Below are 99,437 nucleotides of genomic sequence, written 5' to 3' on the forward strand. Positions count from 1 at the left end.
AGCCCCCGACGCGGACGGCGAAGCCCGCGCCCCTGCCCCGGGCAGCAGCGCGGCGCTGTGGCAGCGCTGGCTGCAGGATCCCAACAGCCCGCCCTACCGCGCCGTGCTCCTGCGCGACCGCGCCTTGCTCGCCGCGCTGTTGCCCAGTTTCTCCACCACCGACCCCACCGACTGGGGCGACAGCGAGAAGCTCTATGGGGCGCTGAGCAAGGTCATCGCCAGTGACGATGCCGGCTTGAACCTGCGTGACACCCTGCGCCAGGCCATCGCCGAGATGCAAGGCGCGATCAATGGCGCCAGCCTGCGCCTGAAGCCCCTGCTGCCGCCCGGCGTGCAGCGCGCCGTGATGCGCCTGAACAGCGCCAGCCAGTGGCTGTACAACGGCGTACAACTGATCGAGCTGCAGGTGCAGATGAAGCTCAGCGAGTACTACGCCCTGCAGAGCGCCCACTTGCGCGAGCTGCAGCACAAGGCCAGCGCGCAGACCGCCAAAGCCCGTGAACGCATGCTCCTGGGCCTGCGCGAATTCGACGAAGGGGTGAGCGCGTCCAGACGCTGGGTGCGGCCGGTCATCCAGCACGGGCTGCTGAGCCTGGCGGTGCTCGACCCGAAGCTGGCGCACAGCGTCATCACCGTCAGCGTCTGGGTCGAGGGCACCGCCGACGTGCTGCAGGAGCGCCTGGCCCAGGAAGCCGGTCTGCGCGTCAACCAGCTCAGCGACGCCGCGCAGATCAGCCTGGTCAACCTCTCGGTCGCCGCAGGAACCCTCGACGCCAACGCCCGCCAACTGCTCCACGGCATGCGCATCACCGCGAAACAGGCGGCGCAGCTGGTGCGCACCAGCTTCACCGGCATGCGCGGCGTGGCGGGCAGCTGGGAGCTCCTGCTGGCCCTGGGCGGCTTGTACCTGACCCACGACAGCCTGGCGAAGAATCTAGAAAAGGCGGAAATCGAGATCGGCGAGAAATCCAGGGAAGCGGTGATGGCGTTGCATGGGTCCAAGCTGGCGATTCTTGGCGGCGGGATCGAGACGCTGGGTTTGATCATCAAGGCCGGCGCCACGCAGATCAATAGCAGGATACCCCTGACGCGTGCGGGGACGGCACGGGCGGTCACGACCATCAAGATGGGGCGGACAACCGTCAGGATAGGTGCCGTCATGGGGGCCGTAGCCGGTATTTACGATACGGCGCAAGCGGTCTTTGCCTTAAAGCGAACATGGGCGAACGGGGACGAAAGCGCCATGTACGCTTATAAATTTACAGTAGCACTATCGATTGCCGGAGCATTTTATTCCGTCTATGCAGTATTTAGTCCAGTACTGATAGGCCCTTTAGGCATAGCAATCATCCTTGCTACGGCTGCGTACGGTGCTAGCAATTGGGCAGCAAACAGAGAATCGAGCCCAATAGAACGTTGGGCAAGGCGGTGTTATTTCGGCAAAGCCAATGAAAGCCCTGCCATTCATTGGGAATACCCCGAACATGCGGATATCGCTTTTGCAGCATTAAACGCCGCCACATTAGGTGTTGAAGCGGGTCTGAATTTCGAAACCCAAAGAGCCGACCCCACGCTCACGGCTAAAATCGGATGGATTGCCCAAGCGGCCACCGAGCAAAAGCTGACATTCAAGATCCTCCTCCCCAACATTGATGCCTCCAGCTACAGCTATCACTGGTCCCTGACCGCTCACCGACATGGCGATGGGGTTCCGTCCAACTACACGAGCGGCGAGATCATCGCGACAGGGTCCCATGAGGTTTTACATCCATTGCCAACCTCGCAGAAAAAGCCCTCGTCGCGCCCCTCTCGCAAAGTGAAAGACTACAGAACAGATACCCTCAGCCAAAAAACCAGCAAAAAATCTGCCGTGTTGCACTCCGGTGGATCCACTACCACCGAGTTCATAACCGGCCACATAGAACTCACTCCAAGCCTTGGCAGGCACAGCATACAGGCTGCAACTTTAAACGTGACTTACTGGCCAGACCGAAACTCTCCTGAGGCCTATGCACACTTAGAAATCCAGGCGATCAACGAATGACTAAAACCAATGAATACCTACCTCGCCATCCTCTGGGCTGGAAATGCGACCTGCCTCTCCCCAATGAAAAGCCCATACAAAAGACTAACGCAGCCTTACTACCACCCACACCAAACAAAATAAATGACACCTACATAGAAATCCCTAGATCCACTCACAAAATAAGAGGAGTATTTATAATTGGAGGCACACTATGCTTCCTAATTACGCTATTACCAATCGCAGCTCTTGTAGCAACGATAATAGCCGGAAGCGTAAAAGCCGCAGCAGACATAATCACAATAACAATTATCACACTAGCAGGCATATATTGGGCAACTATATTCTTTGTCCGCATGGATATCGAACTTCCACGCGACGAACCAATCCGCTTCAACCGACTCAGGCAAAAAGTCTATTTTTATGAATTTCGATTTGATCGCATCCACATATTCAGCAGAAAGAAATGGGGGGTGCGACCCGTAGCCTACGACTGGCAAGACCTCATCGCCGAAGCCTGTAGTGTCTACGCGCCCATGGGCAATGGTGGAGTCGTCGAGAAAGTCCTTATCGCAGTCCGCAAGCCAGGTACCGATGAAATCATCGACCGTCTTTTCTTCACCCATAACATCGAGGATGGAAAGCGATACTGGGAGATCATCAGACTGTTCATGCAACAGGGCCCCGACGCCCTTCCCACCTTTGTCCGCCCGCCCCGCGATTGGGACAATGACTTCGAACTCACCCCCATTCGCCGATTGGCCCCCAGGGTGCAATGGCCGGAAGCGATAGACCGTGAGTCCCGTACCGATCCCACAGGAGACCCCACGTGAGATCGATTGCGTGTACAGCCCATCAGGAATCCATGGAACTCTGTCAATGACCATTAATAACAATACGCTACCTCGCCGGGGCCTAGGGTGGAAATACAATCTACCTCTACCCAATGAAAAGCCCACACAAAATCTCAACGCAGTCGTGCTCCCCCCAACGCCAAACAAAATAAATGAAACCTACATGGAGGTACCCAGATCCACACTAAGAGTTAGAGGTATCGGCCTCATCGGTGGAAGCATAGTCCTGTTGACAGGGCTACTACCAATACTATCTTTAATATACATAACGGCATTCGAAAGGGTGAGAATTGAACTGAATTTCACCATAATAAGCCTAACCGCGCTGACAGCTATATATTGGTTGACCATTCCTATCGTACGCTTAGACGCTGAACTACCGCGCGACGAGCCGATCCGCTTCAACCGACTACGACAAAAAGTTTACTTTTACGAATACAAGCAAGACAAGGTTCGAATATTCAGTAAAAAGCACTGGGGGGTACGCCCTGTCGTTTATAACTGGAGCGACCTCATCGCCGAGGTCTATAGCCTTTATGCCCCTATGGGCAACGGCGGACTCGTTGAGAATATCGTCATCGCCGTACGCAAGACAGGTACCAACGAAATAATCGACCGCCTGTTCTTCAGTCATGACCTTGAGGATGGCAAGCAATACTGGGAGATCATCAGACTGTTCATGCAACAGGGCCCAGACGCCCTTCCCACCTTTGTTCGCCCACCCCGCGATTGGGACAATGACTTCGAGCTCACCCCCATTCGCCGACTGGCCCCCAGGGTGCAATGGCCGGAAGCGATAGACCGTGAGTCCCGTACCGGTCCAAATCCAGAAGAAACAACATGAAGCCGGTCGCAGACCGCACAGTGCAGGATCGACAAGGAACTGAACGCACGCGATACCCGCCTGCTGGGGGCATGGATGGCGCGACAACCCCTGTAAGCAAACTATTTTGGGCTGCGAGGCTCTGAGCGGCTTACCAGCAAATTCACTGCGATGCGTCCGCAGGTAAGCTCGCTCATTACGCCCCATCAATTCGGTCAGCAAGCCCAGGTTTGCAGATGCAAAAGGGCATCCCGTCGCCGACAGATGGCAAAAGGCCGCGCATTTTCCAACCCCCGCTACACTCCTCATTGACCTGCTCGCGATTTATCCCCACGACCCGTTCAGCCATCGCAAGGAGGCTCGATGAACGATGAATTGCAGCATCTGAAAAACCTTGGCAAGACCTCCGCGCAATGGCTGCACGCCGTCGGTATCCACAGTGCTTCGGACCTGCGCCGGCTCGGCGCGGTGGGTGCCTATCAAGCCGTGAGAACGCGAGGATTCCGGGCTTCGAAGGTGTTGTTGTACGCCATCGAGGGGGCCCTGCTGGACATGCACTGGAACGACCTGCCGGCCGAACGCAAGCAAGCGCTGAACCAACAGCTCGACGCGAAGTGCCCGGCGCAGAAAAACGAAAAATAATTCGCAAAAGGCATTGACGTCGAAATGAGAATCGTTATGATTATCACGACTGGTCGCGAGACCGGTTGGGTAACCTGAATGCTCCCTGGTTCGGACGCTCAGATTATCTCCTCATCAGGCTAATCACGGTTATTGACCCGGCACTTTGCCGGGTCTTTTTTTGCCCGCGATTCAGGGTGCCTTGCGCAGCTGGGCGCAGTAGTCCTGCTCCGGTGTCGCCGGGGTGTACCAGACGAAGTCGGCCATGCCCGGCTCGACCGTCTCTCCCACTTCCGTCAGCAACAGCACCTTGCCCTCGGCCTTGGCGTCGAGGTCGGCCAGATGCAGGGGCACGCCCAGGTCCTTGCGCGCATGGTAGCTGCCAGTGAGCAGCAGTGCCGGTTGCGGCGCGGCCAGCAGCCGCTCGGCAATGCGTCGGTCGCGCTGCTGCTGCACCGCCAACATAGCCGGCAGCTGGCTTTCCGGCAGCAGGTTGCAGTGGCCAGCGCGCACCTGAGCCAGCAGCGCCTGCACCACGGCCGGCGCATTGGAGCGCTCGCCCGGCGGTGTCGCTGGCTGACGATAGGCCTGGCGGACTTCCTCCTGCGACAGGTTCGCGGCCAGCAGCGGGTATGGCTGGCCCAGGGCCTCGCGGACGATCGCCCCGTACAGCGCCCAGTCCCAGCCGGGTTGCCAATCGAGGGCCTTGGGCAGGTCGGCTGCCGGCGACGCCTTTCCCTTCTGCGCATCGACCAGGGCCTGCTGCCGTGGCTCGAGCATTTCCAGCAGCAGGCTGCCCTGTGGCCGGCGGCTCTCCAGGGCACGCAGCAACCAGAGCTGCAGGCGGTGGTGGTCGGGGTTGTCGTGCTTTTCACCCACCAGCACCCGTGGCGCATCGGCCAGGCGCTGGACCAACTGCCCAGGGCTCAAGGCTTGGCCGCTGGACAATTCGATGATCTGCCCCAACTGGACGCTGTCACGGCCCTCGGTACCCTGCCAGGCCGGCACGGGTGGCAGGCTCGCCTGGCAACCACCCAAAGCCAGCATCAAGCAGATGGACAGCAGGGGATGGCGCATGGAGTAAGCCTCTTAGCGAGTGATGATCAGCGGATGGCCGCGCTCCGGGTGCGGCTGGACCAGGACATCGATACCGAACACTGCCCGCAGCGCCGTTGGCGTCAGCACCTGTTGCGGCGTGTCCAGGGCATGGCAGCGGCCCTGCTCCAGCAGCAGGATATGGTCACAGTAGCGCGCCGCCAGGTTCAGGTCATGCAGGATGACCAGCACCGCCGCGCCACGGTCGGCGAAGCTGCGCACCGCTTGCAGCGTGGTGTGCTGGTGCAGCGGGTCGAGCGCGGAGGTGGGCTCGTCAAGCAGCAGCGTGGTACCCGGCTCACCCGGCCACAGCTGGGCCAGCACCCGCGCCAGGTGCACGCGCTGGCGTTCGCCGCCGGACAGCGCCAGGTAACTGCGCTCGACCAGGTGCCCCGCATCCGCCGCCGCCAGCGCCACCTCGACGATCTCCCGGTCACGCTGACGGCCGCTGGCATGGGGCAGTCGACCTAAACCGACCACCTCCTCGACACTGAACGCAAAGCCCAGGCTGGATACCTGCGGCAACACCGCCAGTCGCCGCGCCCGTTCCTGGCCCGGCCAGCCCTCCAGGCTGCGGCCATCGAGGCGGACCTGCCCGGTGCTGGGCGCCAGTTCGCCACACAGGGCACCGAGCAGGCTGCTCTTGCCGGCGCCGTTCGGCCCGAGCACGCCGAGAACCTGCCCGGGCCGCAGCGTCAGGTTGATGTCGTGCAGCACAAGGCTGCCACCGCGCTTAAGAGAGAGCCCTTGGACGTCGAGCATCAGCTGCGCACCTTCACCAGCAGGAACAGGAAGAATGGCGCACCGATGAACGCGGTGACGATGCCAATCGGCAACTCCGCCGGGGCCAGGGCCAGACGCGCGATCAGGTCAGCGAACAGCAGCAGGGTGCCGCCCGCCAGCAGTGACGCTGGCAACAGCACCCGGTGATCCGGCCCGGCCACCAGCCGCACCAGATGCGGCACCACCAGGCCGATGAAGCCGATCAGGCCGGCGGCGGCAACCGCCGCCCCCACGCCCAGCGCCGTGCAGAACACCAGTTCGCGCTTGAGCGCTTCGACCTCGATGCCCAGGTGGCGGGCTTCCGACTCGCCCAACAGTAACGCGTTGAGCGCCTGCGCCCGGCGCGGCAGCCACAGGGCCACGGCGGCAGCCACCAGCAGCAAGGGCCAGAGCCGCTCATAGCTGGCACCGTTGAGGCTGCCCAGGTTCCAGAACGTCAGGGTGCGCAGGGTGGCATCGTCGGCCAGGTAGGTAAACAGGCCCACCGCCGAGCCGCCCAGCGCGGTCATGGCGATACCGGCCAGGAGCATGGTGGCCACGTTGGTCTGGCCGTCACGCCGCCCCAGGCGGTAGACCATCGCCGTCACGCCCAGGCCGCCGACGAAGGCGCAGAGCGACAGCAGGTAAGGCGCGAACCAGTCGGGAATGCCCCCCAGCCAACTGCCACCGACGATCGCCACCGCCGCGCCCAGGGCGGCGCCGCTGGCGACGCCGACCAGCCCCGGGTCGGCCAGCGGGTTGCGAAACAGCCCCTGCATCGCCACGCCGGACAACGCCAGCACGGCACCGACCGCCAGCCCCAGCAGGGTGCGCGGCAGGCGGATCTGGCCGAGGATCATCTCGGCCTGCTCCAGGCTCTCGCCGGCCACCGGCAAGCCGACCAGGCGCAGGCCGGCGCGCAGGGTATCGAGCAACGGCAGGCTGACCGGGCCCAGCGCCAGCGACAGCCAGACCGCGAGCAGGCACAGCAACGCCAGGGTAATGAACAACGTACGTGGTCGAACCCGCTGCCTCATGGGTTTAGGCTGGCCTTGGCGGCGGGATAGAAGCTGGCGGCCAGTTCATGCAGGGTGGCCGGCAGGCGCGGGCCCAGGCCGCCGACCAGCAGCGTCGGGTCCAGGGACAGCAGGCGCTTGTCGCGCACCGCGCGCGAAGTCGCCAGGGCCGGGTTTTCCTTGATCAGTGCCTGCAGGGCCTGCTCGCCGCTGAGGGCCCGGTCGGAGAACACCACCACCTCCGGATTCAGCGCGGCAAGGGCCTCCACCGAGAAGTTCTTGTAGCCCTGGTGATCGGCGAGGTTGCGGCCTCCTGCCTGGCGCAGCACCCAGTCCCCGGCGGTGCCCTGTCCCGCGATCATTGGCTTGGCGCCGGCATGGCCGACCAGTAGCAGGACGCCGGGCGCCTTGTGCCCGGCCTGGGCCTGCTCGACCTGCTTGTGCAGCGCCTCCAGTTGCCGGCGATAGTCAGCGGCCAGCGCCTCGGCCTTCTGCTCGTTACCCAGCAACGCCCCCAAATGCTTGAGGTTCTCGTCCACCGCGCCGACCTCGGCCTTGCTGGAGAACAGCTCGACCCGCACCCCGGCCTTGCGGATCTGCGCCAGCACCGGCGGCGGCCCCATCTCCTCGGTGCCCACCAGCACATCAGGGCGCAGGCTGAGGATGCCTTCGGCCGACAACTGGCGCTGGTAGCCGATGCTGGGCAGCGCCTTGAGCGACTCGGGATGCTGGCTGGTGGTATCGACACCGACCAGCCGCTGCTCGCCGCCCAGGGCGCTGATCCACTCGCTCAGGGCGCCACCGGCGCTGACCCAGCGCTGCGGCAGCTCGGCGGCCATGGTTTGGGCGGACAGGGCAAGACCGGCGCACAGGGCAATCAAGGCAGCGGGACGGCGCATCATCGGATTCCTTTGCAGAGGGCGGGCAGCACACCTTGTGGCGGGCAGCACAAGTGCGCACCATAGACAGCCTGGCGCGGCGAATGCGGGCAATTTGATAATTATTCGCATTGAAGCGTCAAGCCATCCCTTTGTCACACGGCTTAACCGGAAGCTCCGCCGCAATGCATTTTCTCTGCGCCTCCAACGACCTCGCCGAGGGCCACAGCCGCGCCTTCAGCGTAGCCGGCGTGCCGCTGTTCGGCGTGCGCCGCCAAGGCAAGGTCCACCTCTACCGCAACCGCTGCCCGCACCGGGGCATCCCGCTGAACTGGGCAGCGGACAGCTTTCTCGACGACAGCGCGAGCCTGATCCAGTGCGCCCATCACGGGGCCCAGTTCCTGATAGAAAGCGGCGAATGCATCACCGGCCCCTGCGCGGGCGAATGGCTGGAGGCCCTGGACTGCCGGGAAGACAACCAGGGCATCTGGTTCACGGATTGAGCAGCACCGGCAGCGGGCGATCGATGACCAGTTGCTGCGCATCCAGGCGGGTGCCGTAGGCCAGTACCTCGACCCCTTGCGCCACGGCGGCGCGCAGGGCCTGGGCATAGGCGGCGTCGATCTCCTCGGCAGGACGCACGGCCTCGATGCCGGTCAGGTTCACGCAATACAGCTGCACCGCACGGATGCCCTGGCGCGCCAGGGCGGCCAGCTCGCGCAGGTGCTTGGCGCCGCGCTGGGTGACGGCGTCGGGGAAGGCCGCCATCGGCGTGTCGGGGTAACCCAGGGTTACGCTCTTGACCTCGACATAGGCCTTGGAGCCGTCGGCATACTCCAGGTAGAAGTCGATCCGGCTGCGCTCCTCGCCATAGGCCACCTCACGCTTGAGCGTGGTGAAGCCGGCCAGCTCGCTGACCACACCGGCGCGCAAGGCCTCCTCCACCACGGCGTTGGCGCGCCCGGTGTTGACGCAGGCCAGACGGCCCTGGGGCGTTTCGCTGATCTCCCAGGTACCGGGCAACTTGCGCTTGGGGTCGTTGGAGCGGCTGAACCACACCTGCCCGCCCTCGCGCATGCAATTGAGCATGGAGCCGGTGTTGGGGCAGTGAATGGTGATCTGCTCGCCACTGGCCAACTCGATGTCGGCCAGGAAGCGTTTGTAGCGGCGCAGCAGGCGCGCCTGTTCCAGGGGCGGAAACTGCATCGGTCAGCCCTGCCAGCTCTGCAGGCCACGGGCGATGCGCTGTACCGCCTCTTCCAGGCGCGGCAGGCTCTGGGTGTAGGCGAAACGCACATGATGACCGGCCTGATGTCGGCCAAAGTCCAGGCCCGGGGTGAACGCCAGGTGCTCGGTTTCCAGGAAATGCCGGCAGAACGCGAAGGCATCGCCGCCGAACGCGCTGATATCGGCATACAGATAGAAGGCCCCCTGCGGTTCCACGGCGATGCCGAAGCCCAGCCCGCGCAATGCCGGCAGCAGGTAGTCGCGGCGACGGGCGAACTCGGCGCGGCGTTCCTCGAGGATAGCCAGGGTTTGCGGCTCGAAGCAGGCCAGCGCGGCATGTTGGGCCATGCTCGGGGCACTGATGTAGAGGTTCTGCGCCAGCTTTTCCAGGTCACCCACCGCCGACGGCGGGGCCACCAGCCAGCCCAGGCGCCAGCCGGTCATGCCGAAATATTTGGAAAAACTGTTCAGGACGAATGCCTCATCGTCCACTTCCAGCACGCTGGGCGCATCCATGCCGTAGGTGAGACCGTGGTAGATCTCGTCCACCACCAGATGCCCATGGCGCTCGCGGGTGGCCCTGGAAAGGCTGGCCAGCTCGTCGCGGTCGAGTACCGTGCCCGTCGGGTTGGCCGGCGAGGCGACCAGGGCGCCGACAGTGTCCTTGTCCCAATGACGCTCGACCAGATCAGCGGTCAGCTGGTAATTGACGTCCGGCCCCACCGGCACCAGCTGCGCGCCGCCTTCGACCAGGCGCAGGAAGTGCCGGTTGCACGGATACCCCGGGTCGGCCAGCAGCCAGTGCTTGCCCGGATCGACCAGCAGGCTGCTGGCCAGCAGCAGGGCGCCAGAGCCGCCTGGGGTGATGAGCACGCGCTCCGGGTCAAGGTCCACACCGTAGCGCTGGCCATAGAACCCGGCGATCGCCTCGCGCAGCTGCGGCAGGCCACGGGCCGCCGTGTAGCGGGTGTGCCCGGCGGCCAGGGCGGCCTGACCGGCGGCGACGATCGGCGCGGCGGTGGTGAAGTCCGGCTCGCCGATCTCGAGGTGGATCACGTCGTGGCCCGCGGCCTGCAGCTCGTTGGCACGGGCCAGCAGGGCCATGACGTGGAAGGGTTCGATGGCGCGACTGCGCGCACTGTGTGGCTGAGCCATGGGCCTTCTCTCAATTGGGTCTAAACTGGTGATTCTACCTGTGCACGCCAACGAACGCGCCGGTCAAGCCGCTGTCAAAAGCAGGCATAGGGCGGGGTAGCGCACCCTGGATCTATCTGGTAAGTTCGGCGGCTCGCAGTCGCAGGGCCGGCGGGCGCCGGAGATGGAAGCAGCCTGCGCATTGGATCAGATGAGTGAGAGGCGGTCTATTCATGTCCACCGTAGAAAAGCAAAAAGTCCAGACCATGTACGGTGTCGAACCCTACGTAGAGACCAAGGGTGAGGAGTACATGGGCGAGCCCATGAAGAAGCACTTCACCAAGCTCCTCAACGCCTGGAAAGGCGAGCTGATGGTCAGTGTGGATCGCACCGTGGACCACATGAAGGACGAAGCAGCCAACTTCCCCGACCCGGCGGACCGTGCCAGCCAGGAAGAAGAATTCGCCCTGGAGCTGCGCAACCGCGATCGCGAGCGCAAGCTGATCAAGAAGATCGACAAGACCCTCGACAAGATCAAGGCCGACGAGTACGGCTGGTGCGACTCCTGCGGCATCGAGATCGGCCTGCGCCGCCTCGAGGCCCGTCCGACCGCCGACCTGTGCTTCGACTGCAAGGAAATTGCAGAGAAGAAGGAAAAGACTGTCGGTAAAGGCTGATCCCTGACCCTCGCAGACGGGGCGTATCGGTTGTGGAAGCGGGCTTGCCCGCGTTCTACGACGGGTACGCCCCGTCTTCATTTATATAGCTGTGCGATCCATGAACGACTCCCGCTACATCGGCCGCTTCGCCCCCACCCCCAGCGGCTTCCTGCACTTCGGCTCGCTGGTCGCCGCCCTCGCCTCCTGGCTCGACGCCCGCGCCGTGAACGGTCGCTGGCTGCTGCGCATGGAGGACACCGATCCGCCCCGGGAGATGCCCGGCGCCCGTGACGCGATCCTGCAGACGCTGGAGCGTTACGGGCTGGAGTGGGACGGCGAGGTGGTGTTCCAGAGCCAGCGCCATGATGCCTATGCCGCGGTGGTCGACCGCCTGTTCAACATGGGCCTGGCCTATGCCTGCACCTGCTCGCGCAAGCAGCTGGAGGGGCACAACGGCATCTACCCGGGCTTTTGCCGCAACGCCGGGCACGCCCGCGAAGGCGCGGCGATCCGTCTGCGGGTGCCGGAGCTGATCTACCGATTCAGCGACCGGGTCCAGGGCACGTTCGAGCAACACCTGGGCCGCGAGGTGGGCGACTTCGTCATCCAGCGTCGCGACGGGCTGTATGCCTATCAACTGGCGGTGGTGCTGGATGACGCCTGGCAGGGAGTTACCGATATCGTGCGTGGCGCCGACCTGCTGGACAACACGCCGCGCCAGCTGTACCTGCAGGAGTTGCTGGGGTTCTCGCAGCCACGTTACCTGCACATTCCATTGATCGTGCAGCCGGACGGGCACAAGCTGGGCAAGTCGTACCGCTCGCCACCGCTGGAGGCGGACCAGGCGACGCCATTGCTGCTGCGAGCCCTGCGGGCATTGGGGCAGCCGGCCGATCCGGCACTGGCGGAGGCCAGCCCGGCCGAGGTGCTGGCGGTGGCCCGGCAGCAATGGCGACCGGAGCATATTGCGCGGCAGATGACGGTACCCGAGGCTGAATTGCATTAATGTCCTGATCCGACCGGCCAACGCGGTCCCTGTAGGAGCGGCCTTGTGCCGCGATGGGCTGCAAAGCAGCCCCGGCAATATCTGAGGCAACACTGAAAACCTGGGGTCGCTACGCGCCCCATCGCGACACAAGGCCGCTCCTACAGGGACCGCGCAAGACAGCAAGCCCTGCGTTTCAGCAAAATCAAAAGCCCAACAAATTCAACCCCTTGGCGAACCCCACCGATTCCCGCTAGCATCGCCCCAGCCATTTGCGCCAATAATAAGTCCAAGCCCGCAGCGCCCAACCCATCGAGGCCAGCATGTACATCTATCGTTTGGTCCTGCTTCTGGTCGTGGGGATCTACCTGTTCTCCCCGGCCATCATGGACTGGTGGATCGAACCGACCGGTGCCTGGTACCGCCCCTACCTGCTCTGGCTGATCCTGATCGTCGTCACCTTCATCCTGCAGAGCCAACGAGATGCCGATGAGCTTTAGTCTGACCCAGATGATCCTGATCAGCGCCGCCTATCTGCTGGTGCTGTTCGGCGTGGCCTGGATCAGCGAACGCGGGCTGATCCCGCGCGCGGTCATCCGCCACCCCCTGACCTACACCCTGTCGCTGGGCGTCTACGCCAGCGCCTGGGCCTTCTATGGCTCGGTCGGCCTGGCCTACCAGTACGGCTACGGCTTCCTCGCCTGTTACCTGGGTGTGTCGGGTGCCTTCCTGCTGGCGCCGGTGCTGCTCTACCCGATCCTCAAGATCACCCGCACCTACCAGCTGTCGTCGCTGGCCGACCTGCTGGCGTTTCGTTTTCGCAGCACCTGGGCCGGCGCGCTGACCACCATCTTCATGCTGATCGGCGTGCTGCCGCTGCTGGCCCTGCAGATCCAGGCGGTGGCCGACTCGATCAGCATCCTCACCGGTGAGCCGGTCAAGGCGCGGGTGGCGTTCGCCTTCTGCGTGCTGATCGTGCTGTTCACCATCTTCTTCGGCTCGCGCCATATCGCCACCCGCGAGAAGCACGAAGGCCTGGTGTTCGCCATCGCCTTCGAATCGGTGATCAAGCTGCTGGCCTTGGGCGGCGTCGGCCTCTATGCGCTGTACGGCGTGTTCGGCGGGCCACACGGCCTGGAAGTCTGGCTGCTGCAGAACCAGACCGCCCTCGCCGCCCTGCACACGCCGCTGCAGGAAGGGCCGTGGCGTACCCTGCTGCTGGTGTTCTTCGCCTCGGCGATCGTCATGCCGCACATGTACCACATGGCCTTCACCGAGAACTTGAGCCCGCGCTCGCTGGTCAGCGCCAGCTGGGGCCTGCCGCTGTTCCTGCTGCTGATGAGCCTGGCCGTGCCGCTGGTGCTGTGGGCCGGCCTGCGCCTGGGCGCCAGCACCAACCCCGAGTACTTCACCCTGGGCCTGGGCATCGCCGCCAACAACGAAGCGCTGGCGCTGCTGGCCTATGTCGGCGGGCTGTCGGCCGCCAGCGGGCTGATCATCGTCACCACCCTGGCACTGTCGGGCATGGCCCTGAACCACCTGGTGCTGCCGCTGTACCAGCCGCCGGCCGAAGGCAACATCTACCGCTGGCTGAAATGGACCCGCCGGGCGCTGATCGTCGCCATCATCACCGCCGGCTTCGTCTTCTACCTGACCCAGAACACCCACCAGAGCCTGGCCAACCTGGGCATCGTCGCCTTCGTCGCCACCCTGCAGTTCCTGCCCGGCGTGCTCTCGGTGCTGTACTGGCCGACCGCCAACCGCCGCGGCTTCATCGCCGGGCTGCTGGCCGGCATGCTGGTGTGGATGGTGACCATGCTGCTGCCGCTGCTGGGCAACCTGCAGGGCTTCTATATCCCGCTGCTGGACATGATCTACGTGCTGGACGACACCAGCTGGCACATGGCGGCCATCGCCTCGTTGGCGGCCAACGTCCTGCTGTTCACCCTGATCTCGCTGTTCACCAACGCCAGCAGCGAAGAGGTCAGCGCCGCAGAGGCCTGCGCGGTGGACAACGTGCGTCGCCCGCAACGTCGCGAGCTGCATGCCGCCTCACCCCAGGAGTTCGCCACCCAGCTGGCCAAGCCGCTGGGCGCCAAGGCCGCGCAGAAGGAGGTCGAGCAGGCCCTGCGCGACCTCTACCTGCCCTTCGACGAGCGCCGCCCCTACGCCTTGCGTCGCCTGCGCGACCGCATCGAGGCCAACCTCTCCGGCCTGATGGGCCCGAGCGTGGCCCAGGACATGGTCGAGACCTTCCTGCCCTACAAGTCCGGCAACGAGAACTACGTCACCGAGGACATCCACTTCATCGAGAGCCGCCTCGAGGACTACCACTCGCGCCTGACCGGCCTTGCCGCCGAGCTCGACGCCCTGCGCCGCTACCACCGCCAGACCCTACAGGAACTGCCCATGGGCGTGTGCTCGCTGGCCAAGGACCAGGAGATCCTGATGTGGAACAAGGCCATGGAGGAACTCACCGGGATCGCCGCCAAGCACGTGGTCGGTTCGCGCCTGGTGACCATCGGCGAGCCCTGGCGCGGCCTGCTGCAAGGTTTCATCAACGTGCCCGACGAGCACCTGCACAAGCAGCGCCTGGCCCTCGATGGCCAGCCGCGCTGGCTCAACCTGCACAAGGCGGCCATCGACGAGCCGCTGGCCCCAGGCAACAGCGGCCTGGTGCTGCTGGTCGAGGACCTCACCGAGACCCAGGCGCTGGAAGACAAGCTGGTGCACTCCGAACGCCTGGCCAGCATCGGTCGCCTGGCGGCGGGCGTGGCCCATGAGATCGGCAACCCCATCACCGGCATCGCTTGCCTGGCGCAAAACCTGCGCGAGGAGCGCGAGGGCGACGGCGAGATCATCGAGCTGTCCAGCCAGATCCTCGAACAGACCAAGCGCGTGTCGCGCATCGTCCAGTCGCTGATGAGCTTCGCCCATGCCGGCGGTAGCCAGCAGAACAGCGAGGAGCCGGTGTGCCTGGCCGAAGTCGCGCAGGACGCCATTGGTCTGCTGGCATTGAACCGGCGCAATTTCGAAGTACAGTTCTTCAACCTCTGCGACCCGGAGCACTGGGTCGAGGGCGATCCGCAGCGCCTGGCCCAGGTACTGATCAACCTGCTTTCCAACGCCCGCGACGCCTCCCCTCCCGGCAGCGCCGTGCGCGTGCGCAGCGAAGTGAACGAACACACCGTCGACCTGATCGTCGAGGACGAAGGCAGCGGCATCCCGAAAAGCATCATGGACCGCCTCTTCGAACCCTTCTTCACCACCAAGGACCCGGGCGAAGGCACCGGACTGGGGCTCGCTCTGGTCTATTCCATCGTGGAAGAGCATTATGGGCAAATCACCATCGACAGCCCGGCCGACATCGAGCGCCAACGTGGTACCCGGATCCGCGTGACCCTGCCCCGGCATGTCGTAGCGACGTCCCCTGAAATTCGAGACCGTCGAGAGAATTGAATCAATGCCGCACATTCTGATCGTCGAAGACGAAACCATCATCCGTTCGGCCCTGCGTCGCCTGCTCGAACGGAACCAGTACCAGGTCAGCGAAGCCGGCTCGGTGCAGGAAGCCCAGGAACGCTTCAGCATTGCCACCTTCGACCTGATCGTCAGCGACCTGCGCCTGCCAGGCGCCCCGGGCACCGAGCTGATCAAGCTCGGCCAGGGCACCCCGGTGCTGATCATGACCAGCTACGCCAGCCTGCGCTCGGCGGTGGACTCGATGAAGATGGGCGCGGTGGACTACATCGCCAAGCCCTTCGACCACGACGAGATGCTCCAGGCCGTGGCCCGCATCCTGCGCGACCGGCAGAACGCTCCAGCGGCCGCGCCTGTCGCCGAACCTCGCGCCGGCAACGGCAAGGCTGCCAGCGACAAGGCAGGTAGCACGGCCGCCAACGGCGAGATCGGCATCATCGGCTCGTGCCCGCCCATGCAGGACATGTACGTCAAGATTCGCAAGGTCGCCCCGACCGACTCCAATGTACTGATCCAGGGCGAGTCGGGCACCGGCAAAGAGCTGGTCGCCCGCGCCCTGCACAACCTCTCGCGCCGGGCCAAGGCGCCGATGATCTCGGTGAACTGCGCGGCGATTCCGGAAACGCTCATCGAATCGGAGCTGTTCGGCCACGAGAAGGGCGCATTCACCGGCGCCAGCGCCGGGCGCGCGGGCCTGGTCGAGGCCGCCGACGGCGGCACCCTGTTCCTCGACGAGATCGGCGAACTGCCCCTGGAAGCCCAGGCCCGCCTGCTGCGCGTGCTGCAGGAGGGCGAGATCCGCCGGGTCGGGTCGGTGCAGTCGCAGAAGGTCGATGTGCGCCTGATCGCCGCGACCCACCGCGACCTGAAGAACCTGGCCAAGGCCGGGCAGTTCCGCGAAGACCTGTACTACCGCCTGCACGTGATCGCCCTGAAGCTGCCGGCCCTGCGCGAGCGCGGCAGCGACGTCAACGAGATCGCCAATGCCTTCCTCGCCCGCCAGAGCGCGCGCATCGGCCGCGACGACCTGCACTTCTCCCACGAGGCCGAGCAGGCCATCCGTCACTACAGCTGGCCGGGCAACGTGCGCGAACTGGAGAACGCCGTGGAGCGCGCGGTGATCCTCAGTGAGAGCGCGGAGATTTCCGCCGACCTGCTGGGCATCGACATCGAGCTGAGCGACCTGGAAGACGACGACGTGCTGGACAACCTGCCGAGCCTGGCCAGCGCCAACAACGCCAGTCACGAGCCGACCGAGGACCTGTCGCTGGAGGACTACTTCCAGCATTTCGTTCTCGAGCACCAGGACCACATGACCGAGACCGAGCTGGCGCGCAAGCTGGGCGTCAGCCGCAAATGCCTGTGGGAACGCCGCCAACGCCTGGGTATCCCGCGGCGCAAGAGCAACGCCACCAGCGACAACTGATTCTGTGTAATCCGATCGCGGGGCAAGCCCGCTCCCACGCCAGCCTTGCCTGGTCTGTGGGAGCGAGCTTGCTCCGCGATGCGTTTGCGCGGTAACACATCAGTTCCCGCAAAAATCTGTTACCCACCCTGTCAGCCGTAACATCCCCCGAGGCGTAAGGTAACGAAATTTCTACATTTGCCCCGCCCCAAAACCTGCCTGAACCGCTGAAACCCCCAATTTCATTGGGCTTTCAAAAGTTGGCACGGCATCTGCTTTATGTCTGGTACAAGAACAATAACAAGCACTGCAACTCAGAATAAGAACAAGACGAAACGGCTCACGCACAATAAGAACAAGACGGCGGAGGCGCAGCTAACTGATTCTTTTGGAGAGGCGTTGTGTTTGGGGCTTGCCCCACGATCAGGCAGAGAACAACAAAAACTGCACTCAAAAGCAGCACCTGAACTGATTGGATCGACAGATCAGCATCAACTCGGCGACCAAAGCAATCCGTTTGCTCTTCACCCCCCGGTTTGGGGGGCGTCCACAAGCTTCGAGATTTGTGGACAGGGCATTCAACAAAAACAAGAAGCCCAGCAAAAAAACAATAAGAGCACGCAACGACTTTGATGGGGAGCTTCGGCTCCCCATGTCGTTTCTCCCTTTCGCATCGCCCTTGGCACACCGCCTACACCATTCCCCCAGTAAATGCTAGAATCCCCGCCCATCATGCGGCCATTCTCCTATCCTTGGCCGATCATTCCTTCAAACAGTGCATCCCATGCTGAAGAAGCTGTTCCAGTCGTTCCGCCCGCCCGTTCGTGGCCAGCACCACAGGCGCACCACGCCTGAAGTGATCAACAAGAGCCAGCACTCGCTGCAGCGCAGCCAGTTCAGCCGCCATGCCGTGAGCATCGTCGAGCGTCTGCAGGCGGCCGGTTACCAGGCCTACCTGGTCGGTGGCTGTGTCCGCGACCTGCTGCTGGGCATCACGCCCAAGGACTTCGACGTCGCCACCAGCGCCACGCCCGAGCAGGTCCGCGCGGAGTTCCGCAACGCCCGCATCATTGGCCGGCGCTTCAAGCTGGTCCACGTGCATTTCGGCCGTGACATCATCGAGGTCGCCACCTTCCGTGCCCCGCACTCGGATGAAGACCAGTCCGATAGCCACCGCTCGTCGCACAATGCCAGCGGCCGCATCCTGCGCGACAACGTGTACGGCACCCTGGAAGAAGACGCGCAACGCCGCGACTTCACCATCAACGCCCTGTACTACGACCCGGTCAGCGAGCGCATCCTCGACTACGCCAACGGTGTCCACGACATCCGTAACCGCCTGCTGCGCCTGATCGGCGACCCGACGCACCGCTACCAGGAAGACCCGGTACGCATGCTGCGCGCCGTGCGCTTCGCCGCCAAGCTGGACTTCGGCATCGAGAAGCACACCGTGCAGCCGATCCGCGAGCTGGCGCCCATGCTGCGTGACATTCCGCCGGCACGCCTGTTCGAGGAAAGCCTCAAGCTGCTCCTCAACGGCCAGGGCGCGATCACCTTCGAGATGCTGGTTGACCTGCAACTGTTCGAGCCGCTGTTCCCGGCCAGCAGCCAGGCCCTGGAAGAGCGCCCGACCTACACCCACACCCTGATCAGCCAGGCCCTGAGCAACACCGACCTGCGCGTCAAGCAGGGCAAGCCGGTGACCCCGGCGTTCCTCTTCGCCGCCCTGCTCTGGCCAGCCCTGCCGGGCCGCGCGCTGTACCTGCAGAGCCAAGGCGTGCCGCCGATTCCGGCCATGAACGGCGCGGCCCACGACCTGATCGCCGAACAGTGCGCCCGCATTGCCATCCCCAAGCGCTTCACCCTGCCGATCCGCGAGATCTGGGACATGCAGGAGCGCCTGCCACGGCGCAGCGGCAAGCGTGCCGACATGCTGCTGGACAACCCACGGTTCCGCGCTGGCTACGACTTCCTGCTGCTGCGTGAAAGCGCTGGCGAGGAAACCGACGGCCTGGGCGAATGGTGGACCGACTACCAGGACGCCAACGACAGCCAGCGCCGCGACATGATCCGCGAGCTTGGCAGCCGCGACGACGGTGCCGGCGGCACTGCCGGCCCGCGCAAACGCAAGCGCAGCGGCGGCAAACGCAAGCGCGACGACGAGCAGGCCTGGGACTGAGCATGAGCACCCGTGCGTTCATCGGCCTGGGCAGCAACCTGGATGAGCCCGCCGAGCAGCTGCGCAGCGCCCTGCAGGCGCTGGACCTGATCGCCGACACCCGCCTGGCGGCGGCCTCGGCGCTCTACACCAGCGACTCGCTGCTGCCCGGCCAGCCGCGCTACACCAACGCCGTGGCGGCCATCGACACGGCCTTGGCGCCGCTGGACCTGCTCGACGCCCTGCAAGCCATCGAGAACGACCAGGGCCGCGTGCGCCAGGAGCGCTGGGGCCCGCGCACCCTCGACCTCGACGTGCTGCTGTTCGGTGACCAGGTCATCGATGTGCCGCGCCTGCAGGTGCCGCACTACCACATGCACGCCCGCCCCTTCGTGCTCTACCCGCTCGCCGAGCTGGTCCCCGCCGAATTCCGCCTCGCCGACGGCCGCGCCCTGGCGCAGCTGCTCGAAGATTGTCCGTTCGTCGGCCTGGAACGCCTGTAATTCGGGCGTTTCCGACGGCGGTAACGCCAGTAACACCGGTGCCGTAACAATGCGGTAACACGGCTGGTTGACTTCCCCCACCTCGCTCACGACTATAGGCGTCCCGCGGCGCCACTCTGCCGCAATCACCCATTTAGGCTCGGACGGACCTGTGCCCGAACATCACAGACGATGATGTGCCGCTCCGGAAGATGAATACACGCGTTGTACGCAGTTGTTGTTCACAGCGCCTGAACGAGGATTCCCCTACATGCCTGAAGTAACCCTGACCACCCTGCACGGCCTGAAGGCCAAGGGTGAGAAAATCACCATGCTGACCTGCTACGACGCGACCTTCGCCAAGGTCGCCAGCCAGGCCGGCGTGGAAGTCCTGCTGGTGGGCGACTCCCTGGGGATGGTCCTGCAGGGCCATGACAGCACCCTGCCCGTCACCAACCGCGACATGGCCTACCACACCGCGTGCGTCAAACGCGGCAACGATGGCGCGCTGATCCTCGCCGACCTGCCGTTCATGGCCCATGCCACCCCCGAGCAGGCCTTCGCCAACGCCGCCGAACTGATGCGCGCCGGCGCCCACATGCTCAAGATCGAAGGCGCCGCCTGGCTCGGCGAGACCATCCGCCTGCTGGCCGAACGCGGCGTGCCGGTGTGCGCGCACATGGGCCTGACCCCGCAGACAGTCAACGTGCTGGGCGGCTACAAGGTCCAGGGTCGCCAGGAAGCCCAGGCCCGCCAGATGCGCGCCGACGCCATCGCCCTGGAGCAGGCCGGCGCGGCCATGCTGCTGCTCGAGTGCGTGCCCAGCGAGCTGGCGGCGGAGATTACCCAGGCGGTGAGCATTCCGGTGATCGGCATCGGCGCCGGCAGCGCCACCGATGGCCAGGTGCTGGTCCTGCATGACATGCTCGGGCTGTCGCTCAGCGGCCGCGTGCCGAAGTTCGTGAAGAACTTCATGGCCGGCCAGCCGGACATCCAGAGTGCCCTGGCCGCCTATGTCCGGGCGGTCAAGGACGTCAGCTTCCCAGGCAGCGAACATGGGTTCAGCGCATGAATACCGTCAAGACCGTCCGTGAACTGCGTGCCGCGGTGGCCCGCGCCCGAGGCGAAGGCAAGCGCATCGCCTTCGTGCCGACCATGGGCAACCTGCACAGCGGCCATGCTGCGCTGGTGACCAAGGCCGCCCAGCGCGCCGACTTCGTGGTCGCCAGCATCTTCGTCAACCCGCTGCAGTTCGGCGCCGGCGAGGACCTGGACAAATACCCCCGCACCCTTGCCGCCGACCAGGAAACACTGCTCCAGGCCGGCTGCCACCTGCTGTTCGCCCCCACCGTCGAGGAGATGTACCCCGATGGCATGGCGGTGCAGACCCGGGTGAGCGTGCCGCAGCTGTCCGAAGGCCTGTGCGGCGCCAGCCGCCCCGGGCACTTCGAAGGCGTGGCGACGGTGGTCAGCAAGCTGTTCAACATGGTCCAGCCAGACCTGGCCGTGTTCGGCGAAAAGGACTTCCAGCAACTGGCGGTGATCCGCGCCATGGTGCGCGACCTGAACATGCCGATCCAGATCATCGGCGAGCCGACCGTGCGCGCCGAGGACGGCCTGGCGCTGTCGTCGCGCAATGGCTACCTGACGCCGGAGCAACGTGCCACCGCCCCGGTGCTGTACCGCACCCTGAGCTGCATCGCCGACGCCCTGCACCGTGGGCAGCGCGACTTCGCGGCGCTGGCCGCCGAAGGCCAGGCGCAACTGGAAGCGGCAGGCCTGCGCAAGGACTACCTGGAAGTGCGCCATGCCCTGACCCTGCGCCCGGCGATGATCGACGACCGTGACCTGGTGGTAATCGCGGCGGCGTACCTGGGCAACACCCGGCTGATCGACAACATCTACCTGCACCTGGAAGAGCAGACCGCCTGAGATCCCTGCGTGGGCGCGGCGAACCGCCGCCCCACGCACGCCAGGTATCCGGCCGGTGACAATTTTAATCCACCCCGTTCGCCTCCCCCCATTCCCGCCTTGGCGCCAATGCCTATAATGTCCAGCTTGCAACCGGCAACGAATGCCGCTGTCCAAGCCTGACCATGCACCAAGGAAACCACCCGCAATGGCGTATTACCGTACCCCCCACGATGTGACGGCGCTGCCCGCCTGGCAGGCGCTTCAGCAACACCGCGACGCCATGCAGGGCTTCAGCATGCGCGAAGCCTTCGCCGCCGACGGCAAGCGCTTCGAGCAGTTCTCCTTGAGCAGCTGCGGCCTGTTCCTCGACTACTCGAAGAACCTGATCACCGAGCAGACCCGTGACCTGCTGGTGAACCTGGCCAAGGACGTCGTCCTGGAAGCGGCCATCAAGTCGATGTTCAGCGGCGAGATCATCAACGCCTCCGAAGGCCGCCCGGTGCTGCACACCGCCCTGCGCCGCCCGGTCGGCGACAAGCTCAGCGTGAACGGCGTCAACGTGATGCCGGAAGTGCACAAGGTGCTGAACCAGATCACCGAACTGGTCGGCCGCATCCACGACGGCCTGTGGCGCGGCTACAGCGAAAAACCGATCACCGACGTGGTCAATATCGGCATCGGCGGCTCGTTCCTCGGCCCCGAGCTGGTCTCCGAGGCGCTGCTGCCCTACGCCCAGCGCGGCGTGCGCTGCCACTACCTGGCGAACATCGACGGCAGCGAGTTCCACGAGCTGTCGGCCAACCTGCGCGCCGAGACCACCCTGTTCATCGTCTCGTCAAAGTCGTTCAACACCCTGGAAACCCTGAAGAACGCCCAGGCCGCGCGCACCTGGTACCTGGCCCAGGGCGGTTCGGAAGCCGAGCTGTACCGCCACTTCATCGCCGTGTCGAGCAACAAGGCCGCGGCCGTGGCCTTCGGCATCCGCGAGGAGAACATCTTCCCGATGTGGGACTGGGTCGGCGGGCGCTACTCGCTGTGGTCGGCCATCGGTCTGCCGATCGCCCTGGCCATCGGCACCGCCAACTTCAAGGAACTGCTGTCCGGCGCCTACACCATGGACCAGCATTTCCAGACCGCGCCGTTCGAGAAGAACATGCCGGTGCTGCTGGCCCTGCTGGGCGTGTGGTACGGCAACTTCTGGGGCGCCCAGGCCCATGCGATCCTGCCGTACGACCACTACCTGCGCAACATCACCAAGCACCTGCAGCAGCTGGACATGGAATCCAACGGCAAGAGCGTGCTGCAGGACGGCACCCCGGTGAAGACCGACACCGGCCCGGTGATCTGGGGCGGCGTCGGCTGCAACGGCCAGCACGCCTACCACCAGTTGCTGCACCAGGGCACCCAGCTGATCCCTGCCGACTTCATCGTCCCGGTGGTGAGCTTCAACCCGGTGGCGGACCACCATCAGTGGCTGTACGCCAACTGCCTGTCGCAGAGCCAGGCGCTGATGCTCGGCAAGACCCGCGAGGAAGCCGAGACCGAACTGCGCGCCAAGGGCCTGAACGAGGCCGATATCGCCAAGCTGGCGCCGCACAAGGTGATCCCGGGCAACCGTCCAAGCAACACCCTGGTGGTCGAGCGCATCAGCCCGCGCCGCCTCGGTGCGCTGGTGGCGATGTATGAGCACAAGGTGTTCGTGCAGAGCGTGGTCTGGGGCATCAACGCCTTCGACCAGTGGGGTGTCGAGCTGGGCAAGGAACTGGGCAAGGGTGTCTACCAGCGCCTGGTCGGCGCCCAGGAGGACAACGCCGAGGACGGCTCGACCCAGGGCCTGATCAACTACTTCCGCGGTCGTCATCGCGGCTGATGCTACACAGCCGCTCTGTGTGTGTGTAGGAGCGGCCTTGCGCCGCGAATGGGCCGCACAGCGGCCCCGGCAATCAAGGCTATATCGCTGAAATCCTGGGGCCGCTTTGCGGCCCTTTCGCGACACAAGGCCGCTCCTACACGGACGGCGTCTCCCCCAGGGAACACCCCCACCTTCTACACTGTCCATCGAATAGCCGTTGCAGTCCCTCGCCCCTAACAAGAGCAGGACCACCCGCCATGTTCGATATCCGCGACTATCCCCAGGCCCTGGCCGTGAGCCAGTCCGCCACCCTCAGCGACGACGACTACCGCCGCCTCTACCGCCAGTCGGTGGATGACCCCGACACGTTCTGGGCCGATCAGGCCAAGCGCCTGGACTGGATCAAGCCCTGGTCAAGCGTGCAGCAATGCGACCTGAACACCGGCAGCGCCCGCTGGTTCGACGGAGCCCAGCTGAATGTCAGCCTTAACTGCATCGATCGCCACCTGGCCCAGCGCGGCGAGCAGACCGCCCTGCTCTGGGAAGGCGACGATCCCGCGCACAGCAAGGCCATCAGCTACCGCGAACTGCACCGCCAGGTCTGCCGCCTGGCCAACGCCTTGAAAGCCCGAGGCGTGAACAAAGGCGACCGGGTATGCATCTACATGCCGATGATCCCCGAGGCCGCCTATGCCATGCTCGCCTGCACGCGCATCGGCGCCATCCACTCGGTGGTGTTCGGCGGTTTCTCTCCCGACGCCCTGCGCGACCGTATCCTCGACGCCGACTGCCGCACGGTGATCACCGCCGACGAAGGCGTGCGTGGCGGCAAGCGCATTGCGCTCAAGCAGAACGTCGACAAGGCCCTCGCCAGTTGCCCGGCGGTGAGTAGCGTGTTGGTGATCAAGCGCACCGGCGCTGAGGTGGCCTGGAGCGAAGGCCGCGACCTCTGGTACCACGAGGTGACGGAAAAGGCCGGTGACGACTGCCCGGCCGAACCGATGAACGCCGAGGACCCGCTGTTCATCCTCTACACCTCGGGCAGCACCGGTAAACCCAAGGGCGTGCTGCACACCACCGCCGGCTACCTGCTGCAGGCGACCATGACCTTCAAGACCGTGTTCGACTACCGGGACGGCGAGGTGTTCTGGTGCACCGCCGACGTCGGCTGGGTCACCGGCCACAGCTATATCGTCTACGGCCCACTGGCCAACGGCGCTATCTCGCTGATGTTCGAAGGCGTGCCCAACTACCCCGACACCTCGCGCTTCTGGCAGGTGGTCGACAAGCACCGGGTGAACATCTTCTACACCGCGCCCACCGCCCTGCGCGCGCTGATGCGCGAAGGCCCCGGGCCCTTGCAAGGCACTTCGCGCCAGAGCCTGCGCCTGCTCGGCAGCGTCGGCGAACCGATCAACCCGGAAGCCTGGGAATGGTACTTCGAGGCCGTCGGGCAGAAGCGTTGCCCCATCGTCGACACCTGGTGGCAGACCGAGACCGGCGGCATCATGCTCACCCCCCTCCCCGGGACGCCACGGCTCAAGCCGGGCTGCGCCACCCAGCCGATGTTCGGCGTGCAACCGGTTTTGCTGGACGACAAAGGCAAGCTGATCAAAGGCCCCGGCGCCGGACTGCTGGCGATCAAGGCCAGCTGGCCCGGACAGATCCGCAGTGTCTACGGCGACCACCAGCGCATGGTCGACACCTACTTCAAGCCGATGCCCGGCTACTACTTCACCGGCGACGGCGCCCGTCGCGACGCCGATGGCGACTACTGGATCACCGGGCGCATCGACGATGTGATCAATGTCTCCGGCCACCGTATCGGCACCGCCGAGGTGGAGAGCGCCCTGGTGCTGCACGACGGCGTCGCCGAGGCCGCCGTGGTCGGCTACCCCCACGACCTCAAGGGCCAGGGGGTGTATGCCTTCGTCACCCCCATGAACGGCGTCGTGCCGGACGACGCGCTCAAGGCCGAACTGCTGGCCCTGGTCAGCAAGGAGATCGGCAGCTTCGCCAAGCCCGAACTGATCCAGTGGGCACCCGCCCTGCCCAAGACCCGCTCGGGCAAGATCATGCGGCGTATACTGCGCAAGATCGCCTGCAACGAACTGGACAACCTGGGCGACACCTCGACCCTCGCCGACCCCAGCGTGGTCCAGGGTTTGATCGACAAGCGTCTCAATCAATAACCCGCGGCCCGGGCGGCCGCCCTGAATCAAGGTCGCCATGGAAGTCCTACGTCGTCGCATCGAAACCCAGGTCATGAGCCTCACCGGGCTGGCCCTCGGCCAGCTCGACCTGGAATCGCCCAAGGGCGACCCCGGGCTGTTTGGCCCGCAGAGCATCAGCTGGCAGGTGCATGGCGATTTCCCCAGCATGCTGGTGGGCGGGATCAGCGCGCTGATGTTGCAACTGCTGCACCCGCTGGCACTGGCCGGGGTGTGGGACCACTCGAACTTCCGCCAGGACCTGCTCGGGCGCCTGCGCCGTACCAGCCAGTTCATCTCCGGCACCACCTTCGGCTCGACCCGTGACGCCGAGTGGCTGATCGACAAGGTCCGCACCATCCACCTCAAGGTCACCGGCACCGCGCCTGACGGCCGTCCCTACGCGGCCAGCGACCCCGACCTGCTGACCTGGGTGCATGTGGCCGAAGTCAGCAGTTTCCTCGCCGCCCACCTGCGTTATCGCAACCCCCGTCTGCCACGCGCCGAGCAAGACGCCTACTACGACGAGATCGCGCTGATCGCCGAGCGCCTCGGCGCACGCGACGTGCCACGTTCCTGCGCCGAGGTCGACGACTACCTGCGCCGCATGCGCCCGCAACTGCAGTGCGATGCGCGCAGCCTGGAGGTGGTGGACATCCTGCTCAAGGCCCCGGCGCCCAGCCGGATGGCCGAGCCGGTGGGCAAGCTGATGCTCAAGGCCGGCATCGACCTGCTGCCCGAATGGGCCAGCGAAATGCTCGGCCTGCACCAGGGCGCGGTCGAGCGGCGCATGATCCGCCTGGGCCTGAACAACACCGCACCAGTGCTGCGCTGGGCCATGCGCGACGGTTCGGCGCACCGCGCACGGCGGCGCATGGGCATCGAATGAGGTATTTTGCCCCGTTCATCGGAACCGATTTAACGTGCCATACTCCAAGCACTCCAGCCTGATACAGACGAAGCGACACATGCCCAAAGGATTGACCCGCGCTCTCGGCGCACTGCTGGCCCTCGTGGCCCTGTACGGCCTGCTCGGCTTTTTCATTCTCCCCGGTGTCGCCCTGCGCATCGCCAACCAGCAGCTGGCGCAATACGCCACGGTGCCGGCGCACCTGCAGCGCATCGAGCTCAACCCGTTCAGCCTTGAGCTGACGCTCTGGGGCCTGCAGATCGGCGAACCCGGCAAGGAACAGGTCGGCTTCGAACGCCTGTACGCCAACCTCGCCCTCGACAGCCTGTGGACCAAGGCCCTGCGCCTGGACGCCGTGGAGCTGGACAAGCCACGCACCGAGCTGCTGTTCGCCAAGGACGGCAGCCTCAACCTGGCCCAGCTGTTCAAGATTCCGCCCAGCGAGCCCAAGCCGGAGGAGCCGCCCAGCGATCCGTTCCCGCTGCGCATCGCCAGCATCAAGCTCAGCGAGGGCTACCTGCACTTCCAGGACCTGCGCCCGAGCGAGCCGATCGAGTTCCTCTACGACTCGATGAACCTGGAGCTGAAGAACCTCAGCACCCTGCCCGACGACAACGCCGACATGACCCTGGTGGCCAACGGCCCGGCGGGCGGGCGCATCGACTGGAGCGGCACCCTGAGCCTGGCGCCGATCGCCTCGGAAGGTACCCTTAAGGTCACCGACGGCAAGATGAAGCTGTTCTGGCCTTATGTGCGCGACGCCGTGCCGCTGGTGCTGGAAGACGGCATGGTCAGCCTCGACACCCACTACAAGCTCAACCTCGCCAAGGAAACCGAGCTGCTGCTCGACAACACCTCGGTGCGGGTCGCGCCCTTTGCCATCAAGGCCCCGGACGGGCGTCCGCTGGCACGCCTGGCCAGCCTGGAGGTCAGCGAAACCTCCATCGACCTGGCCAAGCAGTTGGTCACCGTCGGCAAGATCCGCAGCGAGAAGCTGGAGACCTGGGCGGCCCTGGAGAAGGACGGCCAGCTCGACTGGCAGAAGCTGTTTGCCAGCCAGCCGGCCAAGGCCACGCCGAAGGAACAGGCCGAGCCCGCCGCCGCCGAACCGACTCCGGAACAACAGGCCGCCAAGGAGCCGAGCAAGCCCTGGCAGGTCCTGCTCAAGGACGTGCAGGCACGCAACTACCTGGTTCACCTGGCCGACCGTAGCCAGAAGGAGCCCGTGGCCCTGGATGTCGGCCCGCTCAACCTCGACCTGCAGAACTTCGACAGCCTCAACCAGTCGCCCTTCACCCTCAAACTCGACACCGGCGTGGGCAAGCAGGGCAAGCTGCAGGCCGCGGGCCAGGTCAACCTGGCGCCGGTCACGGCGAAACTCGACGTCGCCACCCGCGACATCGACCTGCGCGTCGCCCAGGCCTACATCAGCCCGTTCATCCGCCTGGAACTGCGCAGCGGCATGCTCTCCAGCGACCTCAAGGTCGACCTCAAGAGCACCGAGCCACTGGCCTTCAGCATCACCGGCAAGGCCCAGGCCAACCAGTTGCACACCCTGGACACCATCAAGAACCGCGACTTCGTCAAATGGCAGCAGGTCAACGTCGATGGCCTGTCCTATGTGCACGGCGATGCCCTGTCGATCGACAAGGTCACCCTGCTGCAACCCTATGCGCGCTTCATCATCAACGAAGACCGCACCACCAACGTCGACGACCTGCTGATCCCGCAACCCGCGGACAAGCCGGCCGCGGCGCCGAGCAAGCCGGCGGCGTCCGGCAGTGGCAAGGAACTGGGCATCCGTATCGGCCAGATCAGCATCAACGACGGCTCGGCCAACTTCGCCGACCTGACCCTGACGCCCAACTTCGCCACTGCAGTGCAGCAGCTCAATGGCCAGATCGGCACTATCGACAACCGCAAGCCGCTGCCGGCCAAAGTGGATATCAAGGGCAAGGTGGACCGCTACGCGCCGGTGACCATCAAGGGCGCGCTCAACCCGTTCAACCCGCTGGCCAGCCTGGACATCGCCACCAGCTTCAAGCGTGTCGAGCTGACAACCCTCACCCCCTACTCCGGCAAGTTCGCCGGCTTGCGCATCCGCAAGGGCCGGCTGAACCTCGACCTGCACTACCTGATCACCAATGGCCAGCTCAAGGCCGAGAACAAGGTGGTGATCGAGCAACTGCAACTGGGCGAGAAGGTCGACAGCCCGGACGCCGTGGACCTGCCGATCCGCCTGGCGGTCGCCCTGCTCAAGGACACCGAAGGCAGGATCTCCATCGAGCTGCCGGTATCGGGCGATCTCAACAACCCGCAATTCAGCGTGATGCCGATCGTCTGGCAGACCCTGCGCAACCTGGTGCTGCGCGCGGCCCAGGCGCCGTTCAAGCTGCTCGGCGGGCTGGTCTCGGGCGGCGGCGCGGAAGATCTGGGCAATGTCTCGTTCGCGGCAGGCTCCAGCGACCTGACCCCTGAAGTGCAGACGTCCCTGGACAAGCTCGCCTCGGCTCTCAAGGAGCGTCCCGAGCTGCGCCTGGAGATCGAGGGTACCGCCGCCCAGAGCAGCGATGGCCCGCTGATCGCCCAGCAGCGCCTGGAGCGCGAGTACCAGGCTACCTGGTACAAGATCCTCCAGCGCCGCGGCGACAAGGTACCGGCCAACGCCTCGCTGCTGGTGGTGGACGACAGCGACAAGCCGGCGATGCTCGAAGGCATCTACCGCACCCGCCTCAAGCAGCAGCCGCCGGCCGAATGGGAGAAGCTGGGCCGTGACGAACGCAGCGCCAAGCTGCGCGAGGCGGTGATCAAGTCGTGGGCGGAAAGCACCGCGCTGCTGCGCACCCTCGGCCAGGAACGCGCCAGCAGCATCAAGGACTACCTGGTCGACAAGGGCCAGCTGGAAGATGACCGGGTGTACTTCATCGACACCAATCTCGGCCAGGCTGAAAGCGATGGGCGGGTGGTGACGCCGATGCACCTGGATGCCGAGTAGCCCTTCACCACCGAGTCTCCTTCATCGCCGGCAAGCTGGCGATGAAGGCAGGACCGGCAATCGATACCATCAGACCAGCCGCTGCCCCGACACCGCCGGGTGATATAGCGGCTGCACCTTGTTCCCCGCAGGGTCCAGCAGATGGAAGCTGCGCGCGCCATCGCCATGATTGAAGGGGCGATCCAGCAGCGTCACGCCGTGGGCCTTGAAGTACTGGTACCAGGCCTCGAGCTCCTCCACGCTGTCGACGATGAAACCGTAGTGATCCAGGGTCTGCAAACCATTGGCCGCCCCTGCGCCTCGCCCCAGCGACAGGTTGTCGTTGCCGCAGGTGAGGTAGACCAGGTCTTCATTGGCTCGGTTCAGCACCTCCATGCCCAGCACATCCACGTAGAAGCGCTCGCATTCCTCCAGGTTGGGGACCAGCAAGGCAATATGACGCAGGCCGTTCAGGCGGCCTGGACGGACAGGTAGTTCGGACATGAGCGCGGCTCCATTTTTGTATACAATTCAGAACAGAATTTAAAACAAAAGGAGCTTCATGTGTACTGTCTGTTTATCAAGACCCGCGTGCAACCCGGTACCGCCGACGCCTTCCTGGCAGCGATCAAGGCCAATGCCGCCGCCTCGGTCGCCACCGAGCCGGGCTGCCTGGTATTCGATGTGTCACAGGACCGGGAGGATGCGGATGTGATCTACCTGTACGAGATCTACCGGGACGATGAGGCGTACGAAGCGCACACCCGGACCGCGCATTTCCGCGACAGTCGGCCCCTGGTGGAGCCGCTGGTCGTGGAACAGGTGTGCTTCGAGAGTGATGTGATCGCGCGCAACCCGGTGAGCTGACGCTGGCGGGACAGACGCGCCGGCATTGCCTCACCCCAGCGAGCGAGCGCCCACCGCGCTGCGCGCATGCCCGCGCGAGGTGACGATCCCCAGGAACGAAATCACGATCGCCAGGCTCAAGGTGGCGGTCACCTCGGCGCGGTGCTCCTCAGTGAACATCATCACGGCCAGGGCGCCGCTGATGAACAGGATCACCGCCCAGGTCAGCCAGGGGAACAGCCACATGCGGAACTTGAGGTTGGCGTTCTCGCGCTCCAGTCGCCCACGCATGCGCAGTTGCGAAATGGCGATCACCAGGTACACCAGCAGCGCAATGGCGCCAGAGCTGGCGAGCAGGAATTCGAACACGCCCTTGGGCGCGAAGTAGTTGAGGATGGCGATGGCCGCGCCGATCAGAGTGCTGCCGAATACCGCGGCGCGCGGTACTCCCACCTTGGACGTGTTCTTCAGCAAGGCCGGCGCATCGCCACGCCTGGCCAGCGAGTACATCATCCGCGAGGCGATGTAGATCGACGAGTTCATGCAGCTGGTCACCGCGATCAGCACCACGAAGTCGACCATCAGCGCCGCGTTGGGGATATTCATGATTTCCAGGGCACGCTGGTAGGAACCCACCACGGCCAGCTGTGGGTCGTTCCACGGCACCACCGAGATGATCACGAAGATCGACAGGATGTAGAAGGTGCTGATGCGCCAGATCACCGAACGGGTGGCCTTGGCGATATTGCGCGCCGGGTCGCTGGACTCGGAGGCGGCGATGGTCACCGCCTCGGTGCCGATGAAACTGAACATCACGGTGATGAAGGCGCCGACCACTGCGGACCAGCCCTTGGGCGCGAAGCCGCCGTGCTCGTCCATCAGCGTGCTCAGCCCACTGACTTCGCGCTGCGGCAACCAGCCCAGCAGCGCGGCGAAGCCCAGGCCGATGAAGCCGAGAATGGCGGTGACCTTGAGAATGGCGAACCAGAACTCGAATTCACCGTACTTGGCCACGCTGAACAGGTTGGTGCAGGCCAGCAGCAACACCGAGGCCAGGGCGAAGATCCAGCTGTCCACCTGGGGGAACCAGGCGTTGAGTACATGCCCAGCGGCCAGCGCCTCGATAGGGATCACCAGCACCCAGAACCACCAGTACAGCCAGCCGATGGTGTAGCCGGCCCAGCGGCCGATGGCCTGGTCGGCGTAGGTGGAAAACGAGCCGGTGTCGGGGTGGGCCACGGCCATTTCGCCGAGCATGCGCATGACCAGCACCACCAGGGTGCCGGCCACGAAATAAGAGAGGATGGTGGCCGGGCCGGCCGCCGCGATGGCGTGCCCGGAGCCGACGAAGAGCCCCGCGCCGATGATGCCGGCGATGGACAGCATCGTTACGTGACGTGGCTTGAAACCTTGAGCAAGGTTGCCATCAGTTCCCACGGTGTTCATTGGTCTTGTTCTCTTTTTGCTGACACAAGGAAGGGACGGGCAAGGGCAGGCGAAACGGTCTCCTCGACTAAGGGCGGAGTACGTTGCGCACGCTCTGTTACGGCCTTCTCACGCGCCCGAGGCAACGCACCGTGGGGATGCGGGCTTCACTTTAAGCCGGGCGCGGCGCGAGCAAAATGCTCGAAAACGTCAGACAACTGTTCGATCACGACACCACGTGCCCATGCACGTCAGTCAAGCCCCCGGACATGCCTGTTTGCGTCAGTCGCGGTCGCGCAGGTAGTCCCAATAGAAGTTCACCACCGCGAACACCACGATCACCGTGACGATCATCAGGCCGATCTGCAGATTGCTCATGGCGTTCTCCAATTAGCGATACCAGGAAATGAGGGGGTGGGTCGCACAGCGGGGCGCTCAGTCTGAGCTGGTGGCGCGACGGGACGACGCCCCCGGGCCAGACGTTTGAGCGCCAGCACCATGAGCACGCCCAGCAGCATCATCACCAGTACCAGCAAGGCATACGCCAGCCACCACGGCACGCCCGCAGTCATCATGCTGAACTCGGACATGCCGCCAATGCTGGCGATCAGGTTCAGCGGCAGGAACACCACGTTGATCAGGGTGAGCTTGCGCAAGGTCTCGTTCATCGCGTTGTTGGCCAGGTTGCCACGGGCGTCCATCAAGCCGGCGAACACCGTCGAGTAGATCTCGGCCTGCTTGTGGCACTGGTTGTTCTCGATGACCAGGTCGTCGATCAGCGCCAGCACCTCGGGGTTGAAATGGCGCTTCTCGCCATGGGCGCGCAGGCGCGAGAGCACCGCGCCATTGCTGTGGATGGCGTTGATGTAGTGGATCAGGCTCTCGCTGAGGTTGAACATCTGCATCAGGTGGTGGTTCTCCAGCGACTGCTCGAAACGTTGCTGCAGTTCGCGGGCGACCATCTTGATCACCTTCAGATGCCCCAGGTAGTGGTGCAGGTTGTCCAGCAGGATGGCCAGCAGCACATCCATCGGATCGTGCAGCGCATGGCGTTGCCCGAGGCCATCGAGCAGAGAGGCGTCCGGGGCGATCAGCACCAGGTGGCCGTCGACCATCAGCATGCCGAACGAAGACACCTGGAAGGCGAAGCTGTCTCCCCCGGTGTAGCTCTCCGGGCGCTTCCAGATCAGGAACAGGCCATCGCGGTGCAGTTCGATGCGCGACACCTCGTCCGGGTCCAGCGCCGAAGCCAGGGCATGGGCATCCAGGTGGAACCAGGCCTGCAACAGTTCACGCTCGGCGCTGTCCGGTTCGACGAACAGCAGCACCTCGCAATCGAGTCCCTCGCGCTTGCGCAACTGGCCATGGGCCAGGCTGTAGCTTTCGATCATGCCAGCACCTCGTTACCAGGCTTGCCCCCGGCGCTTCTGCTCCAGGCGGCGGATGAACTCCTCCAGCACCAGGGTGTAGAGGTCGTCGTGCAGGTAGGCGTCCTCGATGCCAGCATCAAGGTTGGGGTTGTCGTTGACCTCGATCACCACCACCCGGTCACCGACCTGCTTGAGATCGACGCCGTACAGGCCATCGCCGATCAGGTTGGCAGCCTTCACCGCCAGCTCCACCACCGCCCGAGGCGCCTCGTGCACGGCCAGGGTGCGACACTCACCGTTGACTTCGTCGCGCTGGGCCTGGTGGTTGAAGATCTGCCAGTGGCCCTTGGACATGAAGTACTGGCAGGCGAAGATCGGCTTGCGGTTGAGCACGCCGATGCGCCAGTCGTATTCGGTGTAGAGGTACTCCTGGGCCAGCAACAGCACCGAGTGCTCGAACAGTTCGGCGGTGGCGGCCTGGAGTTCGGCGGGGTCCTTGACCTTGATCACGCCCCGGGAGAAACAGCCGTCGGGAATCTTCAGCACCAACGGAAAGCCCAGCCGCTCGCCGATGCCTTCCAGCGCCTGCGGGTTGTCGCGGTAGAGGATCTCGCTGGCCGGCATGGCCAGGCGATGGCTGCGCAGCAGGTCGGTCAGGTACACCTTGTTGGTACAACGCAGGATCGACGCCGGGTCGTCCATCACCACCAGCCCTTCGCTCTCGGCCTTCTTGGCGAAGCGGTAGGTGTGGTTGTCGACGCTGGTGGTCTCGCGGATCAACAGCGCGTCGTATTCGGCCAGGCGGGCGTAGTCCTTCTTGCCGATCAGCTCGACGTCGACCCCCAACTGGCGTCCGGCACGAATGAAGTGCTCCAGCGCCTTGGGGTTGGATGGCGGCAACGCCTCATCGGGGTCGTGGAGGATCGCCAGGTCGTAACGCGCCACCCGCCGCGAGCGGGGCTGGCGCCAGATCCGGCGGCTGAAGCCATCGAGGGCGTTGGCGAAGGGGTCCTGCTGGTCTTCACGCAACTTGTGCAGCGCGCCGGCCTTGACCCCGGCGATATGCCAGGTGCTGGTCTTGCGGAACTCCACCAGCAGGATCGGACACGGGAAACTTTCGAACAGCTGGCGGGCGATGTCCTGCAGCGGTTCCAGATCGGTACGGCCGAAATACAGGGACAGGGTGAACCCTTCGGTTTCGCCGTAGGGGTGATTGGCCAGGGCACTCTCGAGGCTGCGCGCCATGTCGTCGAGGGCCAATCCGTATAACGACTTGCGGGTCAACTCGCTGATACTTCTGACCGAAGGAATGACTTTATGGCCGCGCGCCTCGGCCAACAAGGAACAATAATAACCGTGACCTAGATACTTGTAATTACGACATAGGTTTATTACCTGGACACGCTTGCCGTTATCAGCCTCGCGTGGCTCCTCCAGGTACTCCTGGGCCGTCACGACGTCCTCGCTGGGCAGGTACGAAGCCCAGTCCTCACGCCGTTCCACGATGATCACCAGCTGACTTGACTTGTTATCCAGGGTCAGTGGATAAATAACACCAGTTGTACTTGAGTGTGAACTTTCCCCGGGCCAGCCAGGTAAGGGTTCCTGAAACGATGACATGTTTGAAGCCCTGTGTTGGGTAGACACGGTTTCTATTAAGCACGAAGTTTTTCGAATGTCCCGTTTCATTACGCAACTTTTACGGCGGCCCTATGCACATCGAATTTCGCCTGGCAACTGTTGACGACCTGCCGGACCTGCTGGCACTGGAGAACCAGTGCTTCGCCCTCGACCGGCTGACCCCGCGCAGCTTTCGCTGGATGCTGTCCCACGCCAATGCCAGCCTGCTGGTGGCGCAACGCGACGGCCAGCTGATGGGCTATGCGTTGCTGCTGTTCCACCGCGGCACCTCGCTGGCCAGACTGTATTCCATCGCCATTGCCGAACAGGCACGTGGCCATGGCCTTGGCGCCCGACTGCTGGAACAGGCCGAACGCTGCGCCCTGGAGCACGAGCGCGCCTACCTGCGTCTTGAGGTGCGCACCGACAATCCCAAGGCCATTGCCCTGTACGAACGCCATGGCTACCGGCGCTTCGCCCAGGTCGACGACTACTACGAGGACCACACCAGCGCCCTGCGTTACGAGAAGCGCATCCTCCAGCACCCGACGGGCGAGGCGCGACCGGTCCCCTACTACGCCCAGACCACCGACTTCACCTGCGGCCCGGCCTGCTTGCTGATGGCCATGGCCGCCCTGCGACCGCAGCGCCCGCCGAGCCGTCGCGAGGAACTGCGCCTGTGGCGCGAGGCGACCACTGTGTTCATGACCTCCGGCCACGGCGGCTGCAGCCCCCATGGCCTGGCCCTGGCCGCCTGGCGCCGGGGCTTTCGCGTCAGGCTGCTGCTCAATACCGAAGGGCCGCTGTTTCTCGATGGCGTGCGCCAGCCCGGCAAGAAGGAGGTCATGCGCCTGGTCCATGAGGACTTCTGCGCCGAGCTGCAGGACAGCGACGTGGTCATCGCGCGGCAGGCGCCCAACCTGCCCCGGGTGCTGGCCGAAGGCGGCCTGGCGCTGGTGCTGATCAGCAACTACCGGCTGACCGGCAGCAAGGCGCCGCACTGGGTGCTGGTCACCGCCTGCGACGACGACTTCGTCTACCTGCACGACCCCGACACCGACCACGCCCGCCACCGACAGGCGCTGGACTGTCAGCACCTGCCGGTCAGCCACCAGGAGTTCCAACGCATGAGCCTGTTCGGCGGGCAAAAGTTGCGAGCGGCGGTGGTGCTGTTCGATCGGGAGGTAAGTGGGGCGTAACGCAATCTGAGCTTCAACGCCCTCCACTTCGACCAGACGTGGGGAGGTAGCCCGGGCAACTGTCATTTTTACCAGTTTCACGGGCTTTTACGCACTGATAGTTTGACTGCCATCAGCTTGAGCACCACAGGTCGCTTTCATCCAGGCTTTCCCACTACCAGGGTACTCGCCATGACAAACACCTTGCTGGCCACAGACCGCCTGCAAAGCCCGCTCTTGATGCGGCAAGCGGAAAAGCCCACCGGCATAAACTATGGTCCCTACGGTGATCGCACCCCGCGAGCCAATACGCCTGTATCGGGCTTCACTGGGCAGCCCTGTGAACAGCATCTGAGTTGGTACCTACTGGGCAATGGGCACAGGACCTACAACCCCATGATCATGCGGTTTCACTCGCCTGACGGGCTGAGCCCGTTTGGCCGAGGAGGGTTGAATACTTATGCGTATTGTCATGGAGATCCAATCAATTTCCATGATCGAAGCGGGCGCACAAAGGGCAACTTGTACCAGGGCAGAGTTGGGCCTATCGTGTCATCAATGGTAGACCAGGTGCCGGGCTGGGTTCCGTCAGCAATCACCAACGGTGCAAATATAGCGGGGGCTTCTCAACCTGCGTTAACAATCGGAGTTCATGCTGTCGCTGACAAGATTAAAGGCACTAACAACGTTGACCTGAAAGATCCCAAGACAATCGCAACTGCTATCAGCTCAACTGGTGCGGGTATTAGCGCCGTCGGTGAAGCTTTAGGATATCCAACGAGTCTTGCTACCGCCATATTTAACGGCATAGTGATAGCCATAGGGGTCCATGATACAGCTGACACCCTCAGTGTCCCCAACCAAGCAGCATTACAAAATACTCCCGAAGCAATGCCTATGACCCAGCTAGACCACACTGTTGTTGGTGGCCTTGAAACTGATGAAGCGGGTCATCCGTATCAGCCTCTCTCGATCAACCTTGGCCATCAAAGACTAAGAACACCGCATGCCATTATTCAACAGCAAAATGCAGAAATAAACGTACTCAGGCGACGAATCCGTCAACTAGAATCAAAAAACTAAGCGTTTCCGCTAGTAACAATGTCGTAAATTTAAAGACAGCCCTGGACTCTTTGACTATGGAGACATGACATCCGCCAGCACAAACAATTACAACATTCGCTCAGTACGATAGCTAATATCGAATACCTCACCCCTAATTGCAGAAAAGGCCATGGCAATCTCCCTGAGCGAGCCCACCTATAAGCTGGTTGAACACTACCGAGACGACCCGCTTCTACGCGCCGAGCTAAACGCCCTCACCCGCCAGACCTATGGCTTCGACTTCGAAGCCTGGTACCAGGCCGGTTTCTGGCAAGCCGACAACCAGCCGTGCTCACTGGTTAGCAACGGGAAGATGCTGGCCAACGCCTCGGCCAACCTGCTCGACTTCACCCTCGATGGCCAGCACCTGCGTTGCGTCCAGATCGGTACGGTAATGACCGCGCCGCAGGCACGGGGCCGTGGCTACAGCCGCTACCTGATGGAAGTGCTGATGGAACGCTGGGCAGGCCAGTGCGACCTGCTGTACCTGTTCGCCAACAGCACCGTACTCGATCTCTATCCCAAGTTCGGATTTCGCCGAGTGGTCGAACACGAGTACTACCAGCCCTGGTCGGCGCAACCACGGGCCACGACCTTCCACCCGGTGAACATGGATGATGGCGAACAACGTCAACGCTTCATCGATGCGGTGGAAAAGAGTTGTCCACAGGCGCGTTTGAGCCTGGTGCCGAATGTGCCGCTGACGATGTTCTATTGCGATGGGCCATACCGGGAGGCCGTGTTCCATTCCTCAGCGCACGAGGCCTATGTGGTGATGGAACAGGATGGCGAGCGGATGGTGCTGGTGGACGTGTTCTGCGAACGCGAACTGGCGCTGGCCGATGTGCTGGCCGAACTGGTCACGTCAACTACCCGGGAGGTGGTGCTAGGGTTTGCGCCGCTGAACAGCGAGGGCTTCGCGGCGCGGGTTGTGGATAACGATGATGCGCTGTTCGTCTGGGGGGCGGCACCTACCCGTGTCGATGGGCAGGTGCTGATGCTTCCATTGCTCTCCCATACCTGAGTCGCGAAGCAGGCCTGCTCCCACGTCACCAGGTCAGGCAGATCTTGCCGAAATGCCTGTTGCTCTCCTGGTACTTGAAGGCCTCGACCATCTGTTCCAGCTCGAAATGCTTGTCCACCACCGGCCGCAGGCCATTGGCGTCGATGGCGCGGACCATCGCCTGCTGCTGCGCGCGACTGCCCACCAGCACGCCCTGCAGGCGGATCTGCCGCACCAGCGCCTGCACCAGCGGCAACTGCCCGGCCACGCCGGTGAGGATGCCGATCAGCGACACATGCCCGCCGATACGCGCGGCGATCATCGACTGCTCCAGCGTGGCCGGGCCACCGACTTCGATCACATGGTCCACGCCGCGTCCGCCGGTCAGTGCACGGACCTTTTCGCCCCAGGCGGGCGTGGTCTTGTAGTTGATCAGGTGATCCGCGCCGAGCGCCTTGAGACGCTCCAGCTTGGCGTCGCTGGATGAGGTGGCGATAACCGTGGCGCCAGCCAGCTTGGCGAATTGCAGGGCGAAGATCGACACGCCACCGGTGCCCTGCACCAGCACGCTGTCGCCGGGTTTGAGGTGGTCATCGCTCATCAGGGCGCGCCAGGCAGTGAGGCCGGCGGTGGTCAGGGTCGCCGACTCGGCATGGCTGTAGCCCTTGGGTGCGAGGGTGAAGGACGTGGCCCGGGCGGTCACCTGTTCACGGGCATAGCCGTCGATGCCGTCGCCCGGCACGCTGGCAAAGCCCTCGACCTGGGCCTGCCCATCGAGCCAGTCGGGGAAGAAGGTGCTGACCACCGTATCACCGACCTGGAACTCGCTGACCCCGGCGCCCACCGCAATCACCTCGCCAGCGCCGTCGGCCATGGGGATGCGCCGCTCGCTCGGCCCCCACATGCCGCTGACCACGGCGAAATCGTGATAGTTGAGGGAACTGGCGTGCAGGCGCACGGTGATCTCGCCGGCCTTGGGCGCGGAGGTTTCGCAGGTGCCGACCTGGACCTTGTCGTAGCCGCCGCCGGGCAGGACGTAAAGGGCCTTGGTGCTCATGGGTGGGGTCTCCATCGGGGGAAAAGGTGCAGTGCAGCTTAGACAGGTCTGGGTGATCGCGGGGCAAGCCCGCTCCCACGATGGTAAGCACACGTGGGAGCGGGCTTGCCCCGCGACAGGGCCGTCAGCCCAGCAACGCCCTCAGCGCCCGGCAATCGGCCGCATGCCAGTCGGCCAGCTGCGGCCATGGGTTGTCCGGCAGGTTGACCAATACGGTGCGGGTGCCTGCGGCCCGGCCACAGTCGAGGTCGAAGCGGTAGTCACCGACAATCACCATTTCAGCTGGGCTCACGCCCCAGGCCCGGGCGATCTGCAGCAGCCCGTCAGGGCTGGGCTTGGGCGCCGCCTCGTCGCGCCCGAGGATGTGCTCGACCGGGAAGCAGTCGGCCAGGCCGATGGCCTCGAGGGTGACATGGGCCAGTTCGCGGGCATTGCGGGTGAGGATGGCCAGCCGGCAGTCGCGCCCGGCCAGCTCACGCACCAGCTCCACCGCGCCGTCAGCAGCCTTGGAGGCGATCGCCAGGTCGCGCTCGTGCTCCAGCAGCCAGGCATGCTTGGCCGCCGCTTCCGTCGCCGGCAAGGCGGCCAGGTGGGTGAGGATGTCGTGGTCCGACGGAATGTCGAGCGCCTCGCGGATGGCCGCGAAGTCATGCACGGCAACCGTCAGGGTGCCATCCATGTCGAACACCCAGTGGCGAATGTCACCCAGGCTCATGCCCAGTCCTTGCGATGGCGGATCAGGCCTTCCTGGGTGGACGAGGCCACCAACTGCCCGGCGCGGTTGAAGATGCTGCCACGGCAGAAACCGCGGGCGTTGCCGGCCCAGGGGCTATCGGTGGCGTACAGCAGCCACTCGTCGGCGCGCAGGTCACGGTGGAACCACAGCGAATGGTCGAGGCTGGCGATCTGCATGTCCTTGCGCCACACCGACTTGCCATGGGGCAGCAAGGATGTGGTCAGCAGGCCGAAGTCCGAGGCATAGGCCAGCAGGTACTTGTGCAGCGCCGGGATGTCCGGGAGGTTGCCGTCGGCACGGAACCAGGCGTACTTGATCGGCTCGCCCGGCTTGGGATCGAACGGATCACGCTCGGTGATCGGGCGGATCTCGATGGGCTTGGCGCACAGTACTTTTTCGCGAATGCGCTCGGGCAGTTTGTCGGCCATGGCGCTGGCCAGCTCGACTTCGCTGGGCAGGTTCTCCGGGCCGACCACGTCAGGCATCTGCGCCTGGTGCTCGAAACCGTCTTCGTCGTACTGGAACGAGGCGCTGCAGGTGAAGATCGGCTGGCCCTTCTGGATCGCCGTGACCCGCCGGGTGCTGAAGCTGCCGCCATCGCGCACGCGGTCCACCGAATAGACCACCGGCATGCTGGCATCGCCCGGACGCAGGAAGTAACCGTGCAGCGAATGCACGTGGCGCGCGTCCTCGACCGTCTGGCTGGCCGCCGACAGCGACTGGCCGAGCACCTGGCCACCGTACAGCTGGCGGAAGCCCAGGTCCTGGCTGCGTCCGCGGAACAGGTTCTCCTCGATGGACTCGAGGCTCAGCAAGTCGACCAGATCGTCGAGTACGTGACTCATGGGGTTCTCCTGGCAAGGCAATACGGCGCGGTTATACCGGCGAATGATACAGGGTTTTGCCGTTCGTCCCGTCGTACGAATGGCGACCTATTCAGCCGCGCAGGTTCTGTTGCCAGCGCTCGCGGTCGATGCGGTACAGCACATGGGGGCGCAGCGGATCACCGGCGGGCAGGCGCGGGTGCTCGAAGCTGCCCGCCAGGTCCTGGACCATGCCGATGGCCTGCATCACCTTCTGCGACGGCAGGTTGCCCTCGGTGGTGAACGACACCACCTCGTCCAGGTGCAACTGGGCGAAGGCACAGCGCAGGCAGGCCCAGGCCGCCTCGCTGGCGAAGCCCAGCCCCCAGTGGCGCCGGGCCAGGCGCCAGCCGATCTCCACCGCCGGGCCGAACGGGGCGTCGAAGTTGACGTTGAGCAGGCCGGTCATGCCGATGAAGGCACCGCTGTCCTTGCGCTCCAGGGCCCACAGGCCGAAGCCGTACTCGTTGAAATGGCCACGGATCCGGCCGATCAGCGCCGCCGCCTCGACCCGGGTCATCGGCGCGGGGAAATAGCGCATCACCTGTGGGTCGGCGCACAGGGCGGCGAACTCGCGCAGGTCATCGTCCTGCCATTGGCGCAACACCAGGCGCGGGCTTTCCAGTTCGAGAATGGGGGTCATCGGCACGGCTCCGAAATCACGGTCTGGCAGTGTACAGCGTAGGTCGCGCGCATCGGCCAGCCGATGCTTTTTTCACATCGGCTTCACCGCCCCCCGACAGGCCGCTCCGCACAATGCCGGCTCTACCGCGGCCTTCGTCGACGCCGCACTGCCATCGGAGTGACGCATGCACCCCAGCAACACCCTGCACAACCCGGCCCTGCTGGCCCACCGCAAACGCCGCCGCTCGCGCACCACGGTCGGCGCCGCCATCGGCCTGCTCCTGGCACTGGTCGGGGCCAGCAGCTGGCTAGCGACGAGGACGCACATCGTGAACCTTGGCAACGAGCAACAGTTGAGCGACAGCGGCCTGCTGCAGGACTGGAAGGAAGGCGCGGTGATCGTGATGATTCGCCACGCCGAACGCTGCGACAGTGCCCCGGGACCGTGCCTGGACGATCCGACCGGCATCACCCTGTCCGGCAGCCAGGCGGCGCAACGGGTCGGTCAGGGCCTGCGGCAACTGGGGCTGGCCGGCGCCGACCTGCTCAGCAGCCCGAAGTTGCGCACCCGCCAGACCGCGCACTTCATCCTCGGTCAGGCCGTGACCAGCGAAGACTGGCTGGAGCGCTGCGACCACCCGTTCCCGGCCGAGGCCATGGCCCGCAAGCGGCCCGGGCACAACCTGGTGCTGGTGACCCACAACGGTTGCATCGATCACTTCGCCCGCCAGCAACATGTGCCGGGCGGCGAGCGTGAGAGCGGTTATGCCAGCGCACTGTTCGTGTCGGTGGATGGCAGCGGCAAGGCACGGATCCTTGGGCGGATGAACGAGCCGGACTGGCAACGGGTGCTGGCGTCCGCAGGTCAATGACTGCATGGCAGTACCGGCCCTTTCGCGGCGACCCGACTTGCCCCGCGATTGCGTTGGCACCGACACCACCAATGCTGGCAAGATCGGTGCTCGCCCCCATCACGCCGACACCATGCCCCTGCCGCTGATCTACCACGACGACTACAGCCCCGAGTTCCCCCCGGACCATCGCTTCCCGATGGACAAGTTCCGCCTGTTGCGCAATCACCTGGTGGACAGCGGCCTGACTACCGACGCCGCCCTGCTGCGCCCGGAGATCTGCCCCAACGACATCCTCGCCCTGGCCCATGATCGCGACTACATCGAGCGCTACATGAACGGCGAACTGTCCCGCGAGGACCAGCGCCGCCTCGGCCTGCCCTGGAGCGAAGCCCTGGCCCGGCGCACTGTGCGCGCCGTGGGCGGTTCGCTGCTGACCGCCGAGCAGGCGCTGCAACACGGCATTGCCTGCCACCTGGCCGGCGGCACCCATCACGCCCACTACGATCACCCGGCCGGTTTCTGCATCTTCAACGACCTGGCGGTGATCAGCCGCTACCTGCTGGAGGCCGGTCGCGTGCACCGGGTGCTGATCTTCGACTGCGACGTACACCAGGGCGATGGCACCGCGCGCATGCTCCACGACACCCCGGAAGCGATCACCGTGTCGCTGCACTGCGAGCAGAACTTCCCAGCGCGCAAGGCCCAGAGCGACTGGGACATCCCCCTGCCCCGCGGCATGCACGACGACGCCTACCTCAAGGTGGTCGAAGACGCGCTGAATTACCTGCTGCCGTTGTACCAGCCCGACCTGGTGCTGTACGACGCCGGCGTCGATGTGCACAAGGACGATGCCCTGGGCTACCTGAACCTGACCGACGCAGGCCTGGCCGCCCGCGACGAGCACGTGTTGCGCCAGTGCCTGGGCCGCGACATCCCGGTGGTGGGCGTGATCGGTGGCGGCTACAGCAAGGACCGCGAAGCCCTGGCCAGGCGCCACGGCATCCTCCACCACAGCGCGGCGCGGGTACTCGGTTGTTCACAATGACTGTGGAACCGCTTGTGGATAACCTGCGGGAAAGCCGCTCCAGCCCTTTAACTGCCTGAGCTGCAAAGAGTTGGTCGTTTTTTGAGCAGTGTCGTGGCCGGCCCCGCTGAGGTAGAATGCGCGGTCTTTTCCACAGCCTGTCGCCCGCCATGAACGATCCCCGCCCCGCCTCCCGCCCCCTCGTCGCCGTGATCGGCGGCGGCCCCGCCGGCCTGATGGCCGCCGAGACCCTGGCTCGGCGCGGGATGGCGGTAGAAGTGTTCGACGCCATGCCTTCGGTGGGCCGCAAGTTCCTGCTGGCCGGCGTCGGCGGCATGAACATCACCCATTCCGAGCCCTACCCCGCCTTCGTCGGCCGATACGGCGCACGCCAGGGCGAGATCGACACGCTGCTGCGCGACTTCGATGGCGAGGCCCTGCGCCAGTGGATTCACGGCCTGGGCATCGAAACCTTCGTCGGTACCTCGGGCCGCGTGTTCCCTCGCGACATGAAGGCCGCGCCGCTGCTGCGCGCCTGGCTCAAGCGCCTGCGCGAGGCCGGCGTGGTTATCCACACCCGGCACCGCTGGCTGGGCTGGACAGCCGAAGGCGCCCTGCGGATGAGTTATCCACAAGGCGAGCTGCAGGTACGGGCCGACGCCGTGGTGCTGGCCCTGGGTGGCGCCAGCTGGGCGCGCCTGGGCTCGGACGGCGCCTGGGTGCCGCTGCTGGCCGAACGGGGTGTGGATATCTCTGCGCTGCGGGCGAGCAACTGCGGTTTCGAGGTCGAGGGCTGGAGCGCGCTGCTCAAGGACAAGTTCGCCGGCGCCCCGCTGAAGAACATCGCACTCGGCATGCCCGGCACCGCGTCGCGCAAAGGCGAATTCATCCTCACCGCTCAAGGGGTGGAGGGCAGCCTGGTATATGCCTGGTCGGCGGCGCTGCGTGAAGCGATCGACCGCGACGGGCGGGCGACGCTGCTGCTCGACCTGCTGCCGGACCGGCCTGTGGACAAGATTGCCCAGGCCCTGGCCAAGCCCAGGGGATCGCGCTCGATGGCCAAGCACCTGCATGGCCAGCTCGGGATCGACGGGGTGAAGGCGGCGTTGTTGCGCGAGCTGACCGACCAGGCGACCTTTGCCGACCCCGAGCGTCTGGCGGCGGCGGTCAAGGCATTGCCGATCACGCTGGTGCGTACCCGCCCGCTGGATGAGGCGATCAGCAGTGCTGGTGGCGTGCGCTTCGAAGGGTTGGATGAGGGGCTGATGGCGCGCAACCTGCCTGGGGTGTTCTGCGCGGGGGAGATGCTGGATTGGGAAGCGCCGACGGGTGGGTACCTGCTGACGGCGTGTTTTGCCAGTGGACTGCGGGCCGGGAGCGCGGCGGCGGATTGGCTGGCGCGCATTGGCTGAGATTGCCGGGGCTGCTTTGCAGCCCTTTCGCGGCACAAGGCCGCTCCTACAGAGATCCACGCATCACCCTGTAGGAGCGGCCTTGTGCCGCGAAAGGGCCACAAAGCGGCCCCAAAAATCTCAAGGCTTGCGCTTGCCCGGCTTGCCACCAAAGCTCGGCACCTTGCGCACCGCCTTGACCGCCGGTGCCGAAGCCCCCGCCTCCTCGCTCTCCATCCAGCGCCCCAGGCCACGCTTGGCGCTGTTCTCTTTCGGCTTCTTGGGTTTCTTGGGCTTCTTCAGCACCTGGCCACTGGCATCGGTCATCGGCACCCGGTGATCGGGGATGAAGTCCGGCTCCTCATGGCGCGGCAGCACCTGGCGGATCAGCGTCTCGATCGACGCCAGCAGTTGCACCTCGTCGGCGCACACCAGCGAGATCGCCTCGCCCTTGTTGCCCGCGCGACCGGTGCGACCGATACGGTGCACATAGTCCTCTGCGACGATCGGCAGGTCGAGGTTGACCACCAGCGGCAAGTCATCGATGTCCAGACCGCGGGCGGCCACATCGGTGGCCACCAGCACCTGGACTTCACGCGCCTTGAAGGTGTCCAGGGCACGCTGGCGGGTGGCCTGCGGACGGTCGCCGTGGATACCGTCGGCGTTCACGCCCTCGGCCAGCAGACGCTCGACCAGCTGGTCCACGCCATTGCGAGTCTTGGCGAACACCAGCACCTGCTTCCAGCGCTGCTTGCGCAGCAGGTGGCAAAACAGGTCGGCCTTGCGCTTCTTGTCCACCGGCACCAGCCATTGCTTGACCGTGTTGGCAGCGGCATTGCGCGGGCTGACTTCGATGCTCAGCGGGTCGTTCAGCGCCAGGCCCGCGAGCATACGGATCTGGTCGGAGAAGGTGGCAGAGAACAGCAGCGTCTGACGCTTGCGTGGTAACGCCGCGTACACCGCTTGCAGCTCCTCGGCGAAGCCCAGGTCGAGCATGCGGTCGGCTTCGTCGAGCACCAGGGTCTGCACCTGACCGAACTTGATGGCGTTCTGGCGGAACAGGTCGAGCAGACGGCCCGGGGTGGCCACCAGCAGGTCAACGCCGCGGCGCAGGCGCATCATCTGTGGGTTGATGCTGACACCGCCATATACCGCGTAGGTGGACAGCGGCAGGTTCTCGGCGTACTCGCGCACATTGGCGTGAACCTGCTCGGCCAGCTCGCGGGTCGGCACCAGCACCAGCGCGCGCACCGAGTTGCTGGCGACCTTCTCCCCTTCCAGCGCCAGGCGCTGCAGCACCGGCAGGGCGAAGCCGGCGGTCTTGCCGGTGCCGGTCTGGGCGGCGGCCATCAGGTCGCGGCCGGCGAGCACCGCAGGGATGGCCTTGGCCTGGACCGGGGTGGGCGTGGTGTAGTCCAGCGTCTGCAGAGTGCGCAGCAGCGGTTCGATCAGGCCGAGTTGGGCGAAATTCATGGCAATACCGTCAGGGGGTTCAGCGAAGGCGGCAAGTTTACCGCAACGCCCTGCCCTACTTGCACATTTCGCCTTTTAGCGGCACAGGTTGCTCCGGTGCCTTACGCCACTGCGGCAGGCCGATCAGCACCACCGCGCCGATGATCACCGCCATGGCCACGCACTCCTCGGCGCCGATCTGCTCGCCGGCGAAGACGATCCCCAGCAACACCGCCACCGCCGGGTTGACGTAGGCATAGCTGGTGGCCGCCGCCGGGCGAACGTGCTTGAGCAGGTACATGTAGGAACTGAACGCCAGGATCGAGCCGAAGAACACCAGGTAGGCCAGCGCGCCCCAACCGGCGGCGGTGGGCATCTGGGTCAGGCGCTCGCCGCTGACGGCGCTGCCGATCAGCAGCGCGGCGCCGCCCACCAGCATTTCCGCGGCACTGGCCATCGCCCCCTGGGGCAGCGGCAGGCTCTTGCTCCACACCGAACCGAAGGCCCAGGCCGCTGCGGCGAACAGGATCAGCGCCGCGCCCATGGGGCTGGCCTGCAGGTTCGAACCCATGTTGAGCATGCCGATGCCGACCAGCCCAAGGGCGATCCCCGCCCACTCAAGGCGCGAGTTGCGATGACCGAAGAACAGGCCGAACACCAGGGTGAACAGCGGTACCGTGGCCACCGCCAGCGCCGCCACACCCGAGGCGACGCCAGCGTGCTCGGCCAGGGTCACCCCGCCGTTGCCGCAACTGAGCAGCAGGAAACCGATCGCCCCTGCCGCGCGCCACTGGGGCCAGGTCGGCGCCGGCACGCCGCGCCAGCGCAGGAAGCCATACAGCAGGCTGCCGGCAATCACGAACCGCACCCCGGCCATCAGCATCGGCGGCCAGGACTCCACGCCGATGCGAATGAACAGGTAGGTCGAGCCCCAGACCAGGTACAGGGCGAGAAAGGCGCCGACAAGCAACAACGGGAAGCGACGGGAGGAGGACATGGCAAGGGCTCGAATTCCGTTTACGGGTGGCTTAGTTTAGAAAGGCCCATGCCTAAACTTAAGTTACAAAACACGTTTAAAACACCGAAACACTTTGTAATGCATGGTTGTGCAGCGCCTTTCCAATCGATTGCAAAGTCCACAGGAGTCATCATGGACAAGTACGACCGCATGCTCCTCGCCGCCCTGCTGGAAAACGGCCGGGCCACCTACGCGCAGCTGGCGCGCCAGGTCAATCTCTCGGCCCCGGCGGTGGCCGAGCGGGTGGCCAAGCTGGAAGCCAGCGGGGTGATCAGCGGCTACACGGCCAAGGTCGACCTGGAGAAAATCGGCCTGCCGATCCAGTGCGTGATGGAACTGCGCTTGGCCAGCCATGGCAATCAGCAGGCCTACGAGGCTTTGGAGAAGATCCCCGAACTCACCGAATGCCATCGGGTGACCGGCGACCCGTGCGTGATCATGCAGGCGGCCGTCACTTCGATGGGCGAGCTGGAGGCGCTGATCAACCGCGTGTCGCAGCTGGGCTTCACCAAGACGTCGATCATCCTATCGAGCGCGGTGGCGCGACGGGTGCCGCTGGGGCATCTGGAGGGCAACGGTAAAAAAGGTTGAGGCGACAGCGTGGGGCGGGCCAACATTGTAATCGCGGGGCAAGCCCGCTCCCACGTACCGCTCCAAGCCGGAACAGGTGAACAGGTCAGTGGCGCAACAGCAGCTTGCCTTCGATGGGGACATAGCGGCTTGCCGCGCGGATCAGCGCCAGGGCCGTCAGGCCGGGGACACCGTAGACCACCGTTTCGACACCATGGCGTTGCATCGCCCGCTCCAGCAGCAAGTCGAAATCACCGTCGCCCGAGGCCAGCACCACCTGGTCGACCCGCGCCGCCGCCTCGATGACATCGAGGGTGATGCCCACGTCCCAGTCGCCCTTGGCCGAGCCATCGGCGCGCTGGATGAAGGGCTTGAGGCGTACCTCGAATCCAAGGTTACGCAGGATCTGCTGGAACTGCTGCTGCTTGCTGTCGCCACGGTCGATGGCATAGGCCACCGCTTCGACGATCTGGCCTTCACGACTGACCTCGGCCCACAGCGCGGCGTAGTTGAAATGGCAGCCATGGCCTTGGCGAACCGTGTAGTAGAGGTTCTGCACATCGGCGAACAGCGCGATTTTCTTCACCTGAAGCCTCTCTCTGGCAGTGGCAAACGATCGCGGGGCAAGCCCGCTCCCACGCCGTGGTGGGAGCGGGCTTGCCCCGCTATAGGAAGCAGCAGTATGCCAGAGCCCTCAGACGTAGTCGTCGTCCGAGAAGAAGCCGCCATCGCCACCGCTGTAATCGGCATCGGCATAACCGCCCTGGTCATTGCCCCAGCCACCGTTGTCCGCCACCTGGCGCTGGCTGTCCTGGTCGTTCCAGCCGCCAGCGTCACTGGCCGGCGCCGACTCTTCCTTGATCACCTCGACGATTTCTTCAGGCTGCGAATGATGGTTGAACAGGCTGCTGATGCCCTGGGCCAGCAACACGCCACCGGCCACACCCGCAGCGGTCTGCATGGCACCGCCGAGGAAGCTGCTGGCGCCGCTGCGCGCCGGGGCGGGCGCCGCGCCGAAGCCCTGCTGCTGTGGTGGCGGGGCGTAGGCCTGGGGCGCCGGCTCGCGCCAGCCTCCCGAGGAAGTCGGCGGCGGCGCGACCGGGCGCTGCGGCTCTGGATTGCGGGCTCCCGCGCCGAAGATGCTGGAGAGGAAACCACCGCCACCGCTGGGTCGGCTCGCATCCCGTTGTGCGCGAGCCTGGCGCAGTTCGGCCTCGAGCTGCTTGTTCTGTTCGTCCAGGCGCTTGATCGCCGCCTCCTGGACCAGGATCGCCTGGGCCATGTAGTACGGCGCCGCCGGCTGCTGGCGCAGGTGTTCCTCGATGTGCGCCTGGGCCTGGGCATCGCGCGGCTGGGCCGGGTCCTCGGCTTGCTTGAGACGGCCGAACAGGCCATCGATCAGGGTTTGTTCTTCAGTGTTCATCGGGGCAACCTCGTGCGCTGAACAGGACATCGGACAGCGTCAAAGATGGAGGCCCGGGCTTGGCGATTCAATTGTCCGGGCCATGAAACTTTTTTCAGCAAGCGGGCCGACTGGGCTAAAGTTACGCCCTGCTTTTTCTGCCATGCGATGTTGACCGATGAATCCGCTGAGCGTTCTGCGCGACTCCCTGTACTTCTTCCGCCGTCACCTGACGAGCATCCTCCAGCTGTGCCTGCCCTTGGTGGTACTCGAGGCCCTCGGCACCCAGCTGCTCTACAGCCAGCTGGGCGAGCAAGCCTCGCCGGCCTACGGCATGCTCGTCAGCCTGCTGTTCTACCCGCTGTACAGCGCCGCGCTGATCCTCTACCTCGACACCCGCAGCAACGGCCAGGATATCGCCAAGCGCGCCTTGTTCGCCCGCGCCCTGCAGTTGTGGCCGATGCTGGCCCTGCTGATCGTGATCAGTTCGCTGCTGATCATGGCGGGCCTGGCGCTGTTCATCTTCCCCGGCGTGTGGATCATGGTGAACCTGGTGTTCGCCGAGTACCTGCTGGTGCTGCGCGGCCTGCCGGTGATCGAGTCGATGCGCACCAGCGCGCGCATGACCACCGGCCACTTCATGCGCATCATGGTCTGCATGCTGTCGGTGCTGGCGCCGCTGTGGCTGATCGACGGCCTGCTGCTGCAGCTGTTCCCCGAGCCGCAGGCTGGCGTGCAACTGGCCCTGGACAGCCTCAGCGGCTTCCTGCAGCTGTTCAGCACCGTGGTGCTGTACCGCCTGTTCATGCTGCTCGAGGGTGAAGCCGGCGCCTGAGGCCGGCATTCCCAGAACCAACCCAGGCGTCAGGCTTTCCTCGGCTTGGCCCTGGCCGTGGCTTCCGCCACCAGTGGATCGTCCGGCCAGTAGTGCTTGGGATAACGCCCTTTCAGGTCCTTCTTCACCTCGGCATAGGTGGTCCGCCAGAAGTTGGCCAGGTCCTGGGTCACCTGCACCGGCCGGCGCGCCGGTGACAGCAGGTGCAGCTTGACCTGCTGGCGCCCATTGGCGATGCGCGGGGTGTCGGCCAGGCCGAACAGTTCCTGCAGGCGCACGGCGAGGATCGGTGGTTGCTCGCTGTAGTCCAGGCGAATGCTGGAACCTGAAGGCACGGTCAGGTGTGATGGCGCCAGCTCGTCCAGGCGCTGGGGCAGCGGCCAGGGCAGCAGGTTGCGCAGCATCGAGGGCAGGTCGAGACTGGCGAAGTGGCTCAGGCGCGATACCTTGCCTAGATAGGGTTGCAACCAGTCTTCCAGGCTGACGAGCAAGGCGTCGTCACCTAGGTCGGGCCACTCGCTGTGGCCGTCCTTTTCCAGATCCAGCTGGCGCAGCAGCGCGACGCGGGCCTGCCACTGGCGCAGTTCCGGGGTCCAGGTCAGCAGGTTCAGGCCCTTGCGCCGCACCAACCCCAGCAATGCCCTGGCCCGCGCATCGTCATCCAGCCCCGGTAACGGTTCGCGACTGAGCACCAGTTCGCCGACCTTGCGCTGGCGCTCGGCGCGCAGCACCTGTTCACGTTCGTCCCAGTCGAGCAGGTCGAGCTGCTCCACCTGCTCGGCCAGCACACCGTCGAACAGCGCCGGATCGAACTCGGCGGCCAGGTAGATGCGTTCCTCACGCTGCCCCTGACGGCTGCCCAGGTCGGCGATCACCAGCCACGGGCTTTTCATCAGTGCATCGGCTTCGGCGAACAGCGCCGCCCGGCCATTGGCCAAACGATACTCTGCACCGCCTTCGCGGCGCTGCTGCGCCACCCGGTCGGGGTAGGCCAGCGCCAGCACCGCGCCCAGCCAGCGGGAATGATCCGGGTCGGCGACCGGACTGCACGGCTTGCCGCGCAACTGGCCGCGGTACTGCCGGGCCAGTTGCCGGGCGCGCTGTACGCCGCCTTGCCCGCCACGGGAGGCGCGGCTTTCACCGCTGAGCAGGGCCAGCCGGTTGTGCAGGTCGGCACCGCCACCGCGCAGGATGTCACGCTCGCCTAGCAACGCGGCGACATCGCAGGCCATGTCGGCCAATCCGAGGTCCTGGCCGCGCAGCAGCAGGTGGGCGATGCGCGGATGCGCAGGCAGCTCGGCCATGGCCTGGCCATGAACGCTCAGGTTGTCCCGGCAGCCGGGCTTGAAGGCACCGAGCCGGGCCAGCAGGTCCTGAGCCTGGCCGTAGGCAGCGACCGGTGGCTGGTCGAGCCAGCTGAGCTGCTCCGGCGGCACGCCCCAGCGCGCCAGTTGCAGGGCCAGCCCGGCCAAGTCGGCCTGGAGGATCTCGGCGCTGCCATGAGCCGCCAGCTGGTCGTGCTGCGCCTCGGACCACAGTCGATAGCACACGCCGGGCTCGAGGCGCCCGGCACGCCCGGCACGCTGGGTGGCACTGGCGCGGGAAATGCGCTGGGTGTCCAGGCGGGTCATGCCGCTGCCGGGATCGAAGCGCGGCACCCGTGCCAGGCCTGCGTCGATCACCACGCGCACGCCGTCGATGGTCAGGCTGGTTTCGGCGATATTGGTGGCCAGCACCACCTTGCGCTGGCCCTTGGGCGCAGGCTCGATGGCGGCGCGCTGGGCGTTCAGGTCAAGTTCGCCGTGCAGCGGGCAGAGCAGGATGTCCGGACGCTCGCCCACGGCCTCCTGCAGGGCCTGATGCACACGGCGGATCTCGGCCTGCCCGGGGAGGAACGCCAGCAGGCTGCCGGACTCGTCGGCCAGGGCCTGGAGCACGCAGTCGACCACGCGCGGCTCGACGAACTCGCCAGGCTGCCAGGGCCGGCTCCAACGGATATCCACCGGATGCATGCGCCCCTGGCTGCTGATGATCGGCGCCTCGTCGAGCAGGCGTGACAACCGCTCACCCTCCAGCGTCGCCGACATCAGCAGGATCTTCAGAGGCGGCTCGTCCCGCAGCAGCGCCCGGCCGTTGAGACTCAGGGCCAGGGCCAGGTCAGCATCCAGGCTGCGTTCGTGGAACTCGTCGAAGATCAGCAGCCCCACCCCCTCCAGCGCAGGATCCCCCTGCAGGCGACGGGTAAGGATGCCCTCGGTGACCACCTCGATGCGCGTGCTCGGGCCGACCTTGCTGTCCAGGCGGATGCGGTAGCCCACGGTTTCGCCGACCTTCTCGCCCAGTTCGCTGGCCAGGCGCTCAGCGGCGGCGCGGGCGGCCAGGCGCCGGGGCTCGAGCATGAGAATGGTCTGTCCTTGCAGCCAAGGCTCAGCAAGCAGGGCCAGCGGCACGCGGGTGGTCTTGCCGGCACCGGGAGGCGCCTCGAGCACCGCTTCGTCACGTTCGGCCAGGGCCTGGCGCAGGTCGGACAGTACGGCATCGATCGGTAATGAAATCATGGTGGTCCTCGAACAATCGACCGAGTATAACGGCGAACCGAGGCTGCCCTATCATGGTCTTAACCTCAGGCGCGGACGATTGCCGCGCCCTTGTTTGTCGTTATCTTCCGGAGATTCACATGCGCATCCCTTCCCGCGTCATCGGTGGCGCCCTCATCGCCACCCTGCTGACTCAGCTGACGGCCTGCGGCACCCTGTTCTACCCCGACCGTCGTGGCCAGATCGAAGGCAAGATCGACCCCGTGGTCGCGGCCATGGACGCCATCGGTATCCTGTTCTACGTGATTCCCGGCCTGATCGCCTTCGGCATCGACTTCGCCACCGGCGCCATCTACTACCCCGGCGGCAAGAACGTGCAGATCGACCCGGCCAAGCTCAAGCCGGCGATCAATGCCGACGGCCAGGTCGACAGGACCAAGCTGCAGGCTATCCTGGAGAGCGAACTGGGCCAGCGCCTGCCGCTGAACGACCCGCGGCTGATCCAGCACCGCGGCAGCGTCGAGCAACTGGCCAGCTACGGCCTGGTACCCGCGGCCTGACCTGATCCGGACGATCCCCTGCGCATGACCGCCACCGCCGAACACCAACGCCTGCTGCGCCTGGCCACCCGCGCCTCGCTGAGCGTCGCCTGCATCCTGGTGCTGAGCAAGGCCGTGGCCTGGTGGCTGAGCGGCTCGGTAAGCCTGCTGGCCGGGCTGACCGACTCGGCGCTGGATGCCGCCGCCTCCTTCCTCAACCTGCTGGCGGTGCATTACGCCCTGCGCCCGGCCGATGACGACCACCGTTTCGGCCATGGCAAGGCCGAAGCCCTGGCCGGCATGGCCCAGGCGTTGTTCATCGGGGTCAGCGCGGTGCTGATCGGGGTGCAGGCGGTGGAGCGGTTGAAGTCGCCGGAACCTCTGGGCGACCCCGCCGCCGGCATCGCGGTAATGCTGCTGTCATTGGCGCTGACCGTGGCGCTGCTGGCGTTCCAGCGCAAGGTCATCCGCCTGACCGGCTCCACCGCCGTGCGCGCGGACTCGCTGCACTACCGCTCCGACCTGCTGCTCAACGCCAGCATCCTGCTGGCGCTGCTGCTGGCCCGCTTCGGCTGGCCGCAGCTCGACGCCCTGTTCGGCCTGGGGATTGCCCTGTACATCCTGTGGAGCGCGCTACAGATCGCCCGCGAGAGCACGGCGATCCTGATGGACAAGGAGCTGCCTGCCGATATCGGCGAGCGCATGCTCGAAGTGGTGCTGGCGATCCCCGGGGTGAAGGGGGTGCATGACCTGCGCACGCGGGTATCCGGCAGCCAGTGGTTCGTGCAACTGCATCTGGAGCTGCCCGGCGACATGCCGCTGCATGCCGCCCATGAGCTGTGCGTGCAGGCCTCGCAGGTCATTCGCCAGCGCTATCCACGGGCCGATGTGATGGTCCACGCCGACCCGGTGTAGCCTGTTATCGCGAATGCCCCGTCAATTGACGCTGTAGCCGCGCCCGCTCAGGCACGCCCCCAACGCCCGTCGATAGTTGTCCGCCACATTGGCCGGCGGCGCATAGGTGACGGTCGCCGGATCGAACCCCGACTGGCTCACCGCCCAGCGATGGCATTGATAGCGGTCCTGCTCCTGCTGCTCCGGGCCCTGGCCGTACATCGGATAGGCGATCACATCGTAGCCGCTGCCCTGCTGTGGCATTGGCGCAGGCGCCACGGCGGGCGGGTTGACCACCACGTACTCGCGGCTGTCGGCCAGGTACTGGTAGTAGGTATCGGCCACCAGGAAGAACAGCGCACCGCTCAGCCACACCTCACGGGCATAGGGCGGCAGGTAGCCGACCCGCACACCGTAGGGCGGCGTGACCACCACGTAGCCGCCGCCATGGGGCCGGTACCAGTAGCCACCGGAGTAGAAATAGTCCTGCCCACGATACGGCACTTTCCAGTAGCGATCCGGGAAGCGGTCGACGGTATGCCCGGGATGGTACTGCGGCCCTGGCCCCCAGCCATTGCCATGACCATCAGGCCGGCCTGACCAATCGCCGCCAGGGCGCTGACCCGGGCCGCCTGCCTCCCAGTAACGGTTGTCACCGTAGCGACGGGGAATGTCCTGGTAGTAGCCCTGGCGTGGCGGTTGCGTCTGGCGCACTTCATCACGTGAATTGAGCGGCGATCCGCGCCGTTCGCCACCGCCCTGCTCCTGCTGGCCGCCATGGCCGTCATGTCCGTCCCCGGGCCCCTCGGCCAAGGCGCCCAGGCTGATGCCCAGGCCCAGCAAACCAACACCTGCCAACCGCCAGATGCGCGAACTCATGTTGTTCCTCTCGATGAAAACGCTCGCCTTTACCGTTCGCAGTCTACTCCGCGGACCGCGACCGGCAGATGAAATAGCCGACAGCCTAGCGCACCAAAAGGCCGCGTAGCAGCAACTCCAGCGCCCCCAGTGCCTGACCGAGCCGAGCATCACCGTCCTCGCCTTGGGCGATCCAGAATGCCGCCTCCGAGAGGCTGCCATGCACCAGCGCCGCCAGCGCCCAAGGGTCGGCCTCGGCCACCACGCCCTGTTGGACCAGGCCGGCCAACATCCGCTGCAACGACGCGATGCAATGCTGCTGCGCCTCAGGCGAAGCGGTGCCCAGCACGGCCCGCGCATCGCGCAGGACGATGCGCTGGATCTCCGGCTCGCGGGCCATGCGCAGGTACGCCTGGCAGCGCTGACAGAAGCCTTGCCAAGGGTCATCGCTGGCTTCGGAGATGGCCAGCAGGCGCGCGTCCATCTCGCCGTCGATCTGCGCCACCACGGCCGCCAGCAGGCCCTGCTTGTCGCCGAAATGGTGGTACAGCGCGCCGCGGGTCAGCCCGGCGCGGGCGGTCAGATCGTCCATGGACGTCTGTGCGTACCCCTGCTCGCCGAGGACCTGACGGGCCATCGCCAGCAAGGCGGCACGGGTTTCTTCCATTTCGGCACGGGTGCGGCGAACCATGGCCTCTCCTTTACGTACACTTCGTATGAATATTTACATTCAGCTCGTATGAATATTTAATCATACGCACTGTACGTATTATTCACGCCCCGCCCAGCCACCGGCAAGCGGGCCGCCTCAAGGAGGAGCAACATGTCCAACCCCTACGCCCAATTGTTCATCCCTGCGGGTACCCGCGCCTTCACCCTGGCCGGGCTGCTGGCGCGCCTGCCGTTGCCGATGACCGGGATCGGCATCATCACCCTGCTGGCGCAATGGCGCGGCAGCTATGCCCTGGCCGGGGCGGTGTCGGCCTGCTTCGTGCTGACCTACGCCCTGCTTTCACCACAGGTTTCGCGCCTGGTGGATCGCCTGGGCCAACGCCGGGTGCTGCCGCTGGCCGGGCTGCTGAGCGTGCTCGGGCTGCTGTTGATGGCGGCCTGCGCCTGGCTGCGCGGCCCCGACTGGCAGCTGTTCGTCGCCGCCCTGCTGGCCGGATGCATGCCCAGCATGTCGGCCATGGTCCGCGCCCGCTGGACCCACCTGTATCGCGGCCAACCCCAACTGCAGACCGCCTACTCGCTGGAAACCGTGCTCGACGAAGTCAGCTTCATCGCCGGGCCGCCCCTGGCGGTTGGACTCAGCGTGGCACTGTGGCCACAGGCCGGGCTGCTGGCCGCCGCCGCGCTGCTATTGCTGGGCACTGCGGCACTGGCGATGCAGACCGCCAGCGAACCGCCACCGGCAGCTGTCGACGCGCCGGTGGCAAGTGACCTGCCGGTATGGCGGCTGCCGAGCGTGCGTCAACTGACCTTGCTGATGGTGGCGATGGGCATGATCGTCGGCACGGTGGACATCGTCAGTGTCGCCTTCGCCAGCGAACACGGGCGGCCGGCTGCGGCCAGCCTGGTGCTGTCGGCCTATGCTCTGGGTTCCTGTGCCTCGGGGCTGCTGTTCGGCACCCTGCGCTGGCGACTGCCGCTGCCCCGCCAGTTGCTGCTCGGCGCACTGGCCACCCTGCTCGCTACCCTGCCGTTGCTCATGGTCGACAACCTCGCCCTGCTGGCCGCGGCAGTGTTGCTGGCCGGGGTGTTCTTCGCGCCGACCATGATCGTGACCATGGCCCTGGTAGAGCGCAACGTGCCCGAGCGCCAGCTGACCGAGGGCCTGACCTGGCTGCTGGCCGGCCTGAATGTCGGCGTGGCCATCGGCGCGGCAGGCGCCGGCCAGTGGGTGGACGCCACGACAGCGCGCAGCGGCTTCGTGATTGCCGTGGCGGGCGGGTTGCTGGTGCTGCTGGCGGCGCTGGCCGTGGTCGGTCGCCGCAAGGCCCCACGCGCTCAGCCTGCGGCGCAATAAAAAAGGGAGGCCTTGCGGCCTCCCTTCGGGAATTGTCGTCCGTGCTCGGCGCTTGTGACACCGGCTCACCTCGCGCCGTCTTCTGGACAGTGCGTAGCCCGGGGGCCTGGCGGATCCTGTTGGATGGCTGGCCGCGACCGCCCGCCTAGGGCGCGTCGCCGTGGACTGATGTCCGGGCAGTGATTCTGGTGATAAAGATAGGCCAGACGCCGGGGCAGAGGATTGCGAAGATTGCTCTGATAAATAGCGCTTGCGCAATTTTTCACTCAGGATCGATAATTCGCAGCAATCCGAACAGAAAAGGTCCTTTCCATGAGCAAGCTCGACCGCTACGACCTGAGCATCCTCGCCGAATTGCAGCGCGATGCGCGCATCTCCAACCAGGAACTGGCCGAACGCATCGGCCTGTCGCCCTCTCCGTGCTCACGTCGGGTCAAGCAACTCGAGGACGACGGCTACATCTCGCGCCAGGTGGCCCTGCTGGACCGCAAGAAGCTCGGCCTGAGCCTGACCGCCTACGTGCTGATCGGCATGGACCGGCACACGCCCGAGCGCTTCGAGACCTTCGAGGCGGCGATCCGCAGCCTGCCCCAGGTGCTCGAGTGCAGCCTGGTCACCGGGATGGACGCCGACTACCAGCTCAAGGTGGTGGTGCCGGACATGGACCACTACCAGAAGCTACTGCTGGGCAGCCTGACCCGTATCGAAGGCGTGACCAGCGTGCGCTCGAGCTTCGTGCTCAACCAGGTGCTGGCCAGCACCGAGCTGCCATTGACCCACCTGCGTTGAATCCTCGCGCGTGCGGCGTATGATCGGGGGCTCAATCTGCCTGGAGTGAACCGATGGATCCCGCAGTATTCGAAGAATGGATGATGATCGTCCTGGTCACCGTGCTGATCGGTTTCATGGGCTTCATCGTCTGGGACCTGGCGAAGAAGTCCAAGGCCGGGCGCTTTGGCACGCTGATCCTGTTCTTTGTGCTGGGCCTTGGCGTGCTGGCGTTCATCATCAAGAGCGTGGTGGTGGGGTTTCTCGAAGGGGTGTAGCGGCCTGCCAACTCTACCCTTCCTTGTAGGAGCGGCCTTGTGCCGCGAAAGGGCTGCAAAGCAGCCCCGGATTTCAGCATCAAGGCAGAAATTGCCGGGGGACGTGTGCGGCTTAAAGCTTCGCCGGCACCTCGCGCCAGCAACCCTGATCCAGCCCTTCGATCGTCCAGTCGCCAATGCGCACCCGCACCAGGCGCAAGGTCGGCAAGCCAACCGCCGCCGTCATCCGCCGCACCTGGCGATTGCGACCTTCACGGATCACCAGCTCCAGCCAGGCCGTCGGCACGCTCTTGCGAAAACGCACCGGCGGATTGCGTGGCCACAGCTCAGGCTCCGCGAGCAGGCGCGCCTGAGCCGGCAACGTCGGCCCGTCGTTGAGCTCGACGCCTTCACGCAGGCGCTGTAGCTGCTCTTCGCTCGGTTCTCCCTCAACCTGTACCCAGTAGGTCTTGGCCAGCTTGTGCTTCGGGTCGGCGATGCGCGCCTGCAGGCGCCCGTCGTTGGTCAGCAGCAGCAGACCTTCGCTGTCGCGGTCCAGGCGCCCGGCCGGGTAGATGCCGGGGATGTCGATGAAGTCCTTGAGCGTGGCCCGCCCCTCGCCGTCGCTGAACTGGGTGAGCACATCGAACGGCTTGTTGAACAGGATCAGACGCGGCTCGGCCGGCGGGGCCTTGGGCTGGCGACGCGGGCCGGTGGGCCGCGCCGCAGGGCGACGCGGTGTGCTACGAGGTGGCAGGGACATGGATCCTCAGCGGAACGGCGGCTCATCGAAGCTGCGCAGTTTACGCGAGTGCAGCGAGTTGAGCTCGGTGCGCAACAGGTCGAGGGCGGCGATGCCGATCTTCAGGTGCTGGCTGACCGCGCGGTTGTAGAACGCGTTGGCCGAGCCGGGCAGCTTGATCTCGCTGTGCAGCGGCTTGTCGGAGACACACAGCAAGGTGCCGTACGGCACGCGCAGGCGGTAGCCCTGGGCCGCGATGGTGCCACTCTCCATGTCCACTGCCACGGCGCGGGACAGGTTGATCAACGGACGCTCCTGGGCCCAGCGCAGCTCCCAGTTGCGGTCGTCGTAGGTGAGCACGGTGCCGGTGCGCAGGCGCTTCTTGAGCTGCTCGCCACGCTCGCCGGTGACCTGCGCGGCCGCCTCCTGCAACGCCAGCTGCACCTCGGCCAGGGCCGGGATCGGGATGTTCGGCGGCACCACGCGGTCAAGGATGCCATCGCGGCGCATGTAGGCGTGGGCCAGTACGTAGTCGCCGATGGTCTGCGACTGGCGCAGGCCGCCGCAGTGGCCGATCATCAGCCAGCAATGCGGGCGCAGCACCGCCAGGTGGTCGGTGATGTTCTTGGCGTTGGACGGGCCGACACCGATGTTGACCAGAGTCACGCCATCGCCGTCGGCCGCAATCAAGTGGTAGGCGGGCATCTGGTAGCGGTGCCAGACCACGCTGGCGACCAGGGCCTGGGCCTCGCCGTTGTCCATGCCCTTCTCGATGATCACGTTGCCCGGCAGGACCATGCGCACGAAGCGTGGGTCCTCGCGCAGTTGCTCAAGGCCATGGGCAATGAACTGGTCGACGTAGCGATGGTAGTTGGTCAGCAGGATCCACGGCTGCATGTGCCGCCAGTCGCTGCCGGTGTAGTGCACCAGGCGGCGCAGGGAGAAGTCCACGCGGGCGGCGTCGAACAGCGCCAGCGGCAGGGTCTCGGCGCTTTCCCAGTCGTACAGGCCATCGGCGATGTTGTCGGTAGCCGCCGACAGGTCGGTGCTGGGGAACACCCGCGCCAGCTGCGCGGCGGTGATGCCGCTGCCGGCCAGCTCGTCGCCCTGGTCGACCACGTAGGGGTACGGGATGTTCTGCTCGCTGACGCCGACTGCCACGGTCACGGTGTAGTCGTGCATCAACGGGCGCAGTTGCTCGAGCAAGTAGCCACGGAACGCCGCCGGCTGGGTGACGGTGACGCTGTAGGTGCCGTCCACCTGGACCTTGGCGTAGGCGCGGGTGGTGGCGGCTACCTCACCCTGGCTGGAATAGGTCAGGCGCAGGGCCGGGTAGCGGAACAGTGCACGCTCCTCGTCACCCGGCTCGGTACGGTCCTTGAGGTAGCGCTTGAGGGCCTGGCTCAGGGCCCCGGTGGCCTGTTCATGCAAGGCCGCCAGACGGTCGACGGCCTGTTCGGGGGTATCAACGACTACAAACGCTTGGCTCACGCTGGGCTTCCTGTCTTATGGAATGCATGACAGCCATCTTGCCTGCGTTACCGGGCAAATACACCCCCAGTGTCGGTGCTGTGCAATTCCCTGTAGGAGCGGCCTTGTGCCACGAAAGGGCTGCGCAGCAGCCCCAGCAATTTCCGCCTTGACCGCTGAGATCTGGGGCTGCCTTGCAGCCCTTTCGCGGCACGAGGCCGCTCCTACAGGGGGATGAAGCCATCCTTCAACCGGCCCAGGCAGGCGTCGCCCTGACCACCAGCGCCTCGACATCCACCCCGCGCGGCAATGCGCCATACACCCGCCCGCCGCCGCCAAGGCGACTGCCGATGAACGCATCGCTCACCGTGGCGTTGCCCGCCTCAAGCAGCAGCTTGGCCTGCAGCGCCACGGCGATGTCCTCGGTCAGCTGCCGGGCGCGGTACTGGATATCGCCGGTATCGGCGAAGGCACCCTTGAGGTTGCCGATGAACGCCGCCAGCCGCGGATCGCCATGGCCGTCTCCCAACTCACAGAACAGCGCCTCGAGCACGCCCGGCTCCTTCGACAAGGCCCGCAGCACGTCCAGGCACTGCACGTTGCCCGAGCCCTCCCAGGTCGAGTTGACCGGCGCCTCGCGGTACAGCCGCGGCAGGATGCTGTCCTCGACATACCCGGCGCCGCCCAGGCATTCGGCGGCCTCGTTGATCATCCCGGGGGCACGCTTGCAGATCCAGTACTTGCCCACGGCCGTGACCAGCCGGGCGAAGTGCGCCTGCTGCGGGTCATCGAGGCGGTCCAGGGCCTGGCCCATCCGCAGGCTCAGGGCCAGGGCCGCCTCGCTTTCCAGGGCCAGGTCGGCGAGCACGTTCTGCATCAGCGGTTGCTCGGCCAGCACGCGTCCGCCGACCTTGCGGTGGGCACAGTGGTGCGCGGCCTGGGTCAGGGCCTGGCGCATCAGGGCGCTGGAGCCGACCATGCAGTCGAAGCGGGTCATGGCCACCATCTCGATGATGGTCGGCACGCCGCGCCCCTCCTCGCCGATCATCCAGGCCAGGGCACCGCGGAACTCCACTTCGCTGGAGGCGTTGGAACAGTTGCCCAGCTTGTTCTTCAGGCGCTGGATGTAGAACTGGTTGCGGTTGTCGTCGGGCCGGTGGCGCGGCAGCAGGAAGCAGCTCAGGCCCTTGTCGGTCTGGGCCAGGGTGAGAAAGGCGTCGCACATGGGCGCTGAACAGAACCACTTGTGCCCCACCAGCTCATAGGGCTGGCCCGGGCCGGGCGTGCCCACCGGGTAGGCGCGGGTGGTGTTGGCGCGCACATCGGTACCGCCCTGTTTTTCGGTCATGGCCATGCCGATGGTGACACCGGCCTTGTGCCGGTCGCCGACGTTGCGCGGGTCGTACTCGCGGGCCAGGATCTTCGGCAGCCAGTAGCCGGCAAGCTCGGGCTGCAGGCGCAGGGCCGGCACGGCGGCGAAGGTCATGGTCAGCGGGCAGCCGGTACCGGCTTCGGCCTGGCTGTGCAGGTAGGTCATCGAGGCCCGTGCCACGTGGGCGCCGTCCCGTGGCTCGGCCCAGGGCAGCGAGGGCAGGCCGTGCTCGACGGCGGTGCGCATCAGCTGGTGATAGGCGGGATGAAACTCCACCAGGTCGATGCGGTGGCCATACCGGTCATGGCTGCTGAACTCGGGCTTGTGCGCGTTGGCCAGGAAACCCGCGGCCATCAGCGGACCACCGGCCAGGGCACCGTAGGCGTCGATCCGCGACTCGGCCCAGCCGGCGCCGAACCGGCGCGACCACTCCTGCAGGGGCTGGTCGAGGCGATACAGGTTGGCACCGTCGAGGGACGGCGGCTGGTTGGTGACTTCGTGGGTTTCAGCGAACTGGTGCAGGTTCATCGGCGGCCTCCTGGATCCGTTCATGCCTGGATAACCCAGTGAAGCACCGCAGGCCCTCGAGTCAAAGTGACAAAACGGACTACATGGGGGCGCTTCGCGCCCTCAAACCATGCGCAATCCCTGTGTAGGAGCGGCCTTGTGCCGCGAAAGGGCTGCGTAGCAGCCCCAGGATCTCAGTGTTGATGCGAAGATTGTCGGGGCCGCTCTGCGGCCCTTTCCGGCCGGTCCGACGCCTCGGCAAGGTCGCTCCTACAGGAAACGTAGATCGCGATTTGTCAGAAGCGCTCCAGTCCCGAGGCGGCACGCGCCGGTGGTACCTGCACCTGCGCCACGGCAAGGACCAGGGTCAGCTCGAAGCGGCTCCCCAGCCCCGGCGTCGATTCGTGGGACAGCTGCGCGCCGATCAACTCGCCCAGTTGCCGACAGATCGACAGGCCAATGCCCAGCCCGCCGTAGCGCCGGGTCATCGAGCCGTCCACCTGGAAGAAGCGCTGGTACAGCACGGCCTGGTCCAGGTCGTCGAAGCCGATCCCGCTGTCGCTGACCGTGAGGCTCAGGACCAGACTGTCCGGCCCGCTACGTCGGGCACGGGCCTGCACAGTGATGCCCCCCTGATGGGTGAACTTCAGCCCGTTGTCCACCAGGCAGGCGAGGCAGCGGGCAAGCTTCTGCGCATCACCGACCAGGCTGTCGGGCAGGTCGGCGGGGATGTCCAGGCTCAGGTACAGGCCCTTGGCCAACGCCTGGCTGGCATAGCCGGCGCGCAGTTCCTGAAGTAGGCGTCGCAGGCTGAACGCCATGCCCTGGTTGCGCAGGCGCCCGGCCTGCAGCTCGGTGAGGATCAGGATGTCGTCGACCATCGCCATCATGTCCTGGGCAGAACCGGTTGCGGTGCGATGGTACTGGGCCTGCTCGGCGCTCATGGGCAAGGTATGCAGCAGTTCCAACGAACCGATCACGCCGTTCATCGGCGTGCGCAGTTCATGGGTCACGGTGGCCAGGAACTCGTCCTTGAGCCGGTTGCTGCGCGCCAGCTGCAGGTTCAGTTGTTCAAGGGTGCGTCCGGTCTCGCGCAGGGTCTGTGCCTGCTGCTCGCGCAGGCTGTTGATGCGGTCGGCCAGGGCCAGCGACAGCAACGCCACCTCAAGTGCCGAGCCGAGCTGGCTGGCGTACATGGTGATGAACACGTTGGGCAGGTAGCCCAACACCATCAGCGTGTTGACCAGCCCGCCAATGAGGAAGGCGGTCCAGGCGATGATGAACCAGCGTGCCACGCGCAATCCGCGCCACCAGGCATAGACCCCGGCGCTGAAGATACTGACGGTGAACAGCAGCGCCAGCACCGTGGCCATGCGCAGCGCCACGCCGTAGCGCAGGGTCACCGCCAGCACCATGACCAGCGCGCCGCCGGCCATCAACCCCTTCAGCAGGCGGTCGAAGCCCCGGCTGAGGCCGCCAAGTTGCAGGAAGTGGCGGGCGAACTGACAGCCGAACAGCCCGGCGGCACCGATGAACAACGGGGTGGCAGCGTTGGCCCACCATGGGCTGTCCGGCCAGAAATAGGCGATGCCGGCACCGTTGACCGACACCTGGTAGAGACCGAACGAAGCGATATAAAGGATGTAGTACAGGTAGCTGACATCACGCACGCTGAGGTAGATGAACAGGTTGTACACCAGCATCACCAGCAACACGCCGTAGATCATGCCCAGTACGTAAAGGCGGGTGGGCTGGTCTTCAAGGTAGGCCTCGGCCGACCACAATGTCAGCGGCGCCTGGATCGAACCCTGGCTGTGCAGGCGCAGGTAGACGGTGGTCGCCTGGCCGGGCCGCAGCGGCAATTCGAACAGGTAGTTGTTCTGGCGGATCTCCCGGCTGGCATAGGGCAGCGCATCACCGGTGCGCCGGGCCAGGCGATAATTGCCCTGCGCGTCCGGCAGGTAGAGTTCCAGGTGATCCAGCGGCGGGTAGGCGAGTTCCAGCAACCACTGGCGTGGCGCGGCTGACGGGGCGGCGGCAAAGGCTAGATCAACCCGCAGCCAGAACACCGAGGTGGAATAGCCCGCATTGAGCACTTCGTCCTGATGCGCCTGAAAGCGCCCGGCGAAAGCCGCGGAGCTGACCTGGGCGATACTGGCGCTGCCATCGTGGTCTTCATAGACCTGCATGTACCGGCCCAGCGGCAGGCGTCCGGTGGCGTCGTCGAATTCGACCGCTCCGGCCAGCATGGGCAAGCAGCCCAGAAGCACAATCAGCAAATAGCGCATACAGCCCCAGCATGGCCTGTGCGGTCGCGTCGCGGTTGCCTCCCATCCCTTTGAGACGACGTGATCCGGCAGAACCCATTTATCGAGTTATCCGAGCACTCTAGCATAGCCTCCAGCACTGGCAATCAGCCACCTGGAATTTGCATGCGAAGGCTCTAGAACGCATGTTTCAGAACATACAGCCAGACCAACCTGACCACTTGATCAGCAATTCTCTCGCCGCGAGCGAACCGCAGAAAAAGGTTTGGTGATAAGCTCGCCGACCATGAATACCTACAGCTCCCGCCCCGTTGTCCTCTGTCTCTCCGGCCACGACCCCAGTGGTGGCGCCGGGCTGCAGGCAGATATCGAAGCCCTGATCGCTCAGGGCTGTCACGCCGCGCCCGCCGTGACCGCCCTGACCGTGCAGGATACCGTCAACGTTTCCGACTTCCGCGTGCTCGACCGCGAGTGGGTTCTGGCCCAGGCCAACGCCGTGCTGGCCGACTCCACGGTGGCCGCGGTGAAGCTAGGCATGCTCGGCTCGATCGAGATGGTCGACACCGTCGCCGAACTGCTCGCGGCCCATCCGCACCTGCCACTGGTCTGCGACCCGGTGCTGCGCGCCGGCGGCGGCGGTCGCCTGGGCAAGGACGAGGTCGGCTACGCGCTGCGCGAACGCCTGCTGCCGCTGGCCACCATCGCCACGCCGAACCTGCCGGAGGCGCGTATCCTGGCGGAACTGCCTGAAGGCACGGCAGACGAGTGCGCCGAGAAGCTGCTGCCGTTCTGTAGACACCTGCTGATCACCGGCGGTCACGGCGACGAAGTGGAAATCCACAACCGCCTGTACAGCCGCGACGGCCAGCAACATACCTGGACCTGCCAGCGCCTGCCGGGCAGCTACCACGGCTCGGGCTGCACCCTGGCCAGCGCCCTGGCCGGTCGCCTGGCCCTGGGCGAGCACCTGGAGAGCGCCGTGCGCAGCGCCCTGGACTACACCTGGCGGACCCTGCGCGACGCCGAGCAACTGGGCAAGGGCCAGTACGTGCCGCGCCGCCTGCCCCTGGATTTCTGTTCCTGACTCGAGGCCATCCGATGACGCTCCGCGGTCTGTATGCCATCACCGACAGCCAGCTGCTCGCCGGCCGTTTTCTGAGCCATGTCGAGGCAGCACTCGAAGGCGGTGTCTGCCTGCTGCAGTACCGCGACAAGAGCGACGACGCCGGACGTCGCCTGCGCGAAGCTGAAGCGCTGACGAAGCTCTGCGAACGCTACGGCACCCAGCTGATCATCAACGACGACGCCGAGCTGGCTGCACGCCTGGGCGTCGGCGTGCACCTGGGCCAGACCGACGGTCCGCTCACCCCGGCCCGCGCCCTGCTCGGCCGCCAGGCGATCATCGGCTCGACCTGCCACGCCAGCCTCGACCTCGCGCAACAGGCCGCCAGCGAAGGCGCCAGCTATGTCGCCTTCGGCCGCTTCTTCAATTCCGTGACCAAACCGGGCGCGCCCGCCGCCAGCGTCGAACTGCTGGAGCAGGCCCGCGCCCAGGTCAAGCTGCCGATCGCCGTGATCGGCGGCATCACCCTTGACAACGCCGCCCCGCTGGTCGCCCATGGCGCCGACCTGCTGGCGGTGATCCACGGCCTGTTCGGTGCCGACAGCGCGCAGGAAGTCACCCGCCGCGCCCGCGCCTTCAACGCCCTGTTCGTTTCCTGATTTCGAGAGAAGACTCCATGTCCCGTTCCGAAGCCCTGTTCGCCCAAGCCCAGAAACACATCCCCGGCGGCGTCAACTCGCCAGTGCGCGCCTTCAAGAGCGTCGGCGGCACCCCGCTGTTCTTCAAGCATGCCGAAGGCGCCTATGTCATCGACGAGGACGACAAGCGCTACGTCGACTATGTCGGTTCCTGGGGCCCGATGATTCTCGGCCACGGCCACCCCGACGTGCTGGATGCCGTGCGCAGGCAGCTCGAGCACGGCCTGTCCTACGGCGCGCCGACCGCCATGGAAACCGAGATGGCCGACCTGGTCTGCTCGATCGTGCCGTCGATGGAGATGGTGCGCATGGTCAGCTCCGGCACCGAGGCGACCATGAGCGCCATCCGCCTGGCCCGTGGCTACACCGGCCGCGACGCCATCATCAAGTTCGAGGGCTGCTACCACGGTCACTCCGACAGCCTGCTGGTCAAGGCCGGTTCCGGCCTGCTGACCCAAGGCGTGCCGAGCTCGGCCGGGGTGCCGGCGGACTTCGCCAAGCACACCCTGACCCTGCCGTTCAACGACATCGCCGCCGTCGAGAAAACCCTCGCCGACGTCGGCCAGACCGTGGCCTGCATCATCGTCGAGCCGGTGGCCGGCAACATGAACTGCGTCCCCCCGGCGCCGGGCTTCCTCGAAGGCCTGCGTGCGCTGTGCGACAAGCATGGCGTGGTGCTGATCTTCGATGAAGTGATGACCGGTTTCCGTGTGTCGCTGGGCGGCGCCCAGGGCTACTACGGCATCACCCCGGACCTGTCGACCTTCGGCAAGATCGTCGGCGGCGGCATGCCGGTCGGCTGCTTCGGCGGCAAGCGCGAGATCATGGGCTGCATCGCCCCGCTGGGCCCGGTCTACCAGGCTGGTACCCTGTCGGGCAACCCGCTGGCCATGGCCGCGGGCCTGACCACCCTGAAGCTGATCAGCCGCCCGGGCTTCCATGACGAGCTGAGCGCCTTCACCAGCCGCATGCTCGACGGCCTGCAACAGCGCGCCGATGCCGCCGGCATCCCGTTCGTCACTACCCAGGCGGGCGCCATGTTCGGCCTGTACTTCAGCGGCGCCGACGACATCGTCACCTTCGACGACGTGATGGCCAGCGACGCCGAGCGCTTCAAGCGCTTCTTCCACCTGATGCTCGACGGCGGCGTTTACCTGGCGCCAAGCGCCTTCGAGGCGGGCTTCACCTCCATCGCCCATGGCGACAAGGAGCTGCAGATCACCCTGGATGCGGCTGAAAAGGCCTTTGCTGCCCTGAAGTAAATCGCTGCACCGCGCCTTTGTGGGAGCGGCCTTGCGTCGCGAAAGGGCCGCAGAGCGGCCCCAGGATTTCAGCAAAAATGCATAGATCGCTGGGGCTGCTGTGCAGCCCTTTCGCGACGCAAGGCCGCTCCCACAGGGGCCAGTACAGTCAATAAATACCCATGCACAATCAGCTGGCTCTCCCAACCAAGCAGAAATCTGAGTAAAACTTTGTAAGGTAGGCGCTGCTTATCCCATAATGTGCCACCAGAGACATTGGCCGTAGCTTTGCAGAGGTAAGTCGATCCCCATGAACCGCACCGGCCGCGCCCTGACCCTGGGCTGCCTGTTGCTTCTTCAGCCTCTGCTGGCCCTGGCGGAGGGCGGCAACTCGTTGCTGATTCCAACGACGGGCCGCTGCACGCTCGATACCGCGCCCGAAGACCTGCAGAACGCCCTGAAGGCCTGCGAGCAGACGGCGGAGTCCGGGGATGCCGAAGCGCAGTACGAGCTGGGCGAGTACTACTACAGCGGCACGCCGCGCCACCTCGACAAGGCGCTCAAGTGGTTCGAGAAGGCCTCGCTGCAGGGCCAGGGCCAAGCCCAGTACCGCCTGGGCTCGATGTTCTTCCATGGCGAAGGGGTCAAGGCCAACAACGTGCAGGCCTATATCCTGCTCAAGATCGCCGCGGTCAACGGCGCCGAAGACGCGCTGGACATGGCTGACGAAGTCACCGAGCAGATGCCCCGCGACGAACTCGAGCACGCCACCCAGGTGCTCGGCCAGATCTTCCGCAAGTACCTGCTGGAACTGCAGAACGCCGAAGGCCGCACGCCCTTCTCGCCCCTGCCCTGAGCCGCCCCGGACCCTACGCGGTCCACCGGCATCATCGTTTCGTCAACTTGCCCTGCCATGATTGACACGCGGATCGGAAGCGTCGCACCGACCCTTGATCGTTTCAGTGCTTTCGCCACTGCCACTCAAGGGTTATTCTTGAGTTCACATTCATTGCCGTCGAGCGGCTAAAAACGACCTTGAACGCACCCATACAACCCCATCGCTTCATCCTCGAGCCCTTCGAGGCCCATCGTTTCGCCAACCTGTGCGGCCAGTTCGACGAGCACCTGCGCCTGATCGAACAACGCCTGGCCATCGAGATCCGCAACCGCGGCAACCAGTTCGAACTGATTGGCGAACCCAAGACCACCTCCGCCGCCGAACAGTTGCTGCGCCGCCTCTATCGCGAGGCCAAGGCCACCGACCTGTCGCCGGAAACGGTCCATCTCTACCTCCAGGAATCGACGGTCGAGACCCTCGAGAACCCGGCGGTCAACGAAGTCAGCGTCTCGCTGCGCACGCGCAAGGGCAACATCCGCCCGCGCGGCGTCAACCAGCAGCGCTACGTCAAGGAAATCCTGGCCAACGACATCAACTTCGGCATCGGCCCGGCAGGTACCGGCAAGACCTACCTGGCCGTGGCCTGCGCGGTCGATGCGCTGGAGCGCGAACAGGTGCGCCGCATCCTGCTGGTGCGCCCGGCGGTCGAGGCCGGCGAAAAGCTCGGTTTCCTGCCCGGCGACCTGGCCCAGAAGATCGACCCGTACCTGCGCCCGCTCTACGACGCGCTCTACGAGATGCTCGGCTTCGAACACGTGGCCAAACTCATCGAACGCCAGGTCATCGAGATCGCACCGTTGGCCTACATGCGCGGCCGCACCCTGAACAACAGCTTCATCATCCTTGACGAGAGCCAGAACACCACCCTCGAGCAGATGAAGATGTTCCTCACCCGCATCGGCTTCGGCTCGACCGCGGTGATCACCGGCGACATCACCCAGGTCGACCTGCCGCGCGGCACCAAGTCGGGGCTGGCCCATGTGATAGAGGTGCTCAGGGACGTCCCGGGCATCAGCTTCACCCATTTCCAGCCCAAGGATGTGGTGCGCCACCCGCTGGTGCAGCGCATCGTCGAAGCCTACGACCGTTTCGACGCCCGTCAGGCCAAGCCCGAGGCACCCGGCAAAGATGCTTGAACTCGACCTGCAACGGGCCACGGACGCCGCTGCCCCCGATGACGCCGCCTTCCGCCGCTGGTGCGAGCTTGCCCTGCGCCAGCGCACTGCCGACTCGGAAATGACCATCCGCCTGGTCGACGAAGCCGAAGGCCGCGAACTGAACCACACCTACCGGCACAAGGACTACGCCACCAACGTGCTGTCCTTCCCTGCCGACGTGCCCGACGACCTGCTCGACATTCCGTTGCTGGGCGACCTGGTGATCTGCGTGCCGGTGGTCGAGCGCGAAGCCGCCGAACAGGGCAAGGCCCTCGAAGCGCACTGGGCGCACCTGGTCATCCACGGCTGCCTGCACCTGCTCGGCTACGACCACATCGAAGACGATGAGGCCGAGGAGATGGAAGCGCTGGAACGAGAATTGCTGGCGGAACTGGGTCATCCGGACCCGTACGCCGACGACGAAACCGATTCAATCACACACTGACACTGCAAGGATCACGAGTAACCGCCATGAGCGAAGATCGATCGAGCAACGGGCAAAAGTCCTGGCTGGGTAAGCTGACCCAGGCTTTTGCCCATGAGCCGAAAAACCGCCAGGAGCTCCTCGAGCTGCTGCGCGAAGCCCATCAGAACAAGCTGCTCGACAGCGAAGCGCTGACCATCGTCGAAGGCGCCATCCAGGTCGCCGACCTGCAGGTGCGCGACATCATGGTGCCGCGCTCGCAGATGATCAGCATCAAGGCCAGCCAGTCGCCGCGCGAGTTCCTACCGGCGGTGATCGACGCCGCGCACTCGCGCTACCCGGTGATCGGCGAGAGCCATGACGATGTGCTCGGCATCCTGCTCGCCAAGGACCTGCTGCCGCTGATCCTCAAGGAGAACGGCGACAGCTTCAACATCAAGGACCTGCTGCGCCCGGCCACCTTCGTGCCCGAGTCCAAGCGCCTGAACGTGCTGCTGCGCGAGTTCCGCGCCAACCACAACCACATGGCCATCGTCATCGACGAGTACGGCGGCGTGGCCGGCCTGGTGACCATCGAGGACGTGCTCGAGCAGATCGTCGGCGATATCGAGGACGAGCACGATGTCGAGGAAGACAGCTACATCAAGCCGCTGCCCAGCGGCGACTTCCTGGTCAAGGCGCTGACCCCGATCGAGAACTTCAACGGCTTCTTCGACAGCGAATTCTCCGATGACGAATTCGATACTGTCGGCGGCCTGGTGATGAGCGCCTTCGGCCACCTGCCCAAGCGTAACGAAACCACCGAGATCGGCGGCTACCGCTTCCGTATTCTCAACGCCGACAGCCGGCGGATACACTTGCTGCGCCTGACCCCGATCAACCGTTAAGGACGAAAATGCGCTGGATCACCCGCCCCGGCTGGCCCGGTAACCTGCTGGCCATGGCGGCCGGCGCTTCCACCCTTCTGGCCCTGGCGCCGTTCGACGTCTGGCCGCTGGCCATCCTGTCCATCGCCCTGTTCTACGCCGGCCTGCGCGAACTGACGCCGCGCCAGGCCCTGGGCCGTGGCTGGTGCTTCGGCTTCGGCCTCTATGGCGCCGGCACCTGGTGGATCTACGTCAGCATGAACACCTACGGCGGCGCCTCGCCGCTGCTGGCGATCGCCCTGCTGCTGGCGTTCTTCGCCTGCCTGGCGTTCTTCTTCGCCTTGCCCGCCTGGCTGTGGGCGCGCTGGCTGCGCCGCGACGAGGCGCCACTGGCCGATGCGCTGTGTTTCGCCGCCCTGTGGTTGCTGCAGGAGGCCTTCCGTGGCTGGTTCCTCACCGGTTTCCCCTGGCTGTACGCCGGCTACAGCCAACTCAACGGCCCGCTCGCCGGCCTCGCCCCGCTGGGCGGCGTCTGGCTGGTGTCCTTCGTCCTGGCCTTGAGCGCCGCCTTGCTGTGCAACCTGTACCGCCTGCGTGAACGCCGTTCGTTCCTGGCCGTTGGCACGGTGTTGCTGGTGGCGCCGTGGATCCTCGGCCTGGCCCTCAAGGACCACGCCTGGACCAAGCCGGCGGGCGATCCGCTGAAGGTCGCCGCCCTGCAGGGCAATGTCGAGCAGGACCTGAAATGGGACCCGGCGCACGTCAATGCGCAACTGGCGCTGTACCGCGACATGAGCTTCAGCTCGAAACCCGTGGACCTGCTGATCTGGCCGGAAACCGCCGTGCCGGTGCTCAAGGACCAGGCCCAGGGCTACATCGACATGATGGGCACCTTCGCCGCCGAACGGCACTCGGCGCTGATCACCGGGGTGCCGGTGCGGCAGATGGTTCACCACCAACGCCGCTACTACAACGGCATCACCGTGGCCGGTGAAGGCGACGGCACCTACCTCAAGCAGAAGCTGGTGCCGTTTGGCGAGTACGTGCCGCTGCAGGACATGCTGCGCGGCCTGATCGAGTTCTTCAATTTGCCGATGTCGGACTTCGCCCGCGGCCCCGAGGACCAGCCACTGCTGCAGGCCAAGGGCTACCAGATCGCCCCGTACATCTGCTACGAAGTGGTCTATCCCGAGTTCGCCGCAGGCCTTGCCGCGCGCAGCGACCTGCTGCTGACCATCAGCAACGACACCTGGTTCGGCACCTCTATCGGCCCGCTTCAGCACCTGCAGATGGCCCAGATGCGCGCGCTGGAGGCCGGTCGCTGGATGATCCGCGCCACCAACAACGGCGTGACGGCGCTGATCGACCCGTTCGGCAGGATCACCGCGCAGATCCCGCAGTTCCAGCGGGCCGTGCTGTACGGCGAGGTGGTGCCGATGCAGCAGCTGACGCCTTATCTGCAATGGCGCTCGTGGCCGCTGGCAATTGTCTGCGTGTTGTTGCTGGGTTGGGCACTGCTGGCCGGGCGGATTGCCAAGACCGTCTGATCCACGACACCCCCTGTAGGAGCGGCCTCGTGCCGCGAAAGGGCTGCGAGGCAGCCCCACGATCTGTGCATATACGCCAATACCCCGGGGCCGCCTTGCGGCCCTTTCGCGGCACGAGGCCGCTCCTACAGAGGGCCGTGTGCGCTGGGCATCAATAGAACAACCGATACCCCAGCAACCCCACCGCCTCGTTCAGCAGCTGTCCGCTCTGCCACATGGCCCGGCTTTCCGGCAGCAACCCCGCAAACGGCCGCGCATGATCACGCCCAAGGAAGCCCACCGGCGCCGGCACCACCTCGAACCCGGCCTGCTCGAAGCTCCAGCGCGAACGCTGCATGTGCCAGGCCTGGGTCACCACCACCACACGCCGGATGCCCAGCGGCTGCAGTACCTTGGCGCTGAACTCGGCGTTTTCCCAGGTGGTACGGCTGGTTTCCTCCTTCCAGGTGACCTTCACCCCGAAATCGGTCTCCAGGCGATCGGCCATCAGCTGAGCCTCGCTGGGCGGTGTGCCGTAGTGCAGACCGCCGCTGGTCAGCACCGGCAACCCCGAGGCCTTGGCCAGTTGGGCGGCATAGCGCATGCGCTCGAGCGCCACGTAGGTCGGTTGGTCGGTGCCTGCCCACGCGGGATCACCGCGCTCGCGCCCGGCCCCCAGGACCACAATGGCATCGGCCCTGGCCGCCAGGTCCGCCCATCCATCCGCCGTCAACGCAGGTTCTGTCTCAAGGGCTCGAGCTACCTGCTCGACAGTCAGCGGCAGGCTCATCAGCCACAAGCCACCCAAGCCCAGGGCAAAACAGGCCGCCGCCAGGCGCGGGCGGCGACGGCGCCACCACCAGGCGGCCAGCAGCAGCAGGAACAGGATGCCGGGCGGCATCAGCCATTGTTTGATGAAAAAGCGCAGCGGCATCACACACCTCCATGGAAGGCGTGCAGCCTAAGAGGATCGGCACCGGGCCTCAAGGGCAACCGGCGCCGATCGATGCGTGCATTGCGAAAAACCGGCGCGTCGATCCGCGCCTGCAACCCTGAACGGCTATCGGGACGGCAACGTCCTGGAGCTGGCTGGGGCGCCGGAGCGCTTGCGGTCCTTGAGCCAGACGATCCTGGCCGAGGACGGCTCCGGTTGCGGGTAGGCACCGGCACTGGCAAAACGGCCCTCCGGAAGGGATTCCAGATAAGCCTTGATGACTTCGAACTCGGCATGGCTCAGGCCACGCAACTCCAGTTCGGCAGGCATCTCGTCGCGCAATCGCACCGAGGTTCTGGCCACTTCCAGTGCCAGGCCCAAGCGGTCGATCAGGCGTTCGTATAGCTCCGGCTTGTTTGCGGTTAGTTGCGACTCTCCCATCCGTTCACCTCATTGAAGGTAAGAATATCTCCCCCCACAGATGAGCTTAGCGTCACTCGCAAAAGCGGCCGGATGCCGCGACCAACGGCCCGCGCGACGGGCGATGCAATCAGGGTTTCCCACGACGCGCGGCGCTCATGTATGCTACGGCGTTCACTCTCATAAGATACCGGAGTGCCGGACGCAGCGAGGTCGAGCTGCCTGGAACATGTCTCTTATTCCTCTCAATACAAAGTAGCCATGCACGAACAATACACGCCCCGTGAAGTAGAAGCCGCCGCCCAGAATGCCTGGGACGAGCAACAATCGTTCGCTGTCACCGAACAGCCAGGCAAAGACACGTACTACTGCCTATCGATGTTCCCGTACCCGAGCGGCAAGCTACACATGGGCCACGTGCGCAACTACACCATCGGTGACGTGATCGCCCGCTACCAGCGCATGCTGGGCAAGAACGTCCTGCAACCGATGGGCTGGGACGCTTTCGGCATGCCGGCGGAAAACGCCGCGATGAAGAACAACGTCGCCCCGGCCAAGTGGACCTACGAGAACATCGACTACATGAAGACCCAGCTCAAGAGCCTGGGTCTGGCCATCGACTGGTCGCGTGAAGTCACCACCTGCAAGCCGGACTACTACCGCTGGGAGCAGTGGCTGTTCACCCGCCTGTTCGAGAAAGGCATCATCTATCGCAAGAACGGCACCGTGAACTGGGACCCGGCGGACCAGACCGTACTGGCCAACGAGCAGGTCATCGACGGCCGTGGCTGGCGTTCGGGCGCGCTGATCGAGAAGCGCGAAATCCCGATGTACTACTTCCGCATCACCGACTACGCCGACGAGCTGCTGGAAAGCCTCGACGAGCTGCCGGGCTGGCCCGAGCAGGTCAAGACCATGCAGCGCAACTGGATCGGCAAGTCCCGCGGCATGGAAGTGCAGTTCCCCTACGACCAGGCCAGTATCGGTCACCCGGGCACCCTCAAGGTCTTCACCACCCGTCCTGACACCCTGATGGGCGCGACCTACGTGGCCGTCGCCGCCGAGCACCCGCTGGCCACCCAGGCCGCCCAGGGCAACCCGGCGCTGCAGGCGTTCATCGACGAGTGCAAGAGCGGCAGCGTCGCCGAGGCCGACATGGCCACGCAGGAGAAGAAGGGCATGGCCACTTCCCTGTGCGTCGAGCACCCGCTGACCGGCGAGAAGCTGCCGGTATGGGTCGCCAACTACGTATTGATGCACTACGGCGATGGCGCGGTCATGGCCGTGCCGGCCCATGACGAGCGCGACTTCGAGTTCGCCCACAAGTACAACCTGCCGGTCAAGGCGGTGGTGCGCACCAGCGTCGGCGACGAAGTCGGCAGCGAGTGGCTGGCCGCCTACGGCGAGCACGGCCAGCTGATCAACTCCGGCGAATTCGACGGCCTGGACTTCCAGGGCGCCTTCGATGCCATCGAAGCCGCACTGATCCGCAAGGACCTGGGCAAATCCCGCACCCAGTTCCGCCTGCGCGACTGGGGTATCAGCCGCCAGCGCTACTGGGGCTGCCCGATCCCGATCATCCACTGCCCGTCCTGCGGCGACGTGCCGGTGCCGGAAGACCAGCTGCCGGTCAAACTGCCAGAAGACGTGGTGCCGGACGGCGCCGGTTCGCCACTGGCGCGCATGCCCGAGTTCTATGAGTGCACCTGCCCGAAATGCGGCACCGCGGCCAAGCGCGAAACCGACACCATGGACACCTTCGTCGAGTCGTCCTGGTACTTCGCCCGCTATGCCTCGCCGAACTACGACAAGGGCCTGGTCGATCCGAAAGCCGCCAACCACTGGCTGCCGGTGGACCAGTACATCGGCGGTATCGAACACGCGATCCTGCACCTGCTGTACGCGCGCTTCTTCCACAAGCTGATGCGCGACGAAGGCCTGGTGACCTCCAACGAGCCGTTCAAGAACCTGCTGACCCAGGGCATGGTCGTCGCCGAAACCTACTACCGTGTCGCCAGCAACGGCGGCAAGGACTGGTTCAACCCGGCCGACGTCGAGATCGAGCGTGACGCCAAGGCCAAGATCATCGGCGCGCGCCTGAAGACCGACGGCCTGCCGGTGGAAATCGGCGGCACCGAGAAGATGTCGAAGTCGAAGAACAACGGCGTCGACCCACAGTCGATGATCGAGCAGTACGGCGCCGACACCTGCCGCCTGTTCATGATGTTCGCCTCGCCGCCCGACATGAGCCTGGAGTGGTCCGACTCCGGCGTCGAGGGTGCCAGCCGCTTCCTGCGCCGTGTCTGGCGCCTGGCCCAGGCCCATGTGGTCCAGGGCCTGCCGGGCCAGCTGGACATCGCCGCCTTGAGCGACGAGCAGAAGGTCATCCGCCGCGCCATCCACGCCGCCATCAAGCAGGCCAGCACCGACGTGGGCCAGTACCACAAGTTCAACACCGCCATCGCCCAGGTGATGACCGTGATGAACGTGCTGGAAAAGGCCCCACAGGCCACTGCCCAGGACCGCGCACTGCTGCACGAAGGCCTCGAGGCCGTCACCCTGCTGCTGGCACCGATCACCCCGCACATCTCCCACGAACTGTGGAAGGCGCTGGGCCACGATCAGGCGGCGATCGACGCGGCCTGGCCAACGGTCGACGAAAGCGCCCTGGTACAGGACACCGTGACGCTGGTGGTGCAGGTCAACGGCAAGCTGCGTGGCCAGGTCGAAATGCCGGCCGCCGCCAGCCGCGAGGACATCGAAGCCGCCGCCCGCAACAACGAGAACGTCCTGCGCTTCATCGACGGCCTGACCATCCGCAAGGTCATCGTCGTACCGGGCAAACTGGTCAACATCGTCGCCAACTGATGGCAACGCCCGCCTGCACACCCTGCAGGCGGGCGTAATCGGTCCACGAGGGAGCAACACACATGATCAAACGCAATCTGCTGGTAATGGGCCTGGCTGTCCTGCTCAGCGCCTGCGGTTTCCAGCTGCGCGGCACCGGCACCAACGAGCTGAGCATCAAGGAGCTGGACCTCGGCGCCCGCAACCAGTACGGCCCGACTGTCATGCAGCTGCGCCGCACCCTGGAAAGCAGCGGCGTGAACGTCCACGCCGGCGCCCCCTACAAGCTGGTGCTCACCAACGAACAGGAAAACCAGCGCGCCGCGACCTACGACGGTGGCAGCCGCTCGGCCGAGTACGAACTGACCATCGTGCTGAACTACGCACTGGAAGGGCAGAACGACACTCGCCTGCTTGAAGACAAGCTGCAGGTGCAGAAGTACTACATCCACGACGGCAACAACATCAACGGCTCCGGCCAGGAAGCGAACCAGGTTCGCGAGGAAATGCGTCGTGACCTGGTGCAAGGCATGATGGCCCGCCTGCAACAGCTGACGCCTGAACACCTCGACGAGCTGCAGCGCAAGGCCAACCTGCGCGCCGAAGCCGAGGCTCGCGCCATGCAGGAAGCCCAGCGCATTCAGGACGAGACGCCTCAGCAATCGCCAATGGAAGTCCCGGCTCCCTGAGCCTGAACGGGGCACCTGAGGTGCCCCGCCTCTCCCCATGAAGCTCGCTCCCGCCCAACTCAACAAGCACCTGCAAGGCCAGCTGACGCCCGTCTACATCGTCAGCGGCGACGACCCGCTGCTGTGCCAGGAGGCCGCCGACGCCATCCGCGGCGCCGCGCGCCAGCAGGGCTACGACGAACGCCAGGTGTTCAGCGCCGACGCCAATTTCGACTGGGGCAATCTGCTGCTGGCCGGCGCCAGCCTGTCGCTGTTCGCCCAGCGCCGCCTGCTGGAACTGCGCCTGCCCTCGGGCAAGCCCGGCGACAAGGGCGCCGCCGCGCTGATGGAATACTGCGCCAACCCGGCCGAGGACACGCTGCTGCTGATCAGCCTGCCCAAGCTCGACGGCAGCGCGCAGAAGACCAAGTGGGGCAAGGCGCTGATCGAAGGCGCGTACTGCCAGTTCATCCAGATCTGGCCGGTGGATGCCCAGCAGTTGCCGCAGTGGATCAACCAGCGTCTGTCCCAGGCCGGTCTGTCGGCCCAGCGTGACGCCGTCGACCTGATCGCCGCCCGGGTCGAGGGCAACCTGCTGGCCGCCGCCCAGGAGATCGAGAAGCTCAAGCTGCTGGCCGAGGGCAACCAGATCACCGTGGAGACCGTCCAGGCCGCCGTCGCCGACAGCGCCCGCTTCGATGTCTTCGGCCTGGTGGACGCCATTCTCAATGGCGAGGCGGCCCACGCCCTGCGCATGCTCGAAGGGCTGCGTGGTGAAGGCGTGGAGCCACCGGTGATTCTCTGGGCCCTGGCCCGCGAGCTGCGCCTGCTGGCGGGACTCGCCCAGCAGTTCAGCCAGGGCGTGCCACTGGACAAGGCGTTCAGCCAGGCCCGCCCGCCGGTGTGGGACAAGCGCCGCCCGTTGGTGAGCAAGGCCTTGCAACGCCTCTCTGCGCAGCGCTGGGCCATGCTGCTGCAGGATGCCCAGCGTATCGATGCGCAGATCAAGGGACAGGCCGAGGGCTCGCCCTGGACCAGTCTGGCGCGGTTGTCGCTGCTGATGGCCGGACAGCGCCTGGCACTCCCTGCCGAGTAACACGCATCGCGGGTCAAGCCAGCTCCCACAAAGGTATCGTGGGAGCGGGCTTGACCCGCGATGAGGCCCGGCGCCATAAACACAATCAATTGGCTCACGTAGCGCTATGGGCCTAAAGTGCGCCCGCCATCCACCCAGACCGGGAATCCACCATGAGCAAGAAGCCGAAAAAGCACGGCCCCAACAAGGCCAAGTCCATCATTGCCCAACCACTGTTCCGCTGCCGCCAGGAACGACCGGAAAAAGGCAAAGGCAGCTACCGCCGCGAAGCCTTCCAATCGAGAGATTGGGAGGCTTCCTGCTTTATGGCGGCATGAAAGGCATGAAATGCGCAGGCATGGTATGGTCGGCACCTGACCTGCAATTCTGGATCCGTGCATGCCCTCTCGTCTCACTCTCCGCTGGCAACCCCGCCAGCTGATCGCGGCCACAAGCTTCATCCTGCTCGTCGCCTGCGCCGAGAAACCCACCGCCGCCGACGCCCTGCCGCTGGCGCCCGCCCAGCCCGCTCCCGTCGTCACCCTGCCCGGCACCACGCCCGAGGCCAACGGCGAAATCCAGCCCCTGCAGACCTTCGCCCAATGGCAGGCCGGCTTCCGTCAGCAAGCCCTGCAAGCCGGTATCAGTGCCAACCTGTTCGACCGCGCGTTCCTCGGCGTCACCCCGGACATGGACGTGATCAAGGCCGACCGCAGCCAACCCGAATTCACCCGACCGGTCTGGGAATACCTGGACGGCGCCCTGTCGCCGCTGCGCGTGCGCAACGGCAAGAAACTGCTCGAGCAGAACGCCGAGCTGCTGAGCCGCATCGAGCAGCGCTACGGTGTCGATCGCCAGGTCCTGGTCTCGGTATGGGGCATGGAAAGCAACTTCGGCCAGTTCCAGGGCAGCAAGTCGGTGATCCGCTCCCTGGCCACCCTGGCCTATGAGGGCCGCCGTCCGCAGTTCGCCCAGGACCAGCTGATCGCCGCCCTGCAGATCCTGCAGAACGGCGATATACAGCCCGACGCGATGCGCGGCTCGTGGGCCGGCGCCATGGGCCAGACCCAGTTCATCCCGACCACCTACCTCACCCACGCGGTGGACTTCGACGGTGACGGCCGCCGCGACATCTGGAACAGCACCGCCGACGCCCTGGCGTCCACCGCGCACTACCTGCAGGCGTCCGGCTGGAAACGCGGCCAGCCCTGGGGCTTCGAGGTGCAGGTACCCGCCGGCTTCGACTACTGGCTGGCCGATGGCAGCCAGCGCAAGAGTGTCAGCGAGTGGCTGCAGCTGGGCGTGAAACTGCCTGCCGGCACCACCCTGCCCGCCGGCAGCAGCCAGCTGTCCGCCGCCCTATTGCTGCCCGCAGGCGCCAAGGGGCCGGCGTTCCTGGTGCTGGACAACTTCCGCGCCATCCTCAAGTACAACAACTCGTCCTCCTACGCGCTGGCGGTCAGCCTGCTCGGGGATCGTTTCTCCGGTTGGGGGTTCATTGCCGGCAGTTGGCCGAAAGAGGACCTGCCGTTGAGCCGCAGCGAGCGAATCGAGCTGCAGACCTTGCTCAATGCCAAGGGGCATGAAGCAGGCAATCCGGATGGAATCATCGGCGCCAATACCCGCAAGGCCATCCGCAATGCGCAGCAGGCACAGGGCTGGCCGGCGGATGGGTATCCGACGCACAAGTTGCTCGATAGCCTGCGGCGCTAGAGGAACACGGGGGCGCTCTGCGCCCTTTTCGCGGCACAAGGCCGCTCCTACAGGGGATCGCAATCTCCTGTAGGAGCGGCCTTGTGCCGCGAAAAGGGCTGCAAAGCAGCCCCAGCGATCTCAACCCCTGAACAGATCCTGCAACAGCACCAGACTCTGCTCTTCGGCATCCAGTCGCACGCTAGCCCCCAACGGCAAGCACACATTCGGATCACAATGCCCGCTGCGCCACCCGGCCAGCACCGGCACCCCGAGCGGGTCGAAGATATCCAGCAGCAGCGGCGTCATCGCCGCCACCGTGATCCCGGCAAAGTCCCCCACCAGCACCCCTCGCACCCCTTCCAGCTTGCCGGCCAGGCGCAACTGGGTCAGCAGCCGGTCGACACGGTAGAGCGGCTCGTTGACGTCCTCGATGAACAGGATGCTGTCCTGGGTATCGACTTCCGCCAACGTCCCCAGCGTAGAGCCGAGCAGCGACAGGTTGCCACCGACCAGACGCCCGCTGGCAACCCCGGGTATCACACTGGTGAGCGGGAACTCGGCAGGATGGTTGATCGCATCGCCCGCCCCCAGCCGTCCCCGCAACTGCCCGAACAGTGAGCTGACGGTAGGCTCAAGTTTGCCCCCCAGCAGGTCGGCATTGAGCATTGCGCCATGGAAGGCCAGCATCCCGGCATGTCGGTTGAGCGCCGAATGCAGGGCGGTAATGTCGCTGTAACCCACCAGCGGCTTGGGATGGCGACGGATCAGCTCGAAGTCGATGCGGTCCAGCAGGCGCATGCTGCCGTAACCGCCGCGCATGCACAGGATGGCGTCGATGTCCGGGGCGCTGAACGCATCATGCAGGTCGCGCAGGCGCTGCTCGTCGCTGCCGGCAAGGTAACCGTCCGCCTGCAACACCCCAGGGTAGATGCGGCACTGCTGGCCACGGCTTTCGAACCACTGACGGGCCTTGTCGGTATCCAACCGCGCCGGCCCGGCCGGGGCGATGATGGCGAAACGGGCGTTGTCAGGCAGGGCCTTGGGCAACAGGTATTCAGCAGTTTCCAGGCAATTCATCGCGCCACTCCTTGCAGCTTGTCGCTTGAGACAGGTCGTTCAAAAACAAAAATGCCGATGCCGCCTTCCGGCGCACATCGGCATGTCCCGCTCAAGCCCGGTTCAGAGCTTGATCTTGGCTTCGTGGGCCTGTTGGTCGGCGTGGTACGACGAACGCACCAACGGGCCGGAGGCGACGTTCTTGAAGCCCATCTTGTAACCTTCCTCGGCGAACCAGGCGAAGGTGTCCGGATGCACGAAGCGCTGTACCGGCAGGTGGCTGCGCGACGGCTGCAGGTACTGGCCGAGGGTCAGCATGTCGATGTCGTGCTCGCGCATGCGGTGCATGACCTCGATGACCTCTTCGTCGGTCTCGCCCAGGCCCAGCATCAGGCCGGACTTGGTCGGCACGTGCGGAACCATCTGCTTGAATTTCTGCAGCAGGTCCAGCGACCAGTCGTAGTCCGAGCCCGGACGCGCGGCCTTGTACAGGCGCGGCACGGTCTCGAGGTTGTGGTTGAACACGTCCGGCGGGGTCTGCGCGGTGATTTCCAGCGCCACGTCCATGCGCCCACGGTAGTCCGGCACCAGGGTCTCGAGCTGGACACCCGGCGACAGCGCGCGGATTTCGCGGATGCAGTCGGCGAAGTGCTGGGCACCGCCGTCACGCAGGTCGTCGCGGTCCACCGAGGTGATCACCACGTACTTCAGGCGCAGGTCGGCGATGGCGACGGCCAGGTTCTTCGGCTCGTCCAGGTCCAGTGGCTTCGGACGGCCGTGGCCGACGTCGCAGAACGGGCAGCGACGGGTGCAGATGTCGCCCATGATCATGAAGGTCGCGGTGCCGCCGGAGAAGCACTCGCCCAGGTTCGGGCAGGAGGCCTCCTCGCACACACTGTGCAGCTTGTGCTTGCGCAGCAGTTGCTTGATGCGGTCGACTTCCGGCGAAACCGGGATGCGCACGCGAATCCAGTCGGGCTTTTTCGGCAGCTCTTCGGTGGGGATGATCTTCACCGGGATGCGCGCCACCTTCTCGGCGCCGCGCAGCTTCACGCCGGCCTCGACTTTCTTCGGCGCAGGGCGCGGGGTCACGTCTTGCGTGGGGATCAGGTTCGGCACGGCTTCTTGCACAGTTGTCATAATCAGTCGATTCCGCCCGTGAGGGTCGTCTGCTCAGCATAGTCGAGGTGCCTGACCAGCTGTCCACGCAGCCTTGTCCTGACCTCGTCAAGTTCGATCGGACCTGCCAGGTCGCGCAGCTGGGTCATGGCCAGCCCCGCATACCCACAGGGGTTGATTCGGCGGAATGGCGCAAGGTCCATGTCCACGTTCAGGGCAAGGCCGTGGAAGGAACGACCGTTGCGGATTCGAAGGCCAAGGGACGCGATCTTCGCGCCATCGACGTAGACGCCCGGGGCATCGGGCTTGGCCACCGCCTGCACGCCGTAGCTGGCGAGCAGGTCGATGAGCGTCTGCTCGATGCGGCTGACCAGCTCGCGCACGCCCATGCTCAGGCGCCGCACATCCAGCAGCAGGTAGGCCACCAGTTGGCCGGGGCCGTGGTAGGTGACCTGGCCGCCGCGGTCGGTCTGCACCACCGGGATTTCCCCCGGGATCAGCAGGTGCTCGGCCTTGCCGGCCTGGCCCTGGGTGAAGACCGGCGGGTGCTCGACCAGCCAGACTTCGTCCTGGCTGTCCGGACCGCGTTGCTCGGTAAAGCGGCGCATGGCCTCCAGCACCGGTTCATAGGGCTGCAGGCCAAGATCGCGAATACCGAGCACGCCGGACATCACAGCACCATTTTCACGATGCCGGTGGCACGCAGGGCACTGTTGATGTCGTGCAGCTGGTTCTCGCTCTCGGCAACGATATGCAGTTGCACCGTGGTGTACTTGCCTTCCTTGCTCTGGCGCTCGGCCAGGGTCGACAGGTCGACCTTGGCGTGCTTGCTGAGGATCTCGATCACGGTGTCGCGGAAACCGACAACGGTGTCGCCGATCACCTTGATCGGGTAGTCCTCGCAGGGGAATTCGATCTTGTGCGACTTGACGTCTTCTTCGCTCATGGCGGAAACGGCCTCGTAAGCCGTGGCAGCAACATCGCCCCCGCCTGGTTCACGGGGGCGTGCAGGTCACGTATCAGTTGAACAAACCGTAGAAGAACAGGCGGATGCTATCCCACATACGGCCGAAGAAACCAGCTTCCTCCACGCCGTCAAGGGCGATGAGGTCAGCGCTGTGAACCACTTTCTCGTCCAGTTTGACTTCCACTTTACCGATCACGTCACCTTTGGCGATCGGAGCGGTCAGTTGCGGGTTCATGGTCATCGAAGCCTGGAGGCGCTTCAATTGGCCTTTAGGCATGGTCATGGTCAGGTCGTTGGCCAGGCCGGCTTTCACCTGGTTGGTCGCGCCTTTCCATACCTGGGCCTGGGTCAGCTCGGTGCCTTTCTGGTAGAAGGTCTGGGTTTCGAAGAAGCGGAAACCGTAGGTCAGCAGCTTCTGGGTCTCGGCGGCGCGGGACTGCTCGCTGTTGGTGCCGAACACCACGGCGATCAGGCGCTGGCCGTCACGCACGGCCGAGGCGACCATGCAGTAGCCGGCTTCGTCGGTGTGACCGGTCTTCAGCCCGTCGACGGTCTTGTCGCGCCACAGCAGCAGGTTGCGGTTCGGCTGCTTGATGTTGTTCCAGAAGAACTCTTTCTGCGAGTAGATGGCGTAGTGCGCCGGATCTTCGTTGATGATCGCGCGCGCCAGCAGGGCCATGTCGTGGGCCGACGAGTAGTGCTCCGGGTTCGGCAGACCGGTCGGGTTCATGAAGTGGCTGTTGGCCATGCCCAGATCGGTGGCGGTCTTGTTCATCATGTCGGCGAAGGCGTCTTCGCTGCCGGCAATGTGCTCGGACAGGGCGACCGAGGCGTCGTTGCCGGACTGGATGATGATGCCGTGCAGCAGGTCGCTGACGGTGACCTGGCTGCCAACCTTGATGAACATGCGCGAACCACCGGTGCGCCAGGCGTTCTCGCTGACGGTGACCGGGTCGTTCTCGCCGATCTGGCCGCGACGGATGTCCAGGGTGGCGATGTAGGCGGTCATCAGCTTGGTCAGGCTGGCCGGCGGCAGGCGCTCGTCACCGTTGTTCTCGACCAGCACGTTGCCGCTGGACGCGTCCATGAGTACGTAGGACTTGGCGGCCAGTTGCGGTGGTGCCGGCATCATCTGCTCCGCTGCGAAGGCAGCAGGCATGATCATCAGCAGAACGGGCAGGCAAAGTCGTTTGGCAAGGTTGGTGATGTTCATCCGTCTCTCGTAAATCGCTAATGGTCTGATGTTCCGTGGGCAAGTTCGTTTGCCCAGCGCCCCGTCAGTCTAGTTTTATGGCCGATGGCCTGGCCCACGACATGCGGCGTAATGCCGCTGCGGGCAAAACGGGCATTGTACATATCATTGCCCGGCAATTCATGAACAAACCGACAGGTCGGCGTGTCGATTCATCACGGGGCAAGCCCGCTCCCACGCCATCTGCGATGCGGAACGTGGGAGCGGGCTTGCCCCGCGATTGGTCTCAATCAGTGACCACCTTCGCCTGGCCGAGGTTCGCCAGGCGAATGCTGTCCTGCGCCTGCTGGATCTCGCCCTGGCTGTTGATCGGCCCCAGACGCACCCGGTGCAGGGTCTGCTGGTTGCGCACCACGGAACTGATGAACACCGGCGCGCTGACCATGGTGCTCAGCTTCGAGCGCAGCAGCTCGGCGGCGTCCGGGTTGGCGAAAGCGCCCACTTGCAGGATGCTGCCGCCGCTGGCGTTCGGCACATTGTTGCCGCCCACCTGTACCGGCACCACTGGCGCCGCGTGCTGCTGCGGCGGCGGGGTCCACTGCTCGACCCGCCCGGTGCTGGCCGAAATCGGCTGGGCCTGGGCAACCTGCGGCTCCTTGAGCATCATCGGTGGCTGCTGGCCACGCTGGGCCCACCATTGCTGCGGATCGATCCCTTCGACACGCACGTGGGCGGTGCCGGTCTCGGCGTAGCCGAGTTTCTTCGCCGCGGCGTAGGACAGGTCGATGATGCGGTCGGAGTAGAACGGGCCACGGTCGTTGACGCGCAGGATCACGCTACGACCGTTGGCCAGGTTGGTCACCCGCACGTAGGCCGGCAGCGGCAGGGTCTTGTGCGCCGCGCTCATGCCGTACAGGTCGTACAGTTCGCCGTTGGCGGTGTTCTGCCCGTGGAACTTGGTGCCATACCACGACGCGGTACCCTCGGCGCGGTAGTTGCGCGAGTCCTGCATCGGGTAGTAGGTCTTGCCCAGCACCGTGTAGGGGTTGGCCTTGTAGTTGCCGGTGTGCACGGTCGGCGTGGCGTCGGGGATCTTGTTGACGTCCACGTCCCACCAGGGCGCGCCGTCCTTGTGCGCGCGATTGATGTCCAGACCCGGCTGCGCGCGCACGGTGTTGCCGCTCTGCGGGGTGGAAGGCCGGCTCGACGAGCAGCTGGCCAGCACCAGGCCGACAGCGACGCAGGTGAGCAGTTTTGCGGTATTGACGGTGAAGAGTTCGCGCATTTACTTGACGCCCCGTGCCAGAACCAGCTGTTCGGAAAGCTGATGCACCGCCATGGCATACATCACGCTGCGGTTGTAGCGAGTGATCGCATAGAAGTTCTTCAGGCCCATCCAGTACTCGGGGCCATCCGCGCCTTCCAGGCGGAAGGCGGTAACCGGCAGATCATCGCGCAGCGCATCATGACCCGACCAGCCCAGCACCCGCAACTGCGCGACCGTTCTGGTCGGCTCGATGCCGGTGGTCAGGCCTTCGTCGGCACGCTCGCCGGCCACGCTGGCGCGGCTGACCACAGGTTCCCCGGGCACCCAGCCGTGGCGCTTGAAGTAGCTGGCGACACTGCCGATGGCATCGTCCGGGTTGTTCCAGATATTGATGTGGCCGTCGCCGTCGAAGTCCACGGCATAGGCGCGGAAGCTGCTCGGCATGAACTGCGGCAGGCCCATGGCGCCGGCGTAGGAACCCTTGAGCGTCAGCGGATCGAGTTGTTCCTCGCGCGCCAGCAAGAGGAACTCGCGCAGCTCCTTGCGGAAGAATTCGGCCCGTGGCGGGTAGTCGAAACCGAGCGTGGACAGGGCATCGATGACCCGATAATTGCCGGTGTTGCGGCCAAAGAAGGTTTCCACGCCGATGATCGCGACGATGTACTGCGCCGGCACGCCGTATTCCTGCTCGGCGCGGGCCAGCACGGCCTCGTGCTGGCGCCAGAAGTCCACACCGCGGGCGATGCGCGCGTCGGTGATGAACATCGGACGGTATTCCTTCCACGGCTTGACCCGCTCGGCCGGCCGCGAAATCGCGTCGAGGATCGCCTGCTTGCGCTGTACCTCGCGGAACACGCCCATCAGCTGCTCACCGGCAAAGCCGTAGTCGCGGGTCATCTCGCCAACGAACTCGGCCACCTGCGGCGAGCCGTCGTAGTCGCCGGCATTGGCCTGCTGGATTGCGCCGAACAGCCCCATCGCGCCGAACCACGGCGCCAGGCGGGCAGCCCAGCCACGCACTGCTTGCATGAAATTCTTCACCTTTTTCAAACCTGTGCAATCCACTTGCGGTGCGTATGGATCGACATAAGAACGCCAAACGCTGACAGCAGCGTCACCAACGAAGTTCCGCCATAGCTGATGAAGGGCAGCGGCACGCCCACCACGGGCAGGAGGCCGCTGACCATACCGATATTGACGAACACATAAACAAAGAAGGTCATGGTCAGGCTGCCCGCGAGCAGCTTGCCGAACAGGGTCTGGGCCTGGGCGGTGATCACCAGCCCGCGACCGATCAACAGGATGTAGATCAGCAGCAGCAGACAGATGCCGACCAGGCCAAACTCTTCGCCGAGCACGGCGATAATGAAGTCGGTGTGGCTTTCCGGGAGGAAGTCCAGGTGCGACTGGGTGCCCAGCAGCCAGCCCTTGCCGAACACCCCGCCCGAACCGATCGCCGCCTTGGATTGGATGATGTTCCAGCCGGTGCCCAACGGGTCGCTTTCCGGGTCGAGGAAGGTCAGCACGCGCTGCTTCTGGTAGTCGTGCATGACGAAGAACCACATCGCCACCGCCACCGGCACCGCCGCGGCGATCACGCTGACGATCCAGCGCCAGCGCAGCCCGCCCATGAACAGCACGAAGGCGCCGGAGGCGAGGATCAGCAGCGCCGTGCCCAGGTCGGGCTGGCGCACGATGAGGATGAACGGCACGCCGATCAGGACCAGGCTGATCGCCACATGCTTGAGGTGCGGCGGCAAGGTGCGCTTGGACAGGTACCAGGCGATGGTCGCCGGCATGATGATCTTCATGAACTCCGAGGGCTGGAAGCGGATCACCCCGGGAATGTTGATCCAGCGCGTCGCGCCCATGGCGTTGTGGCCCATGACGTCCACCACGACCAGCAGGAACACCCCGGCCAGGTAGGCCAGCGGCACCCAGCGCGCCATGAAGCGTGGCTCGAGCTGGGCGATGATGAACATCGACACCAGGCCGATGCCGAACGAGCTGGCCTGCTTCATCAGCAGGTCCCAGTTCTTGCCGCTGGCCGAATAGAGCACGAACAGGCTGCCGGCGGCGAGCGTCAGCAGGATGAGCAGCAAGGGGCCGTCGATATGGATGCGCTGCAGGAAGCTGGCGCGCCTGCGCATCACGTCCTCGCTGGAGAGCATGCGGTCGAAGTTGTTCTTCACGGGGCCGATTCCTGGGCGACTGTGGCGGGGGCGAACTCGGGCTTGAGCCGGCCGTTCTCGTCAAGCAGCCAGGCATCCATGACCTGGCGCACCACGGGGGCGGCGACGCCGGAGCCGGACTCGCCGTTCTCGACCATCACCGAGACCACGATCCTCGGATCGTCGGCCGGAGCGAAGGCGACGAACAGCGCGTGGTCGCGGTGGCGTTCCTGGAGTTTGTTGCGGTCGTACTTCTCGCCCTGCTTGATCGCCACCACCTGGGCCGTGCCGCTCTTGCCGGCGATGCGGTACTGCGAGCCGATGGCGGCCTTGCGCGCGGTCCCGCGGGCGCCGTGCATCACCTGCTCCATGCCGTGAGTGACCCGGGCCCAGTCCGACTTGTCGCGCAGGACGATGTTTTCCATCGGGTTCTCGTCCACCGGGGGCTGGCCTTCGATGGTCTTGGCCAGGCGCGGACGGTTCCACACGCCTTTGTTGGCAATCAGCGCCGTGGCCTGGGCCAACTGCAGTGGCGTGGTCTGCATATAGCCCTGGCCGATGCCGAGGATCAGGGTTTCGCCGGGGAACCAGGCCTGGCGGCGGGTGGCGCGCTTCCACTCACGGGACGGCATCAATCCGGGCGACTCTTCGAACATGTCCAGGGCGACCTTCTGCCCGATACCGAACTTGTTCATGTAGCTGGACAGCCGATCGATGCCCATCTTGTGCGCAAGATCATAGAAGTACGTATCGTTTGACCGCATGATCGCCACATCCAGGTCAACCCAGCCATCGCCGGTGCGGTTCCAGTTGCGGTATTTGTGATCGTAGTTGGGCAGTTGATAGTAACCCGGGTCGAACACCCGGCTGCCTGCAGTCACCACGCCACTGTCGAGACCGGCGATCGCCACCGCCGGCTTGATGGTCGAGCCCGGCGGGTAGAGGCCGCGCAGCACGCGGTTGAACAGTGGCCGGTCGATCGAATCGCGCAGTTCGGCGTAAGCCTTGAAGCCGATGCCGGTGACGAACAGGTTGGGGTCGAAGCTCGGCTGACTGACCATCGCCAGCACCTCGCCGGTGCGCGGATCGAGGGCCACGATGGCGCCACGGCGCCCGCCCAGCGCCTGCTCGGCGGCTTCCTGCAGCTTGATGTCCAGGCTCAGGACAATGTCCTTGCCCGGCTTCGGATCGGTGCGCTTGAGCACCCGCAGCACGCGGCCACGGGCGTTGGTCTCGACTTCCTCGTAGCCCACCTGGCCATGCAACTCGTCTTCGTAGAAGCGTTCGATGCCGGTCTTGCCGATGTGGTGGGTGCCGCTGTAGTTCACCGGGTCGAGGGTCTTGAGTTCCTTCTCGTTGATCCGCCCGACGTAGCCCACCGAATGGGCGAAATGCGCGCCCTGGGGATAGTGGCGGACCAGCTGCGCCGCCACTTCCACGCCGGGCAGGCGGAACTGGTTGACCGCGATGCGGGCAATCTGCTCCTCGTTGAGCTCGAACAGGATCGGCACTGGCTCGAACGGCCGGCGCCCCTGCTTCATGCGTTTCTCGAACAGGGCACGGTCGTCGGGGGTGAGTTCAAGCACCTCGACGATCACATCCAGCACATCCTGCCACTTGCCGGCGTTACCGGCGCGCTCGCGGGTCATCACCAGGCTGAAGCTGGGGCGGTTGTCCGCCACCACCACGCCGTTGCGGTCGAAGATCAACCCGCGGGTCGGCGGGATCGGCTGCACATGCACCCGGTTGTTCTCCGACAGCGTCGAGTGATAGTCGTACTGGATGACCTGCAGGTAATACAGCCGGGCGATCAGCACGCAGACGAGCAGCACCACCGCCACGGCGCCCACGACGACGCGGTTGCGCACCAGGCGGGCGTCTTTTTCGTGGTCCTTGAGGCGGATCTGCTGCGGCATCGGACAGGCTTACAGGTTCATTTGTGGTAGGGATGCCCGGACAGCACGGTCCAGGCGCGGTAGATCTGCTCGCCGATGAGTATCCTTACCAACGGGTGCGGCAACGTCAGCGGCGACAGCGACCAACGCTGTTCGCTGCGCGCGCAGACTTCCGGCGCCAGCCCTTCCGGGCCGCCCACCATCAGGTTGACCGTACGCGCGTCCAGGCGCCAACGGTCCAGCTCGCCCGCCAGTTGCTCGGTACTCCAGGGCTTGCCATGGACCTCGAGGGTGACGATGCGTTCCCCAGGCTGCACCTTGCTCAGCATCGCCTCGCCCTCCTGACGGATCAGGCGGGCGACATCGGCGTTCTTGCCGCGGGTGTTCAGCGGGATTTCCACCAGCTCCAGCGCAAGTTCCGGGGGCAGGCGCTTGGCATACTCATGCCAGCCTTCCTCGACCCACTTGGGCATGCGCGAGCCGACCGCGATCAGACGCAGACGCACGGCGCTTCCTTATTCCCGGTCCTTGAGCTTCTCGGAGTACTCGTGGGCGTGCTCCGGGCTGTGGTGCTTGCCATCGGCGGCACGGCTTTGCTCGGCACCCTGCCACAGGCGCTCCAGGTCGTAGAACTGGCGGGCAGCGGCGGTCATCATGTGGACGATGACGTCGTTGAGGTCCAGCAGCACCCAATCACTGTCGCCTTTGCCTTCTTCGCCCAGCGGTTGAGCGCCCTTGGCCTTGACCGCCTCACGGACCTTTTCCGCCATGGCGTTGATCTGGCGGTTGGAGGTACCGGTGGCAATGATCATGTAGTCGGTCAGGCTGTGCTTTTCGCGCACGTCGATGACCTGGATATCCTGGGCCTTGACATCTTCCAGCGCGGCCTTGGTCACTGCGACCAGTTCTTCGCCGTAAATTTTCTGCTTGGTCATATAAAACTCGTTCAACTCATTGATTGAGGCGCCAGCGGGCGCCGTCAGTTGGACACACGATACAGGTCATGTGCCTCGATATAGGCCAGTACTGCGTCCGGCACCAGGAACCGCGCCGACTTGCCGCTGGCCAGCAGCTGTCGGATCTGTGTGGCGGACACCGCGAGCGGGGTCTGCCAGACGAACGAAATGTGCCCCGCCGGGCCGGACATGGCGGTGGGATCGCTCTCCGAGCGCGCCGCCAGCAAGTTGCGCAGCGCGTCGGGGGGTTCGACATCGGCATCCGGGCGTTGCAGCACCAGGATGTGACAGTGTTGCAGCAGTTCTTCCCAGCGATGCCAGCTGGGCAGGCCGCAGAACGCGTCCCAACCCAGCACCAGGAACAACTGGTCGTGCGCGTGCAACTGCGCACGGATCGATTCAAGGGTGTCGATGGTGTACGACGGCTTGTCGCGGGCCAACTCACGGTCATCCACGCTCAGGCGTTCGACGCCCTGCACCGCGCTGCGCACCATGGCCAGGCGGTCCTGGGCCGACACCTGCGGCGTGTCGCGGTGCGGCGGGCGGGCGTTGGGCAGCAGGCGCAGTTCGTCCAGGCGCATGAACTCGGCCACTTCCAGCGCACTGCGCAGGTGGCCGATATGCACCGGGTCGAAGGTTCCGCCGAGAATGCCGATGCGCCGGACTGCCACCGCGCTGCTCAACTCAGCACGACTCCTGGCCGCGCAGCTGGCCGTCGCCGATCACCACGTACTTCTCGCAGGTCAGGCCTTCCAGGCCGACCGGGCCGCGGGCGTGCAGCTTGTCGGTGGAGATGCCGATCTCCGCACCCAGGCCGTACTCGAAGCCATCGGCGAAGCAGGTCGGGGTGTTGAGCATGACCGATGCCGAGTCGACCTCGGCGATGAAACGCCGGGACTGACCCTGGTGCTCGGTGATAATCGAATCGGTGTGGTGCGAGCCATAGTGGTTGATGTGCTCGATGGCCTGCTCCAGACCATCGACGACGCGGATCGACAGGATCGCGTCGAGGTATTCGGTGTGCCAGTCGTCTTCGCTGGCCGGCTTGGCGTCGATGATCGCCCGGGTGCGCTCGCAGCCGCGCAGCTCGACGCCCTTGTCGTGGAAGCGGCGTGCCATTTCCGGCAGGAAGCGCTCGGCCACAGCCTGGTCCACCAGCAGGGTTTCCATGGCGCCGCAGATGCCGTAACGGTAGGTCTTGGCGTTGAAGGCCACGCGCCAGGCCTTGTCCAGGTCGGCATGGGCATCGACGAAGACATGGCAGATGCCGTCCAGGTGCTTGATCACCGGCACCCGGGCATCGCGGCTGATGCGTTCGATCAGGCCACGGCCGCCACGCGGGACGATCACGTCGACGAACTCCGGCATGCTGATCAGCGCGCCCACGGCCTCGCGGTCGGTGGTCTCGACCACCTGCACCACCGCCGGCGGCAGGCCGGCCTCGGCCAGGCCACGCTGGATGCAGGTGGCGATGGCGCGGTTGGAGTGGATGGCCTCGGAGCCGCCACGCAGGATGGTGGCGTTGCCCGACTTAAGGCACAGGCTGGCGGCGTCGATGGTCACGTTGGGGCGCGACTCGTAGATGATGCCGATGACACCCAGCGGCACGCGCATCTTGCCGACCTGGATGCCCGACGGGCGGTAGCTCATGTCGCGGATGGCGCCGACCGGATCCGGCAGGCTGGCCACCTGGCGCAGGCCGGTGATCATGCCGTCGATGCGTGCTGGGGTGAGCGCCAGGCGATCGAGCAACGCCGGTTCCAGGCCGTTCTTGCGACCGTTGGCCAAGTCCTGTTCGTTGGCTGCGGTGAGCGCGTCGCGGGCTGCGTCGAGGGCGTCGGCGGCGGCCTGCAGGGCGCGGTTCTTCTGCGCGGTGCTGGCACGGCCGATCACCCGCGAGGCCTCACGGGCGGCGCGACCCAGGCGGGTCATGTAGTCAAGAACGGACTCGGTCATGGGTTCGGTGTCTTGGCAAAGGGGAAATCGGCTGATTATAACTGGAGCGCTCGGGTACGCCCAGCGGCGGGTGGCGGATGGTAGAAAATGCTTGCTGGGAATGCGTGGGAAAGATGTAACCACCCATATCGAAAAACACCTCGGCCTCATCGCGGGGCAAGCCTGCCCCCAGGCCAGCCGCGCTGTCCAGGCTTCGTCGTGGGAGCAGGCTTGCCCCGCGATGGCGTCAATCTGATTCAGCCTCGATTAAGCCATTCATTGCTATCATCGCCGCCTTCACAGCCACGAACCGCGCGTATGTCCGTCCCAGCCCCCTGCCCGGCCCGGGCCTTGCCCGACAGCTTCTTCGACCGCGACGCCCAAACCCTCGCCCGCGAACTGCTGGGCAAGGTCATCCGCCATCGCCACGGCGATCTCTGGCTGGCAGCGCGGATCATCGAGACCGAGGCCTACTACCTGACCGACAAGGGCAGCCACGCCTCCCTTGGCTTCACCGAGAAGCGCAAGGCGCTGTTCCTCGACGGCGGGCACATCTACATGTACTACGCCCGTGGCGGCGACTCGCTGAACTTCAGCGCCCAGGGCCCGGGCAACGCGGTACTGATCAAGTCCGCCTACCCCTGGACCGACGCCATCTCCGACGCCAACAGCCTGGCCCGGATGCAGCTGAACAACCCCGATGCCAGCGGCAACCTGCGCCCACCCGAGCGCCTGTGCAACGGCCAGACCCTGCTGTGCCGAGCCATGGGCCTGAAGGTGCCGCACTGGGACGCTCGGCGCTTCGACCCCGAACGCCTGTATGTCGAGGACTGCGGCATCCCGGTGCCACGGGTGATCCAGACCACCCGCCTGGGCATCCCCCACGGCCGCGACGAACACCTGCCCTACCGCTTCGTCGATGCCGACTATGCGCGCTTCTGCACCCGAAACCCGCTGCGCCGCGGCCAGGTCGAAGGGAAAGACTTCTTCATGCTCGAACAAGGAAACTGAACCATGGGCCAATGGCTCGACAGCCTGACCGCCTGGCTTGGCGCCAACCCGCAGTGGCTGGGCCTGGCCATCTTTATCGTGGCCTGCGTCGAATGCCTGGCGATCGCCGGCATCATCGTGCCCGGCACCGTGCTGCTGTTCGCCGTCGCCGTCCTGGCCGGCAGCGGTGCCTTCAGCCTCGGCGAGACCCTGCTGCTGGGCTTCCTCGGCGGCCTGCTGGGCGACGCGATCTCCTACGGCATCGGCAAGTACTTCCACCAGAACATCCGCCGCCTGCCGCTGCTGCGCAGCCACCCGCAATGGATCGGCAGCGCCGAGGCGTATTTCCAGCGCTACGGCATCGCCAGCCTGCTGGTCGGCCGCTTCATCGGCCCGCTGCGGCCGATGCTGCCGATGGTCGCCGGCATGTTCGACATGCCGCTGCCGCGCTTCATCGCCGTGAGCCTGGTGGCCGGCGCCGGCTGGTCGGTGGCCTACCTGCTGCCAGGTTGGGCCACTGGCGCGGCCATGCGCCTGCCACTGCCCGAAGGGTTCTGGCTGGACGCCGGCATCGTCATCGGCACCCTGGCGGTGCTGATTGGCCTGAGCCTGAGCACCAGCATCCGCGACCAGCGCCATGGCACCCGGTTGATCGCCGCCCTCAGCGGCCTGGCCGTGGCCGCGCTGTTCATCGGCTGGCCGTACCTGAGCGAGTTCGACCAGGGCGTGATGACCTTGGTCCAGGAACACCGCAGCCAGGTGATCGACGGCGCCGTGGTGCTGGTTACCCGCCTGGGCGACTTCCGCACCCAGTTCTTCCTGGGCGGCCTGCTCACTGGCCTGCTGCTGCTGGCCCGGCAATGGCGCCATGCCTTGTTCGCCGGCGCGACGCTGATCGGCACCGCCGCCGCCAACGGCACCTTGAAATGGCTGTTCGCCCGCGCCCGTCCTGAAGTGCTGGTCGATCCGCTGACCAGCTACAGCATGCCCAGCGGCCACAGCTCGGCGTCGTTCGCCTTCTTCCTGGTGCTGGCGGTGCTGGCCGGACGCGGCCAGCCGCCGCGCATGCGCCTGACCTGGGTCATGCTGGGCTGCCTGCCGGCACTGGCGATCGCCTTGTCGCGGGTGTACCTCGGGGCGCATTGGCCAACCGACATTCTCGCCGGGGCACTGCTGGCGTGCTGCGTATGCGCGGCGAGCCTGACCCTGGTGCAGCATCGCCAGCCACTGGTGGCGCTGCCGCAACGGGTATGGTGGCTGGTGCTGCCGGCGTGCGTCGCGTTGCTGGCGTTCTTTGCCCTGCATGCGCTGCCAAAGGCGTTGTTACGCTACCAATACTGATGCAGTCGCAAATCCCTGTAGGAGCGGCCTTGTGCCGCGAAAGGGCTGCGAAGCGGCCCCGGGATTTTGGCGGCATTTGCGATAGTCGGGGCTGCTGCGCAGCCCTTTCGCGGCACAAGGCCGCTCCTACAGGGATCGTATGAGTCGCGGCGGGTGCAAGCCTTATCAGGCGAACAACTCACCCTGAATCCGCTCGAGCAACGCCTGGATCGCCTCCAGCCTGAGCTGCGGCGAATCGATGGCCAGCAGGTCGAGCTTGTCCTCTTCCATGAACGGCAGCAGGTACGCCAGCTGGTTGCCCAGCGACTGGCGCCCGTCCACGTCGCGCGGCATGTCCAGCGCCTCGACCATCGGGTGCTCGCCCAACGCCAGCAGCAGGGCCAGCAGGTCGTCGTCCTGCTCCACCAACGGGCTGTCCGCCAGGTCCGGCAGCCATTGCACCTCGGCGAGCATCAGCTGATCCTTCTGCACCTCGGTCCGCTCGACGCGAAACCGTCGCACGCCCTCGACGCGAATACCCAGCAGGCCGTTGTCCTGCTGCACGAAGTCGCGGATCAGCGCCTCGCAGCCGACCGAGGCCACCACCGGCGGCGCCTTGCCCACCTGTTCGCCTTCAAGGATGCACACCACGCCGAAACCGGCGCCCTGCTTCATGCAGCGACCGATCATGTCCAGGTAGCGCGCCTCGAAGATCTGCAGGTCGAGCAGGCAACCGGGGAACAGCACGGTATTGAGGGGAAACAGCGGTAACGTCATCTCGACTCCTCAAGCCACCAGGCTGACCGCCAACGGCAGGAACACCGCCGTGGCCACCCCCATCAGGCTCATCGCCAGCGCGGCGAAGGCGCCGCATTCGTCACTTTCCTGCAAGGCCACCGAGGTGCCCACCGCGTGGGCGGTCACCCCCAGCGCCATGCCCCGTGCCTCGGGGCTGAGCACGCCGCAGCGGGTCAACAGCGCCGGGCCGAAGATCGCGCCGATCACCCCGGTGATCAGCACGAACACCGCGGCCAGGGCCGCCACCCCGCCGATCTGCTCGGCCACCAGCATGGCGATCGGCGAAGTGACCGACTTCGGCGCCATGGTCATCAGGATCATCTTTTCGGCACCGAACCACCACCCCAGCGCCAGGCACGCCACGGTGGCGAACAGGCCTCCGACTACCAGCGTAGTAAATGTCGGCCAGAACAGCTGCCGAATACGCCGCAGGTTGAGGTAGAGCGGCACCGCCAGGGCCACGGTGGCCGGCCCCAGGAGGATGTTCATGATCTCGGTGCTCTTGCGGTATTCGGCGTAGTCGATGCCGCAGGCCAGGAGGATGCCGATCACCACCAGCATCGACACCAGCACCGGTTGCAGGAAGATCCAGCGGGTCTTCTCGTAACCCGCCAGCACCAGCTGGTAGGCGGCCAGGGTGATGCCGATGCCGAACAACGGATGATGGATGACCGCCTCGAGCGTGCCGTGCCAGTCGAGGATCATGGCTGCTCCTCGCGCTTGCCCTGGCGGTGGATCAGCTTCTGCATCAGCACACCGACGAACACCAGGGTCAGCAGGCAGGAGATCAGCAAGGCTCCGACGATGGCCCAGAAGTCGGCGGCGATGTCCCTGGCATAGACCATCACCCCCACCGCCGGCGGCACCAGCAGCAGCGGCAGGTAGCGCAACAGGCTGCCGGCGGCCTCGTTGAGCGGCTCGCCGACCTCGCCACGGATCATCAGGAAGGCCATCAGCAGCAACAGGCCGATGATCGGCCCGGGCAGGATGGGCAGCAACAGGTGGTTGATCGCTGTTCCAAGCAACTGGAACAGCACCAGCCAGGTCAAACCACGCAACAGCATATGGACCTCCCTCAGAGCATGGCGACCATTATAAGCACGCTAAGCAACTGCCTATAAGGCGATGTTCGGCGAAAAGCGGGCAACTTGACTGAAACGGTTCGCCGTGCTGATCTTGCACATTCGTACCAAATGACAATCTGGAGATGTCGCGATGCCCTATGTACCCGTTACAGAGCTTTCGCAGTACGTTGGCAAGGAACTGGGACGTTCCGCCTGGCTTAAGATCGATCAGCAACGCATCAACCTGTTCGCCGAGGCCACCGGCGACTTCCAGTTCATCCATGTCGACCCGGTTAAAGCAGCCAAGACCCCGTTCGGCACCACCATCGCCCACGGTTTCCTTACCCTGTCGTTGATTCCCAAGCTGATGGAAGACATCCTCGTGCTGCCCGAAGGGCTGAAGATGGTGGTCAACTACGGCCTGGACAGTGTGCGCTTCATCCAGCCGGTGAAAGTCGACAGCCAGGTGCGACTGAAGGTCGACCTGACCGACGCCACCGAAAAGAAACCGGGGCAATGGCTGCTCAAGGCCACCGTCACCCTCGAGATCGAAGGCGAAGAAAAGCCCGCCTACATCGCCGAACCGCTGTCGCTCTGCTTCGTCTGATACGCCCCAGGGGCCGCCACGCGGCCCCGATTCACGCACCCGCGCATTCTGCGGCATACTCGGCGCATCGATTGTCCCGGACTCCGCCATGCGCCCCCTGCTCCCCCTGACCCTGATCCTGTTGCTCGCCGCCTGCGGTGAAGGCGAACCGCTGTCGCCCCCGGACGCCCGGCTGCCCGACGGCGGCCGCTACCGCGGCCAGGTGGTCGATGGCCTGCTGCAAGGCGAGGGGCGCATCGACTACCCCAATGGCAGCTGGTACGCCGGCACCTTCAAGGACGGCCAGTGGCATGGCCAGGGCGAATGGCACGGCAGCAACGGCGAGGTCTATCGCGGCCAGTTCAGCGCCGGCCTGTTCCAGGGCCTGGGCGACCTGACCACCCCCGGCAGCCATTACGCGGGCACCTTCAAGCATGGTCGCCGCGACGGCGAGGGCGCGCTCAGACAGAACGACCAGACCTATCGCGGCCAGTTCAAGGACGACCAGTACGAAGGCGCCGGCCAGCTCGAACTGGCCGACGGCAGCCGCTACCAAGGCCTGTTCGCCAAGGGCAAGCCCAATGGCGCCGGTGTGCGCAGCGACGCCAGCGGCAACCAGTTCAGCGGCCACTTCATCGACGGCCAGCTGCAAGGCGCCGGCACCTACGACAGCGCCGACGGTGAGCAGTACATTGGCGAATTCAAGGACAACCGCCTCGAAGGCCGGGGTCGCTACGAGAGCGCCGACGGCGACGTATGGATCGGCGACTTCAAGGATGGATCGCTGATCGGCCAGGGCGAACTGCTGGGCAGCGACGGCAGCCGCTACAAGGGTGGTTTCCGCGACTGGCGCTTCGCCGGCAGCGGCACCTTGCAGTTGGCCGACGGCAGCCAGTATGTCGGCGGCTTCACCGATGATGCCTACCACGGTCGCGGCAAGCTGACCCACCCGGACGGACGGGTCGAGAGCGGCACCTGGGTCAACGGCGTGCGCGTGCGCGATGCCCAGGGCAAGCTGCTGCCCGACCCACTGGACCTGGCCCTGCTCAACCAGGGCAAGCTGCTGGGCGATGCCTTGGCCAAGGTGCCGGCGTCGGAGCCGCCGGTGCAGCTGTACAGCCTGGTGGTGGCCGGCGACGGTCAGCAGAGCGTGTTCCTGCGCGAGGCCGACTATGTCAGTAACATGCTCAAAGTGCGCTTCGGCGCCCACGGCCAGGTGACCCTGGTCAACCATCGCGACCATCTGGCCGACCGCCCCATGGCCACCCGCGAGAACCTCACCCGCGCCGCCCGCACCCTGGCCGAGCGCAGCGGTCCCGAGGACCTGGTGTTCATCTACCTGACCAGCCACGGCAGCCATGACCACCAGCTGGTGCTCGACCAGCCTCGTCTGCAACTGGCCGATCTATCCGCAGACGAGCTGGCCAGCGCCCTGGCCCCGCTCAAGGACCGCGACAAGGTGATCGTCATCTCGGCCTGCTATTCCGGTGGCTACATCGCCCCGCTCAAGGACGACCGCACCCTGGTCATGACCGCCGCCCGCCCCGACCGGGTGTCGTTCGGCTGCTCCGAAGAAGCCGACTTCACCTATTTCGGCGACGCCCTGTTCGCCCAGGCGCTGAACCAGACCGACGATCTGAAACAGGCGTTTGAACTGGCGCGGCAAAGCGTTGCCGAAAGAGAACGAAGGGAAGGCTTCGAAGCCTCGGAGCCACAGCTCTGGGCGCCGCCAGCAGTGATCAGCCACTGGCAGCGCCTGCGCCGCCAACAGGCCGAGCAAGCCCTGCGCAATGAAGCCCAGCCAGCTTCGGGGCAACAGGCAAAAAAACCTGGCGCCCACTAAGCTGTGTAGTAACGAGGGAGAGACATCATGTACCTGACGCCCCAACATGTCCTGCTTGCCGGTGCCACGGGTCTGACGGGTGAACACCTGCTCGACCGCCTGCTCAACGAGCCCACCATCAGCCGCGTGCTGGCACCGACCCGCCGCCCTCTGGCCGAGCACCCGCACCTGGAAAACCCGGTGGGCGACCCGGCCGTGTTTCTCCCGCAACTGGCCGGCCGCGTCGATATCGCCTTCTGCTGCCTGGGCACCACGCTCAAGCAGGCAGGCTCGGAAAACGCCTTCCGCGCCGTCGACCTGGACATGGTCGTGGCCTTCAGCAAGCGTGCCCGCGAGATGGGCGCACGCCACTTGCTGGTGATCAGCGCCCTGGGCGCCGATCCGAAGTCGTCGGTCTTCTACAACCGGGTCAAGGGCGAGATGGAAGAGGCACTCAAGCAGCAGGACTGGCCGCAGCTGACCATCGTGCGGCCTTCGCTGTTACTCGGAGAGCGGATCGAGCCGCGCCTGGGTGAACGGATGGCGGCGCCATTCGCCCGCCTGATACCGGGCAAGTATCGGGGCATCGAGGCCTGCACCCTGGCCCGGGCGCTGTGGCGTCTGGCGCTGGAAGAGGAAGACGGGATTCGGGTGGTTGAGTCGGACGAGTTGCGAAAACTCGGCAAGAAATAGGTCGGCAATGCAGGCCTCAT

At 65.4% G+C, this 99,437-nt stretch carries 94 protein-coding genes and 1 pseudogene; 52 read left to right on the forward strand and 43 right to left on the reverse strand.

Annotated elements, in window-relative coordinates; translation table 11 throughout:
* From V0R62_RS15705 to V0R62_RS15720, 4 genes are all read left to right on the forward strand, one after another.
* A partial coding sequence (locus V0R62_RS15705) for a T6SS effector BTH_I2691 family protein (RefSeq protein ID WP_330104410.1) occupies window positions 1–2,044 on the forward strand: 2,044 nt, incomplete at its 5' end.
* A complete protein-coding gene (locus V0R62_RS15710) occupies window positions 2,041–2,856 on the forward strand; it encodes a DUF6708 domain-containing protein (protein WP_330104411.1) in 816 nt (271 codons plus the stop codon). The genes V0R62_RS15705 and V0R62_RS15710, both read left to right, overlap by 4 nt.
* 304 nt (window positions 2,857–3,160) lie before the next feature.
* A complete protein-coding gene (locus V0R62_RS15715) occupies window positions 3,161–3,721 on the forward strand; it encodes a DUF6708 domain-containing protein (protein ID WP_330104412.1) in 561 nt (186 codons plus the stop codon).
* 342 nt (window positions 3,722–4,063) lie between these two features.
* Entirely contained in the window at window positions 4,064–4,342 is a 279-nt protein-coding gene (locus V0R62_RS15720; protein WP_028691223.1) for a TfoX/Sxy family protein, read from the forward strand.
* Between the two features lie 171 nt (window positions 4,343–4,513).
* Here V0R62_RS15720 and V0R62_RS15725 read toward each other — a convergent pair whose 3' ends face one another.
* From V0R62_RS15725 to V0R62_RS15740, 4 genes are read right to left on the reverse strand one after another with little or no spacing between them, the layout of a single operon-like run.
* Window positions 4,514–5,398, reverse strand: coding sequence for a ChaN family lipoprotein (locus tag V0R62_RS15725; protein ID WP_330104413.1), 885 nt, complete (start codon window positions 5,396–5,398; stop codon window positions 4,514–4,516).
* A 12-nt stretch (window positions 5,399–5,410) separates the two neighbouring features.
* Complete coding sequence (locus V0R62_RS15730) at window positions 5,411–6,178, reverse strand: heme ABC transporter ATP-binding protein (RefSeq protein WP_330104414.1); 768 nt, start codon at window positions 6,176–6,178, stop codon at window positions 5,411–5,413.
* Window positions 6,178–7,161 (reverse strand): FecCD family ABC transporter permease, encoded by a 984-nt coding sequence (locus tag V0R62_RS15735; RefSeq protein WP_330104470.1) that lies wholly within the window; start codon window positions 7,159–7,161, stop codon window positions 6,178–6,180. Before V0R62_RS15735 ends, V0R62_RS15730 begins: the two co-directional genes overlap by 1 nt.
* A gap of 50 nt (window positions 7,162–7,211) precedes the next feature.
* On the reverse strand, window positions 7,212–8,096 hold the full coding sequence (locus V0R62_RS15740; protein WP_330104415.1) for a heme/hemin ABC transporter substrate-binding protein: 885 nt from the start codon (window positions 8,094–8,096) through the stop codon (window positions 7,212–7,214).
* Window positions 8,097–8,257: 161 nt separating this feature from the next.
* Here V0R62_RS15740 and V0R62_RS15745 point away from each other — a divergent pair, with 161 nt between their 5' ends.
* A complete protein-coding gene (locus V0R62_RS15745) occupies window positions 8,258–8,575 on the forward strand; it encodes a Rieske (2Fe-2S) protein (RefSeq protein ID WP_330104416.1) in 318 nt (105 codons plus the stop codon).
* On the opposite strand, the gene sfsA is transcribed toward V0R62_RS15745, so the two are convergent.
* Both sfsA and V0R62_RS15755 read right to left on the reverse strand, forming a co-directional pair.
* Window positions 8,565–9,278: a DNA/RNA nuclease SfsA gene (sfsA, locus tag V0R62_RS15750; protein ID WP_330104417.1), complete on the reverse strand. Its 714-nt coding sequence runs from the start codon at window positions 9,276–9,278 to the stop codon at window positions 8,565–8,567. The two genes, V0R62_RS15745 and sfsA, sit on opposite strands and share 11 nt — an antisense overlap.
* 3 nt (window positions 9,279–9,281) lie before the next feature.
* Window positions 9,282–10,454, reverse strand: a complete 1,173-nt coding sequence (locus V0R62_RS15755) for a pyridoxal phosphate-dependent aminotransferase (protein WP_186732758.1) — start codon at window positions 10,452–10,454, stop codon at window positions 9,282–9,284.
* 212 nt (window positions 10,455–10,666) lie between these two features.
* Here V0R62_RS15755 and dksA point away from each other — a divergent pair, with 212 nt between their 5' ends.
* The 14 genes from dksA (at window position 10,667) to V0R62_RS15825 (ending at window position 29,483) form a co-directional block, all read left to right on the forward strand.
* Entirely contained in the window at window positions 10,667–11,110 is a 444-nt protein-coding gene (gene dksA / locus V0R62_RS15760; RefSeq protein ID WP_050706966.1) for an RNA polymerase-binding protein DksA, read from the forward strand.
* A 100-nt stretch (window positions 11,111–11,210) separates the two neighbouring features.
* Window positions 11,211–12,098 carry a tRNA glutamyl-Q(34) synthetase GluQRS gene (gene gluQRS, locus V0R62_RS15765; RefSeq protein WP_330104418.1) on the forward strand — a complete coding sequence of 296 codons (888 nt, stop codon included), beginning with the start codon at window positions 11,211–11,213 and terminating at the stop codon, window positions 12,096–12,098.
* Between the two features lie 302 nt (window positions 12,099–12,400).
* Window positions 12,401–12,577 (forward strand): hypothetical protein, encoded by a 177-nt coding sequence (locus V0R62_RS15770; RefSeq protein WP_003250005.1) that lies wholly within the window; start codon window positions 12,401–12,403, stop codon window positions 12,575–12,577.
* Complete coding sequence (locus V0R62_RS15775) at window positions 12,561–15,536, forward strand: sensor histidine kinase (RefSeq protein WP_330104419.1); 2,976 nt, start codon at window positions 12,561–12,563, stop codon at window positions 15,534–15,536. Before V0R62_RS15770 ends, V0R62_RS15775 begins: the two co-directional genes overlap by 17 nt.
* 4 nt (window positions 15,537–15,540) lie before the next feature.
* Window positions 15,541–16,983, forward strand: a complete 1,443-nt coding sequence (locus tag V0R62_RS15780) for a sigma-54-dependent transcriptional regulator (RefSeq protein WP_330104420.1) — start codon at window positions 15,541–15,543, stop codon at window positions 16,981–16,983.
* A 258-nt stretch (window positions 16,984–17,241) separates the two neighbouring features.
* Entirely contained in the window at window positions 17,242–17,595 is a 354-nt protein-coding gene (locus V0R62_RS15785) for a hypothetical protein (protein WP_330104421.1), read from the forward strand.
* 151 nt (window positions 17,596–17,746) lie between these two features.
* Complete coding sequence (locus V0R62_RS15790; RefSeq protein ID WP_330104422.1) at window positions 17,747–19,141, forward strand: polynucleotide adenylyltransferase PcnB; 1,395 nt, start codon at window positions 17,747–17,749, stop codon at window positions 19,139–19,141.
* Between the two features lie 2 nt (window positions 19,142–19,143).
* Window positions 19,144–19,623: a 2-amino-4-hydroxy-6-hydroxymethyldihydropteridine diphosphokinase gene (gene folK, locus V0R62_RS15795; RefSeq protein WP_280081656.1), complete on the forward strand. Its 480-nt coding sequence runs from the start codon at window positions 19,144–19,146 to the stop codon at window positions 19,621–19,623.
* Window positions 19,624–19,873: 250 nt separating this feature from the next.
* Window positions 19,874–20,674, forward strand: coding sequence for a 3-methyl-2-oxobutanoate hydroxymethyltransferase (gene panB / locus V0R62_RS15800; RefSeq protein ID WP_330104423.1), 801 nt, complete (start codon window positions 19,874–19,876; stop codon window positions 20,672–20,674).
* Window positions 20,671–21,534 carry a pantoate--beta-alanine ligase gene (gene panC / locus V0R62_RS15805; protein WP_330104424.1) on the forward strand — a complete coding sequence of 288 codons (864 nt, stop codon included), beginning with the start codon at window positions 20,671–20,673 and terminating at the stop codon, window positions 21,532–21,534. The genes panB and panC overlap by 4 nt, the downstream gene beginning before the upstream one ends.
* 187 nt (window positions 21,535–21,721) lie before the next feature.
* Window positions 21,722–23,386, forward strand: coding sequence for a glucose-6-phosphate isomerase (pgi, locus tag V0R62_RS15810; protein ID WP_330104425.1), 1,665 nt, complete (start codon window positions 21,722–21,724; stop codon window positions 23,384–23,386).
* A gap of 239 nt (window positions 23,387–23,625) precedes the next feature.
* The gene (gene acs / locus V0R62_RS15815; protein ID WP_330104426.1) at window positions 23,626–25,560 is read left to right on the forward strand and encodes an acetate--CoA ligase; all 1,935 of its coding nucleotides are present in this window, start codon (window positions 23,626–23,628) and stop codon (window positions 25,558–25,560) included.
* Window positions 25,561–25,597: 37 nt separating this feature from the next.
* A complete protein-coding gene (locus tag V0R62_RS15820) occupies window positions 25,598–26,467 on the forward strand; it encodes an oxygenase MpaB family protein (protein ID WP_330104427.1) in 870 nt (289 codons plus the stop codon).
* A gap of 79 nt (window positions 26,468–26,546) precedes the next feature.
* Entirely contained in the window at window positions 26,547–29,483 is a 2,937-nt protein-coding gene (locus V0R62_RS15825) for a DUF748 domain-containing protein (protein ID WP_330104428.1), read from the forward strand.
* A gap of 69 nt (window positions 29,484–29,552) precedes the next feature.
* Here the strand turns inward: V0R62_RS15825 and V0R62_RS15830 are convergent, their stop codons facing one another.
* Window positions 29,553–29,966, reverse strand: coding sequence for a VOC family protein (locus tag V0R62_RS15830; protein ID WP_112250023.1), 414 nt, complete (start codon window positions 29,964–29,966; stop codon window positions 29,553–29,555).
* A gap of 60 nt (window positions 29,967–30,026) precedes the next feature.
* On the opposite strand from V0R62_RS15830, the gene V0R62_RS15835 reads away from it, so the two are divergent.
* Window positions 30,027–30,329, forward strand: coding sequence for a putative quinol monooxygenase (locus V0R62_RS15835; RefSeq protein WP_330104429.1), 303 nt, complete (start codon window positions 30,027–30,029; stop codon window positions 30,327–30,329).
* 30 nt (window positions 30,330–30,359) lie between these two features.
* On the opposite strand, the gene gabP is transcribed toward V0R62_RS15835, so the two are convergent.
* The 3 genes from gabP to V0R62_RS15850 all read right to left on the reverse strand — a co-directional run bounded on the left by gabP (window position 30,360) and on the right by V0R62_RS15850 (window position 34,723).
* Window positions 30,360–31,754, reverse strand: coding sequence for a GABA permease (gabP, locus tag V0R62_RS15840; protein ID WP_330104430.1), 1,395 nt, complete (start codon window positions 31,752–31,754; stop codon window positions 30,360–30,362).
* 353 nt (window positions 31,755–32,107) lie between these two features.
* Entirely contained in the window at window positions 32,108–33,124 is a 1,017-nt protein-coding gene (locus V0R62_RS15845; protein WP_330104431.1) for a magnesium transporter CorA family protein, read from the reverse strand.
* A gap of 12 nt (window positions 33,125–33,136) precedes the next feature.
* On the reverse strand, window positions 33,137–34,723 hold the full coding sequence (locus V0R62_RS15850; protein WP_330104432.1) for a RimK family protein: 1,587 nt from the start codon (window positions 34,721–34,723) through the stop codon (window positions 33,137–33,139).
* A 92-nt stretch (window positions 34,724–34,815) separates the two neighbouring features.
* Here V0R62_RS15850 and V0R62_RS15855 point away from each other — a divergent pair, with 92 nt between their 5' ends.
* From V0R62_RS15855 to V0R62_RS15870, 4 genes and pseudogenes are all read left to right on the forward strand, one after another.
* On the forward strand, window positions 34,816–35,922 hold the full coding sequence (locus V0R62_RS15855) for a peptidase C39 family protein (protein ID WP_330104433.1): 1,107 nt from the start codon (window positions 34,816–34,818) through the stop codon (window positions 35,920–35,922).
* A 219-nt stretch (window positions 35,923–36,141) separates the two neighbouring features.
* Window positions 36,142–36,396: pseudogene (locus V0R62_RS15860) on the forward strand (RHS repeat-associated core domain-containing protein); the annotation flags it as partial.
* A 63-nt stretch (window positions 36,397–36,459) separates the two neighbouring features.
* Window positions 36,460–36,984 carry a hypothetical protein gene (locus V0R62_RS15865; RefSeq protein ID WP_330104472.1) on the forward strand — a complete coding sequence of 175 codons (525 nt, stop codon included), beginning with the start codon at window positions 36,460–36,462 and terminating at the stop codon, window positions 36,982–36,984.
* A gap of 151 nt (window positions 36,985–37,135) precedes the next feature.
* Complete coding sequence (locus V0R62_RS15870; RefSeq protein ID WP_330104434.1) at window positions 37,136–38,029, forward strand: GNAT family N-acetyltransferase; 894 nt, start codon at window positions 37,136–37,138, stop codon at window positions 38,027–38,029.
* A 25-nt stretch (window positions 38,030–38,054) separates the two neighbouring features.
* Here V0R62_RS15870 and V0R62_RS15875 read toward each other — a convergent pair whose 3' ends face one another.
* From V0R62_RS15875 to V0R62_RS15890, 4 genes are all read right to left on the reverse strand, one after another.
* Entirely contained in the window at window positions 38,055–39,065 is a 1,011-nt protein-coding gene (locus V0R62_RS15875; protein ID WP_330104435.1) for a zinc-dependent alcohol dehydrogenase family protein, read from the reverse strand.
* 124 nt (window positions 39,066–39,189) lie between these two features.
* On the reverse strand, window positions 39,190–39,780 hold the full coding sequence (locus V0R62_RS15880) for an HAD family hydrolase (protein WP_330104436.1): 591 nt from the start codon (window positions 39,778–39,780) through the stop codon (window positions 39,190–39,192).
* Entirely contained in the window at window positions 39,777–40,646 is an 870-nt protein-coding gene (tesB, locus tag V0R62_RS15885) for an acyl-CoA thioesterase II (protein ID WP_050707021.1), read from the reverse strand. Before tesB ends, V0R62_RS15880 begins: the two co-directional genes overlap by 4 nt.
* Before the next feature lie 91 nt (window positions 40,647–40,737).
* Window positions 40,738–41,307 (reverse strand): GNAT family N-acetyltransferase, encoded by a 570-nt coding sequence (locus tag V0R62_RS15890; RefSeq protein WP_330104437.1) that lies wholly within the window; start codon window positions 41,305–41,307, stop codon window positions 40,738–40,740.
* 166 nt (window positions 41,308–41,473) lie between these two features.
* Here V0R62_RS15890 and pmrG point away from each other — a divergent pair, with 166 nt between their 5' ends.
* From pmrG to V0R62_RS15905, 3 genes are all read left to right on the forward strand, one after another.
* Window positions 41,474–42,160, forward strand: coding sequence for a lipopolysaccharide core heptose(II)-phosphate phosphatase PmrG (gene pmrG, locus V0R62_RS15895; RefSeq protein ID WP_330104438.1), 687 nt, complete (start codon window positions 41,474–41,476; stop codon window positions 42,158–42,160).
* Between the two features lie 112 nt (window positions 42,161–42,272).
* Entirely contained in the window at window positions 42,273–43,187 is a 915-nt protein-coding gene (locus V0R62_RS15900; RefSeq protein WP_330104471.1) for a histone deacetylase family protein, read from the forward strand.
* A 149-nt stretch (window positions 43,188–43,336) separates the two neighbouring features.
* Window positions 43,337–44,578 carry a TIGR03862 family flavoprotein gene (locus V0R62_RS15905; RefSeq protein WP_330104439.1) on the forward strand — a complete coding sequence of 414 codons (1,242 nt, stop codon included), beginning with the start codon at window positions 43,337–43,339 and terminating at the stop codon, window positions 44,576–44,578.
* A gap of 120 nt (window positions 44,579–44,698) precedes the next feature.
* Here the strand turns inward: V0R62_RS15905 and V0R62_RS15910 are convergent, their stop codons facing one another.
* Both V0R62_RS15910 and yedA read right to left on the reverse strand, forming a co-directional pair.
* The gene (locus V0R62_RS15910) at window positions 44,699–46,030 is read right to left on the reverse strand and encodes a DEAD/DEAH box helicase (protein WP_330104440.1); all 1,332 of its coding nucleotides are present in this window, start codon (window positions 46,028–46,030) and stop codon (window positions 44,699–44,701) included.
* 55 nt (window positions 46,031–46,085) lie between these two features.
* The gene (gene yedA / locus V0R62_RS15915; protein ID WP_330104441.1) at window positions 46,086–47,006 is read right to left on the reverse strand and encodes a drug/metabolite exporter YedA; all 921 of its coding nucleotides are present in this window, start codon (window positions 47,004–47,006) and stop codon (window positions 46,086–46,088) included.
* A gap of 153 nt (window positions 47,007–47,159) precedes the next feature.
* On the opposite strand from yedA, the gene V0R62_RS15920 reads away from it, so the two are divergent.
* Entirely contained in the window at window positions 47,160–47,618 is a 459-nt protein-coding gene (locus tag V0R62_RS15920) for an Lrp/AsnC family transcriptional regulator (RefSeq protein ID WP_186714246.1), read from the forward strand.
* An 85-nt stretch (window positions 47,619–47,703) separates the two neighbouring features.
* On the opposite strand, the gene V0R62_RS15925 is transcribed toward V0R62_RS15920, so the two are convergent.
* Window positions 47,704–48,183, reverse strand: coding sequence for an NYN domain-containing protein (locus V0R62_RS15925; RefSeq protein WP_186734492.1), 480 nt, complete (start codon window positions 48,181–48,183; stop codon window positions 47,704–47,706).
* 108 nt (window positions 48,184–48,291) lie between these two features.
* A complete protein-coding gene (locus V0R62_RS15930) occupies window positions 48,292–49,020 on the reverse strand; it encodes a DUF2076 domain-containing protein (protein WP_330104442.1) in 729 nt (242 codons plus the stop codon).
* A 157-nt stretch (window positions 49,021–49,177) separates the two neighbouring features.
* On the opposite strand from V0R62_RS15930, the gene V0R62_RS15935 reads away from it, so the two are divergent.
* Window positions 49,178–49,834, forward strand: a complete 657-nt coding sequence (locus V0R62_RS15935) for a YciC family protein (RefSeq protein WP_330104443.1) — start codon at window positions 49,178–49,180, stop codon at window positions 49,832–49,834.
* A gap of 29 nt (window positions 49,835–49,863) precedes the next feature.
* On the opposite strand, the gene hrpB is transcribed toward V0R62_RS15935, so the two are convergent.
* Window positions 49,864–52,392 carry an ATP-dependent helicase HrpB gene (hrpB, locus tag V0R62_RS15940; RefSeq protein ID WP_330104444.1) on the reverse strand — a complete coding sequence of 843 codons (2,529 nt, stop codon included), beginning with the start codon at window positions 52,390–52,392 and terminating at the stop codon, window positions 49,864–49,866.
* A gap of 119 nt (window positions 52,393–52,511) precedes the next feature.
* On the opposite strand from hrpB, the gene V0R62_RS15945 reads away from it, so the two are divergent.
* Together V0R62_RS15945 and V0R62_RS15950 are read left to right on the forward strand one after the other, a co-directional pair.
* Window positions 52,512–52,931 (forward strand): polyribonucleotide nucleotidyltransferase, encoded by a 420-nt coding sequence (locus V0R62_RS15945; RefSeq protein WP_330104445.1) that lies wholly within the window; start codon window positions 52,512–52,514, stop codon window positions 52,929–52,931.
* Between the two features lie 24 nt (window positions 52,932–52,955).
* Entirely contained in the window at window positions 52,956–53,825 is an 870-nt protein-coding gene (locus V0R62_RS15950; RefSeq protein ID WP_330104446.1) for a cation diffusion facilitator family transporter, read from the forward strand.
* Window positions 53,826–53,846: 21 nt separating this feature from the next.
* Here the strand turns inward: V0R62_RS15950 and V0R62_RS15955 are convergent, their stop codons facing one another.
* Window positions 53,847–54,683, reverse strand: coding sequence for a DUF6515 family protein (locus tag V0R62_RS15955; protein ID WP_330104447.1), 837 nt, complete (start codon window positions 54,681–54,683; stop codon window positions 53,847–53,849).
* 85 nt (window positions 54,684–54,768) lie between these two features.
* The gene (locus V0R62_RS15960; protein ID WP_330104448.1) at window positions 54,769–55,353 is read right to left on the reverse strand and encodes a TetR/AcrR family transcriptional regulator; all 585 of its coding nucleotides are present in this window, start codon (window positions 55,351–55,353) and stop codon (window positions 54,769–54,771) included.
* 132 nt (window positions 55,354–55,485) lie between these two features.
* Here V0R62_RS15960 and V0R62_RS15965 point away from each other — a divergent pair, with 132 nt between their 5' ends.
* The 3 genes from V0R62_RS15965 (at window position 55,486) to V0R62_RS15975 (ending at window position 57,737) form a co-directional block, all read left to right on the forward strand.
* On the forward strand, window positions 55,486–56,691 hold the full coding sequence (locus V0R62_RS15965) for an MFS transporter (RefSeq protein WP_330104449.1): 1,206 nt from the start codon (window positions 55,486–55,488) through the stop codon (window positions 56,689–56,691).
* 312 nt (window positions 56,692–57,003) lie between these two features.
* On the forward strand, window positions 57,004–57,480 hold the full coding sequence (locus tag V0R62_RS15970; RefSeq protein WP_011535815.1) for an Lrp/AsnC family transcriptional regulator: 477 nt from the start codon (window positions 57,004–57,006) through the stop codon (window positions 57,478–57,480).
* 53 nt (window positions 57,481–57,533) lie between these two features.
* Window positions 57,534–57,737 carry a DUF2788 domain-containing protein gene (locus V0R62_RS15975; RefSeq protein WP_023378567.1) on the forward strand — a complete coding sequence of 68 codons (204 nt, stop codon included), beginning with the start codon at window positions 57,534–57,536 and terminating at the stop codon, window positions 57,735–57,737.
* Between the two features lie 112 nt (window positions 57,738–57,849).
* On the opposite strand, the gene V0R62_RS15980 is transcribed toward V0R62_RS15975, so the two are convergent.
* From V0R62_RS15980 to V0R62_RS15995, 4 genes are all read right to left on the reverse strand, one after another.
* A complete protein-coding gene (locus tag V0R62_RS15980; RefSeq protein WP_330104450.1) occupies window positions 57,850–58,479 on the reverse strand; it encodes a pseudouridine synthase in 630 nt (209 codons plus the stop codon).
* Between the two features lie 6 nt (window positions 58,480–58,485).
* On the reverse strand, window positions 58,486–59,949 hold the full coding sequence (gene amn / locus V0R62_RS15985) for an AMP nucleosidase (protein ID WP_110737894.1): 1,464 nt from the start codon (window positions 59,947–59,949) through the stop codon (window positions 58,486–58,488).
* Between the two features lie 226 nt (window positions 59,950–60,175).
* Window positions 60,176–61,828 carry an acyl-CoA dehydrogenase family protein gene (locus V0R62_RS15990; protein WP_330104451.1) on the reverse strand — a complete coding sequence of 551 codons (1,653 nt, stop codon included), beginning with the start codon at window positions 61,826–61,828 and terminating at the stop codon, window positions 60,176–60,178.
* Window positions 61,829–62,103: 275 nt separating this feature from the next.
* On the reverse strand, window positions 62,104–64,095 hold the full coding sequence (locus V0R62_RS15995; protein WP_330104452.1) for a sensor histidine kinase: 1,992 nt from the start codon (window positions 64,093–64,095) through the stop codon (window positions 62,104–62,106).
* 265 nt (window positions 64,096–64,360) lie between these two features.
* Here V0R62_RS15995 and V0R62_RS16000 point away from each other — a divergent pair, with 265 nt between their 5' ends.
* The 8 genes from V0R62_RS16000 (at window position 64,361) to lnt (ending at window position 71,968) form a co-directional block, all read left to right on the forward strand.
* Window positions 64,361–65,158 carry a hydroxymethylpyrimidine/phosphomethylpyrimidine kinase gene (locus tag V0R62_RS16000; protein WP_186713805.1) on the forward strand — a complete coding sequence of 266 codons (798 nt, stop codon included), beginning with the start codon at window positions 64,361–64,363 and terminating at the stop codon, window positions 65,156–65,158.
* 14 nt (window positions 65,159–65,172) lie between these two features.
* Window positions 65,173–65,796: a thiamine phosphate synthase gene (gene thiE / locus V0R62_RS16005; RefSeq protein WP_198745112.1), complete on the forward strand. Its 624-nt coding sequence runs from the start codon at window positions 65,173–65,175 to the stop codon at window positions 65,794–65,796.
* 17 nt (window positions 65,797–65,813) lie between these two features.
* On the forward strand, window positions 65,814–67,097 hold the full coding sequence (hemL, locus tag V0R62_RS16010) for a glutamate-1-semialdehyde 2,1-aminomutase (RefSeq protein ID WP_330104453.1): 1,284 nt from the start codon (window positions 65,814–65,816) through the stop codon (window positions 67,095–67,097).
* Window positions 67,098–67,386: 289 nt separating this feature from the next.
* Window positions 67,387–67,932 (forward strand): tetratricopeptide repeat protein, encoded by a 546-nt coding sequence (locus tag V0R62_RS16015; RefSeq protein ID WP_330104454.1) that lies wholly within the window; start codon window positions 67,387–67,389, stop codon window positions 67,930–67,932.
* Window positions 67,933–68,111: 179 nt separating this feature from the next.
* On the forward strand, window positions 68,112–69,110 hold the full coding sequence (locus V0R62_RS16020; protein WP_186713809.1) for a PhoH family protein: 999 nt from the start codon (window positions 68,112–68,114) through the stop codon (window positions 69,108–69,110).
* Window positions 69,103–69,576: an rRNA maturation RNase YbeY gene (ybeY, locus tag V0R62_RS16025; RefSeq protein WP_186713810.1), complete on the forward strand. Its 474-nt coding sequence runs from the start codon at window positions 69,103–69,105 to the stop codon at window positions 69,574–69,576. The genes V0R62_RS16020 and ybeY overlap by 8 nt, the downstream gene beginning before the upstream one ends.
* A 26-nt stretch (window positions 69,577–69,602) precedes the next feature.
* Window positions 69,603–70,442, forward strand: a complete 840-nt coding sequence (locus tag V0R62_RS16030) for an HlyC/CorC family transporter (protein ID WP_050707049.1) — start codon at window positions 69,603–69,605, stop codon at window positions 70,440–70,442.
* Between the two features lie 8 nt (window positions 70,443–70,450).
* Window positions 70,451–71,968: an apolipoprotein N-acyltransferase gene (gene lnt, locus V0R62_RS16035; protein WP_330104455.1), complete on the forward strand. Its 1,518-nt coding sequence runs from the start codon at window positions 70,451–70,453 to the stop codon at window positions 71,966–71,968.
* Between the two features lie 151 nt (window positions 71,969–72,119).
* Here the strand turns inward: lnt and V0R62_RS16040 are convergent, their stop codons facing one another.
* Together V0R62_RS16040 and V0R62_RS16045 are read right to left on the reverse strand one after the other, a co-directional pair.
* Window positions 72,120–72,881, reverse strand: coding sequence for a YdcF family protein (locus V0R62_RS16040; protein WP_330104456.1), 762 nt, complete (start codon window positions 72,879–72,881; stop codon window positions 72,120–72,122).
* 126 nt (window positions 72,882–73,007) lie between these two features.
* Complete coding sequence (locus V0R62_RS16045; protein WP_110737917.1) at window positions 73,008–73,322, reverse strand: hypothetical protein; 315 nt, start codon at window positions 73,320–73,322, stop codon at window positions 73,008–73,010.
* 240 nt (window positions 73,323–73,562) lie between these two features.
* On the opposite strand from V0R62_RS16045, the gene leuS reads away from it, so the two are divergent.
* The 5 genes from leuS to V0R62_RS16070 all read left to right on the forward strand — a co-directional run bounded on the left by leuS (window position 73,563) and on the right by V0R62_RS16070 (window position 79,604).
* Window positions 73,563–76,169: a leucine--tRNA ligase gene (gene leuS / locus V0R62_RS16050; protein WP_330104457.1), complete on the forward strand. Its 2,607-nt coding sequence runs from the start codon at window positions 73,563–73,565 to the stop codon at window positions 76,167–76,169.
* Window positions 76,170–76,231: 62 nt separating this feature from the next.
* On the forward strand, window positions 76,232–76,837 hold the full coding sequence (locus V0R62_RS16055; RefSeq protein ID WP_330104458.1) for an LPS-assembly lipoprotein LptE: 606 nt from the start codon (window positions 76,232–76,234) through the stop codon (window positions 76,835–76,837).
* A 37-nt stretch (window positions 76,838–76,874) separates the two neighbouring features.
* Window positions 76,875–77,912 carry a DNA polymerase III subunit delta gene (gene holA / locus V0R62_RS16060; protein WP_330104459.1) on the forward strand — a complete coding sequence of 346 codons (1,038 nt, stop codon included), beginning with the start codon at window positions 76,875–76,877 and terminating at the stop codon, window positions 77,910–77,912.
* 152 nt (window positions 77,913–78,064) lie between these two features.
* Entirely contained in the window at window positions 78,065–78,229 is a 165-nt protein-coding gene (arfA, locus tag V0R62_RS16065) for an alternative ribosome rescue factor ArfA (protein WP_050707056.1), read from the forward strand.
* A 61-nt stretch (window positions 78,230–78,290) separates the two neighbouring features.
* Complete coding sequence (locus tag V0R62_RS16070) at window positions 78,291–79,604, forward strand: lytic murein transglycosylase (protein WP_330104460.1); 1,314 nt, start codon at window positions 78,291–78,293, stop codon at window positions 79,602–79,604.
* 120 nt (window positions 79,605–79,724) lie between these two features.
* Here the strand turns inward: V0R62_RS16070 and V0R62_RS16075 are convergent, their stop codons facing one another.
* From V0R62_RS16075 to V0R62_RS16135, 13 genes are all read right to left on the reverse strand, one after another.
* Window positions 79,725–80,663: a S66 peptidase family protein gene (locus V0R62_RS16075; RefSeq protein ID WP_330104461.1), complete on the reverse strand. Its 939-nt coding sequence runs from the start codon at window positions 80,661–80,663 to the stop codon at window positions 79,725–79,727.
* A gap of 102 nt (window positions 80,664–80,765) precedes the next feature.
* Complete coding sequence (gene lipA, locus V0R62_RS16080) at window positions 80,766–81,782, reverse strand: lipoyl synthase (protein WP_225935834.1); 1,017 nt, start codon at window positions 81,780–81,782, stop codon at window positions 80,766–80,768.
* 2 nt (window positions 81,783–81,784) lie between these two features.
* Complete coding sequence (gene lipB, locus V0R62_RS16085) at window positions 81,785–82,432, reverse strand: lipoyl(octanoyl) transferase LipB (protein WP_330104462.1); 648 nt, start codon at window positions 82,430–82,432, stop codon at window positions 81,785–81,787.
* Window positions 82,432–82,707, reverse strand: a complete 276-nt coding sequence (locus V0R62_RS16090) for a DUF493 domain-containing protein (protein ID WP_011535839.1) — start codon at window positions 82,705–82,707, stop codon at window positions 82,432–82,434. Before V0R62_RS16090 ends, lipB begins: the two co-directional genes overlap by 1 nt.
* Window positions 82,708–82,780: 73 nt before the next feature.
* Entirely contained in the window at window positions 82,781–83,941 is a 1,161-nt protein-coding gene (locus V0R62_RS16095; protein WP_203648161.1) for a D-alanyl-D-alanine carboxypeptidase family protein, read from the reverse strand.
* 265 nt (window positions 83,942–84,206) lie between these two features.
* A complete protein-coding gene (locus V0R62_RS16100; protein ID WP_330104463.1) occupies window positions 84,207–85,205 on the reverse strand; it encodes a septal ring lytic transglycosylase RlpA family protein in 999 nt (332 codons plus the stop codon).
* On the reverse strand, window positions 85,206–86,216 hold the full coding sequence (mltB, locus tag V0R62_RS16105; RefSeq protein ID WP_330104464.1) for a lytic murein transglycosylase B: 1,011 nt from the start codon (window positions 86,214–86,216) through the stop codon (window positions 85,206–85,208). It lies immediately after the preceding gene.
* 17 nt (window positions 86,217–86,233) lie between these two features.
* A complete protein-coding gene (gene rodA, locus V0R62_RS16110; protein ID WP_050707084.1) occupies window positions 86,234–87,337 on the reverse strand; it encodes a rod shape-determining protein RodA in 1,104 nt (367 codons plus the stop codon).
* 38 nt (window positions 87,338–87,375) lie between these two features.
* Window positions 87,376–89,274: a penicillin-binding protein 2 gene (gene mrdA, locus V0R62_RS16115; RefSeq protein ID WP_262974248.1), complete on the reverse strand. Its 1,899-nt coding sequence runs from the start codon at window positions 89,272–89,274 to the stop codon at window positions 87,376–87,378.
* A 17-nt stretch (window positions 89,275–89,291) separates the two neighbouring features.
* Window positions 89,292–89,759, reverse strand: a complete 468-nt coding sequence (gene rlmH / locus V0R62_RS16120; protein WP_023631106.1) for a 23S rRNA (pseudouridine(1915)-N(3))-methyltransferase RlmH — start codon at window positions 89,757–89,759, stop codon at window positions 89,292–89,294.
* Window positions 89,760–89,768: 9 nt separating this feature from the next.
* Entirely contained in the window at window positions 89,769–90,188 is a 420-nt protein-coding gene (gene rsfS, locus V0R62_RS16125; RefSeq protein ID WP_028690385.1) for a ribosome silencing factor, read from the reverse strand.
* A gap of 44 nt (window positions 90,189–90,232) precedes the next feature.
* Window positions 90,233–90,892 (reverse strand): nicotinate-nucleotide adenylyltransferase, encoded by a 660-nt coding sequence (gene nadD / locus V0R62_RS16130; protein ID WP_330104465.1) that lies wholly within the window; start codon window positions 90,890–90,892, stop codon window positions 90,233–90,235.
* Window position 90,893: 1 nt separating this feature from the next.
* Window positions 90,894–92,165 (reverse strand): glutamate-5-semialdehyde dehydrogenase, encoded by a 1,272-nt coding sequence (locus V0R62_RS16135; protein WP_028690383.1) that lies wholly within the window; start codon window positions 92,163–92,165, stop codon window positions 90,894–90,896.
* Between the two features lie 297 nt (window positions 92,166–92,462).
* Here V0R62_RS16135 and V0R62_RS16140 point away from each other — a divergent pair, with 297 nt between their 5' ends.
* Together V0R62_RS16140 and V0R62_RS16145 are read left to right on the forward strand one after the other, a co-directional pair.
* Complete coding sequence (locus V0R62_RS16140) at window positions 92,463–93,155, forward strand: DNA-3-methyladenine glycosylase (protein WP_186732662.1); 693 nt, start codon at window positions 92,463–92,465, stop codon at window positions 93,153–93,155.
* A 3-nt stretch (window positions 93,156–93,158) separates the two neighbouring features.
* A complete protein-coding gene (locus V0R62_RS16145; protein ID WP_330104466.1) occupies window positions 93,159–94,475 on the forward strand; it encodes a bifunctional DedA family/phosphatase PAP2 family protein in 1,317 nt (438 codons plus the stop codon).
* 165 nt (window positions 94,476–94,640) lie between these two features.
* Here V0R62_RS16145 and V0R62_RS16150 read toward each other — a convergent pair whose 3' ends face one another.
* The 3 genes from V0R62_RS16150 to V0R62_RS16160 are packed head-to-tail and all read right to left on the reverse strand — an operon-like array spanning window position 94,641 to window position 96,316.
* Complete coding sequence (locus V0R62_RS16150; protein ID WP_050707068.1) at window positions 94,641–95,231, reverse strand: LON peptidase substrate-binding domain-containing protein; 591 nt, start codon at window positions 95,229–95,231, stop codon at window positions 94,641–94,643.
* 9 nt (window positions 95,232–95,240) lie between these two features.
* Complete coding sequence (locus V0R62_RS16155; protein WP_330104467.1) at window positions 95,241–95,957, reverse strand: LrgB family protein; 717 nt, start codon at window positions 95,955–95,957, stop codon at window positions 95,241–95,243.
* Window positions 95,954–96,316 carry a CidA/LrgA family protein gene (locus V0R62_RS16160; RefSeq protein WP_330104468.1) on the reverse strand — a complete coding sequence of 121 codons (363 nt, stop codon included), beginning with the start codon at window positions 96,314–96,316 and terminating at the stop codon, window positions 95,954–95,956. The genes V0R62_RS16155 and V0R62_RS16160 overlap by 4 nt, the downstream gene beginning before the upstream one ends.
* A gap of 151 nt (window positions 96,317–96,467) precedes the next feature.
* Between V0R62_RS16160 and V0R62_RS16165 the strand changes: the two genes are divergently transcribed.
* The 3 genes from V0R62_RS16165 (at window position 96,468) to V0R62_RS16175 (ending at window position 99,417) form a co-directional block, all read left to right on the forward strand.
* On the forward strand, window positions 96,468–96,923 hold the full coding sequence (locus tag V0R62_RS16165; protein WP_110737952.1) for a MaoC family dehydratase: 456 nt from the start codon (window positions 96,468–96,470) through the stop codon (window positions 96,921–96,923).
* A gap of 88 nt (window positions 96,924–97,011) precedes the next feature.
* Complete coding sequence (locus V0R62_RS16170) at window positions 97,012–98,745, forward strand: C13 family peptidase (protein ID WP_330104469.1); 1,734 nt, start codon at window positions 97,012–97,014, stop codon at window positions 98,743–98,745.
* 27 nt (window positions 98,746–98,772) lie between these two features.
* Window positions 98,773–99,417, forward strand: a complete 645-nt coding sequence (locus tag V0R62_RS16175; protein WP_028690375.1) for an oxidoreductase — start codon at window positions 98,773–98,775, stop codon at window positions 99,415–99,417.
* The last annotated feature ends 20 nt before the right edge of the window (window positions 99,418–99,437 follow it).

The sequence above is a fragment of the Pseudomonas carassii genome (assembly GCF_036324045.1).
GTDB lineage: Bacteria > Pseudomonadota > Gammaproteobacteria > Pseudomonadales > Pseudomonadaceae > Aquipseudomonas > Aquipseudomonas peradeniyensis.

Bases quoted from the DNA above. Each gene is read 5' to 3' on its own strand.
- V0R62_RS15710 (WP_330104411.1), top strand. From the start codon at position 2,041: ATGACTAAAACCAATGAATACCTACCTCGCCATCCTCTGGGCTGGAAA.
- V0R62_RS15720 (WP_028691223.1), top strand. From the start codon at position 4,064: ATGAACGATGAATTGCAGCATCTGAAAAACCTTGGCAAGACCTCCGCG.
- V0R62_RS15725 (WP_330104413.1), bottom strand. From the start codon at position 5,398: ATGCGCCATCCCCTGCTGTCCATCTGCTTGATGCTGGCTTTGGGTGGT.
- V0R62_RS15730 (WP_330104414.1), bottom strand. From the start codon at position 6,178: ATGCTCGACGTCCAAGGGCTCTCTCTTAAGCGCGGTGGCAGCCTTGTG.
- V0R62_RS15740 (WP_330104415.1), bottom strand. From the start codon at position 8,096: ATGATGCGCCGTCCCGCTGCCTTGATTGCCCTGTGCGCCGGTCTTGCC.
- V0R62_RS15745 (WP_330104416.1), top strand. From the start codon at position 8,258: ATGCATTTTCTCTGCGCCTCCAACGACCTCGCCGAGGGCCACAGCCGC.
- sfsA (WP_330104417.1), bottom strand. From the start codon at position 9,278: ATGCAGTTTCCGCCCCTGGAACAGGCGCGCCTGCTGCGCCGCTACAAA.
- V0R62_RS15755 (WP_186732758.1), bottom strand. From the start codon at position 10,454: ATGGCTCAGCCACACAGTGCGCGCAGTCGCGCCATCGAACCCTTCCAC.
- dksA (WP_050706966.1), top strand. From the start codon at position 10,667: ATGTCCACCGTAGAAAAGCAAAAAGTCCAGACCATGTACGGTGTCGAA.
- gluQRS (WP_330104418.1), top strand. From the start codon at position 11,211: ATGAACGACTCCCGCTACATCGGCCGCTTCGCCCCCACCCCCAGCGGC.
- V0R62_RS15770 (WP_003250005.1), top strand. From the start codon at position 12,401: ATGTACATCTATCGTTTGGTCCTGCTTCTGGTCGTGGGGATCTACCTG.
- V0R62_RS15775 (WP_330104419.1), top strand. From the start codon at position 12,561: ATGCCGATGAGCTTTAGTCTGACCCAGATGATCCTGATCAGCGCCGCC.
- V0R62_RS15780 (WP_330104420.1), top strand. From the start codon at position 15,541: ATGCCGCACATTCTGATCGTCGAAGACGAAACCATCATCCGTTCGGCC.
- V0R62_RS15785 (WP_330104421.1), top strand. From the start codon at position 17,242: ATGTCTGGTACAAGAACAATAACAAGCACTGCAACTCAGAATAAGAAC.
- V0R62_RS15790 (WP_330104422.1), top strand. From the start codon at position 17,747: ATGCTGAAGAAGCTGTTCCAGTCGTTCCGCCCGCCCGTTCGTGGCCAG.
- folK (WP_280081656.1), top strand. From the start codon at position 19,144: ATGAGCACCCGTGCGTTCATCGGCCTGGGCAGCAACCTGGATGAGCCC.
- panB (WP_330104423.1), top strand. From the start codon at position 19,874: ATGCCTGAAGTAACCCTGACCACCCTGCACGGCCTGAAGGCCAAGGGT.
- panC (WP_330104424.1), top strand. From the start codon at position 20,671: ATGAATACCGTCAAGACCGTCCGTGAACTGCGTGCCGCGGTGGCCCGC.
- pgi (WP_330104425.1), top strand. From the start codon at position 21,722: ATGGCGTATTACCGTACCCCCCACGATGTGACGGCGCTGCCCGCCTGG.
- acs (WP_330104426.1), top strand. From the start codon at position 23,626: ATGTTCGATATCCGCGACTATCCCCAGGCCCTGGCCGTGAGCCAGTCC.
- V0R62_RS15820 (WP_330104427.1), top strand. From the start codon at position 25,598: ATGGAAGTCCTACGTCGTCGCATCGAAACCCAGGTCATGAGCCTCACC.
- V0R62_RS15825 (WP_330104428.1), top strand. From the start codon at position 26,547: ATGCCCAAAGGATTGACCCGCGCTCTCGGCGCACTGCTGGCCCTCGTG.
- V0R62_RS15830 (WP_112250023.1), bottom strand. From the start codon at position 29,966: ATGTCCGAACTACCTGTCCGTCCAGGCCGCCTGAACGGCCTGCGTCAT.
- gabP (WP_330104430.1), bottom strand. From the start codon at position 31,754: ATGAACACCGTGGGAACTGATGGCAACCTTGCTCAAGGTTTCAAGCCA.
- V0R62_RS15845 (WP_330104431.1), bottom strand. From the start codon at position 33,124: ATGATCGAAAGCTACAGCCTGGCCCATGGCCAGTTGCGCAAGCGCGAG.
- V0R62_RS15850 (WP_330104432.1), bottom strand. From the start codon at position 34,723: ATGTCATCGTTTCAGGAACCCTTACCTGGCTGGCCCGGGGAAAGTTCA.
- V0R62_RS15855 (WP_330104433.1), top strand. From the start codon at position 34,816: ATGCACATCGAATTTCGCCTGGCAACTGTTGACGACCTGCCGGACCTG.
- V0R62_RS15865 (WP_330104472.1), top strand. From the start codon at position 36,460: ATGGTAGACCAGGTGCCGGGCTGGGTTCCGTCAGCAATCACCAACGGT.
- V0R62_RS15870 (WP_330104434.1), top strand. From the start codon at position 37,136: ATGGCAATCTCCCTGAGCGAGCCCACCTATAAGCTGGTTGAACACTAC.
- V0R62_RS15875 (WP_330104435.1), bottom strand. From the start codon at position 39,065: ATGAGCACCAAGGCCCTTTACGTCCTGCCCGGCGGCGGCTACGACAAG.
- V0R62_RS15880 (WP_330104436.1), bottom strand. From the start codon at position 39,780: ATGAGCCTGGGTGACATTCGCCACTGGGTGTTCGACATGGATGGCACC.
- tesB (WP_050707021.1), bottom strand. From the start codon at position 40,646: ATGAGTCACGTACTCGACGATCTGGTCGACTTGCTGAGCCTCGAGTCC.
- V0R62_RS15890 (WP_330104437.1), bottom strand. From the start codon at position 41,307: ATGACCCCCATTCTCGAACTGGAAAGCCCGCGCCTGGTGTTGCGCCAA.
- pmrG (WP_330104438.1), top strand. From the start codon at position 41,474: ATGCACCCCAGCAACACCCTGCACAACCCGGCCCTGCTGGCCCACCGC.
- V0R62_RS15900 (WP_330104471.1), top strand. From the start codon at position 42,273: ATGCCCCTGCCGCTGATCTACCACGACGACTACAGCCCCGAGTTCCCC.
- V0R62_RS15905 (WP_330104439.1), top strand. From the start codon at position 43,337: ATGAACGATCCCCGCCCCGCCTCCCGCCCCCTCGTCGCCGTGATCGGC.
- V0R62_RS15910 (WP_330104440.1), bottom strand. From the start codon at position 46,030: ATGAATTTCGCCCAACTCGGCCTGATCGAACCGCTGCTGCGCACTCTG.
- yedA (WP_330104441.1), bottom strand. From the start codon at position 47,006: ATGTCCTCCTCCCGTCGCTTCCCGTTGTTGCTTGTCGGCGCCTTTCTC.
- V0R62_RS15920 (WP_186714246.1), top strand. From the start codon at position 47,160: ATGGACAAGTACGACCGCATGCTCCTCGCCGCCCTGCTGGAAAACGGC.
- V0R62_RS15930 (WP_330104442.1), bottom strand. From the start codon at position 49,020: ATGAACACTGAAGAACAAACCCTGATCGATGGCCTGTTCGGCCGTCTC.
- V0R62_RS15935 (WP_330104443.1), top strand. From the start codon at position 49,178: ATGAATCCGCTGAGCGTTCTGCGCGACTCCCTGTACTTCTTCCGCCGT.
- hrpB (WP_330104444.1), bottom strand. From the start codon at position 52,392: ATGATTTCATTACCGATCGATGCCGTACTGTCCGACCTGCGCCAGGCC.
- V0R62_RS15945 (WP_330104445.1), top strand. From the start codon at position 52,512: ATGCGCATCCCTTCCCGCGTCATCGGTGGCGCCCTCATCGCCACCCTG.
- V0R62_RS15950 (WP_330104446.1), top strand. From the start codon at position 52,956: ATGACCGCCACCGCCGAACACCAACGCCTGCTGCGCCTGGCCACCCGC.
- V0R62_RS15955 (WP_330104447.1), bottom strand. From the start codon at position 54,683: ATGAGTTCGCGCATCTGGCGGTTGGCAGGTGTTGGTTTGCTGGGCCTG.
- V0R62_RS15960 (WP_330104448.1), bottom strand. From the start codon at position 55,353: ATGGTTCGCCGCACCCGTGCCGAAATGGAAGAAACCCGTGCCGCCTTG.
- V0R62_RS15965 (WP_330104449.1), top strand. From the start codon at position 55,486: ATGTCCAACCCCTACGCCCAATTGTTCATCCCTGCGGGTACCCGCGCC.
- V0R62_RS15970 (WP_011535815.1), top strand. From the start codon at position 57,004: ATGAGCAAGCTCGACCGCTACGACCTGAGCATCCTCGCCGAATTGCAG.
- V0R62_RS15975 (WP_023378567.1), top strand. From the start codon at position 57,534: ATGGATCCCGCAGTATTCGAAGAATGGATGATGATCGTCCTGGTCACC.
- V0R62_RS15980 (WP_330104450.1), bottom strand. From the start codon at position 58,479: ATGTCCCTGCCACCTCGTAGCACACCGCGTCGCCCTGCGGCGCGGCCC.
- V0R62_RS15990 (WP_330104451.1), bottom strand. From the start codon at position 61,828: ATGAACCTGCACCAGTTCGCTGAAACCCACGAAGTCACCAACCAGCCG.
- V0R62_RS15995 (WP_330104452.1), bottom strand. From the start codon at position 64,095: ATGCGCTATTTGCTGATTGTGCTTCTGGGCTGCTTGCCCATGCTGGCC.
- V0R62_RS16000 (WP_186713805.1), top strand. From the start codon at position 64,361: ATGAATACCTACAGCTCCCGCCCCGTTGTCCTCTGTCTCTCCGGCCAC.
- thiE (WP_198745112.1), top strand. From the start codon at position 65,173: ATGACGCTCCGCGGTCTGTATGCCATCACCGACAGCCAGCTGCTCGCC.
- hemL (WP_330104453.1), top strand. From the start codon at position 65,814: ATGTCCCGTTCCGAAGCCCTGTTCGCCCAAGCCCAGAAACACATCCCC.
- V0R62_RS16015 (WP_330104454.1), top strand. From the start codon at position 67,387: ATGAACCGCACCGGCCGCGCCCTGACCCTGGGCTGCCTGTTGCTTCTT.
- ybeY (WP_186713810.1), top strand. From the start codon at position 69,103: ATGCTTGAACTCGACCTGCAACGGGCCACGGACGCCGCTGCCCCCGAT.
- V0R62_RS16030 (WP_050707049.1), top strand. From the start codon at position 69,603: ATGAGCGAAGATCGATCGAGCAACGGGCAAAAGTCCTGGCTGGGTAAG.
- lnt (WP_330104455.1), top strand. From the start codon at position 70,451: ATGCGCTGGATCACCCGCCCCGGCTGGCCCGGTAACCTGCTGGCCATG.
- V0R62_RS16040 (WP_330104456.1), bottom strand. From the start codon at position 72,881: ATGCCGCTGCGCTTTTTCATCAAACAATGGCTGATGCCGCCCGGCATC.
- V0R62_RS16045 (WP_110737917.1), bottom strand. From the start codon at position 73,322: ATGGGAGAGTCGCAACTAACCGCAAACAAGCCGGAGCTATACGAACGC.
- leuS (WP_330104457.1), top strand. From the start codon at position 73,563: ATGCACGAACAATACACGCCCCGTGAAGTAGAAGCCGCCGCCCAGAAT.
- V0R62_RS16055 (WP_330104458.1), top strand. From the start codon at position 76,232: ATGATCAAACGCAATCTGCTGGTAATGGGCCTGGCTGTCCTGCTCAGC.
- holA (WP_330104459.1), top strand. From the start codon at position 76,875: ATGAAGCTCGCTCCCGCCCAACTCAACAAGCACCTGCAAGGCCAGCTG.
- arfA (WP_050707056.1), top strand. From the start codon at position 78,065: ATGAGCAAGAAGCCGAAAAAGCACGGCCCCAACAAGGCCAAGTCCATC.
- V0R62_RS16070 (WP_330104460.1), top strand. From the start codon at position 78,291: ATGCCCTCTCGTCTCACTCTCCGCTGGCAACCCCGCCAGCTGATCGCG.
- V0R62_RS16075 (WP_330104461.1), bottom strand. From the start codon at position 80,663: ATGAATTGCCTGGAAACTGCTGAATACCTGTTGCCCAAGGCCCTGCCT.
- lipA (WP_225935834.1), bottom strand. From the start codon at position 81,782: ATGACAACTGTGCAAGAAGCCGTGCCGAACCTGATCCCCACGCAAGAC.
- lipB (WP_330104462.1), bottom strand. From the start codon at position 82,432: ATGTCCGGCGTGCTCGGTATTCGCGATCTTGGCCTGCAGCCCTATGAA.
- V0R62_RS16090 (WP_011535839.1), bottom strand. From the start codon at position 82,707: ATGAGCGAAGAAGACGTCAAGTCGCACAAGATCGAATTCCCCTGCGAG.
- V0R62_RS16095 (WP_203648161.1), bottom strand. From the start codon at position 83,941: ATGAACATCACCAACCTTGCCAAACGACTTTGCCTGCCCGTTCTGCTG.
- V0R62_RS16100 (WP_330104463.1), bottom strand. From the start codon at position 85,205: ATGCGCGAACTCTTCACCGTCAATACCGCAAAACTGCTCACCTGCGTC.
- mltB (WP_330104464.1), bottom strand. From the start codon at position 86,216: ATGCAAGCAGTGCGTGGCTGGGCTGCCCGCCTGGCGCCGTGGTTCGGC.
- rodA (WP_050707084.1), bottom strand. From the start codon at position 87,337: ATGCGCAGGCGCGCCAGCTTCCTGCAGCGCATCCATATCGACGGCCCC.
- mrdA (WP_262974248.1), bottom strand. From the start codon at position 89,274: ATGCCGCAGCAGATCCGCCTCAAGGACCACGAAAAAGACGCCCGCCTG.
- rsfS (WP_028690385.1), bottom strand. From the start codon at position 90,188: ATGACCAAGCAGAAAATTTACGGCGAAGAACTGGTCGCAGTGACCAAG.
- V0R62_RS16135 (WP_028690383.1), bottom strand. From the start codon at position 92,165: ATGACCGAGTCCGTTCTTGACTACATGACCCGCCTGGGTCGCGCCGCC.
- V0R62_RS16140 (WP_186732662.1), top strand. From the start codon at position 92,463: ATGTCCGTCCCAGCCCCCTGCCCGGCCCGGGCCTTGCCCGACAGCTTC.
- V0R62_RS16145 (WP_330104466.1), top strand. From the start codon at position 93,159: ATGGGCCAATGGCTCGACAGCCTGACCGCCTGGCTTGGCGCCAACCCG.
- V0R62_RS16150 (WP_050707068.1), bottom strand. From the start codon at position 95,231: ATGACGTTACCGCTGTTTCCCCTCAATACCGTGCTGTTCCCCGGTTGC.
- V0R62_RS16155 (WP_330104467.1), bottom strand. From the start codon at position 95,957: ATGATCCTCGACTGGCACGGCACGCTCGAGGCGGTCATCCATCATCCG.
- V0R62_RS16160 (WP_330104468.1), bottom strand. From the start codon at position 96,316: ATGCTGTTGCGTGGTTTGACCTGGCTGGTGCTGTTCCAGTTGCTTGGA.
- V0R62_RS16165 (WP_110737952.1), top strand. From the start codon at position 96,468: ATGCCCTATGTACCCGTTACAGAGCTTTCGCAGTACGTTGGCAAGGAA.
- V0R62_RS16170 (WP_330104469.1), top strand. From the start codon at position 97,012: ATGCGCCCCCTGCTCCCCCTGACCCTGATCCTGTTGCTCGCCGCCTGC.
- V0R62_RS16175 (WP_028690375.1), top strand. From the start codon at position 98,773: ATGTACCTGACGCCCCAACATGTCCTGCTTGCCGGTGCCACGGGTCTG.